The sequence below is a fragment of the Acidovorax sp. GW821-FHT11A03 genome, assembly GCF_058809075.1.
The window spans coordinates 168,858-279,883 of the sequence record NZ_JBXASG010000005.1; the positions used below are offsets into that span (position 1 = coordinate 168,858).

Annotated in this window: 103 protein-coding genes and 1 pseudogene (2 of these 104 cut by a window edge); 49 read left to right on the top strand and 55 right to left on the bottom strand. The window is 69.0% G+C overall.

The window, feature by feature from the left end; all coding sequences use genetic code 11:
* The 6 genes from AC1RVY_RS13990 to AC1RVY_RS14015 all read right to left on the bottom strand — a co-directional run.
* Positions 1-162, bottom strand: the 5' end (the start) of a protein-coding gene (locus AC1RVY_RS13990; protein WP_492806880.1) for a cupin domain-containing protein. It extends 963 nt beyond the left edge of the window; the window shows 162 of its 1,125 coding nt (coding positions 1-162); its start codon is at positions 160-162; the stop codon falls past the left edge of the window.
* A gap of 31 nt (positions 163-193) precedes the next feature.
* Positions 194-901: a fumarylacetoacetate hydrolase family protein gene (locus AC1RVY_RS13995; protein ID WP_369643401.1), complete on the bottom strand. Its 708-nt coding sequence runs from the start codon at positions 899-901 to the stop codon at positions 194-196.
* A gap of 72 nt (positions 902-973) precedes the next feature.
* A complete protein-coding gene (locus AC1RVY_RS14000) occupies positions 974-2,251 on the bottom strand; it encodes an NAD(P)/FAD-dependent oxidoreductase (protein ID WP_492806881.1) in 1,278 nt (425 codons plus the stop codon).
* Between the two features lie 28 nt (positions 2,252-2,279).
* Complete coding sequence (locus AC1RVY_RS14005; RefSeq protein ID WP_492806882.1) at positions 2,280-2,594, bottom strand: non-heme iron oxygenase ferredoxin subunit; 315 nt, start codon at positions 2,592-2,594, stop codon at positions 2,280-2,282.
* A 9-nt stretch (positions 2,595-2,603) separates the two neighbouring features.
* A complete protein-coding gene (locus AC1RVY_RS14010; RefSeq protein WP_492806883.1) occupies positions 2,604-3,077 on the bottom strand; it encodes an aromatic-ring-hydroxylating dioxygenase subunit beta in 474 nt (157 codons plus the stop codon).
* A gap of 2 nt (positions 3,078-3,079) precedes the next feature.
* Positions 3,080-4,342 (bottom strand): aromatic ring-hydroxylating dioxygenase subunit alpha, encoded by a 1,263-nt coding sequence (locus AC1RVY_RS14015; RefSeq protein ID WP_218296170.1) that lies wholly within the window; start codon positions 4,340-4,342, stop codon positions 3,080-3,082.
* 308 nt (positions 4,343-4,650) lie between these two features.
* On the opposite strand from AC1RVY_RS14015, the gene AC1RVY_RS14020 reads away from it, so the two are divergent.
* On the top strand, positions 4,651-5,226 hold the full coding sequence (locus AC1RVY_RS14020; RefSeq protein ID WP_218296169.1) for an IPTL-CTERM sorting domain-containing protein: 576 nt from the start codon (positions 4,651-4,653) through the stop codon (positions 5,224-5,226).
* Positions 5,227-5,394: 168 nt separating this feature from the next.
* On the opposite strand, the gene AC1RVY_RS14025 is transcribed toward AC1RVY_RS14020, so the two are convergent.
* Together AC1RVY_RS14025 and AC1RVY_RS14030 are read right to left on the bottom strand one after the other, a co-directional pair.
* The gene (locus AC1RVY_RS14025; protein WP_492806884.1) at positions 5,395-7,752 is read right to left on the bottom strand and encodes a glycosyl hydrolase family 18 protein; all 2,358 of its coding nucleotides are present in this window, start codon (positions 7,750-7,752) and stop codon (positions 5,395-5,397) included.
* A gap of 57 nt (positions 7,753-7,809) precedes the next feature.
* Positions 7,810-10,695 (bottom strand): IPTL-CTERM sorting domain-containing protein, encoded by a 2,886-nt coding sequence (locus AC1RVY_RS14030; protein ID WP_492806885.1) that lies wholly within the window; start codon positions 10,693-10,695, stop codon positions 7,810-7,812.
* A gap of 282 nt (positions 10,696-10,977) precedes the next feature.
* Here AC1RVY_RS14030 and AC1RVY_RS14035 point away from each other — a divergent pair, with 282 nt between their 5' ends.
* Positions 10,978-12,210 (top strand): helix-turn-helix transcriptional regulator, encoded by a 1,233-nt coding sequence (locus tag AC1RVY_RS14035; RefSeq protein WP_492806886.1) that lies wholly within the window; start codon positions 10,978-10,980, stop codon positions 12,208-12,210.
* A gap of 40 nt (positions 12,211-12,250) precedes the next feature.
* Here the strand turns inward: AC1RVY_RS14035 and AC1RVY_RS14040 are convergent, their stop codons facing one another.
* Positions 12,251-13,324: a hypothetical protein gene (locus AC1RVY_RS14040; protein WP_492806887.1), complete on the bottom strand. Its 1,074-nt coding sequence runs from the start codon at positions 13,322-13,324 to the stop codon at positions 12,251-12,253.
* Between the two features lie 125 nt (positions 13,325-13,449).
* Between AC1RVY_RS14040 and AC1RVY_RS14045 the strand changes: the two genes are divergently transcribed.
* Positions 13,450-13,821: a YciI family protein gene (locus tag AC1RVY_RS14045; RefSeq protein WP_218296165.1), complete on the top strand. Its 372-nt coding sequence runs from the start codon at positions 13,450-13,452 to the stop codon at positions 13,819-13,821.
* Positions 13,822-13,899: 78 nt separating this feature from the next.
* Here the strand turns inward: AC1RVY_RS14045 and AC1RVY_RS14050 are convergent, their stop codons facing one another.
* The 4 genes from AC1RVY_RS14050 to AC1RVY_RS14065 all read right to left on the bottom strand — a co-directional run bounded on the left by AC1RVY_RS14050 (position 13,900) and on the right by AC1RVY_RS14065 (position 17,290).
* Positions 13,900-14,577: a hypothetical protein gene (locus AC1RVY_RS14050; protein ID WP_218296164.1), complete on the bottom strand. Its 678-nt coding sequence runs from the start codon at positions 14,575-14,577 to the stop codon at positions 13,900-13,902.
* 115 nt (positions 14,578-14,692) lie between these two features.
* Positions 14,693-15,616, bottom strand: a complete 924-nt coding sequence (locus tag AC1RVY_RS14055; RefSeq protein WP_492806888.1) for a leucine-rich repeat domain-containing protein — start codon at positions 15,614-15,616, stop codon at positions 14,693-14,695.
* A 97-nt stretch (positions 15,617-15,713) separates the two neighbouring features.
* Positions 15,714-16,685, bottom strand: a complete 972-nt coding sequence (locus AC1RVY_RS14060; protein WP_369643389.1) for an AraC family transcriptional regulator — start codon at positions 16,683-16,685, stop codon at positions 15,714-15,716.
* Positions 16,686-16,996: 311 nt separating this feature from the next.
* A complete protein-coding gene (locus AC1RVY_RS14065; RefSeq protein WP_218296161.1) occupies positions 16,997-17,290 on the bottom strand; it encodes a DUF4148 domain-containing protein in 294 nt (97 codons plus the stop codon).
* Positions 17,291-17,543: 253 nt separating this feature from the next.
* On the opposite strand from AC1RVY_RS14065, the gene AC1RVY_RS14070 reads away from it, so the two are divergent.
* Entirely contained in the window at positions 17,544-18,356 is an 813-nt protein-coding gene (locus AC1RVY_RS14070) for an alpha/beta hydrolase (RefSeq protein WP_218339765.1), read from the top strand.
* A 276-nt stretch (positions 18,357-18,632) separates the two neighbouring features.
* Complete coding sequence (locus tag AC1RVY_RS14075; protein ID WP_492806889.1) at positions 18,633-20,750, top strand: putative bifunctional diguanylate cyclase/phosphodiesterase; 2,118 nt, start codon at positions 18,633-18,635, stop codon at positions 20,748-20,750.
* Positions 20,751-20,813: 63 nt separating this feature from the next.
* On the opposite strand, the gene AC1RVY_RS14080 is transcribed toward AC1RVY_RS14075, so the two are convergent.
* From AC1RVY_RS14080 to AC1RVY_RS14095, 4 genes are all read right to left on the bottom strand, one after another.
* Entirely contained in the window at positions 20,814-22,076 is a 1,263-nt protein-coding gene (locus AC1RVY_RS14080) for an MFS transporter (RefSeq protein ID WP_492806890.1), read from the bottom strand.
* Between the two features lie 206 nt (positions 22,077-22,282).
* Positions 22,283-23,239 (bottom strand): universal stress protein, encoded by a 957-nt coding sequence (locus AC1RVY_RS14085; RefSeq protein ID WP_492806891.1) that lies wholly within the window; start codon positions 23,237-23,239, stop codon positions 22,283-22,285.
* Between the two features lie 133 nt (positions 23,240-23,372).
* Positions 23,373-23,606 (bottom strand): hypothetical protein, encoded by a 234-nt coding sequence (locus AC1RVY_RS14090; RefSeq protein WP_492806892.1) that lies wholly within the window; start codon positions 23,604-23,606, stop codon positions 23,373-23,375.
* Positions 23,607-24,003: 397 nt separating this feature from the next.
* The gene (locus AC1RVY_RS14095) at positions 24,004-24,798 is read right to left on the bottom strand and encodes a sigma-70 family RNA polymerase sigma factor (RefSeq protein ID WP_492806893.1); all 795 of its coding nucleotides are present in this window, start codon (positions 24,796-24,798) and stop codon (positions 24,004-24,006) included.
* Positions 24,799-24,894: 96 nt separating this feature from the next.
* On the opposite strand from AC1RVY_RS14095, the gene AC1RVY_RS14100 reads away from it, so the two are divergent.
* The 3 genes from AC1RVY_RS14100 to AC1RVY_RS14110 all read left to right on the top strand — a co-directional run bounded on the left by AC1RVY_RS14100 (position 24,895) and on the right by AC1RVY_RS14110 (position 26,751).
* Positions 24,895-25,491: an ATP-dependent Clp protease proteolytic subunit gene (locus AC1RVY_RS14100; protein WP_218339759.1), complete on the top strand. Its 597-nt coding sequence runs from the start codon at positions 24,895-24,897 to the stop codon at positions 25,489-25,491.
* Between the two features lie 297 nt (positions 25,492-25,788).
* Positions 25,789-26,082 (top strand): DUF4148 domain-containing protein, encoded by a 294-nt coding sequence (locus AC1RVY_RS14105; RefSeq protein WP_218296153.1) that lies wholly within the window; start codon positions 25,789-25,791, stop codon positions 26,080-26,082.
* 285 nt (positions 26,083-26,367) lie between these two features.
* Entirely contained in the window at positions 26,368-26,751 is a 384-nt protein-coding gene (locus AC1RVY_RS14110) for a surface-adhesin E family protein (protein WP_255591045.1), read from the top strand.
* 20 nt (positions 26,752-26,771) lie between these two features.
* On the opposite strand, the gene AC1RVY_RS14115 is transcribed toward AC1RVY_RS14110, so the two are convergent.
* From AC1RVY_RS14115 to AC1RVY_RS14130, 4 genes are all read right to left on the bottom strand, one after another.
* Entirely contained in the window at positions 26,772-27,251 is a 480-nt protein-coding gene (locus AC1RVY_RS14115; protein ID WP_492806894.1) for a DUF421 domain-containing protein, read from the bottom strand.
* 137 nt (positions 27,252-27,388) lie between these two features.
* Positions 27,389-28,030, bottom strand: a complete 642-nt coding sequence (locus AC1RVY_RS14120) for a cysteine hydrolase family protein (protein WP_492806895.1) — start codon at positions 28,028-28,030, stop codon at positions 27,389-27,391.
* A 117-nt stretch (positions 28,031-28,147) separates the two neighbouring features.
* Positions 28,148-28,576 carry a surface-adhesin E family protein gene (locus tag AC1RVY_RS14125; protein WP_218296150.1) on the bottom strand — a complete coding sequence of 143 codons (429 nt, stop codon included), beginning with the start codon at positions 28,574-28,576 and terminating at the stop codon, positions 28,148-28,150.
* Positions 28,577-28,640: 64 nt separating this feature from the next.
* Positions 28,641-29,141 (bottom strand): flavodoxin family protein, encoded by a 501-nt coding sequence (locus AC1RVY_RS14130; RefSeq protein WP_492806896.1) that lies wholly within the window; start codon positions 29,139-29,141, stop codon positions 28,641-28,643.
* Positions 29,142-29,328: 187 nt separating this feature from the next.
* Between AC1RVY_RS14130 and AC1RVY_RS14135 the strand changes: the two genes are divergently transcribed.
* The gene (locus AC1RVY_RS14135; RefSeq protein ID WP_492806897.1) at positions 29,329-30,915 is read left to right on the top strand and encodes a methyl-accepting chemotaxis protein; all 1,587 of its coding nucleotides are present in this window, start codon (positions 29,329-29,331) and stop codon (positions 30,913-30,915) included.
* A 66-nt stretch (positions 30,916-30,981) separates the two neighbouring features.
* On the opposite strand, the pseudogene ligD reads toward AC1RVY_RS14135, so the two are convergent.
* Positions 30,982-31,911, bottom strand: a pseudogene (gene ligD, locus AC1RVY_RS14140) (non-homologous end-joining DNA ligase); the annotation flags it as partial.
* Positions 31,912-31,943: 32 nt separating this feature from the next.
* Positions 31,944-32,852, bottom strand: a complete 909-nt coding sequence (gene ku, locus AC1RVY_RS14145) for a non-homologous end joining protein Ku (protein WP_492806898.1) — start codon at positions 32,850-32,852, stop codon at positions 31,944-31,946.
* Positions 32,853-33,061: 209 nt separating this feature from the next.
* Here ku and AC1RVY_RS14150 point away from each other — a divergent pair, with 209 nt between their 5' ends.
* Positions 33,062-33,274 (top strand): hypothetical protein, encoded by a 213-nt coding sequence (locus AC1RVY_RS14150; protein WP_369643377.1) that lies wholly within the window; start codon positions 33,062-33,064, stop codon positions 33,272-33,274.
* Positions 33,275-33,335: 61 nt separating this feature from the next.
* On the opposite strand, the gene AC1RVY_RS14155 is transcribed toward AC1RVY_RS14150, so the two are convergent.
* Positions 33,336-35,279, bottom strand: a complete 1,944-nt coding sequence (locus tag AC1RVY_RS14155) for a sigma-54-dependent Fis family transcriptional regulator (RefSeq protein WP_492806899.1) — start codon at positions 35,277-35,279, stop codon at positions 33,336-33,338.
* Between the two features lie 311 nt (positions 35,280-35,590).
* On the opposite strand from AC1RVY_RS14155, the gene exaC reads away from it, so the two are divergent.
* Together exaC and AC1RVY_RS14165 are read left to right on the top strand one after the other, a co-directional pair.
* Positions 35,591-37,114 (top strand): acetaldehyde dehydrogenase ExaC, encoded by a 1,524-nt coding sequence (gene exaC / locus AC1RVY_RS14160; protein ID WP_492806900.1) that lies wholly within the window; start codon positions 35,591-35,593, stop codon positions 37,112-37,114.
* A 175-nt stretch (positions 37,115-37,289) separates the two neighbouring features.
* Positions 37,290-37,667 carry a DUF779 domain-containing protein gene (locus AC1RVY_RS14165; RefSeq protein ID WP_218296143.1) on the top strand — a complete coding sequence of 126 codons (378 nt, stop codon included), beginning with the start codon at positions 37,290-37,292 and terminating at the stop codon, positions 37,665-37,667.
* Between the two features lie 18 nt (positions 37,668-37,685).
* Here AC1RVY_RS14165 and AC1RVY_RS14170 read toward each other — a convergent pair whose 3' ends face one another.
* The 10 genes from AC1RVY_RS14170 to AC1RVY_RS14215 all read right to left on the bottom strand — a co-directional run bounded on the left by AC1RVY_RS14170 (position 37,686) and on the right by AC1RVY_RS14215 (position 48,161).
* The gene (locus AC1RVY_RS14170) at positions 37,686-38,717 is read right to left on the bottom strand and encodes an SDR family oxidoreductase (RefSeq protein ID WP_492244602.1); all 1,032 of its coding nucleotides are present in this window, start codon (positions 38,715-38,717) and stop codon (positions 37,686-37,688) included.
* A 71-nt stretch (positions 38,718-38,788) separates the two neighbouring features.
* Positions 38,789-38,938 (bottom strand): hypothetical protein, encoded by a 150-nt coding sequence (locus AC1RVY_RS14175; protein ID WP_218296141.1) that lies wholly within the window; start codon positions 38,936-38,938, stop codon positions 38,789-38,791.
* Between the two features lie 146 nt (positions 38,939-39,084).
* Positions 39,085-39,843 (bottom strand): alpha/beta hydrolase family protein, encoded by a 759-nt coding sequence (locus AC1RVY_RS14180; protein WP_492806901.1) that lies wholly within the window; start codon positions 39,841-39,843, stop codon positions 39,085-39,087.
* A complete protein-coding gene (locus tag AC1RVY_RS14185) occupies positions 39,827-40,915 on the bottom strand; it encodes a DUF3182 family protein (protein WP_492806902.1) in 1,089 nt (362 codons plus the stop codon). Before AC1RVY_RS14185 ends, AC1RVY_RS14180 begins: the two co-directional genes overlap by 17 nt.
* Before the next feature lie 369 nt (positions 40,916-41,284).
* Positions 41,285-41,938 carry a hypothetical protein gene (locus tag AC1RVY_RS14190; RefSeq protein ID WP_492806903.1) on the bottom strand — a complete coding sequence of 218 codons (654 nt, stop codon included), beginning with the start codon at positions 41,936-41,938 and terminating at the stop codon, positions 41,285-41,287.
* A 92-nt stretch (positions 41,939-42,030) separates the two neighbouring features.
* Complete coding sequence (locus AC1RVY_RS14195) at positions 42,031-42,243, bottom strand: hypothetical protein (RefSeq protein ID WP_218296137.1); 213 nt, start codon at positions 42,241-42,243, stop codon at positions 42,031-42,033.
* Positions 42,244-42,625: 382 nt separating this feature from the next.
* Complete coding sequence (boxA, locus tag AC1RVY_RS14200) at positions 42,626-43,903, bottom strand: benzoyl-CoA 2,3-epoxidase subunit BoxA (RefSeq protein ID WP_492806904.1); 1,278 nt, start codon at positions 43,901-43,903, stop codon at positions 42,626-42,628.
* 40 nt (positions 43,904-43,943) lie between these two features.
* Positions 43,944-45,371 carry a benzoyl-CoA 2,3-epoxidase subunit BoxB gene (boxB, locus tag AC1RVY_RS14205; RefSeq protein ID WP_492806905.1) on the bottom strand — a complete coding sequence of 476 codons (1,428 nt, stop codon included), beginning with the start codon at positions 45,369-45,371 and terminating at the stop codon, positions 43,944-43,946.
* 34 nt (positions 45,372-45,405) lie between these two features.
* Positions 45,406-47,076, bottom strand: coding sequence for a 2,3-epoxybenzoyl-CoA dihydrolase (boxC, locus tag AC1RVY_RS14210; protein ID WP_492806906.1), 1,671 nt, complete (start codon positions 47,074-47,076; stop codon positions 45,406-45,408).
* 143 nt (positions 47,077-47,219) lie between these two features.
* Entirely contained in the window at positions 47,220-48,161 is a 942-nt protein-coding gene (locus tag AC1RVY_RS14215; protein ID WP_218296133.1) for a helix-turn-helix transcriptional regulator, read from the bottom strand.
* Between the two features lie 250 nt (positions 48,162-48,411).
* Here AC1RVY_RS14215 and AC1RVY_RS14220 point away from each other — a divergent pair, with 250 nt between their 5' ends.
* The 9 genes from AC1RVY_RS14220 to AC1RVY_RS14260 all read left to right on the top strand — a co-directional run bounded on the left by AC1RVY_RS14220 (position 48,412) and on the right by AC1RVY_RS14260 (position 57,679).
* Positions 48,412-48,879 carry a 4-hydroxylaminobenzoate lyase gene (locus AC1RVY_RS14220; RefSeq protein WP_218296132.1) on the top strand — a complete coding sequence of 156 codons (468 nt, stop codon included), beginning with the start codon at positions 48,412-48,414 and terminating at the stop codon, positions 48,877-48,879.
* 208 nt (positions 48,880-49,087) lie between these two features.
* The gene (locus AC1RVY_RS14225; RefSeq protein ID WP_492806907.1) at positions 49,088-50,638 is read left to right on the top strand and encodes a 3,4-dehydroadipyl-CoA semialdehyde dehydrogenase; all 1,551 of its coding nucleotides are present in this window, start codon (positions 49,088-49,090) and stop codon (positions 50,636-50,638) included.
* A gap of 79 nt (positions 50,639-50,717) precedes the next feature.
* Positions 50,718-52,268 (top strand): benzoate-CoA ligase family protein, encoded by a 1,551-nt coding sequence (locus tag AC1RVY_RS14230; protein WP_492244597.1) that lies wholly within the window; start codon positions 50,718-50,720, stop codon positions 52,266-52,268.
* On the top strand, positions 52,265-53,089 hold the full coding sequence (locus AC1RVY_RS14235) for an alpha/beta fold hydrolase (RefSeq protein ID WP_492806908.1): 825 nt from the start codon (positions 52,265-52,267) through the stop codon (positions 53,087-53,089). The genes AC1RVY_RS14230 and AC1RVY_RS14235 overlap by 4 nt, the downstream gene beginning before the upstream one ends.
* Entirely contained in the window at positions 53,086-54,258 is a 1,173-nt protein-coding gene (locus AC1RVY_RS14240) for an ABC transporter substrate-binding protein (RefSeq protein WP_492806909.1), read from the top strand. The genes AC1RVY_RS14235 and AC1RVY_RS14240 overlap by 4 nt, the downstream gene beginning before the upstream one ends.
* 42 nt (positions 54,259-54,300) lie before the next feature.
* A complete protein-coding gene (locus AC1RVY_RS14245; RefSeq protein ID WP_218339737.1) occupies positions 54,301-55,173 on the top strand; it encodes a branched-chain amino acid ABC transporter permease in 873 nt (290 codons plus the stop codon).
* Positions 55,174-55,241: 68 nt separating this feature from the next.
* Complete coding sequence (locus tag AC1RVY_RS14250) at positions 55,242-56,195, top strand: branched-chain amino acid ABC transporter permease (RefSeq protein WP_492807107.1); 954 nt, start codon at positions 55,242-55,244, stop codon at positions 56,193-56,195.
* The gene (locus AC1RVY_RS14255) at positions 56,192-56,944 is read left to right on the top strand and encodes an ABC transporter ATP-binding protein (RefSeq protein WP_492806910.1); all 753 of its coding nucleotides are present in this window, start codon (positions 56,192-56,194) and stop codon (positions 56,942-56,944) included. The genes AC1RVY_RS14250 and AC1RVY_RS14255 overlap by 4 nt, the downstream gene beginning before the upstream one ends.
* A gap of 33 nt (positions 56,945-56,977) precedes the next feature.
* Positions 56,978-57,679: an ABC transporter ATP-binding protein gene (locus AC1RVY_RS14260; RefSeq protein WP_369643363.1), complete on the top strand. Its 702-nt coding sequence runs from the start codon at positions 56,978-56,980 to the stop codon at positions 57,677-57,679.
* A gap of 13 nt (positions 57,680-57,692) precedes the next feature.
* Here the strand turns inward: AC1RVY_RS14260 and AC1RVY_RS14265 are convergent, their stop codons facing one another.
* Positions 57,693-58,385, bottom strand: coding sequence for a Crp/Fnr family transcriptional regulator (locus AC1RVY_RS14265; RefSeq protein ID WP_492806911.1), 693 nt, complete (start codon positions 58,383-58,385; stop codon positions 57,693-57,695).
* Between the two features lie 133 nt (positions 58,386-58,518).
* On the opposite strand from AC1RVY_RS14265, the gene AC1RVY_RS14270 reads away from it, so the two are divergent.
* The 16 genes from AC1RVY_RS14270 (at position 58,519) to AC1RVY_RS14345 (ending at position 77,078) form a co-directional block, all read left to right on the top strand.
* Positions 58,519-59,442 carry a beta-keto acid cleavage family enzyme gene (locus tag AC1RVY_RS14270; protein WP_492806912.1) on the top strand — a complete coding sequence of 308 codons (924 nt, stop codon included), beginning with the start codon at positions 58,519-58,521 and terminating at the stop codon, positions 59,440-59,442.
* 68 nt (positions 59,443-59,510) lie between these two features.
* Positions 59,511-60,503: a Bug family tripartite tricarboxylate transporter substrate binding protein gene (locus AC1RVY_RS14275; RefSeq protein ID WP_492807108.1), complete on the top strand. Its 993-nt coding sequence runs from the start codon at positions 59,511-59,513 to the stop codon at positions 60,501-60,503.
* A gap of 179 nt (positions 60,504-60,682) precedes the next feature.
* Positions 60,683-61,633 (top strand): 3-hydroxyacyl-CoA dehydrogenase NAD-binding domain-containing protein, encoded by a 951-nt coding sequence (locus tag AC1RVY_RS14280; RefSeq protein WP_492806913.1) that lies wholly within the window; start codon positions 60,683-60,685, stop codon positions 61,631-61,633.
* A gap of 59 nt (positions 61,634-61,692) precedes the next feature.
* Positions 61,693-63,492: a feruloyl-CoA synthase gene (locus AC1RVY_RS14285; RefSeq protein WP_492806914.1), complete on the top strand. Its 1,800-nt coding sequence runs from the start codon at positions 61,693-61,695 to the stop codon at positions 63,490-63,492.
* 145 nt (positions 63,493-63,637) lie between these two features.
* Positions 63,638-64,150: an RNA polymerase sigma factor gene (locus AC1RVY_RS14290; RefSeq protein ID WP_492806915.1), complete on the top strand. Its 513-nt coding sequence runs from the start codon at positions 63,638-63,640 to the stop codon at positions 64,148-64,150.
* Complete coding sequence (locus AC1RVY_RS14295; protein WP_492806916.1) at positions 64,147-65,205, top strand: FecR family protein; 1,059 nt, start codon at positions 64,147-64,149, stop codon at positions 65,203-65,205. Before AC1RVY_RS14290 ends, AC1RVY_RS14295 begins: the two co-directional genes overlap by 4 nt.
* Positions 65,206-65,411: 206 nt before the next feature.
* On the top strand, positions 65,412-67,868 hold the full coding sequence (locus AC1RVY_RS14300; RefSeq protein WP_492806917.1) for a TonB-dependent siderophore receptor: 2,457 nt from the start codon (positions 65,412-65,414) through the stop codon (positions 67,866-67,868).
* 157 nt (positions 67,869-68,025) lie between these two features.
* Positions 68,026-69,648, top strand: a complete 1,623-nt coding sequence (locus tag AC1RVY_RS14305) for a PepSY-associated TM helix domain-containing protein (RefSeq protein WP_492806918.1) — start codon at positions 68,026-68,028, stop codon at positions 69,646-69,648.
* A gap of 70 nt (positions 69,649-69,718) precedes the next feature.
* Positions 69,719-70,369, top strand: coding sequence for a nickel uptake transporter family protein (locus AC1RVY_RS14310; RefSeq protein WP_492806919.1), 651 nt, complete (start codon positions 69,719-69,721; stop codon positions 70,367-70,369).
* 6 nt (positions 70,370-70,375) lie between these two features.
* On the top strand, positions 70,376-70,687 hold the full coding sequence (locus AC1RVY_RS14315; protein ID WP_218339727.1) for a DUF3649 domain-containing protein: 312 nt from the start codon (positions 70,376-70,378) through the stop codon (positions 70,685-70,687).
* Positions 70,684-71,046 (top strand): DUF3325 domain-containing protein, encoded by a 363-nt coding sequence (locus tag AC1RVY_RS14320; protein ID WP_492806920.1) that lies wholly within the window; start codon positions 70,684-70,686, stop codon positions 71,044-71,046. Before AC1RVY_RS14315 ends, AC1RVY_RS14320 begins: the two co-directional genes overlap by 4 nt.
* 162 nt (positions 71,047-71,208) lie before the next feature.
* Complete coding sequence (locus AC1RVY_RS14325; RefSeq protein WP_255593409.1) at positions 71,209-71,841, top strand: hypothetical protein; 633 nt, start codon at positions 71,209-71,211, stop codon at positions 71,839-71,841.
* Positions 71,841-73,136, top strand: coding sequence for an efflux RND transporter periplasmic adaptor subunit (locus AC1RVY_RS14330; protein ID WP_492244584.1), 1,296 nt, complete (start codon positions 71,841-71,843; stop codon positions 73,134-73,136). Before AC1RVY_RS14325 ends, AC1RVY_RS14330 begins: the two co-directional genes overlap by 1 nt.
* Before the next feature lie 59 nt (positions 73,137-73,195).
* Positions 73,196-75,163, top strand: a complete 1,968-nt coding sequence (locus AC1RVY_RS14335; protein ID WP_492807110.1) for a MacB family efflux pump subunit — start codon at positions 73,196-73,198, stop codon at positions 75,161-75,163.
* 56 nt (positions 75,164-75,219) lie between these two features.
* On the top strand, positions 75,220-76,608 hold the full coding sequence (locus AC1RVY_RS14340; RefSeq protein ID WP_492806921.1) for an efflux transporter outer membrane subunit: 1,389 nt from the start codon (positions 75,220-75,222) through the stop codon (positions 76,606-76,608).
* Positions 76,605-77,078 (top strand): transcriptional repressor, encoded by a 474-nt coding sequence (locus AC1RVY_RS14345; RefSeq protein WP_218382013.1) that lies wholly within the window; start codon positions 76,605-76,607, stop codon positions 77,076-77,078. Before AC1RVY_RS14340 ends, AC1RVY_RS14345 begins: the two co-directional genes overlap by 4 nt.
* Positions 77,079-77,170: 92 nt before the next feature.
* On the opposite strand, the gene AC1RVY_RS14350 is transcribed toward AC1RVY_RS14345, so the two are convergent.
* From AC1RVY_RS14350 to AC1RVY_RS14360, 3 genes are all read right to left on the bottom strand, one after another.
* Positions 77,171-77,665 carry an HU family DNA-binding protein gene (locus tag AC1RVY_RS14350; protein ID WP_492806922.1) on the bottom strand — a complete coding sequence of 165 codons (495 nt, stop codon included), beginning with the start codon at positions 77,663-77,665 and terminating at the stop codon, positions 77,171-77,173.
* A gap of 219 nt (positions 77,666-77,884) precedes the next feature.
* Positions 77,885-78,049, bottom strand: coding sequence for a hypothetical protein (locus AC1RVY_RS14355; RefSeq protein ID WP_218296109.1), 165 nt, complete (start codon positions 78,047-78,049; stop codon positions 77,885-77,887).
* Positions 78,018-78,149 carry a hypothetical protein gene (locus tag AC1RVY_RS14360; RefSeq protein WP_255591040.1) on the bottom strand — a complete coding sequence of 44 codons (132 nt, stop codon included), beginning with the start codon at positions 78,147-78,149 and terminating at the stop codon, positions 78,018-78,020. Before AC1RVY_RS14360 ends, AC1RVY_RS14355 begins: the two co-directional genes overlap by 32 nt.
* A gap of 189 nt (positions 78,150-78,338) precedes the next feature.
* Here AC1RVY_RS14360 and AC1RVY_RS14365 point away from each other — a divergent pair, with 189 nt between their 5' ends.
* Both AC1RVY_RS14365 and AC1RVY_RS14370 read left to right on the top strand, forming a co-directional pair.
* Positions 78,339-79,349, top strand: a complete 1,011-nt coding sequence (locus AC1RVY_RS14365) for a M14 family zinc carboxypeptidase (protein ID WP_218339722.1) — start codon at positions 78,339-78,341, stop codon at positions 79,347-79,349.
* A gap of 12 nt (positions 79,350-79,361) precedes the next feature.
* Entirely contained in the window at positions 79,362-80,126 is a 765-nt protein-coding gene (locus AC1RVY_RS14370) for an alpha/beta fold hydrolase (protein ID WP_492806923.1), read from the top strand.
* A gap of 59 nt (positions 80,127-80,185) precedes the next feature.
* On the opposite strand, the gene AC1RVY_RS14375 is transcribed toward AC1RVY_RS14370, so the two are convergent.
* From AC1RVY_RS14375 to AC1RVY_RS14385, 3 genes are all read right to left on the bottom strand, one after another.
* On the bottom strand, positions 80,186-80,935 hold the full coding sequence (locus tag AC1RVY_RS14375; protein ID WP_492806924.1) for an SGNH/GDSL hydrolase family protein: 750 nt from the start codon (positions 80,933-80,935) through the stop codon (positions 80,186-80,188).
* A gap of 137 nt (positions 80,936-81,072) precedes the next feature.
* Positions 81,073-82,425, bottom strand: a complete 1,353-nt coding sequence (locus AC1RVY_RS14380; RefSeq protein WP_492806925.1) for an SPOR domain-containing protein — start codon at positions 82,423-82,425, stop codon at positions 81,073-81,075.
* Positions 82,426-82,634: 209 nt separating this feature from the next.
* Positions 82,635-83,669, bottom strand: coding sequence for a YcjF family protein (locus AC1RVY_RS14385; RefSeq protein WP_492806926.1), 1,035 nt, complete (start codon positions 83,667-83,669; stop codon positions 82,635-82,637).
* Between the two features lie 381 nt (positions 83,670-84,050).
* Here AC1RVY_RS14385 and AC1RVY_RS14390 point away from each other — a divergent pair, with 381 nt between their 5' ends.
* The 3 genes from AC1RVY_RS14390 to AC1RVY_RS14400 all read left to right on the top strand — a co-directional run bounded on the left by AC1RVY_RS14390 (position 84,051) and on the right by AC1RVY_RS14400 (position 87,235).
* On the top strand, positions 84,051-85,571 hold the full coding sequence (locus AC1RVY_RS14390; RefSeq protein WP_492806927.1) for an AMP-binding protein: 1,521 nt from the start codon (positions 84,051-84,053) through the stop codon (positions 85,569-85,571).
* Between the two features lie 235 nt (positions 85,572-85,806).
* The gene (locus AC1RVY_RS14395) at positions 85,807-86,289 is read left to right on the top strand and encodes a GreA/GreB family elongation factor (RefSeq protein ID WP_369643345.1); all 483 of its coding nucleotides are present in this window, start codon (positions 85,807-85,809) and stop codon (positions 86,287-86,289) included.
* Between the two features lie 286 nt (positions 86,290-86,575).
* The gene (locus AC1RVY_RS14400) at positions 86,576-87,235 is read left to right on the top strand and encodes a DsbA family oxidoreductase (RefSeq protein WP_218339713.1); all 660 of its coding nucleotides are present in this window, start codon (positions 86,576-86,578) and stop codon (positions 87,233-87,235) included.
* Between the two features lie 142 nt (positions 87,236-87,377).
* Here the strand turns inward: AC1RVY_RS14400 and AC1RVY_RS14405 are convergent, their stop codons facing one another.
* The 3 genes from AC1RVY_RS14405 to AC1RVY_RS14415 all read right to left on the bottom strand — a co-directional run bounded on the left by AC1RVY_RS14405 (position 87,378) and on the right by AC1RVY_RS14415 (position 92,743).
* Positions 87,378-87,845, bottom strand: a complete 468-nt coding sequence (locus AC1RVY_RS14405) for a CreA family protein (RefSeq protein ID WP_255591068.1) — start codon at positions 87,843-87,845, stop codon at positions 87,378-87,380.
* Positions 87,846-87,886: 41 nt separating this feature from the next.
* Positions 87,887-90,463, bottom strand: coding sequence for a cyanophycin synthetase (gene cphA, locus AC1RVY_RS14410; RefSeq protein WP_492806928.1), 2,577 nt, complete (start codon positions 90,461-90,463; stop codon positions 87,887-87,889).
* A 75-nt stretch (positions 90,464-90,538) separates the two neighbouring features.
* Entirely contained in the window at positions 90,539-92,743 is a 2,205-nt protein-coding gene (locus AC1RVY_RS14415; protein ID WP_492806929.1) for a cyanophycin synthetase, read from the bottom strand.
* Between the two features lie 229 nt (positions 92,744-92,972).
* Here AC1RVY_RS14415 and AC1RVY_RS14420 point away from each other — a divergent pair, with 229 nt between their 5' ends.
* The 3 genes from AC1RVY_RS14420 (at position 92,973) to AC1RVY_RS14430 (ending at position 96,564) form a co-directional block, all read left to right on the top strand.
* On the top strand, positions 92,973-95,279 hold the full coding sequence (locus AC1RVY_RS14420; RefSeq protein ID WP_218296098.1) for a cyanophycin metabolism-associated ABC transporter: 2,307 nt from the start codon (positions 92,973-92,975) through the stop codon (positions 95,277-95,279).
* A 20-nt stretch (positions 95,280-95,299) separates the two neighbouring features.
* The gene (locus tag AC1RVY_RS14425; RefSeq protein WP_218296097.1) at positions 95,300-95,797 is read left to right on the top strand and encodes a cyanophycin metabolism-associated DUF1854 family protein; all 498 of its coding nucleotides are present in this window, start codon (positions 95,300-95,302) and stop codon (positions 95,795-95,797) included.
* A gap of 335 nt (positions 95,798-96,132) precedes the next feature.
* A complete protein-coding gene (locus tag AC1RVY_RS14430; RefSeq protein ID WP_218296096.1) occupies positions 96,133-96,564 on the top strand; it encodes a hypothetical protein in 432 nt (143 codons plus the stop codon).
* A gap of 297 nt (positions 96,565-96,861) precedes the next feature.
* Here AC1RVY_RS14430 and AC1RVY_RS14435 read toward each other — a convergent pair whose 3' ends face one another.
* The 3 genes from AC1RVY_RS14435 to gspF form a co-directional block, all read right to left on the bottom strand.
* On the bottom strand, positions 96,862-97,251 hold the full coding sequence (locus tag AC1RVY_RS14435; RefSeq protein ID WP_492806930.1) for an EF-hand domain-containing protein: 390 nt from the start codon (positions 97,249-97,251) through the stop codon (positions 96,862-96,864).
* 154 nt (positions 97,252-97,405) lie between these two features.
* Positions 97,406-98,338 (bottom strand): 5'-nucleotidase, encoded by a 933-nt coding sequence (locus AC1RVY_RS14440; protein ID WP_218339710.1) that lies wholly within the window; start codon positions 98,336-98,338, stop codon positions 97,406-97,408.
* A 4-nt stretch (positions 98,339-98,342) separates the two neighbouring features.
* A complete protein-coding gene (gene gspF, locus AC1RVY_RS14445) occupies positions 98,343-99,575 on the bottom strand; it encodes a type II secretion system inner membrane protein GspF (protein ID WP_218296094.1) in 1,233 nt (410 codons plus the stop codon).
* 233 nt (positions 99,576-99,808) lie between these two features.
* Between gspF and AC1RVY_RS14450 the strand changes: the two genes are divergently transcribed.
* Positions 99,809-100,558: an SDR family NAD(P)-dependent oxidoreductase gene (locus AC1RVY_RS14450; RefSeq protein ID WP_492806931.1), complete on the top strand. Its 750-nt coding sequence runs from the start codon at positions 99,809-99,811 to the stop codon at positions 100,556-100,558.
* Between the two features lie 30 nt (positions 100,559-100,588).
* On the opposite strand, the gene AC1RVY_RS14455 is transcribed toward AC1RVY_RS14450, so the two are convergent.
* A complete protein-coding gene (locus tag AC1RVY_RS14455) occupies positions 100,589-101,623 on the bottom strand; it encodes an LLM class flavin-dependent oxidoreductase (RefSeq protein WP_218296092.1) in 1,035 nt (344 codons plus the stop codon).
* A 199-nt stretch (positions 101,624-101,822) separates the two neighbouring features.
* Here AC1RVY_RS14455 and AC1RVY_RS14460 point away from each other — a divergent pair, with 199 nt between their 5' ends.
* The gene (locus tag AC1RVY_RS14460) at positions 101,823-102,308 is read left to right on the top strand and encodes a CZB domain-containing protein (RefSeq protein WP_218296091.1); all 486 of its coding nucleotides are present in this window, start codon (positions 101,823-101,825) and stop codon (positions 102,306-102,308) included.
* 340 nt (positions 102,309-102,648) lie between these two features.
* Positions 102,649-103,401, top strand: coding sequence for a M48 family metallopeptidase (locus tag AC1RVY_RS14465; RefSeq protein ID WP_218296090.1), 753 nt, complete (start codon positions 102,649-102,651; stop codon positions 103,399-103,401).
* Between the two features lie 139 nt (positions 103,402-103,540).
* On the opposite strand, the gene ruvC is transcribed toward AC1RVY_RS14465, so the two are convergent.
* From ruvC to AC1RVY_RS14485, 4 genes are all read right to left on the bottom strand, one after another.
* A complete protein-coding gene (gene ruvC, locus AC1RVY_RS14470; protein WP_218339705.1) occupies positions 103,541-104,089 on the bottom strand; it encodes a crossover junction endodeoxyribonuclease RuvC in 549 nt (182 codons plus the stop codon).
* 61 nt (positions 104,090-104,150) lie between these two features.
* A complete protein-coding gene (locus tag AC1RVY_RS14475; RefSeq protein ID WP_218296088.1) occupies positions 104,151-105,143 on the bottom strand; it encodes a phosphatidate cytidylyltransferase in 993 nt (330 codons plus the stop codon).
* A gap of 61 nt (positions 105,144-105,204) precedes the next feature.
* Entirely contained in the window at positions 105,205-105,966 is a 762-nt protein-coding gene (locus AC1RVY_RS14480) for a lysophospholipid acyltransferase family protein (RefSeq protein WP_218339704.1), read from the bottom strand.
* A gap of 80 nt (positions 105,967-106,046) precedes the next feature.
* Positions 106,047-106,958 (bottom strand): AraC family transcriptional regulator, encoded by a 912-nt coding sequence (locus AC1RVY_RS14485; protein ID WP_492806932.1) that lies wholly within the window; start codon positions 106,956-106,958, stop codon positions 106,047-106,049.
* 76 nt (positions 106,959-107,034) lie between these two features.
* Here AC1RVY_RS14485 and AC1RVY_RS14490 point away from each other — a divergent pair, with 76 nt between their 5' ends.
* Positions 107,035-108,468, top strand: a complete 1,434-nt coding sequence (locus AC1RVY_RS14490) for a cytochrome P450 (RefSeq protein ID WP_492806933.1) — start codon at positions 107,035-107,037, stop codon at positions 108,466-108,468.
* Positions 108,469-108,535: 67 nt separating this feature from the next.
* Here AC1RVY_RS14490 and mtgA read toward each other — a convergent pair whose 3' ends face one another.
* The 3 genes from mtgA to AC1RVY_RS14505 form a co-directional block, all read right to left on the bottom strand.
* Positions 108,536-109,270 carry a monofunctional biosynthetic peptidoglycan transglycosylase gene (gene mtgA / locus AC1RVY_RS14495; RefSeq protein WP_218296084.1) on the bottom strand — a complete coding sequence of 245 codons (735 nt, stop codon included), beginning with the start codon at positions 109,268-109,270 and terminating at the stop codon, positions 108,536-108,538.
* A gap of 29 nt (positions 109,271-109,299) precedes the next feature.
* Positions 109,300-110,148 carry a shikimate dehydrogenase gene (aroE, locus tag AC1RVY_RS14500; RefSeq protein ID WP_492806934.1) on the bottom strand — a complete coding sequence of 283 codons (849 nt, stop codon included), beginning with the start codon at positions 110,146-110,148 and terminating at the stop codon, positions 109,300-109,302.
* Between the two features lie 120 nt (positions 110,149-110,268).
* A protein-coding gene (locus tag AC1RVY_RS14505; protein WP_492806935.1) for a TonB family protein crosses the window boundary here: on the bottom strand, positions 110,269-111,026 show its 3' portion. It continues 103 nt past the right edge of the window; 758 of the gene's 861 nt are visible here — the last part of the coding sequence; its start codon lies off the right edge, out of view; it ends in the stop codon at positions 110,269-110,271.

A 111,026-nucleotide genomic window follows, 5' to 3' on the forward strand; every position in this document is an offset into this window, starting at 1 on the left:
GGGTTGCCGGGGCATCAGGTCGCCGATCTCGGTCCAGAGCGGCACCAGCAGTTCCTGCTCGAAGCCTCGGTAGAGCTCCTCCAGCGCGGGCGTGGGGTCGGGCTGGCCCCGCCCCGCCACGGCATGCAGCCGCACGGGGGAAGGCGTCAGGTCGGTGGTCATGGTGGGTTTGTCTCCTTGATTCATCGTTGTGTCACTCCGCAGGGCCGACGTGGAGCACGATGCTGCCCACGCCGTCGATCTGGCCGTCGATGCGGTCACCTGGCTGCACCGGGCCCACGCCTTCGGGCGTGCCGGTGAAGATCAGGTCGCCGGGCAGCAGGTGGTAGAACCTGGACAGGTCGGCGATCAGCTCGGGGATGTTCCAGATCAGCTTGGACAGGTCGGACTTCTGGCGTACCTTCCCGTTGACCGACATCGCCAGCTCGCCCTGGCTGAGGACGGCCTGCTGCATCGGCACGATCTCCGAGACCACGGAGGACTGCTCCACGTCCTTGCCCAAGTCCCAGGGCCGGCCTTTCTCGCGCGCCACCAGCTGCAGGTCGCGGCGCGTCATGTCCAGACCGCAGGCATAGCCGTAGATGAGGCGCGGAGCCTCGGCCTCGGGCACGCGAAAGCCGGGCGCGCCGATGGCCACCACCAGTTCCATTTCGTGGTGGTAGTCCTGGGTGCCCGGCGGGTAGGCCACGGTGGCACCGGACTCGACCAGTGTGGACGGTGCCTTGGTGAAGTAGAAAGGCACCTCGACCGACTTGTCGACCGGGCGCCCCATCTCGACCGCATGCGCGTGGTAGTTGCGGCCGACAAAAAACAGCCGCTGGATGGGCAGGCGCTCGCTTCGGCCACGCACCGGCAGCGCATAGACCGGCGGTGGATTCCAGAGATAGGTGGTGGAGGTCATCGGGGTTTCCCTTTTTTGAAAGTGGTGGTGGGGTGGGTTCAGGCCTTGGGCAGTAAGCAACGGGCGCCTGGTTCACAGCTTGGACATCGGCGTGCCCAGGTCCGCCAGGCGTTCGGTATCGACGGGCCTGCGCTGCTCGATCAGCCGGCGCGCGAAGCGCAGGTCGCGCGCCGCATTGGGGCCGATGGCGGCCTGGACCACGTCGCCGGCCAGGTAGAACAGCACGAAGCCGCCGCTGGCCTGGTCGCCGCGCTGCACCACACGGTGCGCGGGCGTCGGCACGCCGTAGATCTGCAGATTCATGTCGTACTGGTCGGACCAGAACCAGGGCAGCGGCTGGTAGTCCACCGCGTGGCCCAGGGCCGAGCGCGCGGCAGCGATGCCCTGGTCCTGCGCGTTCTGCCACGACTCGAGCCGCAGCCTGCGCCCGGCCCAGGGGTTGAGAGCCACGGCCACGTCGCCAGCGGCCAGGATGTCGGGGTCGGACGTGCGGCACCGGGCATCGACCAGCACGCCGCCTTCGCAGGCCAGGCCCGCCTCGCGCGCCAGTTCGTCGTTGGGCACCAGGCCGATGCCCAGCACGATGGTGTCGGCCGCGAGCACGCTGCCATCAGCGAGCCGCACTTCCGAGCGGCCATCCGCCGCGCGCGCAAAGCCTAGGACTCCAGCGCCCAGCACAACGCGGGTTCCCTGAGAGTGATGCAGCGCCAGCAGGTACTCCGATATCGCGGCCGGTACGGTGCGTTCGCACAGGCGGCCCTGCGTCTCGACGACCACGACGTCAGCGCCCCGCTGGCGTGCCGTGGCCGCCACCTCCAGGCCGATCCAGCCGCCGCCCACCACCACCACGCGGCGGCCGGGCATAAGCGCGGGCGCCAGCGCCATCGCATCTTCGATGGTGCGCAGCGTGTGCAGCGGCACCTGGTCGGCCCCGGGCACAGCGAGTCGGCGGGCCCGCCCTCCGGTGCACAGGATGAGCTTGTCGTAGGGCACCGCTTCGCCATCGGACAGCAGCACCTGCCTGGCGGCGCGGTCAATGCGGCGCGCCTGCACCCCGGGCCGCCATTGCGCACCCAGGGCGTCGAAGGCCTCGGGCTTCATCAGGCGCGTCGTCTCGGGCTGTGCGGCGCCAGACAACACCGCCTTGGACAGCGGTGGCCGCTCGTGCGGCGGGTGGACCTCGTCACCGATCAGCACGATGCGGCCTGTGAAGCCTTCACTGCGCAGCGTCTGCGCGGCCCAGCCACCGGCCTGGCCGGTGCCGACGATCACGATGGTGTGGATCGGGCGGGCGGCCGCGCCTTCATCCGGCAATGCGGCGGCCGCAACCTCTGGTCGCTTGGCGGTCATGGGCTTTCCTTGTGGGGGGTGGCAGCGCTCAGTCGAAGGCCAGCCAGACGCGGCCGCCTTCGATCTTGACGGGGTAGCTGCGCAGGGGCTCGGTCACCGGCGCGCAGGTGGGCAGGCCGGAGCGCACATCGAACTTGCCCTGGTGCAGCGGGCACTCGATCTCGTGCCCATCCAGGAAGCCGTCGCACAGCCGTGCATGGCCGTGGGTGCAGACGTTGTCGGTGGCGAAGACCTCGCCGTCCACGCCATACAGTGCGATGTCCCGTCCTGCAACGGCCAGGCCCATCACGTCATCCTGCGGCACGTCGTCCCGCGCGGCGGCGTCAATCCAGTTCGTGGTCATGGCAGTTCCTCAGATGGGGTAGATCAGCGAATTGGGGATCATCTCGCTGTCGTAGATGACCAGGCGCGAAGCGAACTTCAGGCCCTCGGGCGTGCGCACCACCTCATCGAGCGTACGGCCCACGTTGAAAACGGTGGACTCCTTGGACAGGCGCGTGCGCAGCACCGCGTAGTTGGCCTCGCTGTGGATGCGGCCATCGGCACCGACCTGGTGGACGAGCGGCGCACCCACCACGTGGCGCTGGTAGTAGGGGTCGTGGAACAGCGTCTCGCGGATGCCATAGACGCGGTCCTTCAGCATGCCCTTGCTGTCGAAAGTCAGCGTGGCGAGTGGAAAACCGCGTTCGTGGTTCTCGCGCGGCTGCAGCTTGTAGGTGCAGTCGTCGATGAAGAACTCCGGCCAGGCATCCCAATCGGCGGCGTCGAGTGCACTTGCGTAGCGGGCATAGAGTTGCGTCAGTTCGTAGTAGGTCTGGAACTCCATGGTCACGCCTCCATCACCTTGCGCCAGTATTCGTACATGCCGCGGATCAGCGTCTCCGTGACCATGTGGTCCGTGTCGCCGACCTCCCGGCCACCGAGTTCGGCCAACGTGCGGTGCGCGGGCTTGGTCTCGAAGCCTTCCTGCGACCACTCGATGACTTCGCCATCGTCGGCCGACACAAAGCCCGCCGGGCCGAAGAGGTTGGCCTGGCGCAGGCGGCGCTGCGTCATCTCTTCGCTGTCGTCTTCGAAGCCGAAATGCGTCCAGACGAAATCGAAGGCGCCCTTGCCGTCCGGCTGGATGTGGCGTGTGGACACGCTGTTGACCTGCTGCTGGAAGATGACGCTCGGAAACACGGTCATCATCACGGCCGTCGGTGCACCCCACCAGTCTTCGTGCACGATGTCGAGAAAGCGCGGGTCGTTCAGTTCCATGCCCGCCTTGAAGCTGGACACCTGGGTCACGTCGGCCGCCTTGCCGGCCGCGCCGCGGGTGGACACCATGGCCGCATGGCGATGCTGCGCGTCCATCAGCAGCTGGGACTTGTTGTCGGCGCGCCAGAGACCGAAGGTGACGAACCAGGTGTGCAGCAGGCCTGGGTGGTAGGGGTCCTTGATGTTCTCCTGCATCAGCTTCCAGTTGCCCGGAATCCGCTGGCGGTTGTAGCCCAGGATCGTGAGCTTGCGGCCGTCGAACAGACGGTCGAAGTAGCCCAGGATCGCGGGCCCCAGGAAGTCCTCCAGCGGCTCCACGCCATGGTCGAATGACGCGAACACGACGCCACCGCGCGTGGCGACCTTGAGCTTGGTCAGGCCATGCTCGGCAGGATTGAAGTCCGCCGGCATCCCGCCATTGACCTTGCCATCTTGTTTGACGCCGCGCCGGAACGGCACGCCCTGCAGGTCGCCCGACAAGGTGTAGTTCCACTGGTGGTAGGGGCAGGTCAGGCTGTCGCGGTTGCCGTGCCGCTCGCGGCAGAACGCCATGCCGCGGTGCGCGCAGACGTTTTCCACCACATGGATCGAAGCATCCTTGTCACGCACCAGCAGCACGGAGCGTTCGCCGATGACGGTGCGCTTGAAATCGCCCGCGTTGGGGATCTCGGCTTCCAGGCCCACGTAGCACCAGTGGCCGTTGTAGAACAGCCGGTCGAGTTCTTTGCGGTACAGGTCCTCGTCGGTGTAGGCCTGGAAGGGGATGCGGCTGGTACCGTCCGTCTCCCAGCGGATCTGCCGGGGAAAGACGGTGACGGGGCATTCATGCATGGGCGTCTCCTTTGTGGTGCTGGTCGGTGGTTCCGATGCGGGCTGCATTCCAGCGCCTGGGGACGGATCATTCGCCGCCAAGCTATATCAGTCAATGGAACATGCGTGATGTTTCACATCACCGATATGAATATTGCTTTCGGGCACGGCCTGGGGGCCTTGTTGTGGGTGGGAGGTGAACAAGGGCGGCGCAGCATGACGGTGTCCGGGCCAGGCGCGGGTCGCATGGAGCTGCTCCCACCGCGTGTGTCGGCGCGCTGCTGCGCCGCGGCGGTCAATAATCACCCACACAACCCAGAAAGAGTGCAATGAACCACCAGTCGCCGCGTCTTGCCGTCACGGCTTTGCTTTTCAGTGCGCTCTTTGCAGCAACCGCATCGGCGCAAGTCGCACCGGTCATCGCCAAGAGCTTCAACCCGTCAGTGGTCGCGCCCAACGGCAATTCCATCGCGACGATCACGGTGACGAATCCAAACGTTGCCGTGGCGCTCAACAACGTTCAATTCAGTGACACCATGCCGGCGGGGATCGATCTCATCACCCAAACGGGCGGCACATGCAGCACGCTCGCGACGGGGGGAGGCATGTTCTCCATCAACCCCGGCGCGGAGACCTTTTCCAGCAGATCGAACGTGCTTGCCGGAGGCCAGTCCTGCACGATTACCGTCAGTGTTCGGGGGACAGTCATCGGCGCGCACGTCAACACGACGTCGCCAGTCACGTCCAGCAATGCCCCGCCTGGCGCCGCCGCATCGGGAACGCTCACCGTGATGGCGGCCAGTGTTCCCGCCCCTGTGCCAACCTTGTCCGAATGGATGGTGATGTTCCTTGCTGCCGCACTGGCCATGGCGGGCGCCCTCAGGCTGCGGGCGTACGCAGCCTGAGGTTCGGAGGCTGGGCCGCAGCCCCGATTCCCGAATCGTGCGTGCGGCGTGCGCCAGCGCACTGTCACCGGCCAAGGCGGGGCTGGCTTCGTGGACGGCGAGCCCTGGCCCCTTGCGCCGCTCAGGCGCCCTTGCCCTCGCTGAGGGCGCCCGCTTCGCTGTCGGCCGTCAGGGGAGCTGCACCGTCACGGGTGCGGACAGTGGCCCCTCGTTGCCCGCGGCATCCAGCACGCTGACCTGGTAGTAGTGGCTGCCGAGCGGCGGCGCGACGTCGGTGTAGCCCGAGCCGGTCACCGTGGCAATCGCCACGCCGTCGCGGTAGACGCGGTAGCGCGTGGCGCTGTCCGCGATGAAGGCCTGCTTGACGGCCTGCATCTGCGGATTGCTGTTCGACTGCGGCAAGTAGCCATAGTTGATGGTCCACACCAGTGTGCCGCCCAGGCCCTGCTCGCGCACCCATTTGCCCTTCTCGGCGATGGAGCGCTCGTCTTCAAAGCTCAGGTAGGTGACCGGCGTGTTCGTGCCCCGGTTCCAGGGTGGCGAGTAGGTCATGTAGCCTTGCTTGGCCACGTCGTCCCAGTGGTACGTGGCGCCCGCGCGGTTGAAGGCGTTGTCGTTCACCAGGCGCTGGTAGTTGTTCTCCCAGTCGCCGTTGTTCATCCAGCCTTGCATGCCGTCCATGCTCTGGCGCGGACCGGTGACGGGATGGTTGTAGTACGCACCGTACAGGCCGATGCCGATGCCCAGCCTGGAGCGCGCGATGCCCATGTCCAGATAGGCCTGCACCGTCGATTCAATCGAGGTCGGGTACAGATCGCCCGCACCGGACAGCGGCGAGTGGTGCCACGACTGCCAGCCCCAGTCGCCGGCCATGCTGTAGGTCATCAGATTGAAACGATCGACTGCGGCGGCCACCTCCGCGTGCCAGGGCGTGATGTCCGGCTGGTTCTTGTTCACCCAGAAGCCGGGCCAGCTCAGCTCCAGCGGCGCGTTCGGCGCCTGGTAGCGGGCACGCAGCGTCGAGGCGGCGCGCAGCTCGCGCAGCAGCGCCAGGGCCTGGGCGCGGGTAGCCGCCGTGTCGAGGTTCTCTTCCCAGTCGATGTCCACGCCGTCGTAGTTTTTCTGCACCGCCTTGTCGAGGATGTTCTTGATGAAGCGCGCGCGCACCGTGGCATTGGCGGTGGCGGCAACAAAACCGGGCCCGTCGCTGTCTCCGCCCACCATCATCACCGCCTTGGCGCCCGCGGCGTGGGCCTTGGCGATCAGCGCGTCCTCCACGTTGGCCAGGTGGCCCGAGCCGGCGCCCTCCAGCAGGTCGCCCGCCCGGCCGCCGGGCAGTGAACCGAGCGCGGGCGCATAGCGGCCGAAGACGAAGTGCGTCATGGTGCCCATGTCCACGGCTTCGGGCGGGTAGGTTTCCCAGAACCAGCCCGCGTAGTAGCCGTTGACCCATTTGCCGCTCTGGGCGGTGGGGTTCCATCCCACGTTCACCCCGCGGCTGGTCCTGGCGGCCGTCACGCCGCCCACGGGTGGCAGCGGATTGGTGGCCTCCACGGCCACCTGGGTGGTGGCGGCCACGCTTTGGCCCGCGGTGTTGGTGCAGGTCAGCGTGTACGCCGCGTTCGCTGCGGGGCGCACCAGTTCGTTGCCCTCGGCCGCGCGCGGCCCGTTCCAGCCGCCCGATGCCGTGCAGGTGGTCGCGTTGTGGGCCTGCCAGGCCAGCTGGGTACTCTGGCCCGCCATGATGCGTGCGGGCGTGGCACTGAAACTGCCGATGGTGGGGGGCTGCTGTGCCTTGCGCACGGTCACCGTGGCCGATGCGGCCGTGGTGGCGCCAGCCGCGTTGCGGCAGCTCAGTCCGTAGGTGGTGGTGACGGTGGGCCGCACGCTGGTGCCGCCGGTGCCTGCCTGTTCTCCGCTCCAGCCCCCCGTGGCGGTACAGGCCGTGGCGTTCTCCGTGCTCCACGAGAGGATGCTGCTGTTGCCCGCCTCGATCACGTCGGGCTGGGCCGTGAAAGCCTGGATGCGTGGAGGCTGGGGCGGTGGCGTGTTCGGCGCCGTGCCGTCGATGAAGAGCTGCGCGAGTCCTTCGCCGCCCGCCTCGAAGTACTCCATGCGCACGGTGTGGCGCCCCTCGGACAGGCGCACGGACGCCGTGTCCATCGTGATGCCGTGCACGGTCCAGTTGTTGATGATGCGCTTGCCATCCACGAACACGCGCACGCCGTCGTCGGTGTATGTCGTGAACCTGGCGGCGCCCGCGGCGAACGGCAGGCTTGCGGTCCAGCGCGCGGAGAAGCTGTCCACCGGCAGCCTGGGGGCCGGGCTGTCGGTCATCCAGTAGTAGTCGATGGGGCCGCTCTCGCAGCGCTCCAGCACGGCAGCGCCCGCCAGCTTGGTGTTGGGAAAGTACTCCGCCAGCCATTGGCCGGGAGCGCATTCCAGCGCGAAGGCCTGGGTGCCGGCCAGCAGCAGCGAGGCGGCCAGGGCGCGTGGGATCCAGGGGTGGGAGGTAAGGTTTTTCATGGTGTTCCTGGCCGCCAGCGCTTTTCTGGAAAGCGCTGGCAGCTCTCTTTTTGATAGTTAAACAACAACAAATCGGCGTGCGCGCAGGCCGGCCAGCAGCATCAGCGCGGCGAGCAGCAGCACGCCCCATTCGCTCAAGGTGGGAATGGCCTGCGCGCCGCCCGGATCGACCACCGGCCCGGGCGCGGGCGCCACGCCGCCCGTGGGCGGGGCCGATGCGCTGCCGCCCGTGTTGTTGGCCGTGACGGTGAAGGTGTAGGTGACGCCGTTGGTGAGGCCCGTCACGGTGCAGGTGGTGGCGGGGTGCTGCACGGTGCAACTGGCGCCGCCGGGCTGGGCGGTGACGGTGTACGACGTGGGCGCGGTGCCGCCCACGGGCGCCTGCCAGCGCACGGTGACTTGCGCGTTGCCGGGTGTGGCGGTCACGTTGGTGGGCGCGTTGGGCGCGCCTGCCGGCATCACTTCGATGGGCACCGAATCGGACGCCAGACCGTTGACGAACACCGTGGCGCGGTACAGGCCGGGCGCCATGCTCGCTGGCAGAAGGCCGGTGACGATGACGGTTTCGCTGCCGCCATTGGGGCGGGTGCGTGCGATGGGCAGCCACACCACGGCGCCGCCGTCTTCGCCTTGCAGGCGCACCAGCGGCACTTGCGTGGCCGATTGGCCGGTGCCGCCGCTGCTGGCTTCGACGGCGCCTACCATGCGCAGACCCGACAACTCTGGCGTGTCACTGCGGGACATCCGGCCCGGGTAGGACGTGATGCGGGGGCGACGGGCATCCGCCACGGCGCTGGGGTTGCCGTAAAGCAAGGCGGTGGCGATGGGGCCGCCGGCGTTGATGCCACCGGTGATGAGCACTTCGCCGTTGGCCAGCAAGGTGGCGGTGTGGTCGGTGCGCGCCTGCGGCATGGCGTCCACGGCCTGCCAAGTGCCGGTGGCAGGGTCGTACAGCTCGGCGCTGGCGACGGGGCCGAAGGGGGCGGTGGTGCTCGAGCCGCCGGTGACGAGCACGCGGCCATTGGGCAGTGCAGCGGCGCGGTGATAGACACGGCCCGTCAGCAGGTTGCCCGTGGCCTGCCAGGTGTTGGTGGCGGGATCGAAGATTTCAGCGCTGGTGCCCGAGGCCGCGGTACTGCCACTGCCGCCAGCCACCAGCACACGCCCATCCGGCAGCAGCGTGGCGGCGTGCCCGGCGCGCATGTGAGTCATCGCGGAGGCGGGCGCCCAGGTGCCGGTGGCGGGGGTGTACAACTCGGCGCTGCTATGGATGCTACCTGCGTTGCGGCCCCCGGTCACCAGGACGCGGCCATCGGGCAGCCGTGTAGCGGCGTGATGCCGGTCGCGGGGCTGGATCATGTCTCCCGTGGCCTGCCATTGGAGGGTGGCAGCGCGATAGACCTCTGCGCTGCTGGCGGCGCCGTAGCCCGTGCCGCCCGCGATGAGCACGTCGCCACTGGGTAGTACGGTGGCGGCGTGGGCGGCGCGGGGGCGCAGCAGGGGCGAGGTGCGCGTCCAGCTCGCCGTGTTGGCGTCGTAAATTTCGGCGCTGTCCAGGGCGACGGAGCCGTTGTAGCCGCCCGCCACGAGCACAAAGCGGTCATTGGGCAGCAGGGTTTGCGTGTGTTCGACACGGGCATCGTGCATGGCCGTGGTACTGCTCCACTGCGCGGTGCTGGGGCTGTAGCGCAGCGCGGTATTGCTGACCGTGCTGCTGTTGCCCACGGTGCCGCCTGCAATCAGCACCTCGCCATTGCTCGACACCCGTGAGGCGGTGTGGAGCTGGCGCGCCGCGGCCAGGCTTGCGGTGTGGCGCGCGGCCAGGGTGTTGAGCTGCAATAGTTCGACGTTCGCCAACGCGCCGCCCCCCGCGCCCTCGCCGCCCGCCACCAGAACCTCGCCGGTGTGCAGCAGCAGCGCGCTGTGCTGGCCGCGTGCCTGCGCCATGGGAGCATAGACGCTGCCCAGACCCGCAGCGGGGCTGAAGATTTCCACCGCCGCCATGGGCGTGCCACCGGCGTCGTCCGCGCCGCCCGCCAGCAGCACGCGCCCGTCGGGCAGCAGCGCGGCGCTGTGCTGGGTGCGCGCAACCTGCAGGGCGCCGCTGGCCGTCCAGGTGTTGGCGGAGGGGTCGTACAGCAGGGTGTCGCCCAGCGCGCCGCCGCCGTCGTTGCCGCCGGCCACGAACACGCGCCCATCGGGCAGCAGGGTGGCCGTGTGGTTCACGCGGCGCGCCGGCAGCGGCGCGGCGGCGGTCCAGGTGCCGGTGGCGGGGCTCCAGAGTGCGGCGGTGTTGGTGACGCTGTTGCCGTTGTCGATGCCGCCCGCCACGAGCACGCGGCCGTCGGGGAGCAGCGTGGCCGTGTGCTGGCGCGCGCCCATGCCGGGCATGGAGCCGGTGCTGTCCCAGGTGCGGGTGGCGGGGTCGTAGATTTCGGCGGACTGCAGGCCGTCTTGCCCGGCGGTGCCCCGGCCACCGGCCACGAGCACGCGGCCGTCGGGCAGCAGCGTGGCGGTGTGCTGGCGACGGCGCAGCGCCATGGTGCCGGCGGTGGCGCTGACGGCGCCGGCCTGCGGGTCGAAGGTGGCGGCTTCGCGCACCGATGCGCCGGTGCCGCCCTCTCCGCCCGCGATCAGCACCGTGCCGTCCAGGAGCGGCGTGGCCGTGTGGCCTGCGCGCGGGCCGGGCAGGGCGGGGCCGCTGGTCCAGCGGCCCGTGGCGGTGTCGTAAAGCTGCGTGCTGGCCAGCACGCCGCCGCCGCGCCCCCCGGCGAGGAGCACGCGGCCATCGGCCAATTGTGTGGCGGTGTGCTGGTAGCGCGCGCCGGTGAAGCTGCCGGCAGCCTGCCAGCCCGCGGCATGCGCGGTGCTGGCAACGCCCAGGCACAGCGCGGTGGCGTGCAGAACGCGACGGGCCGTGTCGGCCCATGCGGGGGTGGTCATTGGGGGGTCTCCTGAGAGCAAGCAGAAGCCCGCGATTCTTGGAACGCCCGTGCTTTCTGCCTATCGGTCACCTGACCGATGCGCGTGCATTTGTTGGCAAATCGTCGCGCAAGTGGCGTGGGGTATCCCGAGGGGGAATGGCGCACGCCGCGGCGGCCCCGCACAATCGGCGCCGCCGGGATAGGCGTGGCCCCACGCTTTCCCGCCGCGCGTGGGGCGCAGCCCCCAGTGAGCGGCTTTTGAGCCTGGGGCGGCCCGGCGATGAGAAAAAAGGAAACACGCTTGCATCACGCATTGACCGAACTGCTGGGCACCGTGGCCGACGAGGCGCGCTGGGGCGAGGCGCTGCACGGCTATGCCACCAGCCTGGGCGCGGACCAGATAGGCTGGTTCGTGCTGGCCGGCGGGCCGGAGCAACTGGCGCAATGGGGTCCGCGCTTTGCTGAACACCCGGACCCGGGCTACTGGCTGCACACCCCCTCGGCCGAGGGCGCGCCCGCGCTGGTGGGCCGGGGCGTGACGGCCGAGGCCACGCTGCGCTACGCCGCGCTGTACCGCGAGCAGGACCCGCTGTGGGATGCCGCCATGGCGGGCTACGCCCAGGCCGGTCCGGGCGGCATCTCGGTGGTGACGGATGCGCCCGCCCCTGCGGCACGGCGCTTTCGGCAGACGGCGTTCTACAACGACTTCCTGCGCCCGCACGACATCGGCACGCGCATGTTCGGCGGCGGGTGGAATGCGCGGCACCCGGGGGGCCACCTGTTCGCGTCGGTCTATCGCCTGCGCGACGACGAGGGCTTCACGGCCGAGCAGGCACGGCGCTTCCATGCGGAGTTCGGCGCCTTGCAACACGCCGCCTTCCTGCACCGCGAGATGTTGTCCCTGCGCACGCGCACGCAGGGGCTGGAGGCACTGATGGAGCGCCTGCCCATGGGCATGCTGTTCTTCGGCACGGGCGGGCGCCTGCTGCACGCCAACGCCCGCGCGCGGCACCTTGCCGCGAGCCCCGGGCACGGCAGCCTGAGCAAGCTGCTCACGGGCATTGCCAATGTGCGGCAGGCGGACGCTGCGCTGGGCGCGCTGTTCACGCAGTCACTGCATGGTGAAAGCGGCTGCGCCGAGTTGCCGGGCGGGCTGCTGCTGGTCTCGCTGGCCGTGGGCGATCTGGCGGCGCTGGGCCTGAACCACGCGGCCCCCGGCGTGGCCTGGGTGCTGATGGAGCGCACGCTGGACGCGGCGGCCGCCGCTGCCCTGGTGTGCCAGGCCTACCGGCTGAGCCCGGCCGAGGGCGCCCTGCTGCTGGCGCTGATGCGCGGCCAGACCCCGCAAGACTTTGCCGACGCGCGCGGCGTGCGCATCCGCACCGTGCGCACGCAGATGAGCACCCTTCTGCTCAAGACCCGCACCCAGCGCCAGCAGGACCTGGTGGCGCTGGGGGCGCGGCTCATGCTGCTGGCGCCGGGGCAGGCCGCCGATGGGGCGGTGGCAGCGGGGGCGCGGACCACAGCGCCCTGAATGGCGAAGCGGGACATGTGCCGCCCCGGGGGGCGTGGAGTCAGGTGCGCAGGGTGTGGCCCAGGTCGTCCCAGCCGCTGGTGCCGGTGGCTGCAAAAATGGTGCGCAAGTGCTTCTTCAGCGCGGCGCTGCCCACGCCCGTGCGCTCGGTGCAGTCCGTGCGTGCATGGCCCAGGCCGGCCAGCAGGGCAATTTCCCGCTGCAGCGGGCTCAGCGGCAGTTCGAACACGCGGCGCACCACGCCGATGCCGCGCGGGCGCAGCAGCTGCAGGGTGACCAAGAGTTGTTGTGCCCCGCCCGCCACGGGGTGCAGGGTATGGGCGTCGGCCGCCAGCCAGCCACCCGGCATGGGAATGCGCTCGGCGCCCTGCGGGGGCTTGCCCAGGCGCCGGGGGAGATCGTGCAGTACCGCCGTTGCCGCCGTGCCGTGCACGCCCAGCCCGAGAAGATTGGCTTGCCGCAGCAACTGGATGGCGGTGGTGTCGGCGAGCTGCGGCTGCTGGTTGGCCGCGTCGAACAGCACATGGCCCACCGGGCTGTTCAGGCCGGTGTCCCAGGGGCGGGCAGGGGGCGTGTGCGGGAAGGCCCGCGCGAGGCTGGCCGATGCGCGCTCCAGCAGCGCGGCCTCTGCGTCGCCGAAGCCCTTGCCTGGGGCGCGGAACAGCGCGGCAATGGCACGGGTGCGGCCTTGCGCTTCCACCCGCAGGTCCAGCGTGTGGTGGTGGCCGCTGGCGCGCACGAGGAGGTTGTAGGAGTTGGAGCGGAAATAGCGGGCATCCGGCGCCATCAGCCTGCCGACGCGCGGACCATCGGGCCGGGCGAGGGCGAGCACATTGGTTTCGCGGGGGCCCACGAACAGTTGCTGGAACTCGTTGAGGAACAGGTCTTGCGCCGATGCAGGGGAATCCTCGTGGTGGAAGCCTTCCGGCAGGCCCTGCCCGTCCATCCAGAACAGGGCCGCCGCATCGGCACCCACCAGCATGCGCAGCACGGCGCACACCTCGGGGGCCACGGGCGCGAGGCCGAGGCCCAGGCCGCAGAGCATGTCCAGCTCCTGCCACAACCGCTGCCGGGATGCGGCCGTGAGGGCTGGGGAGGATGGCCGCGAATTCATGGGGTGAGGGGGAATGCAAGTCGGGAAGGGGGCATTATGGGATCCCGCACTTTTTTTCTGCACATGGTCGATTTGCGACCGTCAGCTTCGTCGTCAGTGCATCACCACCCTCAAAGCACCTCCGTATGAAATACCTCGGCCTCGCCTACTTCACCCCCGAAAAATTCGCCGCGATGGCGCCGGACGACGTCCAGGCGCTGGTGCGCCAGTGCCCCCCGCTGGACGAGAAGATGCGCGCTACCGGCAAGGTCCTGGTGTCCGCGTCGCTTGGCGACCTGGACAACTGGGCAACGCTTCGCCCGCTCGGCGGCAAGACGCACGTCAGTGACGGGCCGTACACGGAGTCGAAGGAAGTGGTCGGCGGCCTCTTCATCATCGAGGCGGACAGCCGTGAGGAGGCGCTGCGCATCGCCTCCATGCACCCGGCGGCCACGCTGGGCGAAGAGGGCGGATGGGCCATCGAGCTCATCCCCATGGATTTCTACCTGGCCCGGTGAGGGCCCGGGCGCCTGTCGCCAGGGTGCTTCGGGGGCTCTCCCCACTAAGACCCGGCATGCGGTGCCTTCTGCCGCGCCTCATGCCCTGCGGCGGCGCAGCACTCCCAGGCCCGCCAGCAACGCGGACAGCAGCACCCACCCCGTGCTGCCCAGCGCGGGCACCGGCGTGGCGCTGGGCGCCAGAAGGGCCGGCGTACAGGGGCTGTTGAAGGGCTGTGGCGGGCTCCAGCGTGAAAGCTGCTGCGTCTGCACGCCCCCCGAAGCGTCGTGCACGCTGCGGTTCTGGGCGGCATCGGAGAACACGTTGTTGATGCCGTTGGCGAACCAGTGCGCCGGCACGGTGTGCGTGATGCCCGTGCTGCTGAACGATGCGCCCGCCGGGTCGCCATTGATCTCGGTGAACATGCCGGTCAGCACGCCGGCGCCATCGGTGGTGGCGCTGCCCAAGGCCAGCGTGGGCGCGGAGATGGCAAGGTCCTGCACGAAGCCCACGTTGCGCGCGTCGTTCATGCGCCAGAAGGTGCACCTCAGGTGCGCCCCGGTCCATGCCTGGTTGGAGGCGGAGTTGCCCCCGTTGTCGAACACGAAGGTGACGCTGTAGCTCTGGCCGCTGATGATCTCGGGGAAGTCGGTGGTCGAGATGGTCCCGGTGTAGGTCGTGGCGAAGGGCGCGGCCTGGGCGGCGCCCGGGAGGCCGATGGCGCAGGCCAGGAAGGCGGTGGCGAGCCTGCTGCGGTGGTTGCGGAGATGGCGCATGGAGGTTCCTCGGGCTGGATGGCGGGCGGGTGTGATGGCCCGCGGCGCCAGCGGTGATGCTTCAATTTTTATAGCTGCTTGCGCTTGTGTGGAAAGCGCTGGAGGCCAAAAAGCCTCAAACCTGCCTGCGCCGCAATGCCCGCAGGCCCAGCGTGGCGGCGGCCAGCGACAGCAGCGCCAGCGCCCATTGGCCCAGCGTGGGCACGGGGGTGGCCGGCCCCGGGGGCGCGCCGTTGCACTGCGCGTGCCAGGGTGTCTCTCCGGTGGCGGCGTCCCAGTCGGTGCTGGCCGACGGGGGGAGTGGATTGGGGCACAGGATGGACTGGCCCGTGAGCAGCGAGCTGGGCGCCGTGGGCAGGGGGCCGGTGAGCTGGTTCTGGTCCACCACCAGGACCTGCAGGCCGGGAGGCAGTGCGGGGATGGGCCCGGTGAGCTGGTTCTTCTGCACGGACAGGATTTGCAGCGCAGGCATGCCGGCGAGCGGCGGGATGGCGCCGGTGAGCTGGTTGTCGCGCACGAGGAACCATTCCAGGGCGGGCAGGCCGGTGAGCGGTGGCAGCGGGCCGGTGAAGGCATTCATCGCGGTGATGTAGCGCGTGAGGTGCTGCAGGCCCGAGGGGTCGGGCAGCGGGCCCGTGAACTGGTTGTTTCCCACGTTGAAGAACGCCAGCTGGGTCAGCCCCGCGATGGGCGGCACGGGGCCGGTCAGGCCGCCGCCGGTGAGGCTGATGGACGTGAGGTCCGGCAGCGCCGCCCAGTCAGGCAGCGGCGTGCCGGGTGGGGTGCTGGACATGGCGTTGGAGACGAATGTCATGCCGGTGACCGTGGTCTCGCCCGCGTCGCAGGCGATGCCCGCCCAGTTGCACTCGGTGCCCGGCACACCGCCCCAGCCACTGTTGTTGAGCCAATTGGGGCCATTGGTGGCGAAGTAGAAGTCCATCAGGTACTGGCGCTGCGATGGAGGAATGGCGGCCTGCGCGCTGGTGGCGGCGAGCAGGGCGAGGGTGGCGAGGAGCCGGGCAGGTATGAAAGCGGTCATGCCGGCGATTCTTGGGAATGCGCCGCGCCGCGTCGTTGCCGGCAACGACAATCGCCTTGTTCAAAACGACATGTGCGCGCCCGTGGCGCACGCCGTGTCAGGCCGTTGCGCGCACGTCGGTGGGCGTCATGCCGAAGCGCCGCCGGAAGGCCCGGCTGAAGGCGGAGAAGTCGTCGAAGCCGTTGTCCAGCACGATCTGCAGCACGCGGCGGTGGCGCTGGCCGGGGTCGGCCAGCGCGGCGCGCACGCGCTCCAGCCGGGCGCCGCGCACGAAGTCCGAAAAGCAGGTGCCCTCGCGCGCGAACAGGCGCTGCACCTGGCGTGGCGTGAGGTGGTGCAGGCGGGCGATCTGCGCCAGGCTCAGTTCGGGCTGGGCGATGCGCGCCAGGATGTCGCGCTGGATGAGCGCCAGGCGCGGCACGTCCACCGCATCGCTCCCGGGAGGCTGCGTGCCTTGCCCTGCAGGCGTGAGCATGCTGGCCATCAGCTCCTGCAAGTGCGAGCGGGCCGATTGCAGCAGCGGTTCGGAGAGCGCGGGGCTGCCGGCCAGCAGTTGCGCATAACCCATGGCCAGGGCGGGCTCGGGCATGTCGGAACGCAGCAGCCGCAGCGGTGCTTCTTCGAGCCGCGCCACCTGCTGCGCCAGGGCGGCCCGGGGCAGCTGGAGGCTGGAGGTCTGCCCGCCCCAGAGATGGATGAACTCGTGCGCGCGGGCCTTCGAGTGCAGGACGAAGCCACCCGCCGGTATCTCCAGGTCGCCGCCTGTGGTGCGGATGGCGCAGCCGTCCTGGGTGGTGGTGAGCAAGAGGTCGTCCGCCCCGGCCCCCAGGTGCGCGGGCTTGTGTTCGAAATGCGCAGGCGTGTGCGCGCTGTGCGCATAGGCGGCCCCTGCCCCGAGGGGCATCAGGGTGACGGTGAAGTCCAGCGGGGCGGCACCTTCGCAGGGCCACAGGTCCACGCGCATCAGCGCGCGGCCAAACAGCTCGCGCAGCGCCTCGGCCTTGTCGCGCCCCGTGTAGTCGCGAGAGGAAATTCGCAGGCGCTGGGGAAGGTCGGGCGTTTGCTGCATGGGATTGACGGCAACGGATGGCGGCTGTGCGAGGCAGGCAGTTTAAGCCGGCGGTGGTGGCTTGCAAGGCCCCCGCCCCAGCGCTGGATCTCCAGGGTCTCCCCCACGCCGGGAAAAACGCGTGGCCTTCGTCATCTCGCGCTTTCTCCTGGTGCCAACAAAAAGGGCTCCCAAAGGGAGCCCGATCTGCCTGCCCGCCCCTGCGGTTCAGTTAACACTCCCCATGGCAGCAGCACCCGCAAATGCAAAGTGCCGCCACCATGGGAAGTCCCGCAACTGCTTCAATCCAACTCAAGCAGTTGGTCTGCCCATTACATGGCGCTGAATTCGCCCGAAGGGATCTGGCCGGTGCGCACGGCTTCGGCAGCCTGGGCACGCACGGCGGCGCGGTCGGCGGTGGACTTGTAGGTCACCACACGCGAACCGGCGGGTTCGATGGAGCGGGTCTGGGCCACGGTGGCGGCTTCGGCGGCCACTTCGGCGCGCGTGCGGTTCGTCTCGAACTTCGTGGCGAACTGCGAGGCATCGGCTTCATCAGCCTGGGCACCGAAAGAAGCGAAAGCGGCCACGGCGGCGATGGAGAGGAAACGTGCGGTCGTGTTCATGATGAAAATCCTTGAAGTTAAAAAAGCGTCTCAAAAAAGCCGGGACAAAAACCATTTCTGAACCGGGTTCGGTGAGTCGCCTTGCGGGTTCGGCTCATCGATGGGTTGAACTGTACGCCTGGGGTATCCAAAGAAAAACCACCTGGTCGCGAACTAACTGTTCCAGTATTGAGAACAATCATTCCGCCTCCGGTAGAGCCCCTGCGCGCCGCGAACCCGGATGTCACAATGCCTCGACAGGAGGAGACAGAACGTGCACACAGAATTCCAGCAGACGCGCCGCGCGGCGCTCATTGCGGTCGCGGCCACGTTGGCGGCATGCGGTGGAGGCTCGGGCGACGGCGAGGCGCCGCCAGAGGTGGGACAGGTGATCAACTCGACCATGAAGTCGGCCTTCAATGGCAGCACGTACCCCATCCAGGTCTTTTTGCCGCAGGCCTATGCCACGGGCACAACCACGCTGCCCGTCATCTATGCGACCGAGGGCGATGCGCAGTACGGAGGGCCCAATATCTCGCGCTTTGACACGTTCAAGGCGGTGATGCAGCGGCTGGGTACGCAGGCCATCCTGGTGGGCATTGGGGGCACTGCATGGCGGGGCATCGACTTCCTCATGCCCGGTGCGGCCAGGTACCTCGACTTCATCGTGAAGGAACTGGTGCCCGCCGTGGAGCGCCAGTACCGCGCCGACCCCAGGCGCAGGGCCCTCTCAGGCTTGTCCCATGGGGGCTACTTTGTGGTGGCGGCACTCATACTGGAGGCCCGCGCAGGCGTGGCGCCCAGCTTTTCACACTACCTTTCGACCGAATGCAGCGTGGGCGAGCACACCAGCCCCGCCGGCGTGCTGGCGTTTGAAAAGCAGATCGACGGCAAGCCCCTGCCCACAACGCTGTTCCTGGCGGGTGCGAGCGGCGGCAATCACCCGCTGGTCAGCATCCCCCTCTTCAATCAGATGGCCTCGCAGAGCCTGCCGGGCCTGGTGATGCACAAGGCCGAGTACAACACCACGCATGTGGGGGCGGACGTGCCCGCGTTTGAAGAGGCGCTCAAGCGGTTCGTGTCCTAGGCCCGCCCGCAGGCCGCGGCGAAAGCCCCATCCCTGCGCGGTGCTCGCAACCCTTGGCCCGCAGGACCAGGGGTGCCAAAAAAACTTGCGGCCAGGTGGAGATTTGACGATATTGAGGTGCCGTTCCCGCCGGCAAGCCACTGGCAAGCACCGTTGCGCGTAGCGGCGGGCGGCGTCTTTTTGGAGGATGTTGCATTGAAGTGTCCCCCCATTCTCGAGTCGGAAGCAGCCCGCCTTCAGGCGCTTTCCGACTACGGACTTGATGGTGATCGCCCTTTGCCAAGCCTTGACTCGGTCGTCCAGATCGCGGCCAGGATCTTCGGCATGCCCGTTGCGGCCGTGAACCTCATTGGCGACGACCATGTGTTCTTCGCGGCCAGCACAGGGTTCGAAGGCCAGCGCGTGGACATGCGGCGGGACGTATCGTTCTGTGCGCACGCCATCGCCAGGAATGAGGTCATGGTGGTGCCGGACGCGAGCCGGGATGCGCGTTTCTATGACAACCCGCTGGTCACCGGATTCGCCGGCGTGCGGTTCTATGCGGGAGTGCCGCTGTACTCCCCTGGCGGGCTGGCGCTGGGCGCGCTGTGCGTGATCGACAGTGTTCCCCATTTCGACTTCTCGGACGACGACCGTGCGCGGCTCGCGGATCTCGCGCAGATGGCCTGCGACCGTCTGGAATTGCGCAGGCTGGAACACTCCACCGAACGCGCCCGGCGGCCCTTCGAGGACGATGCGCGAACCTCGCCCACGGCGGTGGTCTGGTTCGATGAGAGCTTGCGTGTCATGGCATGGAACAAGGCCGCCGCGTCCATCTTCGGCCATGTTCCGGCGGACGGTCCGGGCCGCCTGGTCGTGGATTTCCTGGCGGAGCGCCACCGCGCCGCGGTGGGAGGCCTCATTGCGCAGGCCGCCGCCGCCGGCACGGCGGACGGGCTGGTGGTTCCCGACGGCCTGGCCGGGGTGCGCAAGGACGGCTCGGAATTCCCGCTGGGCGTGGCGCTTTTTTGCTGGCGCGACAAAGGCAAGCTGACCTTCCACGCCCATCTGCAGGACCTGTCGAGCCACCCAGGGCAGTCCGCGGAGCTCCGGCGGCTGTCCACGACCGACCTCCTCACGGGATTGGCCAACCGCGCGAGCTTGTACCGGCGCATGGAAGAAGCACTGGCGGGATCCGCCGGGGCATGCCTGCTGCTTGTCGACATCGACGGCTTCAAGGACGTGAACGACACCCTGGGACATGGCGTGGGCGACGGTGTCTTGCGCGAAGCGGCCCAGCGCCTGGTCGAGTGCGTGCCTTCGCTGGCCACCGTGGCGCGCACCGGCGGCGATGAATTCGCGGTTCTCATCCCCGGCTGCACCAGCCATCGGGAATCGATGGCGGCGGCCCGGAGCATCGTCGACAGCCTTGCCGAGCCCATCAGCGTGAACGTGCACGAAATCCGCATCACCGCGAGCTGCGGACTGGCCGCGGCGCCGGGCGATGCGCAGGAAGCACTGGAGCTTTTCAGCAACGCGGACCTCGCCCTGTTCAAGGCCAAGAGCTATGGGCGAGGGCAGGTCTTCGCGTATGCCGCGACTCTGCGCATGGAGGCGACGGCCCGGAGGCTGTACAGCATCGAGCTGCACCGCGCCGTCAGCGAGGGCGAGTTCGTGCTGTTCTATCAGCCCCAGATCAGGCTCAGCGATGGCTCCCTGCGCGGTGCGGAGGCCCTGATTCGCTGGCAGCACCCACAACGCGGGTTGCTCTCGCCCGCTGCATTCCTGCCCGCGCTGGAAAACGGGCCCCTGGCATCGGTGGTGGGCTTCTGGGTGCTCGACGAAGCCTGTGCGCAGGCAGCGCATTGGCGCCGCTGCGGCGCCACCGATTTCCGCATCGGCGTGAACCTGTTTGGCGCCCAGTTCCGGGTGAACGACATGGCGGCGGAGGTGGCCGCCACCTTGCAGAGGCATGGCTTGCCCCCGCATGCCCTGGAGCTGGAAGTGACCGAGAACATCGTTCTCGATGACGATGATCTGGTGCTGGGCGTGCTGGAGAAAATCAAGGGCATGGGCGTCGGCATCGCCTTTGACGACTTTGGCACCGGTTATGCGTCGCTCAGCCTCCTCAAGAAGTACCCGGTGACGCGTTTGAAAATCGACCGTTCCTTCGTCCAGAGCACGCCCGAGTCAGAGCGGGATACCGCGGTGGTCCGCGCCATTCTGGACATGGCCCGGAGCTTCGATCTTGAAACCGTGGCGGAAGGCGTGGAGACCGAAATGCAGCGCGACTACCTGAAGGATTGCGGCTGCCAGGAAGGGCAGGGCTACCTGTTCAGCCGCCCTGTGTCCTCCTACGAGTTTTCCGAGTCCTTCCGCCTGCGCACGGAACGCCGGATGGGCAAGCTTGCATGATGGCCGCCGCGCCAGGGCCGGTATGCCGCAAGCCGCAATGAACCGGAGTCCGACGCCACGCTTTCACCTGCGGCGCGCCGCGGCCGTCCCACCCGCCAGGACACAGGCGGCGGCAAGAACCTGGAGCAAGAGCACCATGGCAAAAAAAGGCCCGGTGTTGGTGCCCAGCAGCGGGGCACCCGCTGCCCCGTGGCTGAGTACCGCCGCAAAAACCATGGGGGCGAACGCGTAGAGGGCCTGGGCCACCGCCACGCAGCGCGCAACGACCCGTGGTACCTCCGGGGGGGCGAATTCTGATTGCGCGATGAGCGGTGGCATCGAGGTCGCATTCCCGATGCCCAGGCCGAACAGAATGATGCCCAGAACCAGGATGCCTGCGTGGTGCGCGCCCGCAAGCAGCATCAGCGCAGTCCCCACGGCCTGCACGCCGTAGCTGCATGCCGCGGCAAGCCTGCGGTTGGCCCGTGGCCCCACCACGCGGGCCATCACCAGGCGCCCGCCCATTCCGCACCCCGTGGCCAACGCCATGATGGCGCCGGCCTGCTGCCTTCCCAACCCCGGCACTATGAGCGAGAAGAGCTGGGCAATCAGTCCGATTTGGGCAAACAATCCCAGCGACATGGCCGCCGCCAAGGTCAGGAAGCCCCGGTTCGACCATCGAAGAGTGCCGTCCCGTGCTGGAGGGGGCGCGCCTGCTCCCGTATGGCTGCCGTCGGCTCCATCCGCCACCTGCGATTGTGTGGAGGGTGACTTCGGCAGCACCGTGTGCGCGATGAGCGCGACCATCCCCACCAGCACGGTGCCCACGCAAAGCGCTGCCACGGGGAATCCGTAGCGTTCGATCATGGCCGCCCACAGGGGGGAGAACACCATGCCCCCCACGCTCGCGCCGTTGTATGCCTTGCCCAGCGCGAGAGGCCGCCGCGCCACGAACCAGGGCGAGATGATCGCGTTGATGCCTGCTGCCCCCAGGGGAACCCAGCCACCGCCGGTCAATGCCGCCGCGACAAAAAGCTGCCAGGGCTGTGCCGCGGCGGCCCATCCAGCGACTCCGAGCGCGAGCACGACGGCGCCCCCCTGCGTCGCCGCGGGAATGCCGAAACGGCGATGCCATCCTGGCAGGCAGATCACGACCCCTGCACCCACCAGGAAGTGAAAGGTGACCGCAGCAGACACCAGGGACAGGGACCAGCCGGTGCGCGCCATGACCGCGTGCAGGAAGACTGGCGGGCCGTAGAAGCCCGCGCCCCATCCCAGCAGTGCAATGACGAAGGCTGCGCGGACTACGGTGTCGCCATAGAAGACGGGGCGGCGGGTGGAAGGCATGCGGACAAGAGTGGCGGGCGCGGTGAAGACCGCAGGACCACCGATGCTGCCCGCTGGCGCGAGAGCACGGTTCGCCCTGGAGCGAACTGTGGGTGTTCATCCACCGTGCATCGTCGGGGGCGGGGCGCGCCCCTTGCGTCCCCGTCGTCTCAGGTGACCGGCCACAGCATTCCTTGCCTGGTGGAGACCCGCCTCTGGGCGGCGTGTCAGGGGCTCTGGCGTCGAGGCGACGCGCCGGGTGCGTGCGGCCGCAGTGGGGCGCCCGCCCTGACGCGGCGCACGGGAAGGTCGGGCGCGAGCCGCTCCATGGCAGAGGTGCGGGACGCGGGTCGAAAGCCGTGTGGCACCACCAGCACGTCCACGCGTGCCTCCCGGAGCAGGCGTTGTGCAACGCTCTCGAACAGGAGGTCGGACACCATCGACGCCGGGTGTTTGCCGACGACGACGAGGTCCGCCGCGCTGTGTTGCTGCTGCACCAGAATCTGGCGAACGGGGTCTCCCCGCCCGATGGAGGACGACAGCCGATTGCGCCGTGCATCATGCGAATCCGTCAATGTGACCATCCTGTCCTGCGCGGAGCGCCGGCACTGTTCGCGGTAGAGCTGGATGGCGCGCTCCGACACTTCGGCATACCGCAGCTTTCCTTCGTCGGCGGTGCTGATGGCGTGAAAGAGCTCGACCCGTGCCGAGGGATGGAGCGCAAGGCCCAGGTCGACCAGGCCGTGAGACATCCGCGAGAAGTCCACGGCCACCATCAGACCCTGGTACGGCTGGTGGGCCGGATTGCGCACGACGATGACGGGGCGTGGGCAAGTGCGCAGCATCCTGAGGGCCGGATGGGTGGTGAACCAGGCGCGCAGGCCTCGCACGGGTGCCGTGCCCCACACGACCAGATCGGCGCCAGCCGCCCAGCGTGCGACCTGTTCGGCATCGCCTGCGGCCTGCGTTGCCGCCTGCACCGCGATGTCGTGGCGCTGCCCCAGCTGCACCGCGTGATGTGCCAGCCGCACGTCCGTGTCCGAAGGCAGCTCCTCGCCGGGGTCGGCAAGGTAGGAGATTTTCAGCGTCGCACCGTGCTCGGCGCAGCACAGCGCAGCCCGGGCCAGTGCGTGGCCTCCCTGCTGGGAGAAATCGGTGACGGCAAGGATGGAGCGAGGGATCATGGGAAAACTGCTTTCTGAAAGAGCGGCGCCGGCCGGCGGCGCCAATGCGCGGCGAGACCGGGGCGGGCATGGAGATCGGCGAGGGGACGTGCATCTGGCGCACCGCGGGCTGCGGTGGCTGCTTGCCGCGGGGCTACCTGGCGTAGTCGCCCCAGGCCTCGGGCGGGTGGCGGACGCTCGCGGCCGTGGCTGCGCGCGTTTCGCCATGTGTGGCGGCCACCTCGGCATGCAGGACGCGGGAGCGGACGATCTCTGCGGTGTGGGGCAGGTCCGCAAGGAATGCGGGAAGCTGCGGGACTCTCAGCCGCGACCGGCGAGGGAAATCAGGTTCGGTGAGCGTGCGCCCGCCGTGATCCACTGTATGCATGAAAAGCACTCCATCGAGTCCGGCCGTTGCCCTGTGGACAAAAGGCGGCCGCTACCGCGCAAGGCGGGTGCCCGGCGGTGGATGTCTGCGCTGAAAGGGGGAAAAGGTGCCGCCGGGCTCAGGAATGTGCTGGCGCTGGCTGACGGTGTGCCTTCCTTGCAGCCGCGCAGGCGCATGCCGCCGCGCGAAGCGGTGCGGTCAGGGCGGCGGCGGTTCGAGGGAAGGTGGCGGTCATGGGCCCAGTGTACGCAAGGTGCACCCCTTTGGCGGCCAAAGGCCCCATGCTTCTTGCCAGATAGCGCGGATGTCCCGGGCTACCCGGGCCAGGTGCCGCCTGTGGCCCTGAACCTGGCCATCGTGCGCGCGGGCCTGGAGGTCGCGGGCCTGGCGGCGGCCGCTAGAGCGCCACGGTTTCCGGCTCGTGCTCAGTCCGCACGCCCAGCGGCAGCACACACAGCCTGACGCCGTCCAGCGTGAGCACCAGGCCAAGCTGCCCGCCCATCTGCACCACGCCGCAGGAGGTCGCGGCCGGCGCGGAGACGGCTTCGGCGGCGGCCATGCATGCCCGAGCAGACGCACTGACTGGCGGCTGGCCGAGCATCGCCCACAGTATTTGCGGATCACGCAGCCGGAGCGATTGCAGGAACATGCGGAAAACCACCTCGTCGCTCGATTCGCGTTGGGGCGATGGCCGAGGCTCCAACCCGCTGCCCGCGCGCCGCAGCCGCAACAATGCCCGCCGCAGCTGTTGCCGGCTGGCGGTTTCGGACCGGCCACTGGCCTGGGCGATCTCGGCATGGCCGAGCTCGAACACTTCGTGCAGCAGCACCACGGCCCCGTCCGCTGGCGCCAGGTGGGCGGCGAGCAGGCGCAGCGCGCGGGCGGCATCCTCCGCCAGCGCCGCATCCATCTCGGCCGATGGCGACGCATGCACGGGGTGGCTGGCGACAGCTTGCGCCAGCCATTGCTGCATCCAGTGGCGCCGGCGCAGGCGGTCGACGGCCAGATTGCGCACTACGGTGAGCAGCCAGGCCTGGGCCGCGTTGAGTTCCAGCGCCTCGGCCTCCAGCGCGCGGACATAGGCGTCCTGCACGGCATCCTCGGCATCCGAGGGGCCCAGCAGGCGGGAGGCCGCGCGCACCAGGCGGCGGCGGTCAGCGTCGATCAGGGCCGGCTGGCGTTCATCATGCATCTGCAAATCTTGCCACAGCCTTGCCGGGGACCCGCGTGTCACGAAATCCGCGCTTCGTTCGTCAAGGCAGTTCCACCACCCCGAGGAATCCCGCCCATGAACACCCCAGACACCGCCACGACGCCCAGCGCCACCGAGCCGCGCACTTCCTATCTGGAGGAAAAGGCGTTCAAGTCGCGCACCCTGCTGATCTTCGGCACCGTCACCGACCTGGTGGCCGCCGACGTGGCGCGCCGGCTTATCGCATTGGACGCCGACAGCGCCGAACCTATCGACGTGCTGGTGAGCTCGCCCGGCGGACACCTGGAATCGGGCGACGCCATCCACGACATGGTGCGCTTCATCGCAGCACCGGTGAACATGATCGGCACCGGCTGGGTCGGCAGCGCGGCCACCCATCTGTACCTGGCGGCCCCACGCGAGCGGCGCTACTGCCTGCCCAACACACGCTTTCTGATCCACCAGCCCAGCGGCGGCTCCGGCGGGCCGGCCAGCGACATCGCCATCCAGGCCCGTGAGATCGTCAAGGCCCGGGAGCGCATCGCGCGCACGATCGCGCGGGAAACCGGCAAGCCGCTGGACGTGGTGCTGGCGGACATCGAGCGGGACCGGTGGCTGTCGGCCGAGGAAGCGGTCGAATACGGACTGGTGTCGCGGATCATCGAGCGCAAGAGCGAGCTGCGGGCCGCTTGAGCTGGTGGCGCACGTGGCGAAGGAGGGCCGTCGAAGGACGCCGAGGCTGGGCAGCCTTCACCGGCGCGGCCGGAAACCGGGCCTTGGATTTGGTTCCCGAGGATTGTTTTCAATACTGGAACGGTTAGTTCGCGACCAGATGGTTTTTTTGTGCACACCACCGGCGTACAGTTCAACCCATCGATGAGCCGAACCCGCAAGGCGACTCACCGAACCCGGTTTGAAGCAGTCGTGAGCATGGCTCTTCGCGCTTTGTTCCGGCTTTTTTTGAGACGCTTTTCTTTAAGGATTTCTATCATGAACACCACCGCCCGTTTCCTCTCCATCGCCGCTGTTGCCGCTTTCGCCTCTTTTGGCGCCCACGCCGACGAAGCCGACTCCTCGCAGTTCGCCCTGCAGTTCGATACGAACCGCACCCGTGCCGAAGTGAAGGCGGAAGCCGTTGTCGAAGCTCGCACCCACAACATGGAGCCAGCAGGCTCCCGCGTGGTGACCTACCAATCCACGGCCGACCGCAGCGCCGTGCGCGCCCAGGCAGCCGAAGCCGTGCGCACCGGCCAGATCCCTCACGGCGAATTCAGCGCCATGTAATTGAATTGACGCAGTTGCGGGCCTTTCCATGGTGGCGGCACTTCGCGGGTGCCGCTGCCATGGGAAGTGTTTTCACCGCAGCGCAAGGCAGTACAACGGGCCCCATCGGGGCCTTTTTTTGTGGGTGGTCTCCACGTGGCGGCAAGCACCGATAAACTGCTGCCGAGGCCGCATTGGCGCCATTGAGGGCGCGCGGGGGCCTCTTGCCTGCCACCCTCCCACACGGCCTTGTCCCAGAGCGGGGTTCTCCCAATGATCTGCGCCACTTTCCTGTGCATAGCCGCCATGTCGTCTCCGGCGCAGGCCGAGGACGTCTGGTTCACGTTGCATGGCGACCGCCAGGAGGGTGAAAAGAACCTGATCGAGGTGCGCCCCGAGCCCGTGGGCCTGGACCACCGCGTGGTACTCGATCTGCGCGTTTCAAGAGACAGGACCCGGACTTCCTTCAAGGGGCAGAAGTACCGCTCGTACTATGCCAGGGTGGTGGTCCATTGCCCTTCCCGGACGGCGTGGTATGTGTGGCTCACCTACTATGGGCTGCCGGCCTGGAAGGGCGACGCCGTGGGCCGCGAGGAGTACGCCGAAGGCAAGGCCCCCGTGCTGTTCAAGGATGTGCCGGGAGAGCCTTACAAGGGAATGATCTCTGCGGCATGCAAGGTGCGTGGGTAGCTCCCGCCGGTGCGGTTGCCTCACGCATTCTTCCCGGATTTCTGCAGGATGCTGATGTGCCCGTCTGCTTCAAGAAACGCAAATTGCATGTCTTTCGGGTCGCAGTCCGCTTCACGCAGCGCACGCTGCGCGTCGCACAGCGGTACATGGTGCTTGCGAAGCACATCCGTGAAGATTTCCCCGTTGCTGCCGATCAGGACCGGACGGCCTTCCACCCACTGCTGAATCCGTTCGCTGCGGGAGGTGATGACCGCGACGGCGACATTCAGCGCAATCAGCGTCGTTGCGGAAAGCAGTCCTGCCGTGACGGACTTCTCGTCACCGTTCAGACCTGCGGACACCGACTCGCTCAGCAGCATCACCACCAGAAGATCGAAGGGGGTGAACTGGCCCACCGTCCGCTTGCCTGAAATCCGTACCAGCAGGAGAAGCACCGCATAGATGATGGCGGCCCGCAATGGCATCTCCCACCACGCACCGCCCAGCTGAAAAACGTCCATAGGCTTACCCGTCTCGATCTGCAACCGTGAAACCGACCGGCATCGACATCCTTCCGATGCGCCGGTGATCGCTAGACTATCCGAGCGCCCCGCGAAGCGGGCGTCAGAGGAATGCCGGCTTGCCGGCTGGGCGTGTTCTACAGGTGGTGTTCTGGTGGCCCTCGTGGCCGCTCAGGGCGAGCACGGCCGCGAAGAACGTCATGCCTTGCGGATGGAGCATTTGAGAACCCGCGACTCTGGTGCAGCGCGGCCTGCTTGTGCGGTTCGTGCTCGGCCGCCGTGCAATTGGCGGGCACCCATACCTTGAACCCCCGCATGTAGGCATCCATCGCCGTCAGGTGCACGCACATGTCCGCCTCCAGGCCGACAACGATCAATTGCTGCGTTTGCATCTGCCTGAGCAGATGGTCCAGCGGCGTCGAGTGAAAAGCGGAATGCAGGGGTTTCAGGACCGTCAGGTCGCCATCGCCCGGCGCCAGAAGGGTGACGATCTCGCCCCGCGCACCAGGCAAGGCCTGGCATGCCTTCACCAGATCCTTGAAGTCAGACCTCCAGATCCCATAGTTGTCGTTGGCATAGATGGCCACCGCCCCCTGGGCCGAGAGCCGGCGCTTGAGCCGCGCCGTGGCATGCGCCGCCTCCAGGGCGCCGCGCAGCAAGGCGTTCGCGCCGGGAAACCGCATCGGATTGATGAAATCGACAAGCACCATGGCGGTGGCGCTCGGCTTCAACGCGGCCGCCTGGATTTCGGCCTTGCCGAATGCAGGGGTGGCCGCCATCACGGTCCGCCTACAACCGGCGGGTTTCCCAGGGGGCCAACCCGGTGGGAAGTGCCTTTGATGCCGGTCGGCGGCATTGCGGCGATCGGGGTCGGCGCGGCAGAAAACTCCAGGGTTTCAGGGGCTCTGCAGCGCGATGGCGCAGGCGGCCTTGATCAGTCGGTCCCTGGGGTTGGGCTCCATCTCCGCGAAGGCCAGGTTGCGGCCGTCGCTCTCGGCATACTCCACCAGGCGCATCTTTCCGTGCCACAGCGGCTTGCTGAACAGGGCGATGGAGCGGTGCCACGCCTTCAGCCCGGTACAGTCCACCACGGCCGTGGAGTAGTAGGAGTGGTAGGGCTGGTCATCAAAGCCCGTGCGTGGCCTGGCGCGGTTCACCCTGAGCTTGACGAGGCGCATGGATTCAAATGCGATGGCGCTGGTGGCATCCACCTCCAGCGTGTCCACGAAGGCATTGGCGGGGTCTCCCACCACAGTGAGCCATGAGGGCGCCTCGGCCGCGGCCGCCGAGGATGCCAACACAGCCACGATCAGGAGGGGGGTCATTTGCGGTCTCGTGCAAAGCGTCATTAAACCCGATTGTTCCGGGAAGGTGGCTCCGTTCGTTCTTCTAGAACACACCCAGCGCCAGCCCCGCAGCCATCGCTTCGCCCAGGGTACGGCAGCGCAGCAGATCCTCATCGCCGATGTGCTTGACGGCGAGGATGGCCTCGGGGGTCTGGGCATGGGTGCAAACGATGAGGGGATCCCCGATGGACCGCAGGCGCCAGCCGGTGGCGATGCGCTCTATTTGCCTTGCCGCGTTGTGTCCGTCGCTGCCCGCGCAGATCAGGCTGGCATAGGGCCGGCCGTTGACGTGGTCGAGCACGGCGTAATAGCTGCGGTCGAAGAAATCCTTGAGCTGTCCGCTGATGGCTGCCAGGTTCTCGGGCGTGGCGAAAATCAGCCCGTCCGCGGCCAGCACGTCCGCGGGCCCCGCCTGCGCGGCGTGCAGCAGCCGCACCGCGACCGCCGCATCGGAGGCTGCGCCCTCGCGCGCAGCCTCGGCCATCTGGCGCGTGCCATCCGTCATGGAGTGATAGACGATCACCAAGGTCTTGCGCTGGTCCATGTCTCCAGCATAGCCCGACAACCCCTCCCGGTCCGTCGCCGGCGGCAGCGGGCGGATCCTCTTGACCCACGTCCCATAAGCGCGTTCAATCCGCCGTACCGGGGCCGGGTTGCAAATTGTCGCCATTGCTGCAATTGCTTGCAGATCCGCCCGCGCTTGCAGCGCCGCCGTCCAAAGAGGTGACCCCATGAGCATTGCCAGACGCCTTCATGCCATTTCCTTCCTCTTGATCGCGGGGCTCGCGGGGATCGCGGTCCTGGCCTGGCTCTACCTGGGGGAGGTCACGCGCCAGACAGAACTCGTGGCCGGGAAAGAGGTGCCGCGCCAGCTCCAGGCCAGCGCGATGGAGCTGAACGTCACGCGGTCTTCGCTCCAGATGCGCCATGCGATGCTGGTGCGCACGCCGCAAGAGCTGGCGGCCACGCTGGCGGACATCGCCGACAAGAAGCGCTTGATCGACACGGATCTCGCCAGCTTCGTGCAGGCCGCGGACACCGCCGCCGAGAGGGCCCTGAACGCCGAGCTGTCCAAAGGGCTGCAGGCGTTCTGGCACGTGGCCGAGCAGAACCTTCAGTTGATCAAGGAGGGAAAGAAGGAGCCTGCGTTTGACTATCTGGTGGCCTCCACGATCCCCACGCGCAATGCGGTGCTTGCCGTCCTCGCCAAGGAAAAGGAGCACCAGGCCGGGCTGCTGAAAGCCAGCCTCGCCGAGATCGAACGGGACGTGAAGCTGACCCTTCGCGCGCTGGTCAGTGCCGTGGCGGCGGTGGCGATCGGGCTGCTGCTGTTCTCCTGGCACATCGGCGCCACCTTGCGGCGCAGGGTGGCCGCGTCGCAGGCCGTGGCCAATCGCGTGAGGGACGGCGACCTGACCACCCCGGTCACGGACGGCTCGCGTGATGAATTCAGTCCCCTGCTCGCGGCGCTGGCCGTGATGCAGGACTCGCTGACCCGGATCGTCAGCCAGGTCCGCAGCGGCTCGGAGACCGTGGCGGCGGCCAGTGCGCAGATATCCACGGGCAATGGCGACCTGTCCACCAGGACGGAGCACCAGGCGAGCGCCCTGGAGGAGACGGCGGCGGCCATGGAGGAACTCAATTCCACCGTGCAGACGAATGCGCAGAATGCGCTGCAGGCGAATGTGCTCGCGCAGAGCGCCTCCACGGTCGCGAAGCAGGGGGGCGACGTCGTGTCCAGGGTGGTGGACACCATGAGCGGCATCAACGAAAGCTCCAAGAAGATCTCCGAAATCATCGGCGTCATCGACGGCATCGCCTTCCAGACCAATATCCTCGCCCTCAATGCCGCCGTGGAGGCCGCCCGGGCTGGCGAGCAGGGGCGTGGATTCGCGGTCGTGGCCTCGGAAGTGCGCAGCCTGGCGGCACGCTCCGCGGCGGCGGCCAAGGAGATCAAGGCCCTCATCGCCACCAGCGTGGAGCGCGTGGAGGCCGGGACCGTGCTGGTGGGCGCCGCGGGGCAGACGATGAAGGAAGTGGTTTCGTCCATCGAGCGGGTGACCGAGACGGTGGCGCAGATCAGCGCGGCCGGAACCGAGCAGAGCCAGGGCGTGAGCCAGGTCAACGTGGCCGTCAATCAGATGGACCAGGCCACCCAGCAAAATGCGGCGCTCGTGGAGGAAATGTCCGCGGCCGCCTCCAGCCTGAGCATCCAGTCCCGAAGGCTGGTTGAAACGGTCGCGACGTTCAAGCTGTCCAGTTCCGCGCTGCAGCTGGAAGCCTCGGGCCAGCCCGGCCCGGCCTTGATGCTGGCCTGAGCCCGGCCGCCGTGCCCGATTGATCCTGTGCGGGCCCCGTGCCGGCGCCGGGAGCGCGGGCACGCGTCAGCCGGGCCGGAATCCGAGCGCTTTCATCGCGGGTGTCAAACTCACCGCGGCCTCTTCGTAGGCCTGCCAGGGGCCATTGCCCACGCCAAGCCTCGCGTCGATGTTCCGGACGTTCCAGTGCGCGGCGCTGGTCAGCGCATCCAGTTCTTCCCAACCGACGGGCACGGAAACGCCCATTCCCGGCCGTGCGCGTGCCGACCATGCGCTCACGGTCGTCGCACCGCGGCCGTTGCGCAGGTAGTCCACAAAGATCCTGCCCACCCGGTTGCGCGGACCGCTCTTGGCCACGAAGCGCTGCGGGATCGTCTCGGCCAGGTGCAGCACGATGGCCCTGGAAAAATCCTTGACCGTGTCCCAGTCGCGCAGGCGCTTGAGCGGAACCACCACGTGAATGCCCTTGCCCCCACTGGTTTTCAAAAAGGCGGGAAGCCCCAGTTCCTGCAGCAGCACGCGCAGCAGCCGCGTGCCACGCACATCCGCCCATGCCACGCCTTCGCCCGGGTCCAGGTCGAAGGTCATCCGGTCGGGGCGCTCCATCCTGTCTTTCAGCGCGTTCCAGGTGTGGTATTCAACGACGTTCATCTGCGACCCGCTGCGCAAGCCCTGTGGGGAGACCACTTCCAGCAAGGGCGCATGCCCCTCGTCCAGCGCCGGGTCCAGGCTCCGCATGCCGGGCAGCGCCTCGGCCTCCTGGTGCTTCTGAAAGAAGAGTTCTCCCGGCACGCCCCCGGGAGCCCTCACCAGGGCCACGGGCCGTGCTTTCAGGTGCTGCAGCATCAAGGGGCCGACCTTGGCGTAGTACCGCACCATGTCCATCTTGGTGAACCCCGTGGACGGATCGATCACGCGCTCGCCGTGGGAGATGCGCGGTCCGGGCTGTGGCGATCTGGCGCGTTTCCTGGCGCGGGGCGATCGCGTCGCCGGGGCCTGTGGTGCGTGTGCCGCGTCCGCGCGCTTCATCAGGCCGCCTTCTTGCGCTGCGCGGAAGGCGCCTTGGCGGCGGCACGCTTGCGCGCGGTTTTGCGCGGCGCCGTGCCGCCCTCCTTGGCCGCCGGCCTGGCGGCAGGGTGGCGGTTTCCGGGCTTGAGGCTGCGCTGCAGCAGCTCCGTGAGGTCGATGATTTCCGCGCTGCCCGTGGCGGCCTGCGCGGGCTGCGTGACCGTGCGGGTATCGCCCTGCTGGACCTTGGCGGCCACCAGGTCCATGACCTGCTGGCGGAATTCGTCCTTGAAATCTTCCGGCTTCCAGTGGCCGGTCATTTCGGCGATGAGCTGCGTCGCCATCTTCATCTCGCTGGGCTTGATGGCGGTGGCGCCCAGGGCGGGGAGATCCAGTCCCTCGAAACCCTTGACCTCGTCGCCCCATCTGAGCAGGTTGAGGACGAGCGCGGGTCCCGAGGGCGCCAGCAGCGCCAGGTGCTGCTTGGTCTGGATCACGACCTTTGCCAGCGCGATCTTCCCGGTCCTGGCGAGGGCTTCGCGCAGCAGGGCATACACCTTGTGCCCCTTGTTGATGGGGCTCACGTAGTACGGGCGCTCCAGGTAGACGAACGGGATTTCCTGGGCGTTCACAAAGCGCTCGATCTCGATGGTCTGGGTGGTGCGCGGGAAGGCGCCTTCGATTTCCTCCGGGGAAAGAACAACGTACTGCCCGTTCTCGTACTCGACGCCCTTGACGATGTGGGCCTTGTCGATTTCCTTGCCGGTGCGCTTGTTGATCCGCTTGTAGCCCACGGGGTCCATCGACCGCTTGTCCAGCCAATCGAAGTCAATGCCTTGCTCCGTGGTGGCGGTGTGCAGGCCCACGGGAATATGGACAAGGCCGAAGGAGATGGCGCCCTTCCAGAGCACCCGGTTGCTGGTAGCCATGTACGCACTTTCTAACGGGCATCGCGCAGCGCGGGATGCGCCGCGGGGCCGTTGGATTCGATCGTTTCGCGGCGGCCCTTCGATGTCTGTAGGAAAGCGGCGCGCCGCGGCCTCCGAAGAAGGCGCAAGGGGCCATTGGCCTACACCGTTGGCGGACTCCGCTGCCGACAATCAAAGGTCCAACGTGGCGAACGGATGAGGAGGTTTCCATGCCCGGTGAACTCGAGGAAGAGAACGTTTTTGGCACGGCGGATGCAAGCTCCTACTCCGCGGTGCTCTGCAGGACGCCGCAGGGGCGCTACACGGTGCAGAGCCTTCTGATAGACGGACACAATGTGCCGGTCCGCGATGCCTCCTGGGCCACGCGCGAAGAGGCCATCGATGCGCTCAAGGAATACGCCAAGGGAGACCGGCAACCGTAAGGCCCCGCGATCCCCGAGCGGGCGGCGGCAGCGCCAGCGCCGTGGCGCGGCAGGGGCCTGGTCACCCGGGCGGGTGGGCGAGCCTCTCCCTGCGCGTTGCCAGCTTGCGGTAGAGCGTCTGGCGGCTGATGCCCAGGGTGCGTGCCGCGTGGCTCACGTTGCCACGGCAGCTCTCCAGGGCCTGCTGAATGGCGGATTGAGACAGTTCGTCCAGGTTCTGCGGCGGGTGCGGGGCTTCCTTTGGCGCGCAGAACCGGTCGGCCCGCCGGAGTTCGTCCTGAAAGTCGTCCGGCAGGTGGTGCCATTCGAGCACCTCCTCGTGCGGCTCCAGCATCGCGCAGGTGGTCCGCAGCACGCTGGCGCATTGCCGCAGATTGCCGGGCCAGGGGTACTGTTCCAGCATCGCCATCAGCGACGGCGCCAGCCGCAGGGCGCGGGAGGGCTCGATGTCCTCCAGCATCCTCGCGCTCAGCGCTTCGAAATCGGTGCGTTCACGCAAGGGTGGAAGCTCGACCGCGAGGCCATTGATCCGGTAGTACAGGTCGGCGCGAAAGCGCCCCTGCTCCGCCTCCTCGCGCAGCTTGCGGTTGGAGGCGCAGATGAGGGCGAAGTCCACGGCCACCGGGTGGCCGCTGCCCAGGGGGACCACCTGCCGCTCCTGCAGCACCCGGAGCAACCGCGTCTGCAGGGCCGCCGGCATGTCGCCGATCTCGTCGAGGAACAGCGTGCCGCCCTGGGCCTCGCGCAGCAGGCCCAGGCGTCCTTCGCGGCGCCCGCCGGTGAACGTGCCGGGTGCGTAGCCGAACAGCTCCGACTCGATCAGCGCCTCCGGCATGGCCGCGCAGTTGATGGCGATGAAGGGGCCGTCGCGGCGCGGTCCGCTCTGGTGCGCGCCCCGCGCGAACCATTCCTTGCCCACGCCCGATTCGCCCTGCAGCAGCAGGGGGATGGGCTTGTCGAGGATGCGCCGTGTCTTGGCTGCCGCCATGCGCCAGCGCGCATCGCCGGTGTCCAGGCGCGCCAGGGCATCCGGGGGAGCGCTGGAGGGCGCGGCGGGGGCGAGGGGGCGCACGGTGCGCTTGTCGGGCACCAGTTGCCCGAAGAGCTGGGAGCCATCGTGCCTGCGCAGGGAAAGCGGCGCGTCGGGGCGGCGCTGGTGGCGGGACAACAGATCCTCTAGGCCTGGATGGAGGATCTGGTCCAGCGAGACGCAGCCCAGCTGCGCGATGGAAAGGCGCAGCAGCGCCAGCGCGCTGCGGTTGCCGCCGACCACCCAGCCGTCTTCCGACACCAGCGCGATGCCTTCGGCCACGGTGCCAATGCCCTCCGGGTGGGGGTGCAGGTGCAGGCGGATGTGGCGCTGGCTTGCGGACACGAGCAGCCGGTTTTCGATCATGTGGGCGGCGGTGCTCACCAGCCCCAGCGTGTGCGGGTTGCCCCGGCTGTGCTCGCTGGAGATGTCCAGAATGCCCAGCAGCTGCCCCGTGGCAGACAGGATGGGGGCCGCCGCGCAGGTCAGGAAACCGTTGCGCTCCAGGAAATGCTCCGCGCCATGCACTTCCACGGGCGCCATTTCGGCCAGCGCGGTGCCGATGGCGTTGGTGCCGCGCTGCTTTTCGTGCCACGAGGCGCCGCTCGTGAGCGCCACCCGTTCGGCCTTGCCCAGGAAGTAGGCGTCGCCACAGGTGTCCACCAGCGTTCCGCAGGGGCTCGCCAGCACCACCACGCTTTGGCTGTCGCGCACCTGCTCGAACAGGTACTCCATCACGGGGCGCGAATGCGCCAGCAACTCCTGGTGGTGGCCGCGCAACTGCCGCAAGGCCTGGTGTTCCAGGTTGTCGGGGTTGCCCAGCCGCCCGGTGGGTAGCAGGCCGCTGTCCATGCTGCGCTGCCACGACCGCGCCAGGCGCTCGTCCACAAGCCCGCTGGGGCATTGGCCTGATTCCAGCAGGTGCTGGCGGGCCTGCCGCAGTGCCACCGAGGTGGACGTGGATGTGGATCGCATGGTGTGTGTCTCCTGCCCGGGCGTCATCAACGCGCCCTGTGTACGAGCCAGTATGGCGGCCGCCGGGGGCCAGGGCAATAGCGATGGCCGGTGGGCGGCTTCAACTGTTCCATTTCGTGACAGGTGTCGCGTTCTGGAGCGGACACCTTGACGCCCGATGGGCCGCACCTTATTGCGGACGCGCAAACAAAGCCATAAAAATCAAGCACTTGGCAGATGGAGCAGGTTGGCACGGGTTTTGAGTCATGTCCTCTATCTGGCGGCGCGAGGTGCCGAGCAGATGTCCACAAATCCACCGGAGACAAGACAACATGACCGTTTACGCAGCCCCCGGCGCCGCTGGCGCCAAGATCGCCTACAAGCCCCAGTACAACAACTTCATCGGCGGCCGGTTCGTGGCCCCGGCCAAGGGCCAGTATTTCGACGTCATCTCGCCCGTGAACGGCAAGGTCTACACCCAGGCCGCCCGCTCCACCGCCGAAGACATCGAACTGGCGCTGGACGCCGCCCACGCCGCCGCCGACGCCTGGGGCAAGACCGACGCCGCCACGCGCGGCAACATCCTGCTCAAGATTGCCGACCGCATCGAGCAGAACCTGGAGCTGCTGGCCTATGCCGAAACCGTGGACAACGGCAAGGCCATCCGCGAAACGCTGAACGCCGACATCCCGCTCACCGTGGACCATTTCCGCTACTTCGCGGGCTGCGTGCGGGCGCAGGAAGGCGCGCTGTCCAACATCGACGAGAACACCGTGGCGTACCACATCCAGGAGCCGCTCGGTGTGGTGGGCCAGATCATTCCGTGGAACTTCCCGATCCTGATGGCAGCCTGGAAGCTGGCGCCTGCGATTGGTGCGGGCAACTGCGTGGTGCTCAAGCCCGCCGAGTCCACGCCTATCTCCATCCTGATCCTGGCCGAGTTGATCGCCGACCTGCTGCCGCCCGGCGTGCTCAACATCGTAAACGGCTTCGGCCGCGAGGCGGGTATGCCGCTGGCCACGAGCAAGCGCATCGCAAAAATCGCCTTCACCGGCTCCACCAGCACGGGCCGCGTGATCGCGCAGGCCGCCGCCAACAACCTGATCCCCGCCACGCTGGAGCTGGGCGGCAAGAGCCCCAACATCTTCTTCGCGGACGTGATGGACAAGGACGATGCCTTCCTGGACAAGGCCATCGAGGGCCTGGTGCTGTTCGCGTTCAACCAGGGCGAGGTCTGCACCTGCCCGTCGCGTGCGCTGATCCAGGAATCCATCTACGACAAGTTCATGGAACGTGTCTTGAAGCGCGTAGCCGCCATCAAGCACCAGAACCCGCTCGACACCGACAGCATGATGGGCGCGCAGGCCAGCAAGGAGCAGCTCACCAAGATCCTGTCGTACCTGGACCTGGGCAAGCAGGAAGGCGCCGAAGTGCTGGCCGGCGGCGGCCAGGCGCACCTGGGCGGTGACCTGGAAGGCGGCTACTACGTGCAGCCCACGCTGTTCAAGGGCCACAACAAGATGCGCATCTTCCAGGAAGAAATCTTCGGCCCCGTGCTGGCCGTGACCACCTTCAAGGACGAGGCCGAGGCGCTGGCCATCGCCAACGACACGCTGTACGGCCTGGGCGCCGGCGTGTGGAGCCGCAACGGCAACGTGGCCTACCGCATGGGGCGCGCCATCAAGGCCGGCCGCGTATGGACCAACTGCTACCACGCCTATCCCGCGCACGCGGCGTTCGGCGGCTACAAGGAGTCGGGCATCGGGCGCGAGACGCACAAGATGATGCTCGACCATTACCAGCAGACCAAGAACCTGCTGGTGAGCTACTCAGAAAACAAACTCGGCTTCTTCTGATTTGGTGGGTTGTGGCCCACAGGGCGCCGCTGGCGTCGTTGCGCCGTCTTGCCCTGGCGCTGCCGCTGCCTGCGACGACGCGCCTGGCCATCGACGCTCTGTGAACCACCGTGACGCTGCTGCGAAATTACTTTCAGCACAGCAGCGTTTTTTGTCGGCACACCAGGAGATCACCATGGTCGAGAGAGTCATTGCCACCGAGGCAGCCCTGGCGCTGATCGCGCAGCTGCAGGCGCAGCATGGCAGCGTGTTGTTCCACCAGTCGGGTGGCTGCTGCGACAACAGTGCGGCCAACTGCTATCTGCCCACCGATCTCACGATTGGAGCCAGCGATGTGCTGCTGGGCGATGTGGGCGGCGCGCCGTTCTACATCGGCAAATCCCAGTACGAGTACTGGAAACACACGCAGCTCATCCTGGATGTGATCGACGGGCACGGCGGCACGTTTTCGCTGGAAGGCAGCACGGGCAAGGCGTTCCACACCCGCTCGCGCCTGTTCACCGACGGGGAGTGGGCCGAGATCGAACCACGGGTCAGCCAGGATCTGGCGTGATGCCGCACGCCGCTTTCTTCACGCGCCGTCTCCCGCGTTGCCCGTGATAGGCAGCACGGTGCCGGTGATGTAGCTGGAGCAGCAGGGGGCCGCCAGGAACACATAGGCGGGAGAAATCTCCTCGGGCTGTGCAGGGCGGCCCATGTGCGTCTTTTCGCCAAACCTGGCGATGTCCCCGGGCGCCTTGTCCGCGGGGTTGAGGGGCGTCCACACGGGCCCCGGGGCCACCGCGTTCACGCGGATGCCCCGCTCGGCCAGGTTGTGGGCCAGGGCCTTGGTGAAGGCATGGATGGCGCCTTTGGTGGCGGAATAGTCCAGCAGTTCCTTGCTGCCGCGCAGGCCGGTGACCGAGCCGGTGTTGATGATCGAATCGCCCCGGTGCAAGTGGGGCAGGGCTGCCTTGGCCATGTGGAAGTAGCCATAGATGTTGGTCTGGAACGTCTCGTCGAAACGCTCCGCCGTCAGCGCTTCGAGGGAGTCCGCGTGCTCCTGGAACGCGGCGTTGTTGACCAGCACGTTGAGTTTGCCAAACGCCTTGACCACCTGCCGCACGGCGCCGGCGCAGAATGCCGCGTCCTTGACGTCGCCGGGTATCAGGATGCACCGGCCGCCCTCGGCCTCCACCAGCTCGCGCGTCCGCTGGGCATCCTCGTGTTCGGCCAGGTAGGCGATGGCGACATCCGCGCCCTCGCGGGCAAACAGCACCGCCACCGCACGGCCTATCCCGGAGTCGCCCCCGGTAATGAGGGTGGAGAACCCCGTGAGCTTGCCGCTGCCCCGGTAGTGGGGTGCCTCGAACCTCGGCTTGAGCTGCATCTCGGCCTCGCTGCCGGGTTTGGCAAGGTGCTGGGCCGGCAGCGGGGGGGCGGGTTCCGAGCGCCCGGGGCCGGGCGCGGGGGCCTTGCCCCGGGCCGAAGCGGGCGCTGCCTTGGCCGGGCGGGCGCGCTCGTCGCGGCGGTCCTGCGCTGCCTGGATCTTCTTTTGCTTCGCGGCCGTGGCCGTGGCCCGTGCGGCCGGGGTGGACGGGGCTGTCTTGGATGATGGCTTCATGGCAAGGCTTCTTCACATGCGGTGGATGGGAAACGGGCGGCGTCGGGCCGGCGCGTGGTGTGCAATCACGGTCAGCCCAGCGGCTTCCATAGCGGGGGCTCGGGCTCGGGAAACCGCAGCGGCACCTGGCGGGGCCGGGCCATGGCTTCCCACTGGCGCATGCGCTTGAGTTCGCGGGGCTTGAGGTGGGGATCGGAACCGGAGCGGTGTGTCTTGGACATGGTGTTCTCCAGGGCGGCAGGGAAGAAGCTCCATTAGCTCTCCGCGCGCGCGGCGGCCGTGTCGGACAGTTTTGACTGTGCCCATCGGATGGATGCGGCGAAGGCCCGGCGGGTGGCGTGGCGCCTCCGGCGCCCGCCGGCCTACGTCACTTCTTGCCGGAGGGCTGTCCGTTCTTGGCCAGCCCCAGCATTTCCGACATCCAGGTCACCAGCATCGCGGTGTAGGCCTCGCTCCATTCGGGTTTGGACAGGCTGTGGTCTGCCTGCTTGATCACCCGGTAGGTCATGGAGTGGGTGCGCAGGAACGCGGCGCGGTAGTTCTCGATGACCGGGTGCGGGACGATGTGGTCGAGTTCGGATTCGACCAGCAGCACATCCCCTTCGAAGACCGCGCTGGCCGCCAGGGCGCGGTTGCTGTCGGAGGCGAGTTTCATGGCGCGGTAGCGGGATATCTCCTGACGGTCGAGGTTCTGCTTGGACACCAGCCAGTCCTCGTCCTTGTAGAGCGCGGGAGCGCGCAGCGCCATCCACCGCAGGGGCCGCAGCGCGCTGAGCACGGTGGCCAGGTAGCCGCCGTAGCTGCTGCCCACCACCGCCACGGAGTTGGCGTCCACCGCGGGGTGGCCCGTGAGAAGGTCGTAGGCGGCGAGCATGTCGTTGAGGTTGTCTTCCCGGGTGACCGTGTCGCGGTGGGCCTTGTCGCTGGCATGGCCCCGCAGGTCGAAGGTCAGGCAGATGCACCCCAGGGCGGCGATGGCATGGGCGCGCGCAAGGTACTGCTCCTGGGTGCCGTCCCAGCCGTGCACCAGCATGACGCCCGGCACCACGGTGTCGGGCGCGACCAGCGTGCCCGCGATCGTGCGGTCCCCCGAGGGAATCTGGATCGCCCTATGCCGCGTGGCCATCGCGATGCACCAGGGCGTGTTTGGTCAGCAGGCCCACTTCGGGATCCTCTCCCTGGAAGTATTCCGTCGCCGCTGCCGGAAGGGGCTCGAAGCGGCCATACGTCTCCACGCAGCTGGCCTGCACCGAGCGCAGGGAGCGGTCGGCGTGAAAGGCTTCGAGCGCGGCCACTTCGGCGCCGGTGGCGCCGCCGATCCTCCAGGATTGCTCCAGCACCCCCGAGCACCACCGGCCGTCGGCCGCGATGCCCTGCGCGACGTCGTAATTGATGCGCGAGGCGAAAAACCCCGGAAAGCATTCCCGCACCGCGGCGTCGTACGCCAGGGCCTGATCGACCGCCTTGCGGACGGGGCCGGGCGGGAGCGTGGACAGGAGCGCGTGGAAATCGCCCCGCACCACGGTCAGGTCGGAGCCGCCGTAGGCCATCGCGCCGGTGTTGTTCTGCGTGAGGCGCTGCCTGCCGTGGTACGAGGCCAGGATGCCCGCCACGCGCACCTGGCCCACGCTCAGCGTGTCCACCTGGGAGAGGTTGTGCTCCAGCACGATGCCCTGCTCGACCATGGCCGCCTTGCCCAATGCCGCCAGGCAGGCGGAGAGCGCGCGGGCGTCGGGCACCACCGTCTGGCCACGCCCTCCGGTCTCGCCCACGGGCTTGACCCGCACGGGACCCAGCGCCAGCAGTTGTTCACCGGCCTCCTGCGCATCCCGGCTGGAGAACGCGGTGTAGCCCGGCAGCACGGCGGCACCGACCCGGCGGGAAAACGCCTCGCTCCAGCCTTGCGGGGCCGCGGCCGTGGCCGACACCAGGGGATGGGTGATGGCCTTCGTGGCGACGAAGGCATGGGGCACCACGCCGCCGAACAGGTCGTCTTCTCCCAACAGGCCCAGGCGCTGCGCCGTGGACGCCACGAGGGTGTCGCTGGGCACGAGGTAGGTGCGGCGGGTCCACAAGGGCTGGGGCACCTCTTCCATGAAGGGGCAGCCCTTGAGCGCGGCGACATGGCGGGCGATCTGCTCGCGCGTCACGTGTTCGTGCACGCTCGAGTGCCCCTTGATGCCCTGCGTGAACGGCATGACGATTTCTGTCTGGGCGGATGATCTGGAGGGCGAGGGGCGGAGAGCGTCACCGTATGCGGACAAGGCGGTCATGCGGATTCCTTTGCTCTCGGAAACGGCGAGAGGGGCCGGCGGCGCCATCGCCAGGGGGATGCCGCCATCGTATTTTTGGACCGCCGGGCCTTTTGTAGGACGAATGAGCAACTGCGGCGCGGAGCGCGCCAGCCGGGAACGCCAGGGGAAGCCCGACCCGTTCCACGCGGGCAGGAATAAGCCGCCCACTCCCGCGCGGGGGAGGGGCGGCCAGGGAGGCAGGGGCGCCGCGCCACGGGCCGGGTCACCGGCGAACGTGCGCCCGCCGGCCTTCCTCAAGGAGCGGCGCCGCCGTCAGCCTGCGTCCTTGGATTTGCCGGATGTGGCGCCGGGATTGCTGGTGCTGCTGCTGCCCGTGGCACCGGCCTGGCTCTTGGACGGGGACTGCTGGTTGCGCGAAGTGCGCCAGGTATTGAAGTCGTCGGAAAACTTCTCGTAGCGCTCCTTGCGCCACGACTGGTAGTCCTCGTCCAGCAGGCGCAGCTGTTCCTGCCGCCATTGCTGGTAGTCGGGGTCGTGGTGACCCTGGCGGCCCTGGGAGGGCCCGCGCAGCTCATCGTCGCTGCCCCAGTGCCCACCCCCTCGGGCATAGCCCGCGCGGTCCTGGTCCTGGTAGTCCCGGTAGTCGTTGTCGAAGCGGCTGTTCGGCGGGTGGTACATCTCCCGGCCATCGTTGCGGTAGCCGCCGCCTCCCTGGAACCGGTCCGGCGAGGAAAAACGGTCACGGCCCTCGCGCGGCGGCAGGCCCAGGCCAGCGTTGCCACGGTAGTCGTTGCGCACCATGCCGTACTGGCCGTACCGGTCATCCAGCTCGGGGGCGTAGCCCGGGCGCTGGTCATCGCGGTCCATGCTGCCGCGGTGGGCGCGTTCGGCATACCGCCCTTCATCGTGGTCCCGACCCATGCCATGGCGGGAAAAGCCGCTGTCATCACTGTCTCGATAACCCATTTTCAATTCTCCTGGTGTGTTGGTCCGTTCATGGTTGCTGGCAGGTCAGCCAGAGTTGCGAGGAAATGCCTGCCGGTGCCTACAAGGCCGGCTCAGCGCTGGTTCTGGGAAGAGCGGCGGGAAGAATCGCCTTGCTGCTCGCGGCTTCCCTGGTTGCCGCCGGAGCCCGGGCGCTCGTTCTGCCCCTGCTGGCGGCTGCCGGAAGCGCCGGTGCTCTGCTCCGCCTGGCGGTTGCCCGAACTCTTGCGCTGGGAGTCGCTGTCGTCGGTGTATTGGTTGTGGCCTTGGGGGTTGTTGTTGGGCATGGAATATCTCCTGATGATCAAAAAAAATGCACACGAAGGCCGTGTGTGAATTCATTTTGAAAATCTGCGGCAGCGATTTCTGTAGGTTCCGTCCTATAGGCGGGTCGGTTTTTTTCCATGCGGCGGCGTCAGGCCACGCGCATGTGGCAGCGCGCAGGCGAGCGGGTGGCGGGGACGCGGCTGGCGCGGGGCCGAGCGGCCGCTGCACGGCCGCAGGGGGCGAGTGCGGCCAGGGGGCCTAGGGGCGTGCGGAGCGCCAGCAATAGATGAATTGCTATTAAATATATAGCTTATGGCGCTTGTGTATCAAGCGCTGAAGCCTGTTTTCAATGAAAACTCGGCGGCGGCCCCCGCTCCGCAGGGGACTGCGCCAGGCCTGCCGTCAGTAGGTTTCCAGGTGCAGTCGCCCTTCGCGCTGGAGCACTGCGCCCACCTGTTCCCACTCCAGGCCGCTGTCGCGGGCGATGTCGCGCAGCGCCATCACCACGCCTTCTTCCATGCTCTTGAGGCCGCAGACATAGAAGTGGGTGTTCCCGTCGCGCAGCAGCGCGGCCAGGTCGGCGGCGCGCTCGCGCATCAGGTCCTGTACGTAGCGCCGGGGCTGCCCGGCCGTGCGCGAGAACGCGAGGTTGATGTCGATGAAGTCCTTGGGCAGGCTTTGCAGCGGGCCGAAGTAGGGCAGCTCCTGCTGGGTGCGCGCGCCGAAGAACAGCAGCAGCTTGCCGCCCTCGAACTTGCCGCTGCTGCGCAGGCGGCGGCGCCATTCGGTCATCGCGCGCATGGGCGCGCTGCCCGTGCCGGTGCAGATCATCACGATGTGCGAACGGGGGTGGTTGGGCATCAGGAACGAGCTGCCGAACGGCCCCACCACCTGCACCTTGTCGCCCACCTTCAGGTCGCACACGTAGTTGGAGGCCACGCCGCGCACGGCGTTGCCGTCGTGGTCGGTGGTCACGCGCTTCACGGTGAGCGCCAGGTTGTTGTAGCCGGGCCGCTCGCCGTTGCGCGGGCTGGCGATGGAGTATTGGCGCGCATGGTGCGCCTTGCCCAGCACGTCGGTGCCCGGCGGGACGATGCCGATGGACTGCCCCTCCAGCACCGGGAACGGCATGCTGCCGAAGTCGAGCACGACGTGGTGCGTCTCGCTTTCAAAGCCTGCTTCGGTGCAGTTGAAGTTGCCCACCACCGTTGCCGTGGTGGGGCTCTTGGGCGGGAACAGGTTGGTGTAGGGGTGCGCGGCCGACCAGGGCGGCACGGTGGCGCCGTACTGGGCGGAACGGAAGGCCTGCGTGCCGGGCTCCACGGGCGCGGCCGGTGCAGGCGCCAGTGCGGTGTCCATGGCCGAGGGCGCTGCGCCTTCGGCGGCCAGCACATCGGGCGCCAGTTCTGGCGGCAGCGCCTCCCAGGTGAGCTGTTCTTCGATCGTGTACGCGCGCGCCACCGGCATGGTGCGCCAGTTGTCGATGGAACCCGTGGGGCAGGGCGAGATGCAGGCCATGCAGCCGTTGCACACGTCGGCCCGCACGACGTAATTGTTGTCGTCGTGCGTGATGGCGCCCACCGGGCAGGTCGCCTCGCAGGTGTTGCAGCGGATGCAGATCTCGGGGTCGATCAGGTGCTGCTTCAAGATGCCGTTGTCGATCAGCGTGGTGGTGTCCATATTTTTCTTCCAGCAAGTCTCCCGGCAGCGGCTCAGGGACTCAATTGAACCGGACGTACTCGAAATCGATAGGCTGGCGGTTGATGCCCATCACCGGGGGCGCGATCCAGCCGGCGAACTTGCCCGGCTCGACCACGCGGCCCATCAACGATGCCACGAAAGCGAAGTCTTCGGCGCTCGGCAGCCATTCATCGCGCTTCGCGGCCCATTCGACCTCGTTCACCACGCGGCCGTCGGGCGACATCTTGATGCCGGCCAACGCACCGATCTGGCGGTTGAACGCCTTGTGCGGCACCGACAGGCGCGTGGGAATCCCGGCCTTTTCCAGCACCTTGTTCCAGCGGCCCACGCCGGCCATCGAGTCCTTGATGAAGTCGTCGCGCAGCACCTCGTTCAGGGCGTTGAGCATGGGCACGTCCTTCTCCAGCAGCTGGCCGTCCTTGACCTCCAGCACCCTGTAGGTCTGGCCCTTGAGAATGTGGTCGTCCGTGCGCTTGCCTTCTTCGTAGCGGCCCTTGAGGCCCGAGCTGTAGAAGATGGCCGCGTTGCTCGACTGGTCGGCGCCGAACAGGTCGATGGTCACGCTGTAGTGGAAGTTCAGGTAGCGCTGCACCGTGCCGAGGTCGATGGCACCGGCGGCGCGCACCTTGGCCGGGTCGTCGGTTTTCAGCTCGTTCATCACCTGCGCGGTGCGCGCCAGAACGCGCGACACGCCGCTTTCGCCCACGAACATGTGGTGGGCCTCTTCGGTCAGCATGAACTTGGTGGTGCGTGCCAGCGGGTCGAAGGCGCTTTCGGCCAGGGCCGAGAGCTGGAACTTGCCGTCGCGGTCGGTGAAGTAGGTGAACATGAAGAACGCCAGCCAGTCGGGCGTCTTCTCGTTGAAGGCGCCCAGGATGCGCGGGTTGTCCACGTCGCCCGAGGTGCGCTGCAGCAGTGCCTCGGCCTCCTCGCGGCCGTCGCGGCCGAAGTGCTTGTGCAGCAGGTAGACCATGGCCCAGAGGTGGCGGCCCTCTTCCACATTGATCTGGAACAGGTTGCGCAGGTCGTACATCGAAGGCGCCGTCAGGCCCAGGTGGCGCTGCTGCTCCACGCTCGCTGGCTCGGTGTCGCCCTGCGTGACGATGATGCGGCGCAGGTTGGCGCGGTGCTCGCCGGGCACGTCCTGCCAGGCCTTCTCGCCCTTGTGGTCGCCGAAGTGGATCTCGCGGTTGGCGTCGCCCGGGTTCAGGAAGATGCCCCAGCGGTAGTCGCGCATCTTCACGTGGCCGAACTGGGCCCAGCCCTGCGGGTCGACGCTCACGGCGGTGCGCAGGTAGACCTCGTGGTTGGTCGAGCCTTCGGGGCCCACGTCGTCCCACCAGTTGATGAAGTTGGGCTGCCAGCCTTCGAGCGCACGCTGCAGCGTGCGGTCTTCGCCGAGGTTGACGTTGTTGGGGATCTTCTCGCTGTAGTTGATCGTGCTCATCGTTGTTCCTTGGGTTGTGCGGAGGGCTGCGGATTCAAACGCGGTTCAAGTCGAAGCCGGCCTTTTCGCCGGTGCCGTAGACCTTCAGCGCGCCCTTTTCGCCGACGGCGTTGGGGCGGTTGAAGATCCAGTTCTGCCAGGCCGTGAGCCGGCCGAAGATGCGGGTGGCCATGTTCTCCTTGCTGGCAAAGCGCAGGTTGGCCTCCAGCCCGGTCAGCGCGTCGGGCGACATGGCGGCGCGCTCCTCGATGGCCATACGCAGTTCGTCGTCCCAGTCGATGTCGTCGGGCGCGGCGGTGACCAGGCCCAGGGCCAGGGCCTCGTCGGCGTCGAGCGGCTTGCCAGCCGCGGCGCGCGCGGCGTCGAGCGGCGCGGCCTCTTCATAGAAGCGGCGCTGCAGGCGGCTCTGGTCGTTCACCATCGGGAAGAAGCCGAAGTTGAATTCGTTGAGCGTGAGCTTCGGCGCGCGCTCGGCGTCGTCGGGCAGGGCCAGCATGTAGGTGCGGTCGGCCGCGAAGGCCAGCTCGGCCAGCGTGCCGGCGAAGCACGAGCCCTCCTGCACCACCGCGAACAGGGTGCGCGAGGACACGTCCAGCCGTGCCAGCGCGCGGCGCAGCGCGCCGATGGTCTCGCGTACCAGCCAGTGGTCCTTGTGGGCCAGCATCACCGCGTCGGAGGCGAGCACGGCCTGCGCGTCGCCCTCGGTCTTGAGCAGCCAGGTGCCGATGTCGAGCTCGTTGGTGCGCAGGTTGAGGATGGCGTCGTCGAGCTCGCGCGCCAGGGCCAGCGGCCACCAGGCGGCCCCAGTGGCCTCGATGGCCGCGATGTCGGCGGGCTGTGCGCCGGTGGGCGCCTTCAGCGTGAGGGTGGCCGTGCGCCTGGCGCGGTCGATCTGCACCTCGACATGCGAATAGCGCAGGCTGTCCGCGCCGTCCTCGCGCTCCAGGCGGGTCAGGGCCACGCCCTGGGCGCCGACCGGGCGGTCGCTGCCGACGGCCAGCTCGGTGGCGCGCGCCTGCACGGCGGCGGCGAACTGGGCAGGTTTGGCCACCGCATCCACCAGGCGCCAGTCCACCGCGCGCTGGCCGCGCACGCCTTCGACGCTGGTGCAGAAGATGTCTGCCAGGTCGTGGCGCACATGGCGCTTGTCGGTCACGCGGGTCAGGCCCCCGGTGCCGGGCAGGACGCCCAGCAACGGCACTTCGGGCAGCGACACCGAGGAAGAGCGGTCGTCCACCAGCAGGATCTCGTCGCACGCCAGGGCCAGTTCGTAGCCGCCGCCCGCGCAGGCACCGTTGACCGCGGCGAGGAACTTCAGGCCGGAGTGCTTCGACGAATCCTCGATGCCGTTGCGCGTCTCGTTGGTGAACTTGCAGAAGTTCACCTTCCAGGCGTGGCTGGAGACGCCCAGCATGAAGATGTTGGCGCCGGAGCAGAAGATGCGGTCCTTGCCGCTGGTGACGATGACGGTGCGCACGCCCGGGTGCTCGAAGCGCACGCGGTTGAGCGCGTCGTTGAGCTCGATGTCCACGCCCAGGTCGTAGCTGTTGAGCTTGAGCTTGTAGCCGGGGCGGATGCCGCCGTCTTCGGCGATGTCGAGCGACAGGCGGGCCAACGGACCCTCGACCGCCAGTTTCCAGTGGCGGTACTGCGTGGGATCGGTGCGGTAGTCAACGCGGGAGGGTGCGGTGGTCTGGGCGGTCATGGGGCGTCTCCGTCAAAAACTGCGAATAGGAATAATAATGCATAAATCAATCGACTGATGTGCATCATGATGCATGTTTGCGAGCGAGTCAATGCATGCCGCGGTTTTTTGCTGGATTTATGGCGCGCGGGGGCGCCGGGGTGTCAGTGCGGCGGGTGGGCCATCAGCTTGCGCACCCCGGCGCGCAGCTGCCGCAGGCTTTCCTCGAGGTTCTGCCCCGAGGTGTCGATGGTGAGATCGGCCTTGGAATAGAAGGCGGCCCGGCCTTCCAGGATGCGGCGCAGGTCGTCCATGGCTTCCTTGCTCGCGGCCATGGGGCGCATGTCGCCCTGGGCCAGCACGCGGCCCATGTGCTCCTCGGGGGCGGCGCGCAGCCACACGGTGGTGCAGTGCGCGAGCAGTTCGTTGAAGGTGGCGGGGTCCGAGACGATGCCGCCGGGGGTGGCGATCACCACCTCGCTGTGGATCTGCACGATCTCTTCGAGCGCGCGGCGCTCGTAGCGGCGGTAGGCGGTGGTGCCGTACAGGTCGTGGATCTCGCGCACGCTGCAGCCCGCCAGGGTTTCGATCTCGCGGCTCAGCTCGATGAACGGCACGTCCAGGTCGCGTGCCAGCAAAGGCCCCAGCGTGGACTTGCCCGCGCCCCGCAGCCCCACGAGCGCGATGCGCCGGTGGCGCGCCGTGTCGCTCGCGCCGCTGCTCAGCAGCTCATGCAGCGCCAGCCGCGCGCGGCGCAGCTCGGGTTCGCTGCGGTGCTCCAGCAGTTCGCGGATCAGCAGCCATTCGGGCGAACGGGTGGTGAAGTCGCCCACCAGCTCGGCCAGCGAGCAATGCAGCGCGCCCGCCACCTGCTGCAGCACCAGGATGGACGCGTTGCCCGTGCCGTACTCCAGGTTGGCAAGGTGCCGCTCCGACACATCGGCCGCCATGGCCACCGCCTTGCGCGTGAGCCCGCGCTGCGCCCGCAGGTTGCGAACGCGTTCGCCGAGGGCGGCGAGCAGGGGGTTGCGGGCCTCTTCGGTGGGCGCAGCCGTGCCGCCGCCAGCGAAAGGTGGCAGGGTGACTGTGTCTTCTTGTTCGTTCATGTCCATCCTCGTTCACGTCGGCTGCGGCGTGGCATTTTGCGGTGCGTGCCCCGGGCTTCAAACGCTTTTGAAGGCGTTCGGCCGCCGCTAGGGGAAAACACCATACATGCACTATAGTGCTTGACACTGCATCAAGCATTAACTATTGTTCGTGTGCAGGCAAGATACTGCACATTGCTCCATCCCACAAGAACACATATCAAGCCTTGTGCACGCTGCACTCCATTGTCCCAGCCACCCACGAGTCGCCATGTCCGATAAAGCAGCATTTCATGAAGCCCTGTCCGCATTGACGGGCCAGATCGCGGGCCGTGCCCTGGACGGCGACCTGCAGGCCTGGCTCAACCAGACCCACGGGCCCGCCAGCGCGGCCTACCAGCAGCTCAAGGCGGGGTGCCTGGCCGGCGTGGCGCAGGGCTGGCTCTGCGAGCGCGAGGGCGGCGGCATCCGCTACGGCCGCGTCTTCAAGGCAGACGACGCGCTGCACCGCTTCTCGGTGGATGTGGTGGACATGCAGGACATCGCCGGCCCGCACCATACCCATCCGCTGGGCGAGATCGACCTGATCATGCCGCTGGAGGGCGACGCCACCTTCGACGGGCATCCCGCCGGCTGGTGCGTGTACCCGCCCGGCAGTGCCCACCGCCCCACCGTGGCGCAGGGCCGCTCGCTGGTGCTCTACCTGCTGCCCGAAGGGCAAATCCAGTTCAGCAAGTGAAACACCCCCTGAGTCGCTTCGCGCCTTCCCCCTCTCTCATATTGCTCCGCAATCTGGGAGGGGGACGCCCCCGGTGCACGCAAGCGGAATGCCGCCTGCGCGGCATGGCGGCCCTCGCACGGCGACGCTGGCCGGGACCATGCCCATTTCGTGCGCCGCGCGCTGATGACCGATAACCCGCTTTTTTTCTGCCTATCTCTCTATCTGTATGACCGAACTGCTCCCCAACTACGCCGCCGGACGCTGGCAGACCGGCCAGGGCCCGGGCGCCGTGCTCAAGGACCCGGTGCTGGGCCATGACCTGGTGCGCGTGGATGCCACCGGGCTCGACCTGCCCGAGGCCTTCCGGTTCGCCCGCGAGCAGGGCGGCTCGGCCTTGCGTGCGTTGACTTACCGGCAGCGTGCCGCTCTCCTGGGCGCCGTGGTCAAGGTTCTGCAAACCCACCGCGACGCCTACTACGAGATCGCCACGGCCAACGCCGGCACGGTGAAGAACGACTCCGCCGTGGACATCGACGGCGGCATCTTCACGCTGGGCCAGTACGCCAAATGGGGCGACGCGCTGGGCGACGTGCGCGTGCTGCGCGATGGCGATGCCGCCAGGCTCGGCAAGGAGCCCGTGTTCCTGTCGCAGCACCTGCAGGTGCCCACGCGCGGCGTGGCGTTGTTCATCAATGCCTTCAACTTCCCGGCCTGGGGGCTGTGGGAAAAGGCGGCGCCCGCGCTGCTCTCCGGCGTGCCGGTGATCGTCAAGCCCGCCACGTCCACGGCCTGGCTCACGCAGCGCATGGTGCGCGATGTGGTCGATGCGGGCGTGCTGCCGGCGGGCGCGCTGTCGGTCATCGCAGGCAGCTCGGCCGGGCTCATGGACCAGCTCGGGCCGTTCGACGTGGTCTCGTTCACCGGCTCGGCGGACACGGCCGGCATCATTCGCGCGCACCCTGCGGTGGCCCAGCGCTCGGTGCGCGCCAACATCGAGGCCGACAGCCTCAACAGTGCGCTGCTGCTGCCCGATGCGGCGCCCGGCAGCGACGCCTTCAACCTGCTGGTGCGCGAAGTGGTGCGCGAGATGACCGTCAAGTCGGGCCAGAAATGCACCGCCATCCGCCGCATCCTGGTGCCGGCAGGCGTGTACGGCGCTGCGGCCGAGGCCATCGGCGCCAAGCTCGCGGGCGTGACGGTGGGCAACCCCCGCAACGACGGCGTGCGCATGGGCTCGCTCGTCAGCACTGCCCAACTGCACGCCGTGCGCGAAGGGCTTGCGCAGCTGTGCGCCCACGCCGACATCCTGCACGACGGCCGCCACCAGCCGCTGGTGGATGCTGACCCCGCCGTGGCCGCCTGCATCGGCCCGGTGCTGCTGGGTGTGCACGACGCCGATGCGGCGGCCGTGGTGCACGAGGTCGAGGTGTTCGGCCCCGTTGCCACGCTGGTGCCCTACCGCGATGTGGACCACGCTGTGGCGCTCGCACAGCGCGGCCAGGGGTCGCTGGTGGCATCGCTGTACGGGGCCGACGAGGCCGCGCTGGGGCATGCCGCCGTGCAGCTCGCAGCCAGCCATGGCCGCGTGCACGTGGTGACGCCCGACGTCGCCCAGGCCCACACCGGCCACGGCAACGTGATGCCCATGTCGCTGCACGGCGGCCCGGGGCGTGCGGGCGGCGGGGCGGAGCTGGGAGGCCTGCGGGCGCTGGGCTTCTACCACCAGCGCAGCGCCGTGCAGGCCAGCCCCGGTGTGCTGGCCGCGCTCGGCCTCTGACCGCCCAGGCGCAGACCACAGCAGCCGCCAGCCAGCACGCACCACCAGAAAAACGCCAGCGAACCACGGAGACATCGCCATGACCACCCTGCCAGAGCGTTTCAACTTTGCACAGCACCTGTTCGACCTGAACCGCGACCACGCGCAGCGCACGGCCTACATCGACGACCGCGGCACGCTGAGCTACGGCGACCTGCAGGACCGCGCCCGGCGCCTGGCCGGTGTGCTGGTGGATGCCAGCCTGCGGCGCGAAGAGCGGGTGCTGATGCTCATGCACGACACCAGTGACTGGCCCGTGTGCTTTCTGGGCTGCCTGTACGCCGGCGTGGTGCCCGTGGCGGTGAACACGCTGCTCACGGCGGACGACTACGCCTACATGCTGGGCCACAGCCGCGCGCAGGCCGTGCTGGTCTCGGGCGCGCTGCTGCCCGTCCTGCAAGACGCGATGGCGCGCGGTGGCCATGAGGTGTCGGCGCTGTGGGTGTCGCAGCCCACGCAGGCACTCCCAGCCGGCGCCGTGGGCCTGGACGAGGCCATTGCCAGCGCCCAGTGCCTGCCAGCGCCCGCAGCCACCGGGCCCGACGACCCGGGCTTCTGGCTGTATTCGTCGGGCTCCACCGGCAAGCCCAAGGGCACGGTGCATACCCACGGCAACCTCTGGTGGACGGCCGAGCTGTACGGCAAGCCCGTGCTGGGCCTCACGCGCGACGATGTGTGTTTCTCGGCGGCCAAGCTCTACTTCGCCTACGGGCTGGGCAATGCGCTGACGTTCCCGCTGTCGGTGGGCGCCACGGTGGTGCTGATGGCCGAGCGGCCCACGCCCGATGCCACCTTTCAGCGCTGGGTGGACCACCGGCCCACCGTGTTCTTCGGTGCGCCCACCGGCTTTGCGGGCATGCTCGCGTCGCCCCAGCTGCCGGCGCGCGCCCAGGTGGCGCTGCGCATGTGCTCGTCCGCCGGCGAGGCGCTGCCCGCCGAGATCGCCCAGCGCTTCAAGGCGCATTTCGGCTGCGACATCATCGACGGCATCGGCTCCACCGAGATGCTGCACATCTTCCTGTCCAACCGCCCGGGCGACATCCGCTACGGCACCACGGGCAAGCCCGTGCCGGGCTACGAGGTCGAGCTGCGCGGCGAGGACGGCAGCCCCGTGGCGGACGGCGAGGTGGGCGACCTCTACATCCAGGGCCCCAGCGCCGCGCTGATGTACTGGAACAACCGCGACAAGACGCGCGACACCTTCCAGGGCGGCTGGACCAAGAGCGGCGACAAGTACGTGCGCGATGCGGACGGCTACTACACCTACGCCGGGCGCAGCGACGACATGCTCAAGGTCAGCGGCATCTACGTGTCGCCCTTCGAGGTCGAGGCCACGCTGATGCAGCACGCCGCCGTGCTGGAGGTGGCCGTGATCGGCAAGCAGGATGGCGACGGCCTGACCAAGACCAAGGCCTTCGTCGTGCTCAAAGACGGCCAGGGCGCGACGGAAGAGGAGCTCAAGGCTTTCGTCAAGGACCGCCTGGCGCCCTACAAGTACCCGCGCTTCATCGAGTTCGTGCCCGAGCTGCCCAAGACCGCCACCGGCAAGATCCAGCGCTTTCGCCTGCGCGAGCAGGAGGCCCGGGCATGAGCGCCACGGCCAGCTCCGGCGGCCCGGCGTCTTTGGCCAGCATCTCCTGGCGGGGGCAGGCCGTGCAGGTCGAGTACCAGTGGATAGCGCCCGAGCGCACGCAGGCGCCGCTGGTGGTCTTTCTGCACGAAGGGCTGGGCTCGCTGGCGATGTGGAAGGACTTCCCGCAGCGGCTGTGCGCGGACGGCGGCTTTCGGGGCCTGGTGTTCTCCCGCCCCGGCTACGGCCGTTCCACGCCGCGCGCGGCCGATGAACGCTGGGGCGTGGACTTCATGCACCGGCAGGCCGAGGAGGTGTTGCCCGCGCTGCTGCAGGCGCTGGGCGTGAGCGAAGCGCCCTGGCTGTTCGGCCACAGCGACGGCGCCTCCATCGCGCTGCTGTACGCCGCCCGCTTTCCGGAGCGCGTGGCGGGCCTGGTGCTGCTGGCGCCGCACATCTTCGTCGAGGACGTGACCATCGCCAACATCGAACAGGCGCGTGCCGCCTACGAGACCACCGACCTGCCGGGCAAGCTGGCCCGCTACCACGACGACCCCGATTCGGCCTTCTGGGGCTGGAACCGCATCTGGCTCGACCCCGCCTTTCGCGGCTGGAGCATCGTGGCCGACATCGCCGCCGTGCGCGCGCCCGTGCTGGCCGTGCAGGGTCTTGACGACGAATACGGAACGCTGGCGCAGATCCGCGGCATTGCTGAGCGCGTGCCGGGCACCCGGCTGCTGGAGCTGCCCGCCTGCGCGCATTCCCCCCACCGTGACCGGCCCGGCGACGTGATCGCCGAGACGGTGGCGTTCATCACGACAACATCCAGGAGACAACCATGACATCTCGCTACGCACGCACGGCATTCGCAGCGCTGGCACTGGCCTGCGGCGCCACCGCAGGCACGGCCCAGACCACCGACAAGCTCAAGGTGGGTCTCATGCTGCCGTTCAGCGGCACCTTCAGCGCGCTGGGCGTTGCCATCGAGAACGGCTTTCGGCTGCACGTGGCCGAGCAGGGCGGCAAGCTCGCGGGCCGCGAGATCGAGTTCTTCAAGGTCGATGATGAATCGGACCCTGCCAAGGCCACCGACAACGTCAACAAGCTCATCAAGCGCGACGGCGTGGATGTGATCGTCGGCACCGTGCATTCGGGTGTCGCCACGGCGATGGCGCGCGCCGCCAAGCAAAGCGGCACCCTGCTCATCGTGCCCAACGCGGGTGCGGACGCGGTCACGGGTGCGCTGTGCGCGCAGAACATCTTCCGTTCGTCGTTCTCCAACTGGCAGTCGTCCTACGGCATGGGCACCGTGGCCGCGAAGCAGGAGAAGAAAAAGACCGCCGTCACCATCACCTGGAAGTACGCCGCCGGGGACGAGATGACCGAGGCCTTCAAGGAAGGCTTTGAAAAGGAAGGTGGCAAGGTCGTCAAGCAGCTCACCGTGCCGTTCCCGAACGTGGAGTTCCAGGCGCTGCTCACCGAGATCGCGGCCACCAAGCCCGACGTGGTGTTCGCATTTTTCGCGGGCGGCGGCGCGGTCAAGTTCGTCAAGGACTACGCGGCCGCCGGGCTGAACAAGGTCACGCCGCTGTACGGCTCGGGCTTTCTGACCGACGGCACGCTGGAGGCGCAGGGCGATGCCGCGCAGGGCCTGCTCACCACGCTGCACTACGCCGACGGCCTGAACACCCCGCGCGACAACGCGTTCCGCACCGCCTACGCCAAGTCCTTCAAGCTGCAGCCCGACGTGTACGCGGTGCAGGGCTACGACGCCGCCCAGATCCTTGCCACGGGCCTGAAGGCCGTGAAGGGCGACATCGCGAAGAAGGCCGAGTTCGCCGCCGCGGTGCAGAAAGCCACCATCGACAGCCCGCGCGGCCCCTTCACCATGGGCCGCGCCCACAACCCCGTGCAAGACATCTACCTGCGCAAGGTGGACGGCAAGGAGAACAAGGTCGTCGGCGTGGCCGCCAAGGCGCTGGCCGACCCCGCGCGCGGCTGCAAGCTGTAAACGGCTGGCTGACCGTCTCCGTCAACACAGGACACACCTTCCATGGACATCGGTACCTTCCTGGTCCAGTGCCTGAACTCGGTCCAGTACGGGCTGCTGCTGTTTCTGGTGGCATCCGGGCTGACGCTGATCTTCGGCATCATGGGCGTGATCAACCTCGCGCACGGCAGCTTCTACATGATCGGCGCCTACATGGCGTTCGCGCTGTCGCCGCTGTTCGGCGACCAGTTCCTCGTCATGCTGCTCGCGGGCATCGCGCTGGCGGCGGTGCTGGGCTACCTGCTGGAGTGGGCGTTCTTCAGCTACCTGTACCAGCGCGACCACCTGCAGCAGGTGCTGATGACCTACGGGCTCATCCTCGTGTTCGAGGAACTGCGCTCGCTGCTGGTGGGCAACGACGTGCACGGCGTCAAGGCGCCTGCGTGGCTCGATGGCAGCTTCGCGCTGGGCGAACTCATGAGCTACCCGTGGTACCGCCTCTTCGCGTCGGCGGCCTGCATCGTGCTGGCCGTGGGGCTGTACTGGGTGGTCAACCGCACCCGCCTGGGCATGATGGTGCGCGCCGGCGCCAGCAACCGCGACATGGTGCGCGGCCTGGGCATCGACATCCGGCGGCTGTACCGCATCGTCTTCGCGGCGGGCGTGGCGCTGGCGGCGCTGGCCGGGATGATCGCCGCGCCCATGTCCTCGGTGTACCCCAACATGGGCGCCAGCGTGCTCATCATCTGCTTCGTGGTGGTGGTCATCGGGGGCATCGGCTCCATCACCGGGGCGCTGGTGGCCTCGTTGCTCGTGGGCTTCGTCGACACGTTCGGCAAGGTGTTCTTCGCGGAGATCAGCGGCATGGGCGTGTACCTGCTGATGGCGGGCATCCTGATCTGGCGGCCGGAAGGCCTGATGGGGCGCAAGGCATGAGCGCCGTGCACCCCGCCACCGCCGCCGCGCCTGCGGCCACCACCACTGCGCCGCGCGGCGGCTGGCGCATGCGCGCACTGCTGCCCGCCGCCGTGGCCATGGCCGCCGCCATCGCCGGGCCGCTGCTGGGCCCTTACTGGGCCGACCTGCTGGTCAAGGTCATGATCCTGTCGATCTTCGCGCTCAGCCTGGAACTGCTGGTGGGCATGACGGGGCTGGTGAGCCTGGGGCATGCGGCCTTCTACGGCATCGGCGCCTATGCCACCGTGCTGGGCTCGGTGGCAGAGGGCGGCAACCTCATCGTGCTGATGCTGGGCGCCATGGGGGCGGCTGCGCTGTACGCGCTGTGCGTGGGCGCCCTGAGCCTGCGCACCCGCGGGGTGTACTTCATCATGGTCACCCTGGCCTTTGCGCAGATGGCGTTCTTCGTGTTCCACGACACCAAGGTGGGCGGCGGCAGCGACGGCATCTACCTGGACGTGCGGCCCACGCTCGGCGGCCTCAGCCTGGAGTCGCGCCACGCTCTTTTTTACCTGGTGCTGGCGGCACTGGCGGGCACCTACGGCCTGCTGGCGCTGGTGCGCAGGTCGCGCTTCGGGGCGGCGCTGGCGGGCATCCGGGTGAACGAGCAGCGCATGCGCGCCGCGGGGTTCGCCACCTATGGCTACAAGCTGGCGGCCTTCGTGATGGCAGGGGCGCTGGCGGGGCTCGCGGGCTCCCTGCTGGCCGTGCGCGATGGCGTGGTGAACCCGGAGCTGCTGTCCTGGCACACCTCGGGCGACGTGCTGCTCATGGTCATTCTCGGGGGCATGGGGCATCTGCGCGGCGCGGTGATCGGGGCGGTGGTGTTCGCGCTGCTCAAGGAGCTGCTGTCCACCCACGCCCTCATGGGGCCGTTGGCAGACCACTGGCAGCTCACCCTGGGCCTGACCATCATCGTGTTCGTCGCGGTGCTGCCGCAGGGGCTGGTGGGCCTGGCGCAGCGTTTGGGACAACCCATCGGAAAAGGGGGCAAGCCATGAGCGCACCACCCCTGCTGTCCGTGCAAGGCCTCACGCGCCGGTTCGGCGGGCTGGTGGCGGTGAATGCCGTCACGCTCGACCTGCGCCAGGGCGAGGTCCACGCGGTGATCGGCACCAATGGCGCGGGCAAGTCCACCCTGATCAACATGCTGTCGGGCGAGATCGAAGCGTCCGAGGGGCGCATCACCCTGGGCGGGCAGGACATCACCCACCAGTCGCAGGCGCGCCGCGCGCTGGCGGGCGTCGGGCGCAGCTACCAGCGCACCACGATCTTCCCGGAGTTCACCGTGCACGAGAACTGCCGCCTGGCCGCGCAGGCCGCCACGCCCCGGCCATGGGCCTTGTGGCAGGCGGCGCGCCACTGTGCCGACAGCAATGCCACCGCCGCGGCGGCGCTGCAGGCGGCCGGGCTTGCGGCAGACGCACGGCGCACCGCCGGTGCGCTGAGCCACGGCGCCAAGCGCCAGCTCGAGGTGGCCATGTGCATCGCCACCCGGCCGCGCGTGCTGCTGCTGGACGAGCCGCTGGCCGGCATGGGCGCGGAGGAGACCGAGCGCATGCTGGCGCTGCTGGCCGACCTGAAACCGCACCACGCGATCCTGCTGGTCGAGCACGACATGGACGCCGTGTTCCGCATTGCCGACCGCATCACCGTCATGGTCAACGGCACGGTCATCGCCAGCGGCGGCCCGGCAGAGATCCGCAACAACCCCGAGGTGCGCACCGCCTACCTCGGAGAAGGGCATTGATGTGATGACCACCCCCCTGACAAGGAACGCACCATGCTGAATGTGGTCGGGCTGCACGCCCGCTATGGCGACAGCCATGTGCTGCGCGGCGTGGATGCGCAGGTGCCCGCCGCCACGTCGGTGGGCCTGCTGGGGCGCAACGGCATGGGCAAGACCACACTCATCCGCTCCCTGATGGGCTACCTGCGACCGCCCGAAGGCCAGGTGCAGATGGACGGCCGCACCGTCACCGGCTGGCCCCCCGAAAAGATGGCGCGCCTGGGCATTGGCTACGTGCCCGAGGGGCGCGGCATCTTCCCCAACCTGTCGGTGCGCGAGAACCTGGTCATGAGCCAGCGGGCGGGCCTGGACGGCAGCCGCGCCTGGACCTTCGACCGCGTGATGGCCACCTTCCCTCGGTTGTCGGAGCGGCTCTCGCACGGCGGGCAGCAGCTGTCCGGCGGCGAGCAGCAGATGCTGTCCATCGGCCGCGCGCTGATGACCAACCCGCGCCTGTTGATCCTGGACGAAGCCACCGAGGGCCTGGCCCCGCTCATCGTGACCGAGATCTGGCGCGTGATCTCCGAGATCCGGGCCACCGGCATCGCCACGCTGATCGTGGACCGCGACTGGCGGCGGGTGCTCTCGCACACCGACCAGGCCCTGGTGATGGAGAAGGGCCGCATCGTGCTGGCCGCGCCGTCGGCCGACCTGCGGGCAGCGCCCGCGGCGCTGGAGCAGCTGCTGGGCGTGTGATGCGCGCGGACGGCTAGTCGAGCCGCCGGCGCAGGCTGCCGAGTTCCACCACGGTGATGCCGCCGTATTCGATCTGCAGCACGCCCTCGGCCTCCAGGCGCTTCAGGGCGGCATTGCAGCGCTGGCGCGACACGCCCGACAGGTTGGCGATCTCCTCCTGCGAGACCTGCAGGTGCGGGTCGCTGCCGGGGTGCAGAAAAGGGTGGAACAGCCCGGCCAGCGCGCGTGCCACCTGGCTGTCGGTGTCCATGAGGTGGTGGGCCGTGAAGTTGCCCAGAAACCAGTGCATGCGCTCGTTGATCTGGCGCAGCAGGAAGTGGTCGAAGCTGCGCTGTGTGGCGTGCAGCCATTCGAAGGTCTCCACCGGCAGCAGCGCCACCCGGCTGGGGCGCAGCGCAATGATGTCTGCCGTGCGCGCCACGCCGCGCAGCAGCGTGCCCTCGCCAAACCAGCTGCCCGCCGACAGCCCGCCCAGCGTGACGGAGCGGCCGTTGTCGGACGTGACCGTCCACTTGAGCAAACCTTCGATCGCGCCGTACCAGTGCCGGGGCACGTCGCCGCGCCGGCACAGCGCGCTGCCTTGCGGCACATCCACTTCGCGCAGTTCATCGAGCACGCGCTGCTGGGCCGGGGCGTCCAGCACCGGGAACCAGGCCGAGTCGGCGAGGAGGTCGGCCACCGTGGGCGGCGCCTTTTTGACCAGCATGGTGAAGCGTTCTCCAACGGGCAGGGCCGCACGGTTCCTCGTATACCCTGAGTCCAAATGTCATCGCAATGACTGAGTATGCAAGCGCCCAAAAAAATAATGCGTGCACTAGCATTTTCCACCAGTCCACGCCATGACAAAGCGCAAAGTCATCGTCACCATCGCCCCCACGGGGGGCATGGCGCACAAGTCTCAGAACCCGCACCTGCCCACCCAGCCGGCCGAGATCGCCGACGACGTGCAGCGCTGCTGGAACGCCGGGGCCAGCGTGGTGGCCATCCACGCGCGCAGGCCCGATGACGGCGCCACCTGCAACGCCGACATCTACCGCGACATCAACACCCGCATCCGCGCCAAGGGCTGCGACATCGTCATCAACAACTCCACCGGCGGCGGCGTGCACGGCGACATGGTCAAGCCGCTGCCCGGCAACCGCTGGGAGATCGCCTGGGAAGAGCGCATCAAGGGCATGGACGCAGGCGCCGAGATGTGCACGCTGGATGCCACCACGCTCAACCTGAGCTTCGACGGCCGCGAGATCCTGATGGACACACCGCTCAGCCGCGGCCGCGAGCTGGCCGCCGGCATGAAGGCGCGCGGCATCAAGCCCGAGTGGGAGGTCTTCAGCCCCACCCACATCCTGCAGGACACCACCACCCTCATCGACGAGGGGCATGACGACGACGGCCCGCATTTCATCAACCTGGTGATGAACGTGCACCGCGCCTTCCAGAACGCCATGCCGTACTCGCCGCGCCACCTGCAGATGATGGTGGACATGCTGCCCAAAAACAGCCTGTTCTGCGTGAGCGGCATCGGCCCCTCGCAGCTCGAAGCCAATGTCGCGGCGCTGCTGCTGGGCGGCCATGCGCGCGTGGGGCTGGAGGACAACCTGTACTTTCGCCACGGCGAGCTGGCCACCAACGTGCAGCTCACCGAGCGCATCGTGCGCGTGATCCGCGAGCTGGACATGGAGCCCGCCACGCCCGCCGAGGCCCGCGCGCTGATGGGCCTGCCGCGCGTGGGCGGTCCCCGCCCCGAGTTCGCGCCGCACTGAGCCACTGCATACGTTCCGCCACAGCCCTGTTCATGCAACCAGAAAGAAAAAGGAGACAAGAAATGATGATGCCAACACGCCGCCAATTCATGCACCACGTGGGCGCTGCCACCGCGCTCGGGGCCCTGGCGCCCTGGAGTGCCATGGCGCAGACACTGGAGCAGATCAAGATTTTCTATGGCTTTCCGGCCGGCAGCGCGGGCGACAGCGTCGCACGGCGCGTGGGCGAGAAGCTGGCGGGCTCGGCCTACACACGCAATCCGGCCGTGGTGGAGAACAAGCCTGGCGCGGGGGGCCGCATCGCGCTGGAGTCGCTCAAGGGCGCGCCCGCGGATGGCAGCGTGCTCACGCTGTCGCCGTTCTCGTGCACGTCGATCTATCCGCACATCTACAGCAAGCTCAGCTACGACCCCGTCAAGGATTTCGTGCCGGTGTCCATCGGCGCCGTGATGCACCACGGGCTGGCCGTGGGGCCGATGGTGCCCGCGTCCGTGAAGAACGTGAAGGACTTCCTGGCCTGGGCCAAGGCCAACCCGGGCCAGGCCAACTATGGCTCGCCGGCGGCGGGCTCCACGCCGCACTTCATCGGCGCGCTGCTGGGCCTGAACCACGGGGTGGACCTGAAACACGTGCCGTACCGTGGGTCCATCCCCGGCGTGACCGATGTGGTGGGTGGGCAGATCGCCTCCATGGTCACCCCCAGCGGCGACTTCATCCCCAACCATAAGGCCGGCAAGCTGCGGCTCATCGCCACATCCGGCCAGGCGCGCTCGCCGTTCTCGCCCGAGGTGGCGACCTTTGCGGAGCAGGGCTTCCCGGAGCTCACGACCGAGGAATGGTTCGGCTTCTACGCCCCCGCCCGCACGCCCGCCAGCGTGGTGGCTGCGGCCAATGCGGCCATCAACCAGGCCATCAAGGAAAAGGCCGTGATCGACAGCCTGGCCGTCGTGGGCCTGATCGCCAAGGCCTCCACCCCGGCTGAGATGGCGGCATCGCAGCAGGCGGAATTCGAGCGCTGGGGCCCGCTGGTCAAGAAGATCGGGTTCACCGCGGAGTCTTGAACGGGTCTTGACTTTCCCATGAGCCGCTGCGCGTCTTCCCCTGCCCACAGCGCACGCAAGCGAAGCGCTGCCGGTGCCGCTTGGCGGCCCTTGCGCGGGGACGCTGGCCCTGCGGCGCGCCGGTATCGGCAGCCGCGTGCGGTGCATGATTTTTGCAATAACCACAAGGAAATTCTTCGATGGATTCGACTGTGAAGCGTGTGGCGGTGGTGGCGACCGGCGTCATCGGCGCGAGCTGGGCGGCCTACTTTCTGGCGCGGGGGCTGGATGTGGATGCCACCGACCCCGCGGAGGGCGCCGAGCAGCGGCTGCGCGATGCGGTGGCCCGGCACTGGCCCGCTCTGGAGCAGCAGGGTCTGGCACCCGGTGCCAGCCTGGAGCGGCTGCGCTTTCACCTGCGGCTGGAAGATGCGCTGGCGCAGGCGGACTTCGTGCAGGAGAACGGGCCGGAGCGGGTGGACTTCAAGGCCGACCTGATGCGCCGCATCGACGCGGCCGCGCCGGCGCACGCCATCGTGGCGTCCAGCTCGTCGGGCCTGTCGGTGTCGGCCATGCAGGCCCGGTGCGCCCGGCCGGAACGCATCGTGCTGGGGCACCCGTTCAACCCGCCGCACATGATCCCGCTGGTCGAGGTGGGCGGGGGCGAGAAGACGTCACCCGAGGCCATCGCCGCCGCGATGGCCTTCTACACCGCCATCGGCAAGCGCCCCATCCATGTGCGCCGCGAAGTCAAGGGCCACATCGCCAACCGCCTTCAGGCCGCACTGTGGCGCGAAGCCTTCCACCTGGTGAACGAGGGCGTGGCCAGCGTGGCCGACATCGACACCGCCATCGCCCAGGGCCCCGGCCTGCGCTGGGCGCTGATGGGCCCTTTCATGAACCTGCACCTGTCCGGTGGCGACGGCGGCATGGCCCATCTGCTGGCCCACCTGGGCGGCCCCATCGAAGGCTGGTGGGACGACCTGGGCGCGCCGCGCATGACACCCGAACTGCAGCGCCGCGTGGTCGAGGGCGTGGACCAGGCGCTCGGCGGGCGCACCCAGGCAGAGCTGGCGCAGGTGCGCGATGCCCTGCTCATCGGCCTGCTGCGTGCCAAGAGCGCATCCCCCGGGCTGGACACGCCGACCTGATGGGCCCGGCGCTCCCCATCACCAGCCTCACCACGACACCGAGAGAGAGACACCACGCCATGCACCCCGGATTCCTTGACGACGACACCCAGATCGCGCTGGCATTGACCACCCAGACCCGTGCGGACGACGGCTCGATCACGCTGCAGTCCCCCGTGCCGCTGGGCGACTATGCGCGCTGCATCGGCGAGTGGCTGGAGCACTGGTCGCGCGAGACGCCCGACGCGCCGGCCCTGGCCGAGCGCGATGACGAGGGCGAGCACTGGCGCCGCCTGACGTACGGCGAGTTGCGCCGTGCCGTGGGCGCTTTGGCGCAGTCGCTGCTGGACCTGAAGCTGCCGGCCGACCGCCCCGTGGCGATCCTGTCGGACAACGCGGTGGACCATGCGGTGCTCATGCTCGCGGCCATGCATGTGGGCCTGGCCTCGTGCTCGCTGTCCAGCGCCTACGCGCGCTCCAGGGACCCGGCGCGGCTGCACAGCATGCTCGCGGCCCTCGGGCCGTCGCTGGTCTACGCGTCCGACGCCCGGGCGTACGCGCCGGCCCTGGCGGGGTACGCATCGGACGCGCTGCAGGTGTTCAGCCGCCACGCCGACGAGGTGTCGGGCGCGCTGCCCTTTGCGCGGCTGCTGCAGGGGGTGGAGACGCCGGCCGTCCGCCAGGCGTTCGACGCCATCGCGCCCGATGGCCACGCCAAGTACCTGCTGACGTCGGGCTCCACCGGGCGGCCCAAGGTGGTCATCAACACCCACCGCATGCTCTGCGCCAACCAGCAGATGATGGCCCAGACCTGGCCCTTCCTGACCCGCGAAAAACCGGTGCTGGTGGACTGGCTGCCGTGGAGCCACACTTTCGGCGGCAATCACAACCTGAACATGGTGCTGTGCCACGGCGGCACGCTCTACATCGACGAAGGGCGGCCCGTGCCCGGGCTCATCGAGAAAACGGTGCGCAACCTGCGCGACGTGAAGCCGACGATGCTGTTCAACGTGCCGCGCGGCTTCGACATGCTGCTGCCCTTCCTCGAAGCGGACGAAGAGCTGGCCGCCGAGGTCCTGTCGCGCATGCGGCTGGCCTTCTATGCGGCGGCGGCGCTCGCGCCGTCCACCTGGCAGCGGCTCGAAGCGCTGGCCCTGCGCGTGCGGCCCGCGCAGCCGCTGTGGCTGACCACCTCCTGGGGCTCCACCGAGACGTCGCCCGCCGTCACCAGCGCGCACTGGCGGCTGGACAAGGCCGGCTGCATCGGCGCGCCGCTGCCCGGGCTGGCGCTCAAGCTCGTGCCCAATGGCAGCAAGCTGGAGATGCGGGTCAAGGGCGTGTCGGTCTTTCCGGGCTACCGCAACGCGCCGGCCGAGACGGCGGCCGCGTTCGACAGCGAGGGCTTCTACCGCATCGGTGACGCCGGCTACCTGGTGGACCCCGAGCGGCCCGAGCGTGGCGTGGTCTTCAACGGGCGCGTGGCCGAAGACTTCAAGCTCTCCAGCGGCAGCTGGGTGTCGGTGGGCACGCTGCGCGTGGAGCTGATCTCGCAGCTGGCGCCGCTGGTGCAGGACATCGTGCTCACCGGCCACAACCACGATGAGGTCGGCATGCTGGTGTTCCCTTCCGCAGCGGGGGCGGCAGACCCTGCGCGCCTTGCCAGCGCCCTGCAGCGCGTGATGCGGGCCCGGCGCGACGCTGGCGCGGGCTCATCGCAGTGCCCCACGCGCGCCCTGGTGCTGGCGCAGCCGCCCGATGCGGACAGCGGCGAGATCACCGACAAGGGCTACATCAACCAGGGCGCGGTGCTGGCGCGGCGGGCGGCCGATGTGGCGCGACTGCAGGCCAGCCCGGCGGCAGAAGAGGTCATCACCGCGTAAGGATCTTTACAAACCGGGCAGGGCCCGGATCCTTACAATATGAGAATCATTCTTATCAGCCACGGGCCTGCCAGCGCAGCGCCCTCAGCCGTTCCGGTCCCGAACCCGCCGCGTTCGGGTCGCCCTATGACAGGCTGCGTGCCCCGTGGTTGCCCACTATTACCAAGAACTGCTGAACTACTTTGCCCGCATGGTGCGCAGCCGCGACACGGCGGCAGACCTGGTGCACGAGGCCTACGCGCGCGTGCTGGCGCTGCAGCGCAGCGGCGAGGCCATCACGCAGCCGCGCGCGCTGCTGTACCGTACAGCGCGCAACCTGCTCATTGACCAGCACCGCCGCCATGTGGCGCGGGGAACGCTGCACGCCGATGCCGACGACAGCCTGCCCGACGTTGCTGAATTGCCCGCACCCGCAGGGTGCGAGCCCGAAGCCGCCTTCACCTCCGCGCAAGGCGTGGCCTCGATGATCGCCACCATCGAATCGCTGCCGCTGCGTTGCCGCGAGGCGTTCATCCTGCACAAGTTCGATGGGCTCTCGCAGGCCGAGGTGGCCGCGCAGATGGGCATCTCGCGCAAGATGGTGGAGCAGCACATCCATCGCGCCATGGTGGCCTGCCGCGCGTGCCGTGCCGACTTGCGGGGGGAGGATCAGCCATGAACGCGCAGTGCCACGAACTGTCGGCCATGGAAGCGGGCGACCGCATCGACCGCGAGGCGCTGGACTGGCTCGTGCGGACCCAGGGCTCACCGGATGCCGCCACGCTGCGGCAGCTGCGCGCATGGTGCGATGCCGACCCCCGGCATGCGGCGGCACTGGTGCGCTGGCAGCAGGAGTGGAGTGCGCTGGATGCATTGCCCGCTGCAGCCCTCCGGCAACTGCGCGCTGGCCTGGCCAAGGACCAAGCCAGCGCTGAACCACGGGCCCGGCCACGTGGCCTGGGCTGGGGGCGGGGCGCCGCCACGCTGGCGTCGGTCTGCCTGGTGGCCGCAGCCGGTGGACTGGGCTACCGCCATTGGCAGCAGCAGCCCGTGTATGAGCAGGCGCTGGCCACCGGGCTGGGCCAGCAGTCCGAAGTGCAGCTGCCCGACGGCAGCACCTTGCGCCTGGACACGAACACCCGGCTTGATGTGACCTTCCGTCGCCAACGCCGCGAAGTGGTGCTGCCCGAAGGCCAGGCCGTGTTCCGCGTGCAGGGCGATGCGGCACGGCCCTTCGACGTGCTGGCCGGGCCGATGCGCATCACGGTGGTGGGCACCCGGTTTTCCGTGCGCTACACGCCCGGCGTGCCGGGCGATGCAGGCGTGCGCGTGGCGGTCGAGGAAGGCCGCGTGCGTGTGGCCCGCGCGGGCGATGCCGGGCCGGACGTGATCGAACTCACCGCCGGCCAGCAGGTCGTCAGCGACGTCGCCGGCCGCCTGGGCCCGGTGGCCGCCGTGCCCAACGCGGGCATCGCGCCCTGGCGCGATGGGCGCGTGAGCTTCGACGACACACCCCTGTCGCAGGCGCTGGCCGAATTTGCCCGGTACGGATCCACGCAGCTGGTGGTGCGCGACACCGGTGTAGCGGCCCTGCGCCTGACCGGCACATTCGACCCCCGGCGGCTCGACAACTTCATGCGGTCCCTGCCCAGCGTGCTGCCCGTGCAGCTGCGCGAGCGTGGCGCGGTCACGGAGATCGTGGCCGCTCCCCACCCCCCCGCCCATCCCCAATAGCGCCAACGGCAAGCCGCTGCCCGCTGGCCGCTGCTGGCGGGCGTGCACGCCCGCCGGGCCCTTGCTCGTCCTGACGCAGGGCACGGCATCTTATTTTCAAAAATTTTTGCCGGGCGACCTAGGGGGATGGTGTTTGGCCGCGTCTACATGAGAAGGCGTCTTATTCAATATTCATTCCAACATCCGTTTCCAGGGAGATCCCTCACATGCCTCGCACCCGATTCCGGCCCGCCCCGTTGGCCTTGGCCGCCGCACTCAGCCTGGCCGCCATGGGCGCCAGCGCCCAGGTGGCGCCTGCCCCCGGGCAACCCGCCGTGGCGCTCAGCATTGCAGCGCAGCCGCTGGCCCAGGCGCTCAACGACCTGGCGCGCCAGTCGCGCATGGAGCTCATGGTGCAGCCCGCGCTGGTGGCCGGGCGCTCGGCCCAGGCCGTGAACGGATCGCTCACCGTGCGCGAGGCGCTGGACCGGCTGCTCGCGGGCTCGGGCCTGGTGGGTGTGATCGAAGGCACCAGCATCGTGGTGCGCAGGCCGCCTGCGGCGGCTTCATCGGGTGCTGCGGGTGCTGCAGGCGAGACCAGCCTGGCCGAGGTGAAGGTGCAGGCCCAGGCCGAGCCCAGCGCGCTCACCGAGCACAGCGGCTCCTACACCACGCGCCAGGCGGGCACGTCCACGCCACTGGGTCTGTCGCTGCGCGAGACGCCCCAGTCGGTCAGCGTCATCACGCGCCAGCGCATGGAAGACCAGGGCCTGACGCAGCTGTCCGACGTGGTCGCGCAGACACCCGGGCTGGTCTTCAGCCAGAGCGGCAACCAGGGCTCGGACAGCTCACCCATCTACTCGCGCGGCTTCTCGGTCAATACCTACATGATCGACGGCGTCCGCCAGACGGACTCCAACTATTCGAGCATCTTCCAGACCAACGACATGGCGATGTTCGACCGCGTGGAAGTGGTGCGCGGCGCCTCCGGCCTCATGAACGGCATCGGCACGCCGGGCGCTGCGATCAACATGATCCGCAAGCGGCCCACCGCCGACTTCCAGGCCTCGGTGCGGGCCGAGGCGGGCTCGTGGAACCATGTGCGGACCGAGGCCGACATCGCCGGGCCCATCAACGCGTCCGGCAGCGTGCGGGGCCGCCTGGTGGCCGCCGCGCAGGACAACGACTCCTACATCGACCGCCTCAAGGAGCGCAAGAAGCTGCTCTACGGCGCGGTCGAGGCCGACCTCACGGCGCAGACGCAGCTGTTCGCCGGCGCGTCGGTGCAGCACCACGACGCCACGGGCCACGCGCGCGGCGGCCTGCCGGCCTATTACTCCGACGGCACGCGCACGCAGTGGAGCCGCTCGGCCTCGGCCGCGCCGCCCTGGGCGTATTCCAAGCGCCACTACACCTCCGTGTTCGCGGCGCTGGAGCACCGCTTCAGCGACGACTGGAAGGTCAAGGCCACGGCCACCCGCACCAACAACTTCTACGACGAGCTGATCGGCTACGCCAGCGGCGGCGCGCCGGTGCGCGCGACGGGCGCGGGTGTCACGCTGTGGGCGGGCCGCTGGAGCGCCACGCCGCGCCAGGACAGCCTGGACGTGCAGACCACGGGCCGCTTCGACCTGCTGGGCCGCAAGCACGACGTGGCCTTCGGCGCGCAGATGTCGCGCACCAGCTACGACGCGCCGTCGTACACCAACTGGACGCACGCGGGCTGGAGCAGCGCCATCGGCAATATCTTCACCTGGGACGGGACCTCGCCCGCAGCGCCACCCAACCCCAGCATCGGCCGCAACACCTCGGACGAACGCCTGAACAGCGCCTATGCCACCGTGCGCTTCAAGCCCACGGACGCTCTGGCCGTGCTGGCCGGCGCGCGCGTGGTGGACTGGAGCCGCGCGCAGACCAGCACCCGCTTTTCCACTGGCGCAAACACCGCCAACAACCGCTACGAAAGCGGCGAGGTGACCCCGTACCTGGGCCTGGTCTATGACATCGACCGCAACTGGTCGGCCTACACCAGCTTCACCACCATCTTCACGCCGCAGAGCCTGCGGCTGGCCAACGGCGACTACATGGACCCGCAGACGGGCGACAGCTTCGAGCTGGGCGTGAAGGGCGCGTTCCTGAACGACCGCCTCAACGTCTCGGGCGCCATCTACAAGGCGCGGCAGGACAACCTGGGCGTGGCCATTCCCAACGTGTTCGCGCCGGACGGCAGCCAGGCCTACGAGGCCGTCTCGGGCACCAGCACGCGCGGCTTCGAGGTCGAGGCCACGGGCGAGGTGCGCCCGGGCTGGCAGGTCGCGGCGGGCTTCTCGCGCAACCTCACGCAGGACCGCCTGCGCACCCGCCTGCTCACCGACGTGCCGCAGAACACGGCCAAGCTGTTCACCAGCTACCGCATTGCGGGCATCGGCAAAGGCCTGACCGTGGGGGGCGGCCTGCGCTGGCAGAACCAGATCTACCGCGACAACCAGGGCGCCGCGCGCGTGCGGTTCACGCAGCCCGCGTATGCGGTGGTCGACCTCATGGTGCGCTACGCCATCACCGACACGGTGGCCGTCACGGCCAACCTGCGCAACGCCCTCGACAAGGTGTACTACACCTCGGTCGGCAACTCGTACTACGGTGCGCCGCGCAGCCTGCAGGTGGCGCTGGACGTGCGGTTCTGATGCACCCCCTGAGTCGCTTTACGCCGTACCCCTGGAAGGGGGCCGCTCCCAGCGCGGCGGGGCGGCCCTTGCGCGGGAGCCCTGGCCTGTGTTGCGCCAGTTTTACCGGCAGGGAGTGATGCATGCCATCGCATCTCTGCAACCGGAGTGATCTGCCATGAAAGAAGGCTTTCGCCAGTGCATGGCCTGGCTGCACACCTGGGTCGGGCTGGTGGTGGGCTGGGTGCTGTTCTTCGTGTTCGTGACGGGCACGGCCGGCTACTTCGCGCACGAGATCGACCGGTGGATGCGCCCCGAGCTGCCCCTGGCGACCGATGCCGCGGCGGTGGAACCGCACCGGGCGGTCGCGCTGGCGCAGGCCTACCTGCAGGCCAACGCGCCGCCACAGTCGCAGGACTGGTCGGTGCAGCTGCCCGGCCAGCGCGGCAGCAGCGCACTGAGCGTGAGCTGGCGCGAGCCGCCCGCAGACGGCAAGCCCGGCGCGCGCGGCCGCTTCGTGCGCCGAACGCTCGACCCGGACACGGGCCAGGCAGCCGCCGAGCCCGTGGTGCGCAAGACCGGCGGCGGCCACCTGCTGTACCGCATGCACTACATGCTGCACTACGTGCCGTATGACGTGGCGATCCGCCTGGTGGGCGTGTGCACCATGCTGATGCTCATGGCCGTGGTGACCGGGGTCATCACCCACAAGAAGATCTTCGTGGACTTCTTCACCTTCCGGCCGGGCAAGGGGCAGCGCTCGTGGCTGGACGCGCACAACATCATCAGCGTGACGGCGCTGCCGTTCTTTCTGATGATCACCTACAGCGGGCTGGTGTTCTTCCTGTTCCAGTACATGCCGGCGGGCCTGGCGGCCAGCCACTATGCGGGCAATGCGCAGGTGTTCTACGACGACCTGCTGCAGCGACCGGCCGCTGTGGATGCCACTGTTTCCGCGCAGCCGCTCACCGCTATGGCGCCGCTGGTGGCCCAGGCCGAGGCGCAGTGGGGCGCGGGCCAGGTGGCGCGCGTGGTCGTGCAGCAGCCCGGGCGCGCCGATGCCGATGTGCAACTGGTGCGCGTGGCGGGCGGGCAGATTGCCGGCAGCGACCGGCTGCGCTTTCAGGCCCGCACGGGTGAGCCACTGCCGCCTAGGGCCGACGAAGGCGCGGCCCGTGAGACGCAGGACGTCCTGCTGGCCTTGCACGAAGGCCGCTTTGCAGGGCCCGTGCTGCGCTGGCTGTACTTTGCGAGCGGCCTCTTGGGCTGCGCGATGATCGCCACCGGCCTCGTGCTCTGGACCGCGAAGCGCCGCACCCAACAGGACAAGCGGGCAAAGGCAGGCCACAAGCCCGAGTTCGGCTTTCGGCTGGTGGAGTGCCTGAACATCGGCACCGTGGCCGGCCTGCCCGTGGCCGTGGCCGCGTACTTCTGGGCCAACCGCCTGATCCCGGCGGACTTCGCCACCCGCCGCGAGTGGGAGGCGCACGTGCTCTTCATCACCTGGGGCGTGCTGCTGCTGTACCCGGCCTTGCGCACGCCGCTGCGCGCGTGGCTCGAATCGCTGTGGCTGGCCGCCGCCGCCTTCGCGCTGCTGCCCCTGATCAATGCGCTGACCACCGACCGCCACCTGGGCGTCACTCTGCCTGCGGGCGACTGGGTGCTCGCCGGGTTCGACCTCACCATGCTGGCGCTGGGCGCGTGCCTTGCGGTCGCTGCACGCCGCGTGCATCGCCGGCAGCGCGCTGCGGCGGAGCCCGCGCGCGCCCGTGGGGCCGTGGTCGCCGGTGCCGCCCTCTAGCGTGCCGCAGTGCTTCTTCCCCGATTTCTCTTTCTTCCTTTTCTTCTTCTCGATTTTCAAAGGAGTCTCCATGTTCAAGAAAACCCTGCTCGCCGTCGCCCTGTCCGGCATCGCCCTGTCTGCCGCTGCCCACCAGCTGTGGCTGGAGCGTGATGCCACCGGCCCGGTGCGTGTGTACGTGGGCGATGCCGACAGCGAGCACGACAAGGGCGCCGAAGTGGCCAAGCTGGCCGCCACCACCCAGGTCTTCACCACCGACCGCCAGCAGACGGCCAAGCTCACCGCCAAGGAGGAATTCCTGGAGGCCGACGTGGCCGCTGCCGGCGACGTGCGCCTGTCCAACGACCAGGTCTGGAAGCCCTGGAAGGCCAAGGACGGCAGTTTCCAGGCCGCCGTGTTCAACGCGCGCGCCGGCCGCAGCGAGACGCAGGCCGTGCTCGACTACGAACTGGTGCCCGTCACGGCGGGTGGCAACACCTTCACGCTGGTGTTCAAGGGCCAGCCCGTGGCGAACAAGACCGTCACGGTGATCACGCCCGACAAGTGGACCAAGGGCTTCAAGACCGATGGCTCTGGCCGCGTCGACGTGCCGGTGAACGGCAAGGGCCGCTACGTGCTCGTCAGCACCCACGAGGCACCTGCCGTGGGCGATGTGGTCATTGCCGGCCAGAAGGTGGTCAAGCTGGGCTACACCACCACGCTGACCTTCGTCGCGCAGTAAGCCGCCATGGCCACCGCACACGCAGGCTCTGCCGCGCGCTACCGCTGCATGGTGGCCAGCCGCGCCCTGGCGGCGGCCCTGGGCGGCTATGCGCTGGCGTCGCTGTTCACCGCGGTGCTGGCCGTGGGGCTGCCCCGCGTGTCGGACACCAGCCGCGCCAGCGCGCTGCTCACGGCCACCCTGCTCAGCTTTGCGGTGTATGCGGCGGCGGTGATCTGGGCCTTCAGCGCACGCAGCGCGCTGCGCGCCTGGGCCGGGATCGCCGTGCCGTCGGCCGTGCTGGCCGCTGCGCTCTGGGCGCTGAAGGCGGGCGCATGACGGCGACGCTCTGGGCGGCACCGCTGGCCGCGCTCACGCTGTCGTTCAGCGGCATGGCGGGCCTGGCACTGGCCATGGACCGCCACCACGAACAGGTCACCGGCCGCAGCGAGGTGCCGCGCACGCGGCGCCGGGTGCTGCGCTGGGCGGGCAGCCTGCTGCTGGCGCTGGCCCTGGCCGCCTGCATCGGGGCCTGGGGCGCCACCGTGGGGCTGACCGCCTGGTGCGGCCTTCTCACGGCGGGCGGCCTGCTGGTGGGTGTGCTGCTGACCTACGCGCCGCAACTGGCGGTGCGGGTGTCGGCGGCCACGGTGCTGGTGGCGGGCGTGTGCCTTGTGGGGTCCGCTGCCGGGCTGTAGGCACCGGCGGCGCCGCTTTTGGGGGGCGTTGGCAAAAAAAGTCCCGAACAGCGTGCCCTTTTTTCCGTCTCGTTGGTCATAGACAGCAGGTGCAGCGCGCGGGCCTGCAGCCTGCGCCGTTGGCGGCCTGCGTTTTTTTCATCTTCGTTTTTCGACCCAGCCATGTCTTCACTCTTTGCCTCACCTTCCGCCGCCGGTGCCATCCTTGCGCTGGCCGCCTGCGCCTGGGCGGGCCACGCCCATGCCGACTACGTGTGGCTGCAGCGCGACGGGGCCCAGGCCCGCGCCTACGCCGGCGAGCTGCCCCGCCGCAGCGCGGCGCTGCCGCCCCTCCAGGCCCCACGCGCCTACCTGGCCGACGGCAAGGACCTGCCCGTGGCGCCGCAGGCCGGCCACATCGACATCACCGCACCGGGCGGGGACGATCTGCGCCTGAGCACCTTGCACGTCACCGGCCACGGCGCGGTCACCTACTACCAGGCCCGCGCCGGCCGCAGCGAGACCCGCGCCACCAACGACCTGGAGCTGGTGCCCACCACGCCCGGCGGCAACACCTTCAAGCTGGTGTGGAAGGGGCAGACCGTGGCAGCGTCGCAGGTGAACGTGGACACCAGCGCAGGCTGGCGCCGCACGCTGGCCCCGGCGGCCGACGGCACGGTGCAGCTGGAGACGCCGTTCCCCGGCCTCTACGTGCTGGAGGTGAGCGCCAAGGTCAATGGCTCCGTCACCGTGGACGGCAAGAAATACGACGACGTGCGCCACACCGCCACGCTCAGCTTCGAGGTGCCCCGCTGATGGCCCCGACCCCACCCAATACACGCACCGCACGCACAACCCTGAGCGTGGGCGCCCTGGTGGTGCTGGCGGGTGCCATCGCCGCCGGCGCCTGGTGGTGGACGCGGCAGCCCGCCATGGTCTACGACACCGTGCCCGTGGCGCGCGGCGACATCGAGGCCACGGTCAGCGCCATCGGCACGCTGCAGCCGCGCCGCTATGTGGACGTGGGCGCGCAGGTGTCGGGGCAGATAACGCGCCTGCACGTGCAGCCCGGCACCGAGGTCAAGAAGGGCCAGCTGCTGGTCGAGATAGACCCCAGCGTGCAGCAGGCCACCGTGGACGGCGCGCGCGCCGCACTCGCCGGCCTGCGGGCGCAGCTGGCCGAGCAGCAGGCCCAGTACCGCCTGGCCCAGCAGCAGCAGGCCCGCCAGCAGCAGATGGAGCGCGAAGGCGCCACGCGCCTCGAAGATTTGCAGACGGCCGAGGCCGCGCTGGCATCGGCGGCGGCGCGCATCGACCACCTCAAGGCGCAGATCGACCAGACCCAGGCGAGCCTGAAGGCCGATGAGGCGCGCCTGGGTTACACCCGCATCTACGCGCCCATGGCCGGCACCGTGGTGGCGCTGGAAGCGCGCGAGGGCCAGACCCTGAACGCCACCTACCAGACGCCCAACATCCTGCGCGTGGCCGACCTGTCGACCATGACGGTGTGGACCGAAGTCTCCGAGGCCGACATCCGCCGCGTGCGGGCCGGCCTGCCGGTGTACTTCACCACGCTGGGCGGGCAGGCCGACGCCGCCGCGCGCCGCTGGCGCAGCACCGTGCGCCAGGTGCTGCCCGCGCCGCCCACGCCCGAGGCCAAGGCTGCGGGCGGCGCCAACGCGCAGGCCGCCGCGAGCAAGGCCGTGTCGTACACCGTGCTGTTCGATGTGGACAACGCCGACGGCGAGCTGATGCCGCAGATGACCGCGCAGACCAGCTTCGTCACCGCGCAGGCGCAGGGCGTGATCGCCGTGCCGCTGTCGGCCCTGGCAATCCCTGCCAGCCCGGCCGGCGCCAAGGCGGCGGGTGGCAAGGCATCTGATGCGGAGGGTGACGGTGACAGCGCTGGTGCCGGCGCTGGCGCGAAGGCCGCCGCAGCCACCCACAGCGCCCGCGTGCTGCGCGCCGATGGCGTGGTGGAGCAGCGCGCCGTCGTCGTCGCCGTGAAAAGCCGCCACCTGGCCGAGGTGCGCTCGGGCCTGCAAGAGGGCGAGCAGCTGGTGACCGGCGAGCGCCCTGCGCGCAGCGGACCGCAAAGGTTCAAGCTGTGACCGCAGGCGCCGGCATCCAACACGACACCCTGCACGGCGTCTTGCATGACGCCCCGGGTGTGCCGCTGATCGAGCTGCGCGGCGTGCGCCGCCGCTACGGCGGTGGCGAGCAGCCCGAGGTGGAGGTGCTGCGTGGCATCTCGCTGTCCATCCACGCGGGCGAGTTCGTCGCCATCGTGGGCGCGTCGGGCTCGGGCAAGTCCACGCTGATGAACCTGCTCGGCTGCCTGGACAAGCCCAGCAGCGGCAGCTACCGCTTCCAGGGCGAAGACGTGGCGGGCTTCGACGCCGACCAGCTGGCCTGGCTGCGGCGCGAGGCCTTCGGCTTCGTCTTTCAGGGCTACCACCTGATCCGCGCCGAGTCGGCGTGCGAGAACGTCGAGGTGCCCGCCATCTACGCCGGCACCCCGCGCGAGGAGCGCACCCGCCGCGCAGCCGCACTGCTGTCGCGCCTGGGCCTGGCCGACAAGCTGCACCACCGGCCCACGCAGCTGTCGGGCGGGCAGCAGCAGCGCGTGTCGATTGCCCGGGCGCTGATGAACGGCGGCCGCATCATCCTGGCCGACGAGCCCACCGGCGCGCTGGACACCCACAGCGGCGCCGAGGTGATGGCGCTGCTGCACGAGCTGGCCGACGCGGGCCACACCATCGTGCTCATCACCCACGACCGCGAAGTGGCCGCCCTGGCGCGCCGCGTGATCGAGATCCGCGACGGCGAGATCGTGGCGGACAGCGGTGCGGCCGTGGCAGGCACGTTAGAAGAAAAAAATGCCTCTACCGCGCAACCAGCAAGCGCAAGAAGCTATAAAAATAGTAGCAAAAATTCCGGACGCGCCTTCTGGGCCGAGTTGGCCGAGGCCGCCCGCTCGGCCTGGCGCGGCATGCGCATCAACCGCGCACGCACCGGGCTCACGCTGCTGGGCATCGTGATCGGCGTGGCGTCGGTCATCGTGATGATGGGGGTGGGCGAGGGCGCCAAGCAGCGCGTGGTGGAGCAGATGGGCTCCATGGGCACCACCATCATGTACCTGGGCGCCAGCCACCCGCGCGAGGGCGGGCCGCAGGGCGAGATCACCGCAGAGGACCTGGAGGCCATCGCCCGCCTGCCCGAGATCGGCCACGTGATGCCCGTCATCGGCGACCCCATCCCCGTGCGCCATGGCAACGTCGAGCGGCAGATCTACGTGTTCGCCGCCAGCGAGGACATGCCCCGCGTGCACCACTGGAAGGTGGCCCAGGGCCGCTACTACACCGCCGCCGAAGACCGCGACCTGGCGCCGCTGGTGGTGCTGGGGCACAAGGCCAGCGCGCAGTTCTTTCCGGACCATCCGAACCCGTTGGGCCGCCACCTGCTGATCGGCAACGCGCCGTTCGAGGTGATCGGCGTGATGGCCGAGCGCGGCGCCGACTCGGGCGCGCAGAACTACGACGACATGGTGTTCATTCCGTACCAGTCGGGCCGCGCCCGCGTGTACCGCGTGCAGACCCAGCCCGACTACACCGTGGTCGCTGCCGCGTCGGTGGAGCAGGTGCAGGCGGCCGAGAAGGCCATGCACGCCTTGCTGCTGTCGCGCCACGGGCGCGAGGACTTTCGCATCGGCAACGCGGCGGCCAAGCTGCAGGCCGAGGCGCAGACGCGCAACGCCATGACCATGATGCTGGGCCTGATCGCGGCCGTGTCGCTGGTGGTGGGCGGCATCGGCGTGATGAACGTGATGCTGATGACGGTGCGCGAGCGCACGCGCGAGATCGGCATCCGCATGGCCACCGGCGCGCGGCAGGGCGACATCCTGCGCCAGTTCCTCACCGAGGCCGTGCTCGTCACGCTGGTGGGCGGCGCGGCGGGCCTGGCCATCGGCCTGGCCGTAGGCGCGGTGCTCATCGTGTCGGGCGTGCCCGTGATCTTCTCGCTCACCGCCATGGGCGGTGCCTTTGCCTGCGCCGTGGCCACGGGCCTGGTGTTCGGCTACATGCCCGCCCGCCGCGCCGCCGGGCTCGACCCCGTGGTGGCCCTGGCCTCTGAATGATTGTGATGGTTGGTATGCGCACTTGTATTGCCTCTGTGTCCTGTCTTGCCGCTGGTGTGCTGCTTCTCAGTGGCTGCGCCGCGGTGCAGCCGCTGCCTGAAGATGCCGTTGCCGCACCCGCCTTGCCCGTGCACTGGACCAGCCCGGTGCCGCCCGCTCAGGGGGTGGCGACGGATGTCTCTGCGCTTGGCGTCGCAGAGCTCGACGCGCTCATCCGCGCCGCCCACGCGCAGAGCCCGGACCTCGCCGCCGCCATCGCGCGGGTGCAGCAGGCCGATGCCGTGGCGCGGGCCGCTGGCGCCAGCCTGCTGCCCGCCGTGACCGGCACGCTCGACGCCCGCCGCCAGGCCCGTGCCGGCGGGCAGGCCGAGGTGGCCGGCAACCAGATCGGCGCCGCACTCGTCGCCAGCTACGAGCTCGATGCCTGGGGCCGCCTGGGTGCCGAGCGCGCCAGTGCCCAGGCCCTGCGCACGGCCAGCGTGCACGACCGCGGCGCGGTGCAGATCACGCTGACGGCGGCGGTGGCGCAGGCATGGCTGCAACTGGTGGGCGGGCGCGAGCGCCTGGAGATTGCCGAACTGAACCTGCACAGCGCCGAGCGCGTGCTGGCCGTGGTCGAGTCGCGCGCGCGCGCCGGGGCCGCCACGCAGCTGGAGCTGGCGCAGCAGCGCGGCCTGGTGGCCACGCAGCGGCAGGCGCTGGAGGCACGGCGCCAGCAGGTGTCGGGCGCGCACACGGCGCTGGCCGCGCTGCTGGGCCAGGCGCCGTGGCCGGTGGTGCAGGCCAGCGCGCTGCCCGCCACGCAGGCGCTGGCGCCCGCTGCCGGATCGCCCGCCGACCTGCTGGTGCGGCGGCCTGACATTGCGCGGGCCGAGGCGCGGCTTCAGGCCGCCCACGCCGACGTGGCCGCAGCCCGCGCGGCGCTGCTGCCGCGCATCAGCCTGAGCGCCAGCCTGGGCACCGGGGGCAGCAACCTGCCCCGCGTGTTCGACAACCCGCTCTACAGCCTGGCCGCCGCGTTGGCGGCACCCATCTTCAACGGCGGGCGCCTGGCCGCCGACCGCGATGCGGCCCAGGCGCGGCAGGCCGAACTGCTGGCGCAGTACCGCGCCAGCATCGTGGAGGCCGTGAGCGATGTGGAACAAGCCCTGCAGGCGGTGGCGGGCACGCAGGCCCAGCGCACCGCGCAGGCGCAGGTGGTGCAGCAGGCGCAGCGGGCGGCCATGCTGGCGCAGTCGCGCTACCGCGCCGGGGCCGAGACGCTGCTCACGCTGCTGGATGCACAGCGCACCCTGTATGCCGCGCAGGACATGGCGGCCCAGCTGCACCAGGCCGAGTGGCAGGCGCAGGTGGCTCTGTACCGCGCACTGGGCGGTGGCTGGCAGCCCGATGTTGACGCTGTCGCGCACCGCGTGGCCGCCATGGCCACCGTGGTGCAGCCATGAGGGCAGCCACCGACGAGCCGGTGACCATGCTGCAGCGCTTGCGCACTGCGGGCCTGCGCCCCACCACGGCGCGCATCGGCGTGCTGCAGGTGATCCACTCCGCGGGCAGCGCGGGCATCGGTGCGGACGAGGCGTTTCACCAGATGCTGCTGCGCGGTACGCACGTGAGCACCAGCACGGTGTACCGCATCATCCATGAGCTGCAGACCCTGGGCGTGCTGCTGCACGACCGCAGCGACCGGCGCCACACCGTGTACCGCCTGCGGCCCCATGCGCCGCCGCCGTCGGCTGACGTGCGCATGGCCTGCCGCCGGTGCGAGCGCTCAGCCACGCTGCCCGGCGCACAGCTGCGCAACGAGCTGGAGCTGCGCGCCGCCGAGGTGGGCCTGCGGCCGCTGGTGGCGGGCCTGGTGCTGCAGGTGGACTGCCTGGGCTGCGACGGCGCCACGGGGCACTGCCAGCCCAACTGAGTCCACCGGAGCGCAATTGAGCCGCCCAAAGAAAAAGGACCAGACGCCCGGAGGCATCTGGTCCTTGTCGCTGGGGAGCGCGGGCTGATTTATCAGGCCGTTGCGTCCTTGAGCTTCTTCAGCGCGCGGGTCTTGATCTTCACCGCGGCGGGCTTGGCGGGGAACCAGCGCTCTTCACCGGTGAAAGGGTCCTTGCCGAAGCGCTTCTTCTTGGCGGGAATCTGCTGCAGGCCGATCTTCATGAGGCCGGGCAGCGTGAATTCGCCGGAACCCTTCTTGTGCACGGAGCCCAGGATGGTCGCTTCCAGCGCGGCCAGCACGGCCTTGGTGGCCTTGGGTTCCACGCCAGCCTGCTCGGCCAGGTGGGCGATCAGCGTGGTCTTGTTGAAGGCCGTCTTGATCGGCTTGATGCCCACGGCGACCGGCTTGGCCACGGGGGCGGCGGCCTTCTTCGCTGCTGGAGGGGCGGCTTTCTTCGCGGGTGCCGCTGCCTTCTTGGCGGCGGGTGCTGCCTTCTTCGCTGCAGCTGGAGCTGCCGCCTTGACGGTCTTCTTTGCGGGCGCTGGGGTTTTCTTTGCAGTTGCCATGATGATGATTCTTCTTTGCTTCAGAGTTGCAGTGTGCCTCCCCCCATTGAAGGGAAGGTGCGCAATTTTAGGTGCGACTGCGGCACACCCCGCAAATGTGAAGACCCGCCTGCGCCAGAGGCTTCTGAAACAGCGGGTGAAAGGCATGCCCGAAGCGGTGCCAGTGGGGCCGGCCGCATGCCCGCCGCCGCCGCGTGCGGGCGCTGCCGCGGGCCGCAGTCAGCGGTGTGCCGGCGTCTGGTGGCGCTGGCGCCACTGGTGGTAGCGCTGGCGCTGGAGCGCCAGCAGCTCCACCAGGCCCCAGGCCAGCGCGCAGCCGAGGGTGCCGCACAGCACGGCCAGGCGGCGCACTTCAGTCCTGCGCCGTGGCTGCTGCGTCTTCATGCGCCCATCCATCGGTGCGGGGCAGGTCGAAGCTCGGCCAGCCGGGGGCATCGAAGAGTTCATCCAGCAGCCGCTGCAGTCCGAGCCATCTCCAGAGCATGATCGTGTGCCTCTTTGAACAGGTTGTCTGCGGGCAAGTTAACGTGCTTGTGTGACAGTTCCGCGTCGTTTCGCTGAATTCATACAGGGCGCGCGATGGCGTTGCCGGTGCCTGCGGGCCGGGCATATGCTCGCTCTTCGTTGCACTGTCGCCCTGTCGCCCGGTTTCGCGCCACCCTTGCCACCCACCATGAACACGCTGCCCGAGTTGCTGGCGCTCGAAAAGATCATCGAACTCGGTGCGTCCCACTTGCAGGTGCGGGTGGTGCGGCAGGTGCAGACGGCCTCGGGCCACTGCTTTCCGATCCATGCCATTGGTCTGGGCAATCCGGCGCCGGACGTTCCGGCGGTCGGGTTCTTCGGTGGCGTGCATGGCCTGGAGCGCATCGGCGCCGAGGTGGTCCTGGCCTACCTGCAGAACGTGGTGATGCGGCTGCAGTGGGACACCACGCTGCACCGCCAGCTCGAGCACATGCGCATGGTCTTCATGCCCATCGTCAATCCGGGCGGCATGTGGGCCGCCACGCGCGCCAATCCGCGCGGCGTGGACCTGATGCGCAACGCGCCGGTGGACGCCACCGACCGGGTACCGCCGTGGATCGGCGGGCAGCGGGTGAGCGCGGGGCTTCCCTGGTACCGGGGGCGCGCGGGCGATGCCATGGAGCCGGAAAGCCAGGCCCTGTGCGAGGTGGCGTCCGAGGAGCTGCTGGCGCGGCCTTTCAGCATCGCCATCGACTGCCATTCGGGATTTGGCGCCCGGGACCGCCTGTGGTTCCCGTTTGCCCACACGCGCAAGCCCATCGCGCACCTGGCCGAGCTGCACGCGCTGCAGGAGATCTTCCTGCAGGCCCACAGCCACCACCCGTACGTCATCGAGCCGCAGAGCGCGCAGTACCTGGCGCACGGCGACCTGTGGGACCACCTGTACCTGCAGGCCTGCCGCGACGTGCCCGCGCACACGTTCCTGCCGCTGACGCTGGAGATGGGCTCCTGGCTGTGGATCAAGAAGAACCCGCGCCAGCTGTTCTCGCGCAACGGCATCTTCAACCCGCTCATCGACCACCGGCAGCAGCGCGTGCTGCGGCGCCATCTGTCGCTGCTCGATTTCCTGGCCCGCGCGGCCTGCAGCCACGGGCGCTGGGTGCCCGCACCGGGGCAGCGCGCGCAGCGCAGGGCGGATGCCCTGGCCGCGTGGTACTGAAGGCCTGCGCCCATGCGCCAGTGGATCTTGCTCAGGGGCCTGGCGCGGGAGTCCGCCCACTGGGGGGACTTCCTGGCGGATTTCGAGCGTGCCTTGCCCCGGGACCGGGTGCAGCCGCTCGACCTGCCCGGCAACGGCCAGCTCCACCGCCAGCCTTCGCCGCTGTCGGTGCCCGCCATGGTGCGGGCATGCCGCGAGGCGCTGGCCGGGAGCGGCATCGCGCCGCCCTACCACCTGCTGGCCGTGTCGCTGGGAGCCATGGTGGCGACCGAATGGGCGCGGGTGGCCCCCGCGGAGGTGGCGGGCTGCGTGCTGATCAACACGAGCTTTCGCCCTTTCAGCCCCTTCTATCACCGCCTGCGGCCGCGCAACTACGCGGCGCTGCTGCGCCTGGCGCTGTGGGGCGGCGCGCCGCAACAGATCGAGCAGGTGGTCTTGCGCCTGACCAGCAACAGCGCGCCTGAGCGCCAGCAGGTGGTGCGGGACTGGGCCGCCGTGCGCGCGCGCCGCCCGGTGCGGGCCGCCAATGCGCTGCGCCAGCTGGTGGCGGCGGCCCGCTACCGTGCGCCCCGGGTGGGGCCCGTGGCGCGCATCCTGCTGCTGGCGAGCCACGGGGACGGCCTGGTGCGCAGCCAGTGCTCGCAGGCCGTGGCCAGCGCGTGGCGGGTGCCCGTGGTGCTGCACCCCCGCGCAGGGCACGATCTGCCGCTGGACGATCCGCGCTGGGTCATCCGGCAGGTCCAGGACTGGCTGGCGGAAATCGACGGGGCGCGCTGACGCGGGCCGCCCTGGCGGGCGCGGCCTGCATCCGGTGCGCGCGGCGCCCGCGCGTGCCGTCAGGGCGCGGGCAGTCCGCCCTGGGCCACCAGCGCGCGGTACCACTCCTGGTACCCCGCGCTGCTGGGGTGCAGTCCGTCGGCGGCATTCAAGGTGTCCCGCCGGGACACGAAGGGGTCCTGGTCCCGGGGCCTGAGCAGGCGCACGTAGTGCGCGCCGTGGTCCGCGGCGGCCTCCTGCGCCAGGGCGTGCAGGCGCTTCGAACGGCGCGACATGACCCAGGACAGCGGCGGCGCGAAGAACGGTGCATGGCCCACGTCGCCGCAGGGCATGAGCACCACGCGGCGCCCTTTCTGCAGGGCCAGCGACATGGTCCTTTGCAGCTCGGCGCGCAGCGTGTCCGAGGGCGTGAAGCGGATCACGTCGTTCCCACCCGCGAGCACGAGCACCATGTCGTAGCCACCGTCCGCGCGCTCCAGCTGCGCGGCCACGTCGGCAAACCGTGCGCCATTGGCCGCCAGGTTGTCGATGCGCCACCGCGGGTGCTGCTGGCCGATCAGGCCCGGCAGGCTTTGCGCGGGCGTGCTGGCCCCGGTGCCGACGGCGGTGCTGTCGCCCACGACCAGCAGGCGTTTGTCCGGCTGGGCGGGGTGTGCGGTGAAGGGCCGCGCGCCACGGGCCAGCTCCGCCACCGTCCAGATGCGCCATGGCGCACAGGCGGTGGCCAGCAACGCGCCCGCGGCCACGGCCGCGATGGTGGCCAGGCGGCGCGTGGAGAGATGCAGGGCAGGGCGGGGCGTGCGGTTCATGGCGGTGGCGGTGTGGTGCATGCAGCCTACCGGTGCGCCTGGGGTGCGGGCGTCGGCGCCAGCGCGCCCGGGGCGTAGGACGGCGCGCCCGGCGCCGGGGTGGGCCGCTGCGCGCGGGCCCGCGCCTATTTATTTGTCTATTGCCTGAAGACCACGGCTTCCAGCGCCATCGCCCGGATCGACCCGGCCGCCGCGTCGGCCTGCGCGCGGCTTTCGTAGGGCCCCACGCGGACACGGATGCGGCGGCCCTTGGCGCTGTTCAGCTCCTGGCGGAAGGCCGGCAGCCCTTCGTTGAGCAGCCGGGCCTGGGCCTTGCGGGCGTTGGCTTCGTCGGCAAAGAGCCCCACGTTGATGTAGTAGCCCGCCGCGGTGCCCACGGTGGGCTGGGTGGTGGAGGCCGCTGGAGCAGCGGTTGGGGCGGGTGGTGCCTTGGCCGCCTTGGAAGGCTTCGCGGTGGAGGCCGCGCGGCTTGCTGGCTCGGCGGCGGGCGCCGGTGTGCTGGCCGCGCCGGGTGCTGCCTTGGCCGGGGATTTGGAGGTGGCCTTGGTGGCCGGCACGGAGACTGGCGCGCTGGCGGCCGGCGCCGCCGTGGGGGCCGTGGGTACGGAAGGGCTCGCGGTGGCGGGCGCTGCCTGGGTGGCCGGTGGCGGGGTTTTGCCTGCCGGCGCGGCCGCTGGTGCCCCGGGCGGTGCCGCCGCCGTGGACGCGGCACCGGTGGCGGGGGGCGCCGCCGTCGCCGCGGCGGCGGAGGTGCTCGGCATGGGGGCCGAGGCAGCGGGCGTGGATGCAGGTACCGGTGCCGGTGCGGGGGCGGGCGCTGGTGCTGGTGCAGAAGACGCCGCCGCGCCGGGCCTGGACGCGGCTGTCGCGGTGGCCTGGGCGACGGTCACCGCCGGTTCCAGTGCCAGGGGCCTGGTGGCCGAAGGGGCCCAGGCCAGGTAGGCCAGCGCCGCCGCGGCCACCAGCACCAGGTTGGCCAGCACCAGCGCCTGCAGCCGCTTGCGCGAGCTGGCCTGCTTCTCCAGCAGCGCGCTGGCCTCGGGCAGGGTGCGGGAGGCGGCCAGGGCGCGCGCCACCCGCTTGCGGATGTCGGCATACAGGATGGCGTTGCCATACAGGCCGGGCACCGCGAAGGCCAGGACGGCGAAGGCGCCCAGCACCCCCAGTTCCACCCCCGGCGGCCACTGCAGGAAGGAGCGGCCGACGCCGAACACGATCAGCGCCAGCCCCTCGGCGGCCGCCACGTAGACCAGCGCGGCGCTCCACAACTGGCGAAACAGCATCCAGTTGAGCGTGGCCAGGCACGCGGCCCAGTTCCAGGTGGTGGTGGTGCGGCCGGTGTTGTCAAAGCGCTCGAAGACGGCCAGGTAGTACGCGGTGTTCACGGGCCCCAGCGCCAGCCGGGAGAGCGCCGTCATGGCGTTGTCGGACGGTGAATCGAGCGACATGGCCGGGATGATGGAGGCGACAGGATCCGTGTGGTCGAGCATGGGCCGATTCTGTCATGGGCCGGTGTTGGCGCCACAGGGCCTGCGCGCGCGCGTGGCGCGGCTGCAGCGCCGCCGGGCCCGCGCCGCGCGCCGGCGCCCCTGCTCGCATGCCGCAGGTCCCGGGATCGGGCCTTGAATGAGCCGCTAGCGCTTGTCTGTCAAGCGCTGGAAGCTATTAAAAATATAGCAATCTTGCCAGACCCCGTGGGTCAGGTGCCGCGCACCATGGCCATGATCTTGCCCGCATCCAGCGTGGCGGCCTTCTGCTGGATCTGCGGCAGGTACTGCGACTGCATCTGCTTGGCCGGGCCCAGCAGGTTCTGAAAGCTGTCGCGCAGCATGGCGGTGCTCATCACCCGGCCGCCCGCGTAGTAGCGCTTGGCCACCTGGCCCAGCGCATACGTGGTGGCAAACGAAAACGCCATGCCGGTGGCCGCGCCGCCTACGCCTGCAATGGTGCGGCCCGCCACCTTGCCCAGCAGGCCGCCGAGCAGCTTGCGGCCAAACTGCTCCAGGTACTGCGACGTCATGCCCACGCCCGCCGCGGCGATGAACTCCTTGATGTGGCCCTGGTCCAGCTCCACGCCGTGCGCCTTGCCGATGCCGTAGACCATCTTCACCTGCATCGGGATGATGGCCATCGACGCCCACGACTGCGGCAGCAGCTCCAGAGCGCCGTTGAGCATCGCGTAGTTCAGGATGGACTTGTCCAGCTCGGCATCGCCCGGGCCTGCGGGTGCGGGCACCGGCACGGATGCAGACGACGAAGAAGAAGGCGCCGACGCGGCGGCTGCTGCATAGGCCGCAGCACCGGTGGCAGCACCCGCCACCCCCCAGGGCACGGCCGAGGGGGCCGTCTTCTCGGCCACGTCCACCAGCGCATCGGCCTCGTGCTCGAAGGCGGCGGTTTGCTGCGCGCCCAGCTGCAGCGCGGACTTGAGCGTGGCCAGGAACTGCGCCTCCGCCGTCGTCTGCCGGCCGTCCACGTCGCACACGCACACCGCCATCTCGTAGGCCAGCTGGCGGTGGCCGGGGTCGGTCAGCGCGGCGGCTGCGGCCTGCACCGTGGTGCGCTTGAGCAGCACGTCCTGGTAGATGCGCTGCAGGTCGGCCATGCCGCTGTCGCCCGCCAGCGACTGGGCGATGCGGCGGATCTCTTCCCGCTCGGCGTCGTCCTTGGTGCCGTCCGCAAACGCGGCCAGCAAGGCGATGGTGAGAATGGATTTTTGCTGTTCTGGAGTCATGGGGTGCGGGCCTGCAAGGCCGTGAAATGGAGGGGGGCTGGCACGCTGCCCGTGCCAGAAGGCGGTGGGGCGGCGTGCGGAGTCAGGTGCAGTCTAGGGTGCGCGCTTTCAACGCCACGGCTTGTGGGGAATTGCGGGCATCTGGTAACCAGGTGCATCGCGGCGCCGGCTGCCAGCCCTGCGGCCCACCCGGGTTTCCCCTTGCGTAGTGGAGCGACTGTGCGCCCGGGCCTCTCTTGCGTACAGTGGCTGTCTCATGGCAAGGAGGCAAGGCATGCGGCAAGCGGCGACGACCAGCAGGGCAAGCAATACAAGCATCACGGGCAGTACGGGCAGTACCAGCAGGGCAGGCACCACCATCCTCGGCGCGCGGGGCGCCCGATGAATATCGCCCACCTGCTGCGCCGCAGCGCGCAACTGCATGCCCACCAGCCCGCCGTGCTGCAGGGCGACCAAGTGCTCTTCGACTACCAAACGCTGGGCGCACGCACCGCCGCGCTGGCCGCCAGCCTGCGCGCACGCTACGGCGTGCTGCCCGGCGACCGCGTGGCCATCTACGCCGCCAATGCGCCCGAGTACCTGGAGGCGCTGCACGCCATCGCGTGGGCCGGCGCCGTGTCCGTGCCCGTCAACTACAAGCTGCACGCCAAAGAGCTGGCCTACGTGCTGGCCGACTCCGGCGCGCGCGTGGTGCTGGTGTCCGAGGCCTTGCACCCCGCCGCGCGTGATGCGGGCGCAGACCCCGCAGCCACCCTGGTGCTGGGCTCCGCCGACTACCAGCATGCCGTGCAGCAGCACGGTGCGCCGATGCCCGTGCACGACCGCGCCCCGGACGACATCGCATCGCTGTTCTACACATCGGGCACCACCGGCCGGCCCAAGGGCGTGATGCAGACCCACCGCAACCTGCTGGCCATGACGGCCTGCTACTTCACCGACGTGGACGACGTGCTGCCCGGCGACGCCATGGTCTACGCCGCGCCCATGTCGCACGGCGCGGGTTTGTACAACTACGCCCAGGTGCTGCGCGGCGGGCGGCACGTGGTGCCGGTGTCCGGCGGCTTCGACCCCGCCGAGCTGGTGCAGCTGGCCGCATCGGTGGGCCAGCTCACCCTGTTTGCCGCGCCCACCATGGTGCACCGCCTGGTGGACCACGTGCGCGCCGCGGGTGCCGACGTGTCGGGCTTCAAAACGATCATCTACGGCGGCGGCCCCATGTATGCCGACGATCTGCGCGCCGCCATGGCCGTGATGGGCGACGATCGCTTCGTGCAGATCTACGGCCAGGGGGAAAGCCCCATGACCATCACCGCGCTGTCACGCGCGCACCTGGCCGACACCACCCACCTCCGCTGGGCCGACCGCATGGCCTCGGTCGGCGTCGCGCAGTCGCTGGTGGAGGTGCGCGTGGCCGACGCCCAAGGCCAGCCCCTGCCCACGGGCGAGACCGGCGAGGTGCTGGTGCGCGGCGACACCGTCATGCCCGGCTACTGGAACAACCCCGACGCCACCGCGCGCACGCTGCAGGGCGGCTGGCTGCACACCGGCGACCTGGGCGTGCTGGATGCCGATGGCTTCCTGACCCTGAAGGACCGGTCGAAGGACGTGATCATCTCCGGCGGCAGCAACATCTACCCGCGCGAGGTGGAAGAGGTTTTGCTGCTGCACCCCCAGGTCCGCGAGGTGGCCGTGGTGGGCCAGCACGATGCCGAGTGGGGCGAGGTGGTGGTGGCGTATCTTGTGGCGGGCGAGGGCGGGCCGGTGGGGGATGCGGTGCTGGATGCGCTGTGCGGAGAGCACATTGCGCGGTTCAAGCGGCCGAAGGTGTATCGGTGGGTGGAGGGGTTGCCCAAGAATAGTTATGGGAAGGTGTTGAAGACGGAGTTGAGGGGACGCGCCTAGAGATCGCTCGGCTTTGGCGGGCCGCAGCTTCAGGCGGGTTGCGGGCATGCGCCCCACTTTCGCGAATGGGTACCATCGGCCAGCTCCTGCCGTTCGATGCACCGAAATGGACGACAGGACAGTGCCCAGGGCTGAAGTCAACCCGCAGCCAACAGAAGCGTCCAAGGCTGGTGGAGCCCGGAGCCCTTCGCAATCAAGACCCACCCCCGCTTGTTCGAGATGCCGACCCTTCATCATGGATAAATTCTTGCTGCGGCAGCAGGTGCTGGAACGGCTCGCCGAAGACCTGCTGCAAGCCGAACAGGCAGTGCGTGCGGCCCATGAAACGGCGACCCACGAAGAAAACATCGCCGAAAACAAATACGACACATTGGGACTCGAAGCCGCCTACCTGGCCACCGGCCAAGCCCGGCGCGCCGAAGCCATCCGCCAGGCGATGGCCAATTGGCGCCAATTCCGCCCGCGACCCTACGACGCCAGCAAAGGTATACAGCTCGGCGCACTGGTTTGCCTGGTCGATTCCGACGACAAGCGGCAGCAGCTCTTTCTCGGTCCGGATGGGGGCAGCATGAAGCTGGTCAACGGCGCCCAGCCCGTTCAGGTCATCAGCAGCGAAGCCCCGCTGGGCAGGGCCATGCTGGGCAAATGCGAGGGGGATGAGGTGTCGATACAGGTCGCTCCAATCCGACAGCAGTTTGAGGTGCTGCGGGTTCAATAGGCCGCATGCAGGTTCACGCTGGATTGGCCCGGGTCAGCGGACGTTCAGGCATGGTGAACGTACCGGCTGGATGGCAGGGCCTGCAGCCCTTTGCAACCGGCCGCTGGGTCCGAGAAGTCACTGGCGCATGCATGACCGCCGCGTGACCTGGACCGTGAGCTCAGGGGGCCGACATCACTGGCCGCTTCGCAGTCGGCGGCGCCGACCTGCTCAGTAAACCCCCTCCCACCACGGTTATCCCACCCCGCCTACCATCCCGTCCTTCTTCCTTTCCCAAGGCCCTCCCATGCCCAACCCCACCACCCTCAAGATCGATTTCGTCTCCGATGTCTCCTGCCCCTGGTGCATCATCGGCCTGCGGTCGCTGGAGCAGGCGGCGGACCGCCTCAAGGACGAGGTGGCGCTGGACCTGCACTTTCAGCCGTTCGAGCTGAACCCGCAGATGGGCCCCGAGGGGCAGGACATCGGCGAGCACCTGCAAGAAAAGTACGGCGCGACGCCCGCGCAGAGCCAAAAAAACCGCGAGGCCATCGCGGCGCGCGGCGCGGAGCTGGGCTTTACCTTCAGCATGGACAAGCGCAGCCGCATCTACAACACCTTCGATGCGCACCGGCTGCTGCACTGGGCCGAAGAGAAGGGCGTGCAGCCCGCGCTGAAGAAGGCGCTGTTCAAGGCCTACTTCACCGACGGGCAGGACCCGAGCAACCACGAGGTGCTGGCGCGTGTGGCGGGCGAGGTGGGGCTGGACGTGGCCGAGGCGCGTGCGCTGCTGGCGTCGGATCGCTTCACGGACGAGGTGCGCGAGCGGGAGCAGTTGTATCTGCAAAGCGGCATCCATTCGGTGCCGGCGATCATCATCAACGAGCGGCACCTGATCCAGGGCGGCCAGCCGGTGGAGGTGTTCGAGCAGGCGCTGCGGCAGATTGCGGCGCAGCAGGCTGGATGAGGTGATGCTATTGAACTAATAGCTGTTCGCGCTTGCCAGTCAAGCGGTAGAGGCTGTTTTTATCAACAGAAAAGGGGCTCAAGGCCCCTTTTCTGTTGGTGGTGACGTACGTCCCGCTACGGCGACTGACGACGACCGCTTGTCACTTGCGCAGCGGGATGGCCGTGGCGCGGTCCACGGGCACGGCGGTCACGCTGTTCTGAGGGGAGCCGTCCACCAGCTTTTCTGAATACGTCAGGTACACCAGCGTGTTGCGCGGGGCGTCCACCATGCGCACGATGCGCAGGCGCTTGAACAGGATGGACATGCGTTCGCTGAAGACTTCTTCCTGCTTCTTGAGCGGCTCGGGGAAGCTGATGGGCCCGACCTGGCGGCAGGCGATGGAGGCCTCGGCGCGGTCCTCGGCCAGGCCCAGCGATCCCTTGATGCCGCCGGTGCGCGCGCGCGAGACGTAGCAGGTCACGCCCTGCACGCCGGGGTCGTCGTAGGCCTCCACGATGATGTCGTGGTCGCGGCCCAGCCACTGGAAGGCGGTGTCCACCGTGCCGATCTTCTCGCCCGTGGCCGCCAGCGCCGGCAGCACCACGGCCAGCGCGCCCGCCGCCGCCATGGCCCAGCGGCGGGCACGGCGCAGGCCGGTGGATGATTTCGTCACGCCGTGGCCCCGGCGTCGGCGCAGCGCTGTGCCAGATGGGCCAGCGCTTCTTCCACCTGGTCCACCAGCACCAGGCACAGGTCGCCGGGCTGCAGGCGCGCCAGGGCGGCGTCGATGGCAATGAATTCGCCGCGGATCTCTTCCACGTGCGTGGTGCGCGATGCGCCCACCAGGCCTTCGCGCAGCAGGGCCATCACTTCGCCGTCGGCACGGCCGCGCTGCGCGGCGTCCTGGTACAGGATCACGTCGTCGAACGCGGCACCCAGGATCACGGTCTGGTCGCGGATGTCCTCGTCGCGGCGGTCGCCCGCGCCGCTGATGACCACGCTGCGGCGCTTGGCGGGCAGCGCGTCCACGGCACCCACCAGGGCGCGCATGGCGTCGGGGTTGTGGCCGTAGTCGGCGATCACGGTGGCACCCCGGTAGTCCATGATGTTGAAGCGGCCGGGCGCGTTGTCGCTGTCGTTCACGAAGCCCGACAGGCCGCGGCGGATGGTCTGCCAGGGCATGCCCACGCCCCAGGCGGCGGCCACGGAGGCCATGACGTTCTCGACCTGGAAGCCGATCTTGCCGTTGCGCGTGATGGGCACATCGCGCAGGTGGATGGTCTCGCGCCACGAGCCTTCCGAGGCCACGATGGAGTCGCCGTCCACGTACACGGTGCGGTGGCCCTGCGCGCGGTGCGTGGCCATCACGGGGTGGTGGCGGTCGCTCGCAAAGAAGATGATCTTGCCGGGGCAGGCGGGCGCCATGGCCGCCACGATGGGGTCGGCGGCGTTGAGCACGCCATAGCCCGTGGTGGCCACGTTCTGCACGATCACGCGCTTGAGCACGGCCAGGTCTTCCACCGTGGTGATGTAGTTCAGGCCCAGGTGGTCGCCCGCGCCGATGTTGGTGACCACGGCCACCTGGCAGCGGTCGAAGCCCAGGCCTTCGCGCAGGATGCCGCCGCGCGCCGTCTCGAACACGGCCGCGTCCACCTCGGGGTGCAGCAGCACGTTGCGCGCGCTCTTGGGGCCGCTGCAGTCGCCGCTGTCGATCTGGCGGCCGTTCACGTACACGCCGTCGGTGTTGGTCATGCCCACGCGCAGGCCCTGGGCCGTGAACAGGTGGGCGATCAGGCGCGCCGTGGTGGTCTTGCCATTGGTGCCCGTGACGGCCACGACCGGAATGCGGCCGTCGTCGCCATGGGCGTACAGCTTGTCCACCATGGCCTGGCCCACGTTGCGCGGCTTGCCGTAGCTGGGTGCCAGGTGCATGCGCAGGCCGGGGGCGGCATTCACCTCGACGAAACCGCCGCCTTGCTCTTCCAGTGGGCGCAGCACGGTTTCGGCCACCATGTCGACGCCGCAGATGTGCAGGCCCACCATCTGCGCCGCGGCCACGGCGCGCGCGGCGACCTCGGGGTGCACGTCGTCGGTCACGTCGGTGGCGGTGCCGCCGGTGGACAGGTTGGCGTTGTTGCGCAGGATGACGCGCTGGCCCTTGGGCGGCACCGAGTCGGGCGTCAGGCCCTGCATGGCCAGGCGGGCCACGGCGATGTCATCCAGGCGGATCTTGGTGAGCGAGGTCGCGTGGCCTTCGCCACGGCGCGGATCCAGGTTGACCTGCTGGACCAGTTCGCGCACCGTGTGCTGGCCGTCGCCCAGCACCTGAGGCGGCTCGCGGCGCGCGGCGGCCACGAGCTGGTCGCCCACCACGAGCAGGCGGAAATCGTGGCCCGGCAGGAAGCGCTCGACCATCACCGTGCCGTATTCGGCCGCGGTGCGGAAGGCTTCCTCGAGCTGCGCGCGGTCGGTGATGTTCACCGTCACGCCCTTGCCCTGGTTGCCGTCCTGCGGCTTCACGACCACGGGCAGGCCCACCTTCTGGGCCACTTCCCAGGCCTCGTCGAGCGTCTCAACCGGCTTGCCCAGCGGCACCGGCACGCCGGCCGCATGCAGCAGGCGCTTGGTCAGGTCCTTGTCCTGGCCGATGGATTCGGCCACGGCGCTGGTCGAGTCGACCTCGGCGGCCTGGATGCGGCGCTGCTTGGAGCCCCAGCCGAACTGCACCAGGCTGCCGCGCGTGAGGCGCCGGTAGGGGATGCCGCGCGCCACGGCCGCATCCACGATGGAGCCAGTGCTCGGGCCCAGGCGCTCGTCTTCGTCGAGCTCGCGCAGCTTGGCGATTACCGCGTCGGCATCGAAGCCGCCGTGGCCGAGCGCGGCCTGGATGAGCTGCTGGGCGTCTTCGAACGCCTGGCGGCCCACTGCCTCTTCGCTGTACTCGACCACGACCTGGTACACGCCCGCGTCGGTGGTGGCGGTGGTGCGCGCGAAGGTCACGGGGCAGCCGGCCTGGGCCTGCAGGTTCAGCGCGGCCGTCTGCAGCACGTGCGCCAGGGAAATGTCGGTGCTCCCTTCGGCATGAAGGACGCCGATGGCGGGGAACAGGGCCCGCAGCCGCGCTTCGAATCCGGGCATCTGGCCAACGGCGCGTTCGGCTTCGGTGCAGGCAACCACGGCCTCGATGGCCATGTGGCGGCTCCAGAGGTTGGGGCCGCGCAGGGCCCGGGTGCGGGATACATCCATGGGGTCTCTTTCAGTAATCGTTCGGGGCTCGCGGGCCCCGTTCAAGTCGCGGGCGTTCGGTTCTCTACGGGCGGATCAGGAAGGCAGGCCCACCGGCGCCGGCAGGTCGGGCTCGAAGGTCTTGATGCCCGCGCCGATCAGGTCGGGGGCGATGTTGAGCGCCCACGCCGCGCCGATGGCGGCCAGCAGGGCATCGGTGTCCGGCATCACGGCGTTGCGCCCGAAGGTGAGGTCCGACAGCGAGCCCAGCACGTGCTCGGCGCTGCCGGTGGCCAGCACCACGCGGCCATTCTTCACGACCACGGCGCGGCCGTTGTCCGTGGCGCGGTGCTCCACGATCACGGGCAGCGTGGCGTCCTGGGCGTACAGCACCACGGCGCCATCCGACAGCGGGGCGAGGTCTGCCACCTGGGGGATGGCCGCGTTCAGCACGGCGGCGCCCTCGGCCAGCACCACGTCGACCTGGGTGCGCATCACCTTGGTCATCTGGTCCTGCTCGTGCACGTCGAATTCGGCCAGCGTTTCCACGCCGTCCATGTCGGTGACCACGCCCACCTGGCAGCGGTCATAGGCGAGGCCGTCGCGCAGGATGGTGCGCGCGTCGCTTTCGATCACGGCGGCCTGCACCATCTGGTTCATGAGCAGGCGGTGGGCGGCTTCCCAGTGGGCGCAGTCCGTGGTCTCGACGCAGCGGCGGTCCAGGAACAGGCCTTCGCGGCAGGCCAGGCCCGTGTGGTGCCCACCCAGGTGCAGCAGCCACGCCACCACGCGTGCGATGGTCGAGGTGCTGCGCGTGCCGGCCACGCCCACCACCGGAATGCGGCCGGCCTGGCCATCGCCGTCTTCGGACGGGAACAGGTGTTCCGCGATCGCCTGCCCCACCGGGCGCGGCGCGCCCACGGCGGGCTTGAGGTGCATCAGCAGGCCCGGGCCCGCATTGACCTCGACAATGGCGCCGCCCTGGGCGTGCAGGGGCTTGGAAATGTCCCTGGCCACCATGTCGATGCCGGCGATGTCGAGGCCCACCACCTTGGCGGCCAGCTGGGCGATGTAGGCCACCTCGGGGTGCACGTCGTCGGTGCAGTCCACGGCCACGTTGCCGTTGCGCTGCACCACCACCTGGCGGCCGGCGGCGGGCACGGAGCTGGCGTCGAGGTCCTGGCGCTTGAGCTCGAGCTGCACCTTGGTGTCGGTCGCCAGGTCGATGATTTCGAGCGGGTACTCTTCCTCATAGCCCCGGCGCGGGTCGGAGTTGAGCTGGGTGTCGATCAGTTCCTTGACGGTGGAGCGCCCGTTGCCGGTGATGCTGACCACCTCGCCGCGCGCCGCGGCCACCACCTTGCCGCCCACCACCAGCAGGCGGTGCTCGTCGCCGGGGATGAAGCTCTCGACCATCACGTCGCTGCCCTCGGGGTAGGCCACGTGGTAGGCCGCCTCGATGTCTTCCTTCTTGCGCAGGTCCAGCGTCACGCCCCGGCCGTGGTTGCCGTCGGAGGGCTTGACCACCACGGGCAGGCCGATGTCCTCGGCCGCTTCCCAGGCTTCCTCGGGGCTGTTGACCACGCGGCCTTCGGGAATGGGCACGCCGCAGGACTTGAGCAGGCTCTTGGTCAGGTCCTTGTCGCTCGCGATGCCCTCGGCGATGGCGCTGGTGAATTCGGTCTCGGCCGTCCAGATGCGGCGCTGGCTGGCGCCATAGCCCAGCTGCACGAGGTTGCCGTCGTTCAGGCGGATGTGCGGGATGCCCCGGTCGGTGGCGGCCGTCACGATGCAGGCGGTGCTGGGGCCCAGGTACTGGTCATCGACCTCGGTGCGCACGCGGGCCACGGCGGCCTGCACGTCAAAGGGCTCGTCGTTGATCGCCGCCATGATCAGGCCATGGCCCTGGGCCAGGGCCATGCGTGCCACCTGCTCGTCGCGGGCGCGGAACACCATGCGGTACACGCCGCGCTGCGAGGTGCTGCGGGTCTGGCCGAAGCCGGTGGGCATGCCCGCCAGGTTCAGCAGCTCGATCACGATGTGCTCCAGCACGTGGCCGCACCAGGTGCCTTCCTGCAGGCGCTGCAGGAACCCGCCGCGCTCGCCCACGCCGCAGTGGTGCTCGATCAGCGCGGGCAGCCAGGCGGTGAGGCGCTCGTTGAAGCCGGGGAGGAGGTTGGAGGGATGGTCCTCCAGTTCTCCCAGGTCCAGCCAGACCTCCAGCACGGGCCGGTAGGTCCAGATATTGGGGCCGCGCAGGTAGTTGATGCGAAGCAGTTGGATATCGTTGAGTTTCGCCATGGATTGCAGCGGGTGTGTTTCCGGCCTTTTGCGGGCCTTGCTGGGAAAAGGTGACTTTGTGGACGATGATTGTGCGCCAGACTGGAGCCGGGATGCGGTGTCAGCCAGATGACTGCCGCACACGTTACAGCGGGACGCCGCCGCGCCGTGGGGCGCAGTATGGGGGAGAATTCGCGCTTTCGCGAGATCGGTCACCGCAGGCTGCCGGGGGCGGAAATACCAACCAAAAATGCAACATCACCATTCTGTGGACGCCTCGGGTGTCTTTTCCGGCCCCGTGGGGGCCGATTTGCGGGCCATGCTCGCTCCCAAAGAGAACGTACTGGCAGCGCTCCAGGTTGACCTGAGCACGGCCCTGCGTTTCGCGGCGGGCTGGGTGGTGGTGACGTCCGAGCGCCTGCTGGCCTGCGATCCGGGTACCACCGCCTGGCGCGGCTGGCCCCTGGGCGACGGCCTGGCCCTGCGCCTGCAGGACCACGGGGGCGTGGGTTCGCTGGAATTGCACGATGCGCGGGCGCGCCTGGCCCTGTGGCGCTTCACCCTGTCACAGCATGCCCAGGCACTGCGCCTGGTGCAGCGTTTCGAGCAGCAAAGCGCGCGGGGCGAGGCGGACGCCGCCGAGGAGGCCGACGAGCCCACCTGTCCCACCTGCCACACGCCGCTGCCCCCCGATACGGAGGAGTGCCCGGCCTGTGCCCGCGCCCAGCCGCCCCAGACCTCCACCTGGGTGCTGCTGCGCCTGTGGCGCTTTGCCCGGCCCTACCGCAAGCAGCTGGCGGCCGGCTTCGGGCTGACGCTGGCCTCCACCGCCGCCACCCTGGTGCCGCCGTACCTCACCATCCCGCTGATGGATGACATCCTCATCCCGTTCCAGAACGGCAAGCAGATTGAACCGGGCCTGGTGCTGCTGTACCTGAGCGGCCTGCTGCTGTCCGCCCTGGCGGCCTGGGGCCTGTCCTGGGCGCGCACCTACATCCTGGCGCTGGTGTCCGAGCGCATCGGCGCCGACCTGCGCACCACCACCTACGAGCACCTGCTGCGCCTGTCGCTCGACTATTTCGGGGGCAAGCGCACCGGTGACCTGATGGCGCGCATCGGCTCGGAGACAGACCGCATCAACGTTTTCCTTTCCTTGCATGCCCTGGATTTCGTGACCGATGTGCTCATGATCATGATGACGGCGGCCATCCTGTTCTCCATCAACCCCTGGCTGGCGCTGGTCACCCTGGTGCCTCTGCCCTTCATCGCCTGGATGATCCACACCGTGCGCGACCGCCTGCGCACCGGTTTCGAGAAGATCGACCGGGTCTGGTCCGAGGTGACCAATGTGCTGGCCGACACCATCCCCGGCATCCGCGTGGTCAAGGCCTTCGCCCAGGAAAAGCGCGAGGCCCAGCGCTTTCGCGACGCCAACCAGCACAACCTGGAGGTCAACGACAAGCTCAACAAGACCTGGTCGCTGTTCACCCCCACGGTGTCGCTGCTCACCGAAATCGGCCTGCTCGTGGTCTGGGCCTTCGGCATCTGGCTGGTGTCGCGCAACCAGATCACGGTGGGCGTGCTCACGGCCTTCATCGCCTACATCGGGCGCTTCTACAGCCGGCTCGACTCCATGAGCCGCATCGTCTCGGTCACGCAGAAGGCGGCGGCCGGCGCCAAGCGCATCTTCGACATCCTGGACCACGTGAGCAACGTGCCCGACCCGGCCCAGCCGGTGAAGGTGGACAAGGTGCAGGGCGCCATCGCCATGCGCAACGTGGGTTTCCGCTACGGCAGCCGCGCGGTGATCAAGGGGCTGGACCTGGATATCCGCCCCGGCGAGATGATCGGCCTGGTGGGACACAGCGGTTCGGGCAAGAGCACCCTGGTGAACCTGATCAGCCGCTTCTACGACGTGAGCGACGGCTCCATCCAGGTCGATGGCGTGGACATCCGCCGCTTCGCCGTGGCCGACTACCGCCGCCACATCGGCCTGGTGCTGCAGGAGCCCTTCCTGTTCTTCGGCACCATCGCCGAGAACATCGCCTACGGCAAGCCCGAGGCCACGCGCGAGGAGATCGTGGCCGCCGCCCGCGCGGCCCACGCGCACGAGTTCATCCTGCGCCTGCCGCATGGCTACGACTCGCTGGTGGGCGAGCGCGGCCAGGGCCTGTCGGGCGGTGAGCGCCAGCGCATCAGCATCGCGCGTGCGCTGCTGATCGACCCGCGCATCCTGATCCTCGACGAGGCCACCTCGGCCGTGGACACCGAGACCGAGAAGGAAATCCAGAAGGCACTGGACAACCTGGTGCAGGGCCGCACCACCATCGCCATCGCCCACCGCCTGTCCACCCTGCGCAAGGCCGACCGCCTGGTGGTGATGGACCGCGGCGAGGTGGTGGAAGTGGGCCCCCACGACGAACTCATGGAGAAACAGGGCGCCTACTGGCGGCTGTACGAAGCCCAGGCCCGCCGCGCCGAGGAAGACGCGCAGGCCGCCGGCGTCATCATCGACAGCAGCCTGCTGCACCCGGCCCACCCGGCCGGCAATTCGTGACCGCCACCGTGGGAACCGCCATGAACACAACCACCTTCACCCTGGTGTCGCAGCCTGAATTCACCCTGGCCCGCAATCCGCACGGCCGGCTGGTCCTGACCCTGCCCGATGGCACCGTCCACGAAGGTATCACCCCCGTGCGGGCCTTCCCCATTGCCGCGCCGGCGCACGGGCTCTCCTTGATCGGTTCGGATGGCCACGAGCTGCTGTGGATCGACCGGCTCGACCAGCTGGAGGCCACCGCGCGCCAGCTCATCGAAGAAGAGCTGGAAGTGCGCGAGTTTGTGCCCACTATTGAAAAAATCGTTGCCGTGTCGAGCTTTTCGACCCCCAGCACCTGGGATGTGGAGACGGATCGCGGACCCGCCAAGCTGGTGCTCAAGGCCGAGGAAGACATCCGCAGGCTGGGGGGGCGCACCCGGCTGCTGATCGCGGGCGGGGACGGGGTCCAGTTCCGGGTCCAGGACACCACCGCGCTGGACCGGCATTCGCGCCGGCTGCTCGAACGCTTCCTCTGACGCGCCAGCCCCGCCATACCGGGGCCCTTCCCGCACAGGATCGCCGGTAACCCATGGTGGGCGTTTCGGGCCCGCCGCTGGCGGCTGCCGGCGGCATTCCACCCCAAAAAGCAACACGCAACCCGCGTGGTTGCCACCGCCTGCGTGTTCAATCCGCGCGCCCGGCCATTCATCAGGCCCTTTGGCGGCCTGAAAATCGCGACAAAGGTAGGTGTAAACCCTTAATTTTGGGCAATCGGTGAAAAAGACCTAAATTTCCCCTTCTTTTTGCCGTAATGAATGTACGAAGAGGCCAAAAGACCCTCTGTCATTCATCTCAACTACGGGCCATTGCCATGCAAATGCCACCTGTCGATCGATCGCCGAGTTGGCGTCCTCAGGGCGCTGATTTGTATTCCACTGGCGCCTCTGGCGCGCCACCGGTGCGTCCCATCAACGCATCCAACCCCGTCGAGTCCATGGACCGGATGGGCGAGGGCGCAATCGTGCGCGAGCCCGACAAGCCGTCGGCGCCCGACGTGGCGAACCGGGACTGGACCGAGGTGAAAAAAAAGGACACCGTGGAAGAACCGCCAGAGCCGCCCAAGGAGCCAATCTACAAGCAGCTGCTGGAGCTCATCCAGTCGATGTGGCGGGCCAGCGGCAGTGCGGTGGAAGTGGCGCAGGACATCAACCGGATGACCTTGCAGGAGCGCCTGGCCCAGCAGGTCAAGAACGAGCCGCTGACGTACTCGGACCCCAAGATCAAGCGCACGGGCGGCCTCTAGCCCGCCGCCTGCGCTGCGTGCTGGGCCGGTGGCACCGGTACCGCGCTGCCCGCAGTGGCTGTTCCTTGCTTCTTTTGCATTTTTTTGGCCGGTGGCGCGCAATGCTGCCGCCCGCAGCCCGTCCCTTGTGCGGATCGGCTTCCCACCCCCAGCGGCGCCTGCGGGGTGATGCTCCTGAAAATATAGCTGAAGGTGCTTATCCAATAAGCCTAAAACACCTTTTTTAACCCGGATCTGGCTGCCCGCGCGGCGCGCTTGCCTGCGGGAGGGGATGGTCAGCCGTCCACCCGGGCGGGCTCAGGGCTGGCTGCCGGAGGCGGGCTGGCGGGCGGCCTGGGCTGCCTTGTTGCGGTCCCGCTCCGCGCGGTATTTGGCGGCGAAGACGCGAACCTCTTCGTACGACACATAGCCGTCGCCGTCCGTGTCCGCCTCGTCAAACGCGGCCGCCAGGCGGGGAAAGAGCTTGACCTCGGTGCGGCTGAGCTTGCCGTCGCCGTTGAAGTCCAGCATCTTGAAATCGCGCATGGCCTTGATCTCGCCCTTGGTCTGCCCCGTGCCGGGCTCGGCGGGCGCGCTCGCCGTAGGCTCTGGCGGCGGTGCGGCAGGGGCCTGGGCCAGCGCGGCGGAGCCCATGGTGGCCAGCACGGCGCCCATTAGGCAGGCGGCCAGGGAAATTCTCTTGCGCAACACATCTTCCTTCAGTGGGGTTCGGGGGACGATGTTGGCACAGTTGGTGGGCCGCCGGCGGATTGCAACCGGGGCTTTGCAGGCTTTCACCCGGCGTTGCAGGACTTTGCAGAACTTTTCGCGGCAAGAGCCCGGACCATCGCCACCCCCTGCCTCAGCCGCCCCCGGCACGCAGGGGGTTGGAGATGCCGCTGTTCACATGTCCCGCGGGCACATGGCGCGCTGCCGACGTCACATGGCCCGTCTGGTCGTCGAAGAAGAAGTCCGGCTCGAACTCGCGCAGGAACTCGCCCTTGGGCAGGCCGCCCAGGAACATGGCTTCGTCCACGTCGATGTTCCAGTCCATCAGCGTGCGGATCGCGCGTTCGTGCGCGGGTGCGCTGCGCGCCGTGACCAGGGCCGTGCGGATGCGCATGCCGGTGGCGCCGCCGGATTCTCCGGCGGATTGCAGCCGGTGCAGCGCCGCGAGCAGGGGCTTGAAGGGGCCGTCGGGCAGGGGCAGGGCCGCCTTGTCGGTCTCGTGCTGCTGGAACGCGGCCAGGCCCTCGGCCTGGTACACCCGCTCGGCCTCGTCGGAGAACAGCACGGCGTCGCCGTCAAAGGCAATGCGCACTTCCTGCGGGTTCGCGTCGCCGGCCCGCACCGACTCGGTGACCACCCGCGCGGCGGGGTAGCCCAGGTGCAGGGCCTCGCGCACATCGGCCTCATTCGCCGACAGGAACAGGTGCGCGCCCAGCGGCCGCAGGTAGCGGAACGGGTCGCGCCCCTGGGTGAACACGCCGCGCTGGATGGTCGGCAGGCCATGGGCATTGCATGAGCGGAACACGCGCATGCCACTGACCGGGTCATTGCGCGAGAGCAGCACCACCTCCACCCGCTGGTGCTCGGAGGTGTTGAACGCGAGCAGCTTGCGCACCAGGGAAAACGCCACGCCGGGCGCGGCGGGCACATCCAGGCGCTGGCGCTGCAGCTCCACGTAGGCGCGGTCATCGCTCTCGTGTTCGAAGACGCGGTTTTCTTCCTCGAAGTTGAACAGCGCGCGCGAGGAGATCGCCACCACCAGCTTGTCGTCCAGGGTCACGGCCATAAAGTCACTTCACAAACTGATTCAGCTGGATGATGGGCAGCAACACGGCCAGCACGATCAGCATCACGATCATGCCCATGCCGACGATGAGCAAAGGCTCCAGGATGGTGGCCAGCGCCATCGCGCGGCGCTGCACCTCGGTGGAAAGCTGCCGTGCGGCGCGCTGCAGCATCACCGGCAACTGCCCGGTCTGCTCGCCCAGGCGCGCGAACATCGACAGCAGGCCGGGAAAACGCTTTTTCTGTGCCAGCGCCGAGGCCAGGGGTGCGCCTTCGCGCACCAGCACCAGCGCGTCCAGCGCGTCGGCGCGCAGCGCGCGGTTGTTCAGGGTTTCGGCGGCGGCTTGCAGGGCTTTCAGGATGGGCACGCCCGCGCCCGCCAGCATGGCCAGCGTGCCGGCAAAGCGCGCCGCGTTGTAGCCGCGCGCCAGCTTGCCCACGAGGGGCAGGTTGAGCCAGGCGGCATCGAATTTTTCACGGATATGCCCAATGGTCAGTGCCCAGCGTGCGCCAAAAACCATCAAGACAAAAGCAATCAGCACCATCAAGCCATAGCTGCGCACAAAAGCGCTGATACCCAGCATGGCCACCGTGAGGAACGGCAGCGCCCGCTTGGTGCCCGCGAACACGCTGGCCACCTGGGGCACCACGTAGCCGACGAGGAAGAGCACGATCACGATGGCCACGATGGTCACGATGGCCGGGTACAGCGCAGCGCCCACCAGCTTGGCCTTGAGCGCCTGGCGCTCTTCCAGGTCGTCGGCCAGGCGCTCCAGCACCAGGCCCAGGTTGCCGCTGTGTTCACCCGCGCCGATCACGGCGCAGTAGATGTCCGAGAACTCGCGCGGGTGCTGCGACAGCGCGCGGGCGAACGTGGCGCCGGCATTCACCTCGGCGCGCAGCGCGGCCACCAGGTGGCGCTGGCGCTCGTCGTCGGCCTCTTCCGACAAGGCGGTGAGGGCGCGTTCGAGCGGCAGCCCGGACGACACCAGCCCGGCGATCTGGCGCGTCCAGATGGCCAGCGCGGTGGCACCGAACACCGGCCGGGTGAACAGCCGCTGGCCGAGGCTGGCGGCGCTCCCGTCCAGCGACTGTCCGGTCTGCACCAGTTCCACGGCCAGCGGCACCAGGGCCTGGGCCCGCAGCAGGCTGCGCGCCGCCTTGGCGGTGTCGGCCTCCATGAGGCCCTTGCGGGTCTGGCCCTGGGCGTCCAGGGCTTCAAAGGAAAAAGCGGGCATGCGGGCGTGGGCGGTAAGGCGTGGGCGTCAGGAAATCACACAACGGTGGGTGGAGGCAGAAATGCCCTGCAGTCCGAGATGGTAGCCGCTACCCGAGGCCACTTGCCGCGCCGTGGGTCCCGCTGTCGGAGGCGTGATCCAGGTCAAGGCGCCGGCACCCCGGGCGCGCAGAATGAAAAAAACGGACCTGTGGCATCGGGTTGCAGGTGTTCTGAATGAACCAGGAGTCTTTCATGTTGAAGAACAAGGTGGCGTTGGTCACGGGGGCATCGTCGGGCATCGGGCGTGCCATTGCGCTCGTGTGGGCGCGCGAAGGCGCCAAGGTCGTGGTGTCGGATGTGAACGTGCCGGCGGGCGAGGAAACGGCTGCGCTGGTGCGTGCGGCGGGCGGCGACGCCATTTTTGTGGCCGCCGACGTGGGCAAGCCCGCAGACTGCGAAACGCTGGTCAACCGCACGGTTGCCCACTATGGCCGTCTGGACGTTGCCTGCAACAACGCTGGCATCGGCGGCCCGCAGGCACCCACCGCCGACTATCCGCTGGAGGGCTGGGCGCAGGTCATCAACATCAACCTGTCGGGCGTGTTCTACGGCATGAAGTACCAGATCGCGGCCATGCTCAAGAACGGCGGTGGCGCCGTCATCAACATGGCGTCCATCCTGGGCTCCGTGGGGTTTGCCACGGCGCCGGCCTATACGGCCGCCAAACACGGTGTGGTGGGGTTGACCAAGGCGGCAGCCATTGAATACGGGGCCCATGGCGTGCGCATCAATGCCGTGGGGCCCGCCTTTATCCACACGCCGATGATCAGCGGTCTGGAGCAGGACGCCGGCGTCAAGGCCATGCTGGTGGGCGCGCACCCCATCGGCCGCCTGGGGCAGCCCGAAGAGGTGGCCGAGCTGGTGGCTTGGCTGGCGTCCGCCAAGGCGTCATTTGTCACCGGGGCGTATTACCCGGTGGATGGCGGATATCTGGCGCGGTGAAGCCTGGGCGACAGGGGGGTGTGTGGTGATTCAGGCTGGCAAAGGCAGGCCTGTGGCCCGAAGAGTGCCGTGGGCCTGCGCCGCGATGTCCAGCGAGCGCAGCCGCAGCGCCGGGTCGTACACGTCGCTCACCAGCATGAGCTCATCGGCGCCCGTGGCCTCGCTCAGTTGCTCCAGGCCTGCTCGCACGGTGTCCGGCCCGCCGATGACGGCGGCGGCCAGAAAGTCTCCGATGGCCGCACGTTCCTGCGGCTGCAGGCGCGCGGCGTAGTTTTCGATGGGTGGCAGCAGGCGGCGGCGGTCGCCCGTCAGGATGCCCAGCACCCGCTGGTAGGTGCTGCTGGCCAGGAACTCCGCTTCCTCGTCCGTGGGCGCTGCAATCAGGGGCACCCCGATCGCCACATAGGGCTTGGGCCAGGCGGCGGACGGGCGGTACAGGTTGCGGTACAGGTCGATGGCCTGGTGCAGCAGGCGCGGCGCGAAGTGCGAGGCAAAGGCATAGGGCAGGCCGCGCTCCGCCGCCAGTTGCGCCGAGAACAGGCTGGAGCCCAGCAGCCAGATGGGCACATTGGTGCCTGCGCCGGGCATCGCGATCAGGCGCTGGTTGGGTTCTGCCGGTGCCAGCAGGCGCTGCAGCTCGGCCACGTCCTGCGGAAAGTCGTCGGCCGTCTCCACCCGGCTGCGGCGCAATGCGCGCATGGTGGTGGGGTCGGTGCCCGGCGCGCGGCCCAGGCCCAGGTCGATGCGGCCGGGGTACAGCTCGGCCAGGGTGCCGAAGGCCTCGGCCACCACCAGCGGCGCGTGGTTGGGCAGCATGACGCCGCCCGAGCCCACGCGGATGCGCGAGGTGCCCCCCGCGATGTGCCCCACCAGCACGGCGGTGGCCGAGCTGGCGATGCCCGCCATGTTGTGGTGCTCCGCCAGCCAGTAGCGGGCAAAGCCCAGTTTTTCGGCGTGCTGCGCGGTGCGCAGGGCAATCTGCAGCGCGTCGGCGACGGTGCCGCCTTCGCGGACGGCGACCAGGTCGAGCATGGACAGGGCGGGGCGGGTGGCGGTGGAAGTCATGGGTGCATTGTCCGGCGGCCACCACATTCGTGCAGGCCGGGTGCCAGAGCTGGCAGCGGCTGAAGGGTTGCCCTGGGCCGCGTGCGCGGAGAGGCGATTTTTTGGTAGCCAAAAATGCGCCGCACCCACAAAATGTTTCAAGGCATTTCTGCCGGGACGATTTCCGGTTTCCCGCACGAGGCCTTTACTGGGACCAAGCATGGGTTTTTTCAGCCGCCTGTTCAAGATCCGGGAGCAAGACCCTGCCAGCCCCGACACCACCTGGGCCATGGAAGACAACGGCAGCGAGCTGGTGCTGGACGCCGAATACGCCTCCATGCTGATGACCGAGATCGACATCGACGCGGCCATCGCCAGCCACGAGCGCTGGCGCCTGCAGCTGCAGGACATGGTCAATGGCCGCTCGCAGGAGGTCATGCGGCCCGACCGCATCTGCCAGGACGACCGCTGCGACCTGGGCCGCTGGCTCTACGGCACGGGGCGCGTGCGGTTGGGGCACTTTCCGGCGTTCGACATGCTGGTGGCGCGGCACAAATACTTCCACCAGCAGGCGGCCGATGTCGTGACCCTGTTCCAGGCGGGGGAGCAGCAAAAGGCCGTGCAGCTGCTCAACGGAAGCTGCCGCCACGCATCCAACCAGGTGCTGCTGCTGCTCAAGGAGCTCAAGCGGGGCCTGGGGCGCTGAATCCCGGGGGCAGCCGCATGACTGGGCGCGGCACAGCGGCTGACCAATACCGTCGAATGCTATGTTTTGTGCAGCGTGATGTGATTGACCAGTAAGCGCCTGGAGCGTTTTTTCACATTCCCGGCTGTTCTGGCACGGCAATGGCTGCGGCCATCAGCGCCGCCGCGCCCGCCGCCAGCATTGGCACACAGTTCTTACATCTGCAGACACCGCCAGGGGCCGGAAACGGCACTGGCGTGGCTATCCTTCGGCGCGCGCCCACCACTGCTTGCGGTTGGTTGCGCAAAAAAACAATCAGACCAAGATCAATCAACTGACTGACGTCAGAGAGGGAACCCCGATGGACCGCCGTAAATTGTTGACGCTTGTGACCCTGGCTTCCGGCGTGAGCGCCGTATCGCCCGTGTGGGCGCAGTTCGACCTGGGCAAGATGCTGGATGCGGGCAAGGACCTCGCCAAGTCCGAAAGCCTGTCGGACGAAGAACTCAAGAGCACGTTCGACCAGATGTCCGCCGAGATGGACCGCCAGAACAAGGTGGCCCCCGCAGGCAACCCCTACGCGACCCGCCTCACCAAACTCACCTCGGGCCTGGGCACGCACGACGGCCTCAAGATGAATTTCAAGGTCTACCTCACGCCCGAGATCAACGCCTTTGCCATGGCCAACGGCACGATCCGCGTGTATTCGGGCCTCATGGACAAGTTCACCGACGACGAGGTGCGCTACGTGATCGGCCACGAGATCGGCCACGTCAAGGCCGGCCACACCAAGGCCCGCATCCAGACCGCCCTGCGCACCAGCGCGCTGCGCAACGCCGTGGCGTCGAGCAACGGCAAGGCCGGTGCCATCGCCAGCTCGCAGCTGGGTGACCTGTTCGAGAAGGTGGTACGCGCCCAGCACTCGCAAGGCAACGAGCGCGAGGCCGATGACTACGCCATGGGCTTCATGAAGGCCAAGCGCTACCAGCCCGCGGCCTGCGTGACGGCCCTGGAAAAGCTCGCCGCCATGTCGGGCGGGGATTCCACCAGCTTCCTGTCCACGCACCCCTCGCCCAAGGAGCGTGCCGACCGGCTCAAGACGCAGGTGGCCTGACCCTGTCATTGCCGCAGAAACCCTGGTGGGGCTATACCGCGCCTTCGGGCGCGGTATTTTTTTGCCTGTGGCACGCCGGCATTCCGGCGGGTGGCCGGGCGAAGCCGCAGCGGGGCGCCGTCTTGCGGGCGCCCGGGGGTCAGTAGCTGCGCCCGCCCTTGTACATCGCATGCTGGCGCCGGTTGAGCGTGGCCGCTTCCCCCAGCCGCCCCATGGCCGCACCGGCATGCGCGTGGGTGATGGCCATGCCCAGGCCGTCGGCCGCATCGGTGCCCGGCAGGCCGGGCAGGCACAGCAGGCGGCGCACCATCTCCTGCACCTGGCTCTTGGCCGCGCGGCCATGGCCGACCACGGCCTTCTTCATCTGCAGCGCGGTGTATTCGGCCACGGGCAGGTTGCTGGCCACCAGGGCCGTGATGCAGGCGCCGCGCGCCTGGCCCAGCAGCAGGGTGGACTGCGGATTGACGTTGACGAACACGATCTCGACCGAGGCCACATCGGGCTCGTAGCGCGCGGCCACTTCGGTGATGCCGTCGAACAGGATCTTCAGGCGCCCGGGCAGGTCACCCAGCGCCAGCGTGGTGGTGCGGATGGTGCCGCTGGCCACGTAGCTGAGCTGGTGGCCGTCCATGTCCACCACGCCGAAGCCGGTGGTCTGCAGGCCGGGGTCGATGCCGAGAATGCGCATTTGCTATTTATTTGATAGCTACCAGCGCTTGTTGGTAAAGCGCTGGCGGCCGATTTTATTGTCAGAGGCCGAAGTACCAGCGCACCGAATGGAAGAACACCGGCGCCGCGAAGCACAGGGCGTCCACCCGGTCGAGCAGGCCGCCCGCGCCGGTGACGGACATGCCCTGCATGCCCCAGCTCGTGATGCCACGGTCGCGCTTGAGCGCCTTCATCACCAGGTGCCCCAGGCTGCCCGCCACGCAGGCCAGCAGCGCCATGCCCAGCGCCTGCCCGGGCTTGAAGGGCGTGATGAAGGTGAGCAGCGTGCCCACCAGCCCGCCCACGCCCACGCCCGCCAGCCAGCTCGCCCACTGGAAGCTCTGGCTGACCTGCGGCGCCACGGGCTTGTGCGGAAAGCGCCGGCCCAGGAGATGCTGCACCACCATGCAGGTCTGCACCACGAAGACGAGGAAGAACACCAGGAAAGCGCCCTTGTCGCGGTAGCCCGGAAAGTCGAGCAGCAGCAGCGCGGGCACATGGCTCATGCCGTACACGCAGACCATGATGCCCCACTGCAGCTTGGCGTTGCGCTCCAGGAACCGCTGCGGGTCGTTGGCCAGCGCGCTCACCACGGGCAGGGCCAGGAACACGTAGACGGGGATGAACACCGTGAACAGGTCGAAGTGCTTGCTGCCCACGATCCAGAACTGCAGCGGCAGCACCACGAAGAAGGCCAGCACCAGGCTGCGGTGGTCGCCCCGGCGCGTGGGCGAGAGCGTGATGAACTCGCGCAGCGCGAAAAAGCCCACGATCGCGAAGAGCACGGTGGCCACGGTGTCGCCCAGCACCCAGCCCACCCAGAACACGGTGGCCATCATCCACGAGGTCTTGAGCAGGCCCCAGAAGCGCTTGGCCTCCAGCGCGCGCGCCTCGGATTCGGGATCGTCGCCCGCGTGCTCGCGCAGGTTGCGCACGAAGGCCCAGACGGTGACGATGGACAGGATGCCGAACACGACCAGGAACAGGGCCCCGATCTGCTGGGTGGCGGTGAGGTTGCGCAGGAAGTTGTTCATGTCCGTGCCGCCCCCGGGGGCGCGGCGATAGGCGAGGGCAGGGGCTTGGGGATCGTCATGGTCAGACTTCCCGCAGCGCGATCACGGCGCGGCGTGCGCGGTCCAGGAACGGACGGCGTTCTTCACCCGCTTCGAGCTGGACGGGTGCGCCAAAGGTCACGGAACACAGGATGGGCACGGGCACCACTTCGCCCTTGGGCATCACGCGCTGCACGTTGTTGATCCAGGCGGGCACCAGCACCACCTGCGGGAACATCTGCGCCAGCTTGAACAGGCCCGACTTGAACGGCTGCGGCTCGTCGCCATGGCCGCGCGTGCCCTCGGGGAAGATCACGATGGAGTCGCCGCTCTCCAGCGCGCGCACCAGCGGCGCCAGCGGGTCCGACTCGGGCAGCGCGGCGCGCAGCGCCTCGGGGCTGGGCGGGCGGGGCGGGGCTTCGGGCGAGGGGTCGGGGCCGCCGGCCATGGCGGTGTCGGCATCGGCCGGGGCCGCGGGCGCGCCCCCGGGCTCCGCCGCCACGGCCGCGGTCGGCCGCGCGGGCGTGGCCTGCCGGTCCACATAGACGGCGTTGAACACGGCCGTGGTGATCCATTGCCGCAAGGGCGTCTTGGTCCAGTAGTCCTTGGCCGCGATGGGGCGGGTGATGCTGCGCAGCTCCTCGGGCAGCGCGGCCCAGATCAGCACCATGTCGGCATGGCTCTGGTGGTTGGCGAAGTAGATACGCTGTTCGGCCTTGGGCGGGCAGCCATACCAGCGGGCCTGGGAGCCGGTGAGAAACCGCACGATCCCCAGCAGAAAAAGACTCATCAACTTGGCAAGCATGGCGGGGATGATACGTGGCGTGCGCCCTGCGGCGTGCGCTGCCGTGGCGGACTGCGGGCGGGCGGCCACCCCCGCTGCACCTACACCCAGATGCGGTACGCCCAGAACGCTTCGTCGCCGTAGATGCCGTCATACAGTGCCTGCGGTGCGTAGCCGGTGACGCGCCGGGTGACGCGGCACAGGTGCGACTGGTCCGAGAAACCTGCGCCCGCCGCCACATCGGCCCATTTCACCGTGCCGTGGACAGCCTCGGCCGCGATGGTGTCGAAGAACGCCTGCTCGGCCTTGCCGAAGCCGCGCAGCTCGCGCAGCGGCAGCCCTGCCCAGCGCTTGATGCGGCGCTCCAGCTGGCGCAGGCTGCGGCCTGTGGCCGACACGGCGGCGCGTTGCGCGAGGTGCATGGCCCAGTCGCCATAGCGCTGCGCCTGCAGCGCTTGCGCGGGGCGGCAGGCTTGCCAGCGGGGCTCCAGAAATGCTTCCAGGCACGCCATGCGGGCCGCGTCGTCGGGCTGGTGCTGCACGGCTTCGCACATCGCGATCCAGTCGGACGGCAGCACGGTTTGCGCGTCCACCATGCGGTCGGTCAGCGTCTCGGGCTCCAGGCCGATGAGCTGGTGCAGCGCATCGGGCATGAACATCACCATCATGGCGTGGGTGGGATGGGCGCAATAGCTGGTGCTGGGCCGAGTGTGCGGGCCCGTCAGCACCCAGCGACCGGGGTAGGCCTCGCGCGGGCTGTGCAGGCCGGGCATGGTGTCGGGGCGCTCGGGCACCAGGCATTCGCTGCGACCCTCAAACCACCAGCTCAGGCTGCACAGGGGCGTGGCCGGAAAGCGGTTGATGCGTTGCTCGTCACGGAGCGTGTAGCCCAGCGTGCTGCGCACCATGGCACCGCGCAGGCAGGCCGACAGGCTGGCGCGCGGCAGCCACAGCTGGCCCGAGGGGATCAGCCCCTGTGGATGCCGTGCGGAAGGTGGGACCAGGGTTGCCATGGGGCGCGAGTGTAGGCCAGGGGCGATGTCGAATTCGTTCAATACCCGGCGGCTGCTGCATTGCACCATGCACGGCATGAACACCACGACCACCACTCCCGCCGCGACCGCTCCGATACCCCCCGCCACCGCCCAGGCCGCACGGCCTGGCGGCCCTGCCCGCCGCTGGTGGGGGCTGCCCCTGCTGCGCGACATGCGCGCCGACTACCTGGGCTTTGTCGTGCGGCTGCAGCGCCGCCATGGCGACCTCACCCGCATGCGCCTGGTTCATGAGGATGCATGGGACCTCATGTCGCCCGAGCTGGTGCGCGAGGCGCTGGTCACCCATGCCGACCAGCTGATCCGCTGGGAGCGCGGGATTGCCGTGTTCGAGCAGGTGTTCGGCCAGAGCGTGCTGGTCACCGAGGGCGACACCTGGCAGCGCCAGCGCCGCATGCTGATGCCCGCGTTCAGCCCCAGGCGCGTGGCGGGCTACGCGCAACTGATGACCGATGCCGCCCGCAGCGCGCTCGATGCCGCCGTGCCCGCCGGCCAGGCCGAGGCGCTGGTGCCCATGGACACACTGTGGACCGGCGTGGCGATGGACGTGATCCTGCGCACGCTGTTCAGCGAGTCGGCAAAGGCCGATGCGCGCGACGCCGCCTGGGCCACGCAGACGCTGTCGGAGACGGCGTTCCGCGAAATGTTCATGCCCTTCACGCTGCCCGACTGGCTGCCCCTGCCCGGCAAGTCCGCCAAGCGGCGCGCGCTCAAGGCGCTCCGGGGGCTGGTGCAGCGCCACATCGATGCGCGCAGGCGGGAAGAGGGCGGCCCGGCGGGCGCTCCGCCGCGCACCGACCTGCTGCACATGCTCCTGGCGCTGCGCGACGAATCCACGGGCGAGCCGCTGTCGCCGCAGGAGATCTTCGACCAGTGCATGGTCAGCTTCCAGGCCGGGCACGAAACCAGCGCCACCACGCTGCTGTGGTGGAGCCGCCTGATGGCCGAACACCCCGAGGCCGCGCAGCGCGCGCAGGCCGAGGTGGACAGCGTGCTGCCCCCGGGCCAGACGCCCGGCCCCGAGCATCTGGCCCGGCTGCCCTTTCTGGCCGCCACGCTCAAGGAGGCGCTGCGCCTGTACCCGCCGATTGCCGCGCTGATGACCCGGCGCACCACCGCGCCCATCACGCTGGGGGGCGTGGCCGTGCCCCAGGGCGCGATGCTGCGCATCACGCCTTGGGTGCTGCACCGGGATGAACGCTGGTTTGCCCAGGCCGACCGGTTCGTGCCCGAGCGTTTTCTGGACGATGCCCCGGCCATCCCCAAGGGTGCATGGGTACCGTTCGGCGTGGGCCCGCGCGTGTGCATTGGCCAGCACTTCGCGATGCTGGAGATGACGCTGCTCGCGGCCATGCTGCTGCAGCGCTATCAGCTGCGGTTGCCGGGTGGGGCGCCCGCGTGCGCGCCAAGGCTGCACGTGACCTTGCGGCCTGACGGGCCGGTGATGGTGCGGCTGGCGCGGCGGTGCTAGGCGCGCCGCACGGGCGGGTGCAGGGCCAGGTGCCCCCAGGCCCTGCGGTGGCGCAGGGCCCGCCCCGTCACGGCAGCTCCGCGCTGCCCATGCGCGCCAGAATCGTCCGCGACCGGCCCGCCAGATACGCGGACCCGGGTGTTTTCTCGAAGCGCTTGGGGGCCGGGAGCATCACCGCCAGGCGCGCGGCCTCGCCGGCGGTGAGTTTGCTGGCGCTCTTGCGAAAGTAGTGCTGCGCGGCCGCCTCGGCGCCGAACACGCCTTCGCCCCACTCCACGCTGTTGAGGTAGATCTCCAGGATGCGCTGCTTGGAGAGCAGTTGCTCCAGCAGCAGCGTCAGCACGAACTCCTGGCCCTTGCGCAGCAGCGTGCGCTCGCCCGAGAGCAGCAGGTTCTTGGCCAGTTGCTGCGTGATGGTCGAGCCGCCCCGGATCTTCGGGGCGCGCACGGGGCGGTCGGGGGCGCGGGCCTGCGCCTTGCTGGCCTGGGCCTCGGCCTTGGCGTTGCGCTCCCAGGCCTTCTCGATGGCCGTCCAGTCCACGCCGTCGTGGCTCACGAAGCCATCGTCTTCCGACGCGATCACGGCGCGCTTGAGCGAGTCCGAGATGCTCGCGTAGGGCACCCATTGCTGGCGCCAGCGCACCTGGCCCGTGCTGGACAGCTGCGCCCAGGCCTCGGAGCGCTGGAAGCTGGTGGATTCCGGGTCGATGGCCACCATGGCCGCGATGCGGACCACGAAGAACAGCTGCAGCGCCACGAAGGCGAGCACCACCAGTCCCAGCCAGCGCAGCACGGCTTTCATCGCAGCGTGTCCTTGTTCCGTGGGTTCAGTCAGAGGGCGGATTGGAGTTCGGCCAGCACCTGGGCCGACGGCGGGCGCACCCCGCGCCACAGCAGGAACGCTTCGGCGGCCTGCTCCACCAGCATGCCCAGGCCGTCGCGCGGCACGGCGCCGTGGCGCCGGGCCCAGTCCAGAAAACCCTGCGCTGCGGGGCCATACATCATGTCGTAGGCCAGGCAGCCCGGGCGCAGCACGTGGGCGGGCACCGGCACCTCGGCACCGGCAAGGCTGCTGGCCGTGGCATTGATGATGACATCAAAATTGGCATCTAGCGCTTGTGGGGTAAGCGCTAGCAGCTCTGATTCTTGTAGTGAGGCCAGTGCGCTGTGCGATTGCACCAGGGCCTGTGCCTTGGCCAGCGTGCGGTTGGCCACGGTGATGTGGCGCGCACCGGCCCGCAGCAGCGGGCCCAGCACGCCCGCAGCGGCGCCACCGGCGCCCACCAGCAGCACATCGCGCCCCGCCAGAGAGATGCCCGCGTTGCGCGTGATGTCGGCCACCAGGCCCAGGCCGTCGGTGTTGTCGGCATAGATGCCGCCGTCGGCGCGGAAGGTCAGGGTGTTGGCCGCACCGGCCAGTTGCACGCGGTCGCTGCATTCGGTGGCGAGACCGGGCGCCTCGGTCTTGAAAGGCACGGTGACATTGCAGCCGCGCCCGCCCTGGGCTGCGAAGTCGCGCACGCCCTGCGCAAAACCATCCATGGGCACCAGGCGGCGCTCGTAGGCGATGTGCTCGCCCGTCAGTTCGGCGAAGCGGGCGTGGATGGCGGGCGAGCGGCTGTGCGCCACCGGGTTGCCCATCACGCAGTACAGGTCGGGGGCGAGAGGCGAAGGTGTCATGGGAACAACAAGGGCTGCATGCAGGGAGCGGGGTCAGGCCGGGGCTGCCGCGGAACGGGCTTTGCCAGGCGGCTGGCGGCGTCGCCCTGGGGGGAAGGCGCCGCAGGCGACTCAGGGGGGTTACCGAACACTGGTTTCCAGGGTTTGGTCCCGCGTGAACTTGAAGCGCGCCACCATGGCGATCTGGTCGGCCTTCTTGCGCATGTCGGTGCCAAAGGCGCCGAAGGGCCCTGCGGCGCGGGCAATGGCCTCGGCGCGCCGGTCGAGTGTGGTGTTGCCCGAGCCTTGCACCACCTCGGTCTCCAGCACGCGGCCGTCGTGGTTGACGGTGACGATCATCGTGAGCTCGCCGTACAGCTTGCGCCCGCCCTGTTCGGGGAAGTTCTCGGTGCCCTTGTCTTCCACCTTGCGGCGCAGCGTGTCGTAATAGGCGGCGTAGGCTTCCTCGCGCGTGGCGGGGCTGATGTAGCGCTTCTTGGGGCGCGAGTTTTCTTCGTTGATGCGCTTTTCGATCTCGGCCAGCAGCTTGACGAGCTGGCGCCGCTTTTCCTGCTCGTTGGCCTGCTCGGCGCTCTGGCTGGGCTTGCGCGGGTCGGGCTCGGGCAGGGTGGCCAGCTGCTTGCGCAGCTGGGCCAGCAGCTGCGCCTGCTGCTCCTGCATCGCATCCATCTTGCGCTGCGCTTCCTCGAAATCGTCGCCAATGGCCGTGAGCGCCGAATACGGCAGGGGGCTGGTGGCGCGGCCCTTGTCGGCATCGCCGCCGCCCGCCAGGTTGGTCTGGGCGATGGCCTGGGCCTTGTCGGGGCGTTCGTTGGACTTGGCGTTGACCAGGATGACTTCGAGCGGCGTGTCCTGGAACACGCGGTCGAAACCTTCGG

Bases quoted from the DNA above. Each gene is read 5' to 3' on its own strand.
- AC1RVY_RS13995 (WP_369643401.1), bottom strand. From the start codon at position 901: ATGACCTCCACCACCTATCTCTGGAATCCACCGCCGGTCTATGCGCTG.
- AC1RVY_RS14000 (WP_492806881.1), bottom strand. From the start codon at position 2,251: ATGACCGCCAAGCGACCAGAGGTTGCGGCCGCCGCATTGCCGGATGAA.
- AC1RVY_RS14005 (WP_492806882.1), bottom strand. From the start codon at position 2,594: ATGACCACGAACTGGATTGACGCCGCCGCGCGGGACGACGTGCCGCAG.
- AC1RVY_RS14010 (WP_492806883.1), bottom strand. From the start codon at position 3,077: ATGGAGTTCCAGACCTACTACGAACTGACGCAACTCTATGCCCGCTAC.
- AC1RVY_RS14015 (WP_218296170.1), bottom strand. From the start codon at position 4,342: ATGCATGAATGCCCCGTCACCGTCTTTCCCCGGCAGATCCGCTGGGAG.
- AC1RVY_RS14020 (WP_218296169.1), top strand. From the start codon at position 4,651: ATGAACCACCAGTCGCCGCGTCTTGCCGTCACGGCTTTGCTTTTCAGT.
- AC1RVY_RS14025 (WP_492806884.1), bottom strand. From the start codon at position 7,752: ATGAAAAACCTTACCTCCCACCCCTGGATCCCACGCGCCCTGGCCGCC.
- AC1RVY_RS14030 (WP_492806885.1), bottom strand. From the start codon at position 10,695: ATGACCACCCCCGCATGGGCCGACACGGCCCGTCGCGTTCTGCACGCC.
- AC1RVY_RS14040 (WP_492806887.1), bottom strand. From the start codon at position 13,324: ATGAATTCGCGGCCATCCTCCCCAGCCCTCACGGCCGCATCCCGGCAG.
- AC1RVY_RS14045 (WP_218296165.1), top strand. From the start codon at position 13,450: ATGAAATACCTCGGCCTCGCCTACTTCACCCCCGAAAAATTCGCCGCG.
- AC1RVY_RS14050 (WP_218296164.1), bottom strand. From the start codon at position 14,577: ATGCGCCATCTCCGCAACCACCGCAGCAGGCTCGCCACCGCCTTCCTG.
- AC1RVY_RS14055 (WP_492806888.1), bottom strand. From the start codon at position 15,616: ATGACCGCTTTCATACCTGCCCGGCTCCTCGCCACCCTCGCCCTGCTC.
- AC1RVY_RS14060 (WP_369643389.1), bottom strand. From the start codon at position 16,685: ATGCAGCAAACGCCCGACCTTCCCCAGCGCCTGCGAATTTCCTCTCGC.
- AC1RVY_RS14065 (WP_218296161.1), bottom strand. From the start codon at position 17,290: ATGAACACGACCGCACGTTTCCTCTCCATCGCCGCCGTGGCCGCTTTC.
- AC1RVY_RS14080 (WP_492806890.1), bottom strand. From the start codon at position 22,076: ATGCCTTCCACCCGCCGCCCCGTCTTCTATGGCGACACCGTAGTCCGC.
- AC1RVY_RS14085 (WP_492806891.1), bottom strand. From the start codon at position 23,239: ATGATCCCTCGCTCCATCCTTGCCGTCACCGATTTCTCCCAGCAGGGA.
- AC1RVY_RS14090 (WP_492806892.1), bottom strand. From the start codon at position 23,606: ATGCATACAGTGGATCACGGCGGGCGCACGCTCACCGAACCTGATTTC.
- AC1RVY_RS14095 (WP_492806893.1), bottom strand. From the start codon at position 24,798: ATGCATGATGAACGCCAGCCGGCCCTGATCGACGCTGACCGCCGCCGC.
- AC1RVY_RS14100 (WP_218339759.1), top strand. From the start codon at position 24,895: ATGAACACCCCAGACACCGCCACGACGCCCAGCGCCACCGAGCCGCGC.
- AC1RVY_RS14105 (WP_218296153.1), top strand. From the start codon at position 25,789: ATGAACACCACCGCCCGTTTCCTCTCCATCGCCGCTGTTGCCGCTTTC.
- AC1RVY_RS14110 (WP_255591045.1), top strand. From the start codon at position 26,368: ATGTCGTCTCCGGCGCAGGCCGAGGACGTCTGGTTCACGTTGCATGGC.
- AC1RVY_RS14115 (WP_492806894.1), bottom strand. From the start codon at position 27,251: ATGGACGTTTTTCAGCTGGGCGGTGCGTGGTGGGAGATGCCATTGCGG.
- AC1RVY_RS14120 (WP_492806895.1), bottom strand. From the start codon at position 28,030: ATGGCGGCCACCCCTGCATTCGGCAAGGCCGAAATCCAGGCGGCCGCG.
- AC1RVY_RS14125 (WP_218296150.1), bottom strand. From the start codon at position 28,576: ATGACCCCCCTCCTGATCGTGGCTGTGTTGGCATCCTCGGCGGCCGCG.
- AC1RVY_RS14130 (WP_492806896.1), bottom strand. From the start codon at position 29,141: ATGGACCAGCGCAAGACCTTGGTGATCGTCTATCACTCCATGACGGAT.
- AC1RVY_RS14135 (WP_492806897.1), top strand. From the start codon at position 29,329: ATGAGCATTGCCAGACGCCTTCATGCCATTTCCTTCCTCTTGATCGCG.
- ku (WP_492806898.1), bottom strand. From the start codon at position 32,852: ATGGCTACCAGCAACCGGGTGCTCTGGAAGGGCGCCATCTCCTTCGGC.
- AC1RVY_RS14150 (WP_369643377.1), top strand. From the start codon at position 33,062: ATGCCCGGTGAACTCGAGGAAGAGAACGTTTTTGGCACGGCGGATGCA.
- AC1RVY_RS14155 (WP_492806899.1), bottom strand. From the start codon at position 35,279: ATGCGATCCACATCCACGTCCACCTCGGTGGCACTGCGGCAGGCCCGC.
- exaC (WP_492806900.1), top strand. From the start codon at position 35,591: ATGACCGTTTACGCAGCCCCCGGCGCCGCTGGCGCCAAGATCGCCTAC.
- AC1RVY_RS14165 (WP_218296143.1), top strand. From the start codon at position 37,290: ATGGTCGAGAGAGTCATTGCCACCGAGGCAGCCCTGGCGCTGATCGCG.
- AC1RVY_RS14170 (WP_492244602.1), bottom strand. From the start codon at position 38,717: ATGAAGCCATCATCCAAGACAGCCCCGTCCACCCCGGCCGCACGGGCC.
- AC1RVY_RS14175 (WP_218296141.1), bottom strand. From the start codon at position 38,938: ATGTCCAAGACACACCGCTCCGGTTCCGATCCCCACCTCAAGCCCCGC.
- AC1RVY_RS14180 (WP_492806901.1), bottom strand. From the start codon at position 39,843: ATGGCCACGCGGCATAGGGCGATCCAGATTCCCTCGGGGGACCGCACG.
- AC1RVY_RS14185 (WP_492806902.1), bottom strand. From the start codon at position 40,915: ATGCCGTTCACGCAGGGCATCAAGGGGCACTCGAGCGTGCACGAACAC.
- AC1RVY_RS14190 (WP_492806903.1), bottom strand. From the start codon at position 41,938: ATGGGTTATCGAGACAGTGATGACAGCGGCTTTTCCCGCCATGGCATG.
- AC1RVY_RS14195 (WP_218296137.1), bottom strand. From the start codon at position 42,243: ATGCCCAACAACAACCCCCAAGGCCACAACCAATACACCGACGACAGC.
- boxA (WP_492806904.1), bottom strand. From the start codon at position 43,903: ATGGACACCACCACGCTGATCGACAACGGCATCTTGAAGCAGCACCTG.
- boxB (WP_492806905.1), bottom strand. From the start codon at position 45,371: ATGAGCACGATCAACTACAGCGAGAAGATCCCCAACAACGTCAACCTC.
- boxC (WP_492806906.1), bottom strand. From the start codon at position 47,076: ATGACCGCCCAGACCACCGCACCCTCCCGCGTTGACTACCGCACCGAT.
- AC1RVY_RS14215 (WP_218296133.1), bottom strand. From the start codon at position 48,161: ATGAACGAACAAGAAGACACAGTCACCCTGCCACCTTTCGCTGGCGGC.
- AC1RVY_RS14220 (WP_218296132.1), top strand. From the start codon at position 48,412: ATGTCCGATAAAGCAGCATTTCATGAAGCCCTGTCCGCATTGACGGGC.
- AC1RVY_RS14225 (WP_492806907.1), top strand. From the start codon at position 49,088: ATGACCGAACTGCTCCCCAACTACGCCGCCGGACGCTGGCAGACCGGC.
- AC1RVY_RS14230 (WP_492244597.1), top strand. From the start codon at position 50,718: ATGACCACCCTGCCAGAGCGTTTCAACTTTGCACAGCACCTGTTCGAC.
- AC1RVY_RS14235 (WP_492806908.1), top strand. From the start codon at position 52,265: ATGAGCGCCACGGCCAGCTCCGGCGGCCCGGCGTCTTTGGCCAGCATC.
- AC1RVY_RS14240 (WP_492806909.1), top strand. From the start codon at position 53,086: ATGACATCTCGCTACGCACGCACGGCATTCGCAGCGCTGGCACTGGCC.
- AC1RVY_RS14245 (WP_218339737.1), top strand. From the start codon at position 54,301: ATGGACATCGGTACCTTCCTGGTCCAGTGCCTGAACTCGGTCCAGTAC.
- AC1RVY_RS14250 (WP_492807107.1), top strand. From the start codon at position 55,242: ATGCGCGCACTGCTGCCCGCCGCCGTGGCCATGGCCGCCGCCATCGCC.
- AC1RVY_RS14255 (WP_492806910.1), top strand. From the start codon at position 56,192: ATGAGCGCACCACCCCTGCTGTCCGTGCAAGGCCTCACGCGCCGGTTC.
- AC1RVY_RS14260 (WP_369643363.1), top strand. From the start codon at position 56,978: ATGCTGAATGTGGTCGGGCTGCACGCCCGCTATGGCGACAGCCATGTG.
- AC1RVY_RS14265 (WP_492806911.1), bottom strand. From the start codon at position 58,385: ATGCTGGTCAAAAAGGCGCCGCCCACGGTGGCCGACCTCCTCGCCGAC.
- AC1RVY_RS14270 (WP_492806912.1), top strand. From the start codon at position 58,519: ATGACAAAGCGCAAAGTCATCGTCACCATCGCCCCCACGGGGGGCATG.
- AC1RVY_RS14275 (WP_492807108.1), top strand. From the start codon at position 59,511: ATGCCAACACGCCGCCAATTCATGCACCACGTGGGCGCTGCCACCGCG.
- AC1RVY_RS14280 (WP_492806913.1), top strand. From the start codon at position 60,683: ATGGATTCGACTGTGAAGCGTGTGGCGGTGGTGGCGACCGGCGTCATC.
- AC1RVY_RS14285 (WP_492806914.1), top strand. From the start codon at position 61,693: ATGCACCCCGGATTCCTTGACGACGACACCCAGATCGCGCTGGCATTG.
- AC1RVY_RS14295 (WP_492806916.1), top strand. From the start codon at position 64,147: ATGAACGCGCAGTGCCACGAACTGTCGGCCATGGAAGCGGGCGACCGC.
- AC1RVY_RS14300 (WP_492806917.1), top strand. From the start codon at position 65,412: ATGCCTCGCACCCGATTCCGGCCCGCCCCGTTGGCCTTGGCCGCCGCA.
- AC1RVY_RS14305 (WP_492806918.1), top strand. From the start codon at position 68,026: ATGAAAGAAGGCTTTCGCCAGTGCATGGCCTGGCTGCACACCTGGGTC.
- AC1RVY_RS14310 (WP_492806919.1), top strand. From the start codon at position 69,719: ATGTTCAAGAAAACCCTGCTCGCCGTCGCCCTGTCCGGCATCGCCCTG.
- AC1RVY_RS14315 (WP_218339727.1), top strand. From the start codon at position 70,376: ATGGCCACCGCACACGCAGGCTCTGCCGCGCGCTACCGCTGCATGGTG.
- AC1RVY_RS14320 (WP_492806920.1), top strand. From the start codon at position 70,684: ATGACGGCGACGCTCTGGGCGGCACCGCTGGCCGCGCTCACGCTGTCG.
- AC1RVY_RS14325 (WP_255593409.1), top strand. From the start codon at position 71,209: ATGTCTTCACTCTTTGCCTCACCTTCCGCCGCCGGTGCCATCCTTGCG.
- AC1RVY_RS14330 (WP_492244584.1), top strand. From the start codon at position 71,841: ATGGCCCCGACCCCACCCAATACACGCACCGCACGCACAACCCTGAGC.
- AC1RVY_RS14345 (WP_218382013.1), top strand. From the start codon at position 76,605: ATGAGGGCAGCCACCGACGAGCCGGTGACCATGCTGCAGCGCTTGCGC.
- AC1RVY_RS14350 (WP_492806922.1), bottom strand. From the start codon at position 77,665: ATGGCAACTGCAAAGAAAACCCCAGCGCCCGCAAAGAAGACCGTCAAG.
- AC1RVY_RS14355 (WP_218296109.1), bottom strand. From the start codon at position 78,049: ATGAAGACGCAGCAGCCACGGCGCAGGACTGAAGTGCGCCGCCTGGCC.
- AC1RVY_RS14360 (WP_255591040.1), bottom strand. From the start codon at position 78,149: ATGCTCTGGAGATGGCTCGGACTGCAGCGGCTGCTGGATGAACTCTTC.
- AC1RVY_RS14365 (WP_218339722.1), top strand. From the start codon at position 78,339: ATGAACACGCTGCCCGAGTTGCTGGCGCTCGAAAAGATCATCGAACTC.
- AC1RVY_RS14370 (WP_492806923.1), top strand. From the start codon at position 79,362: ATGCGCCAGTGGATCTTGCTCAGGGGCCTGGCGCGGGAGTCCGCCCAC.
- AC1RVY_RS14375 (WP_492806924.1), bottom strand. From the start codon at position 80,935: ATGAACCGCACGCCCCGCCCTGCCCTGCATCTCTCCACGCGCCGCCTG.
- AC1RVY_RS14380 (WP_492806925.1), bottom strand. From the start codon at position 82,425: ATGCTCGACCACACGGATCCTGTCGCCTCCATCATCCCGGCCATGTCG.
- AC1RVY_RS14385 (WP_492806926.1), bottom strand. From the start codon at position 83,669: ATGACTCCAGAACAGCAAAAATCCATTCTCACCATCGCCTTGCTGGCC.
- AC1RVY_RS14390 (WP_492806927.1), top strand. From the start codon at position 84,051: ATGAATATCGCCCACCTGCTGCGCCGCAGCGCGCAACTGCATGCCCAC.
- AC1RVY_RS14395 (WP_369643345.1), top strand. From the start codon at position 85,807: ATGGATAAATTCTTGCTGCGGCAGCAGGTGCTGGAACGGCTCGCCGAA.
- AC1RVY_RS14400 (WP_218339713.1), top strand. From the start codon at position 86,576: ATGCCCAACCCCACCACCCTCAAGATCGATTTCGTCTCCGATGTCTCC.
- AC1RVY_RS14405 (WP_255591068.1), bottom strand. From the start codon at position 87,845: ATGGCGGCGGCGGGCGCGCTGGCCGTGGTGCTGCCGGCGCTGGCGGCC.
- cphA (WP_492806928.1), bottom strand. From the start codon at position 90,463: ATGGATGTATCCCGCACCCGGGCCCTGCGCGGCCCCAACCTCTGGAGC.
- AC1RVY_RS14415 (WP_492806929.1), bottom strand. From the start codon at position 92,743: ATGGCGAAACTCAACGATATCCAACTGCTTCGCATCAACTACCTGCGC.
- AC1RVY_RS14420 (WP_218296098.1), top strand. From the start codon at position 92,973: ATGCAACATCACCATTCTGTGGACGCCTCGGGTGTCTTTTCCGGCCCC.
- AC1RVY_RS14425 (WP_218296097.1), top strand. From the start codon at position 95,300: ATGAACACAACCACCTTCACCCTGGTGTCGCAGCCTGAATTCACCCTG.
- AC1RVY_RS14430 (WP_218296096.1), top strand. From the start codon at position 96,133: ATGCAAATGCCACCTGTCGATCGATCGCCGAGTTGGCGTCCTCAGGGC.
- AC1RVY_RS14440 (WP_218339710.1), bottom strand. From the start codon at position 98,338: ATGGCCGTGACCCTGGACGACAAGCTGGTGGTGGCGATCTCCTCGCGC.
- gspF (WP_218296094.1), bottom strand. From the start codon at position 99,575: ATGCCCGCTTTTTCCTTTGAAGCCCTGGACGCCCAGGGCCAGACCCGC.
- AC1RVY_RS14450 (WP_492806931.1), top strand. From the start codon at position 99,809: ATGTTGAAGAACAAGGTGGCGTTGGTCACGGGGGCATCGTCGGGCATC.
- AC1RVY_RS14455 (WP_218296092.1), bottom strand. From the start codon at position 101,623: ATGACTTCCACCGCCACCCGCCCCGCCCTGTCCATGCTCGACCTGGTC.
- AC1RVY_RS14460 (WP_218296091.1), top strand. From the start codon at position 101,823: ATGGGTTTTTTCAGCCGCCTGTTCAAGATCCGGGAGCAAGACCCTGCC.
- AC1RVY_RS14465 (WP_218296090.1), top strand. From the start codon at position 102,649: ATGGACCGCCGTAAATTGTTGACGCTTGTGACCCTGGCTTCCGGCGTG.
- ruvC (WP_218339705.1), bottom strand. From the start codon at position 104,089: ATGCGCATTCTCGGCATCGACCCCGGCCTGCAGACCACCGGCTTCGGC.
- AC1RVY_RS14475 (WP_218296088.1), bottom strand. From the start codon at position 105,143: ATGAACAACTTCCTGCGCAACCTCACCGCCACCCAGCAGATCGGGGCC.
- AC1RVY_RS14480 (WP_218339704.1), bottom strand. From the start codon at position 105,966: ATGCTTGCCAAGTTGATGAGTCTTTTTCTGCTGGGGATCGTGCGGTTT.
- AC1RVY_RS14485 (WP_492806932.1), bottom strand. From the start codon at position 106,958: ATGGCAACCCTGGTCCCACCTTCCGCACGGCATCCACAGGGGCTGATC.
- AC1RVY_RS14490 (WP_492806933.1), top strand. From the start codon at position 107,035: ATGAACACCACGACCACCACTCCCGCCGCGACCGCTCCGATACCCCCC.
- mtgA (WP_218296084.1), bottom strand. From the start codon at position 109,270: ATGAAAGCCGTGCTGCGCTGGCTGGGACTGGTGGTGCTCGCCTTCGTG.
- aroE (WP_492806934.1), bottom strand. From the start codon at position 110,148: ATGACACCTTCGCCTCTCGCCCCCGACCTGTACTGCGTGATGGGCAAC.